Raw genomic sequence first — 115,343 nt, 5'->3', positions numbered from 1 at the left:
CTACACAGCCAACCTGTCCGCACGATCCCTGCGATCCGGCCGCAACGGGGTGATCGGCGTGGCCATCTACGAACTCGACCGGGCCTACCCGTCCGAAATGAGCGCCGCCATGTCACGCGAAATCGCGCGGCGCGGATGCCAGACCATCGTGCAGCAGACCGCCAACTCCAAGGAAGGCGAGATCGCCATCCTGCAGAAGATCACCTCCCAGCTGTGCGACGGCATGATCTTCAGCCCCGGCAACGTCGGCGACGCCGAACTCAAATACCTCTCGCACGGCAAGCCGATGGTGCTGCTCGACGACAGCTCGACGGCGCCCGTGTTCGACTCGGTAGACACGCCATGCGAGGAGGGCGCGGCGCAGGCGATCCGGCATCTGGCCGGCGTGGGATGCCGCGACATCGTCGTGATCGGCCCGGATTACCGGTTGCTGGACGACGAGTTCGCACGCAACGGCGTGGAAGGGCGGCGGCTGGCCGGATGCATCTCGGCGCTCGAGGACGTCGGCATGCGCGTTATGCCCGACATGTTCGTGCACACGACATGGGACGCGGGCTCGGCGCGGCGGCGCGCGCACGAGTTGGTGCGGTCGGGGCGGCGGTTCGACGGGGCGTTCTGCCTGACCGACACCGTGGCGATGGGATTCATCCGCGGACTGGCCGACTGCGGCGCGCGCGTGCCGGATGACGTGGCCGTGGTGGGATTCGACGGGGTGGCGGAAGGCGCGAGCTTCGTGCCGTCGCTCACCACGATCAGCGTGGATCTCGAGGATCTGGCACGCAAGGCGATCGACCTGCTCATGCGGCGCATGTGCGAGGACGCAGGCCATCCGTTGCCGCCGCGGCGGGTGGTCGCCGGGTACCAGCTGGTCGAACGGGAATCGACGAAGCGGGGATGATGGTGGGAATGAGGGTGATGAGGAGAGAACCTGCGAAAGCACAGCTCAACCCGTTGGACCTCACACCCTATGCATCCCATATAGCCGGTGAGGAGAGAACCCGGAGGGACGCGGTTCAACGTATCGGCCCTCATACCCTACGGACATACAGCCGAAAATGGGGATTGAATCGGCTGTATGTCCGTTAAGGGGACGGGAGATGGCGTCAATTCACGGCCCAGCGATTTTCGCCTCTCACTTCAACGGACATACAGCCGATTCAGACCCCATTTTCGGCTGTATGTCCGTTAAGGGGGCGCACAGCGCTGAGCCGCATTTCGACGCCAAGTTCCCGTCCCCTTAACGGACATACAGCCGATTCCGGCCCCGTTTTCGGCTGGTTGTCCGTTTTAGCGCTGGGTGGATTCGCGGACGACGAGATCGAAGTCGGCGGTGAGGCGTTGGGGATCGCCGGTCATGCCGTCGTGTTCGATCTGATCGATCAGCAAACCGACCGCCTTGCGCGACAGATCGTCCAGATTCGTGCGAATCGTCGACAGCGACGGTATCGAATACTCGCTTTCCGCGATCCCATCGAACCCGATCAACGCCAGATCATCCGGCACACGCACGCCGCAGTCGGCCAGTCCGCGCATGAAACCCAGCGCAACCGTATCCGTCAGACAGAACACGCCGTCGACTCCGCGGTACCGATCCGCCTCAAGCATCCGTCGCGCCGACGCACGCGCCGCATCCGCCGTCCACAGCGGAATATCAAAGAAATTCTGCGGACCGACCTCAATATCGGCCTGTTCGAACGCACGCAGGCTGCCGAGCAGACGCCGGCCGCGCACGCTCGACGCCAGCCGATCCTCCACCAGCATCTCGTACGGCGCACCGACCACGACGATATGGCGGCAGCCGATCTCGATCAGATGACCCACCGCGGTCTGCGCACCGGCCTCGCAGGCCGTGGCGACCGAATCGAACACCGGATCGGGCGACAGATCGTCGAGCAACACCATCGGCTTGCCGTGCGACAGCGACCGCAGCTCCTCGTCGGCGACCTTGGCCGGGCTGAAGATCATGCCGTCGCACAGCTGACTGGTGACCTTGCGCAGGATCGCGACCTCGTCGTCCTTCGAACCGGACGTCTGCTGCACGATGGGCTGGTAGCCACGGCGCGCGATCTCGCGCGACATGGCGGCGCCCATTTCGGACGGATACGGCCGGTCGAGCTCGAAGATGGCGACGCCGATGACACCGGTGCGGCCGGAGCGCAGGGAGCGTGCGGACAGGTTCGCGTTGTAGTGCAGGTCGGCGGCCACCTGACGGATCCTGCTGGCGGTGGACTCGGTGATGCGTGGATCGCCGCGCAACGCATACGATACCGTGGCGCGCGAGACCCCTGCCGCGCGGGCGACGTCGCTCATCGTGACCATGAATCCCATCCTTTGGTTGGCCGGTACTGCTGGCTCTACTGTACGCCATGCGGGTTAAATCGTGTCAACGCTCGCAGTGTCGCGTTACGGTCCGCCACATTCTTCTCCCTTCCTAACGGACAACCAGCCGATTGCGGGGTACGAATCGGCTGGTTGTCCGTTGAAGAGATGAATGTCCGTTAAGGCGGATGGGGAGGGAAGGACCCGGGTATGGATGACCGGCTGAGCGCAAGCGCGAATGCATACGGAAAAGGCCCGCAACCGTTGGGTTGCGGGCCTGGGGATCGTCGTTACGCGCGTTGGCGGTGCGGATCGCGGCCGCCGCGGCTGACGCCGGCGAGGGAACGTTTGGGTCGTCGCTTACTTGCGGACGAGGTTCTTCATCAGACCCCACGCGGCCTGGGACAGGGCGTAGTGGCCGAGGGACGGATCGTTGGAGGCCAGCGGAGCGCGCAGAGCCTGATCAAGCATGTCCTTGTTGTTCATGATGGACTCCTTAGTTGATGTTTGCTGTTTTATGTCTTTACCACTGCTATCTTCTGTTGTGGCTCCAGCTTACGATGCGTCCATCGCCGCGCGCATGCCGATTTCGTCGTATCTTTTGTATATTCATCGGGTTTTCTTGATATTTTACATTTCATTCACAAGAGCAGGACGGACATACAGCCGATTCCGGTGCATAAATCGGCTGTATGTCCGTAGGGGGTGAGGGACGATACCTTATGAACGCCCGGACCCGGCGCCTCAGCGCCAGCAGTCCTCATACGGCAACCCGGTCAGCGACTCCACCACCTTCCGGACGTCCGGCGTCACGTCATCCTTGGCACCGCCGGCACGCAGCCGGTCGATCTCACGCAGCACCACGCCGTCGGTCCGCTTGTCGATCACCAACCGCGACGACACGACCCAACAGATCACCATCGCGCACGCGAACCAGCCAAGCAGCACCGCCCCCAAACCGATCCTCGCCGCCGGCGACTGCGCCGGCCGCGTCGCGTCGAATCCCACCGCCGACAGCACCACGCCGACCGCAATCGTGCCGATACCGGAACACAGCTGCCGCAACGACGCCTGCAATCCCGCGAACGTCGCCGACCGATACCGCCGCGTCACCAGCTGGTCGATGTCCGCGATGTACGGGAACACCGCCCACGGCAGATACCCGCACAACGCCTTGAACGCGAAGAACCACAGCGCGCCGGCCACCGCGAACACGGTCCACGCCGGGCCGGTCAGCGCACCGGACAGTCCGGCGAACATGCCCGCCGAGCCATCATCCACGGCACCATCGCCGCCCGCGGCCATCGCCCACGCCAACGCCATCCACACCACGCCGATCAGGCATCCCGCGTAATCGATCGCATACATGCGCCGCGGCCCAAGCTTCGCCATACCGAATCCGAACAACGGCATGAGCGGCAGCGACACCGCCGTGCAGCCGAGCAGCAGCGACGCGAACGCGGCCGTGCGATTCCAGTCGTACACCACGAAAAACACGAACACCTGACCGAACACGTCCATCGACATCTGCACGAGCAGATAGATCGTCAGATGTTTGCGGAACTCGGCCACACGTAGCGTCGTCGCATACTCGCGCAGCACCTTGCCGGCACGACGCAACCAACCGCGCGCACCGATGCGCCCGTCGCGCACCTCGCCACGCGCGTAGGCACCGAAGCCGGCCTGCTCCGGCGTCATCTCCCACGTGCAACGCCAGCTCACCAGCACGGCGAGCGCGAACAGCACGGTCGTCGTGATGATGAAGGCCATATAGCCGGTCGGACTGGACTCGCCGGCGACAGCGATGGCCGCGCCGCCGACGAGCGGAATGACGGTAGTCGAGCCGGTGGAAATGAACATGCGGACGGTCGACAGCGTGGTACGGCCGTTGAAGTCGGACGTCATTTCGCCGGGCAGCGGATTGTAGGCGGTCTGGAAAAGCTGCGCGAGCACGACCCAGAGGATGTATGCGGCGGCGTAGACGGCCAACGGTGGCCGGGGATCCACAGGAAAACACCGCATAGCAGCAGCGGCGCAGTGATGAGCAGCAGCAGTCGGCGACGGCCGAAACGGCGGCCGATCGGGTAACGGTAGAGATTGTCGTCGAGCACGCCGAAACCGAGTGCGGCGACCGCGCTGACGAAGGCGCTCAGGCCGATGACGGTCTGCGACGTGGCGATGTCCATGCCGCAAAAGCGCGTCCAGAACAAGGACAGATACGTGGCGATGAGCGTGAGTTGGCCGCCGCCGTAGAAGTCGCCGATGCCGAAGCCGATGGCGTCACGCAGCGTGATCTTGCGCGGGGCGGGCGTCGAGACGGCGGCGCGCAGGGCGGCGCTGGAGGAGCTGGTGGCGGTTGCGTTGCGGCTTGCATTCTGTTGATCGGTCAACACTCGCTCCTTTCGTACACATGCGCCGTATCTCTCGTTGGGAGGCACTGTCGTGGCGGTTTTCGCTCGCTGAGTAGACGCTCAGCGAGCGAAAACCGCCACGACGGCATCGTCTGTCAGGGAGTGGGATCGTCGCACCGCTCCCCTCAGTCAGCTCCGCTGACACCCCCCCCTCAGGGAGGGGAGCCAGTACGCGGCGTGGCGGAAAACGCTCGCTGAGCGCAGCGTCAGCGAGCGTTTTCCGCCACGCGACATCACACGCCTCGTCCCGCACCGCCCGGCGGCACCGCTACTTGATCACCAGCGTAGTGAAGGACCAGGCCGGCGCGGTATACGTGCCGCCGGCGAGGTTCACCTCATGAGACGTCGGCCGGGTCGGTGAATCCTCGCCCTTGTCTCCGGCATACGGATCGTCGCCGGTGAGCACGTTCGCCGTGACGACCGCACGCGCGGCATCTGTAACGTCCAACGCGTCCAACACCTGCGTCAGGTCGACGTCCACCGCGTCGGGCAGCGCGTTGACGATACGCACGTAGTCCACACCGGCGGCCTCGTCACGCGACACCGACACCGTGCGGCGCGGCTCGTCCGCGGTCTCGTGTCCTTCGGCGACCAACTGATCGTCGATAATCAGTTTCATCGACGCGCCACGATCGGCAACCTCGATGCGCACATGCCACACCGTGCCCGGCCGCACCGCATCCATCGACGTCTCCGTGCCGGCGATGTTGTAGCCGCTGCCGTCGCGCACGACCTGCAGCGCGAAGCCGCGGCCGAGCGACACACGGTTGTGGCTCTTGTCGTTCAGGTCGCCGGACGTGATCTGCACGCCCCACATGCCGGTGTAGTACGTCACGGTCGCGCGGATCGTGTACGCGTCGGCCTTCAGGTCGACCGGCAGGGTCATGCCGTTGCCGCGATAGTCGACGTCCGGCAGGTCGACGCGTTCACCGTCCGCGGTCTCGATTGAGAAATCGCGGAAGTCGGCGTGCGCGCCGCCGCCGAGCGCAAGGCCGATCGTGTTCGGCAGTTCACGGCGGAACGTGGTAGGACCGTCGAGCGCGACCGGCCACGCGGTGTCGGCCGTGGTGGTCGCATACATCTGCTGCACCCAGTAGCTGTATGGACGATACGCGTGCTCGTTGTCGAAATAGATGAGATCCGGGTTCCAGCTGTCGTGGCCGTTCTTGCAGAACAGCGGCGCGTACGACGCCATGTGCACGACGTCGCCGTTGAGTTCCATGCGGCCCATGAACGCGGCTTCGGACAGACCGTTGATCAGGCCGGTGCCCCACGAGCCGTATTCGCCGAGGTAGACCTTCGGACCCTTGCGGTCGGTGTGATCGTAGTGGTCGAGGTTGTGGAACCACCAGCTCGGCGCCTGATACGAGTGCTCGTCGACGATCGGCACACCGGCCTCGCGCGCGTACGCCCAGCCCTGCTCGTAGTCCTGACCCTCCGGCGCGGGGCCGACCGTGCCGACGACGGTGATTTCGGGATGCTCGCGCTTGACCGCGTCGAAGATCTGCTGGAAGCGGTCCTTGAACACGTCGTCGATGAGGTCCTCGTTGCCGATGCCGAGATACTCGAGGCCGAACGGCTCCGGATGACCCATTTCCGCGCGCTTGGCGGCCCACGCGTTGGTGGCCGGGTCGGCGTTGCAGAAGTCGATGAGGCCGAGCACCTCGTCGATGTAGGCGGGCATGTCCTCCTGGGCGACCGGAACCGGGCCCTGGCTCGTGTTCTGGCAGCTCACGCCGGCCGGCAGCACGGGCAGCGGCTTGGCGCCGATGGTCTCGCACAGGCGGAAGTACTCGTAGAAGCCGATGCGGAACGACTGGTGGTAGCCCCACACGTTGAAGTTGTGCGGACGATGCTCGACGTCACCGATGGTGCGATCCCAGTGGTACATGTTGCTCATGCCGAGGCCGTGCGTGATGCAGCCGCCGGGGAAGCGCATGAAGCGCGGATGCAGGTCGGCAAGCGCCTTGACGAGGTCCGGGCGGAAGTGCTCGAGGCCACGGTAGGTGGTCTGCGGTTCGCAGCTCACGAAGTCGAGGTCGATGGTGCCGGGTTCGGCGAAGGCGATGCGCAGGGTGCCCTGCGTGGCGACGGCGGGCTTGGCGTCGCCGGCGACGTCAGCGTCCGGTGCCGCCGGGACGGTCAGCGTCGCCTGCAGCCACGACCAGTCGCCGCCGGCGTACGATTCCGGCGCGACGAGGCTGGTTTCGGCGAGGGTTTCGCCATGGTCGCCGCACAGGGCGACGGTCAGTGGCAGCTGCTTGCCGTGGACGCGCGTCCAGACGGAGAAGTGGTAGGTTTCGCCGGCGCGCAGAACCATACCGTCGAAGCCGAGGTTCTCGAGCGCGGGCGCACCGCCGGCGACCGAGCCGACCTCGACGACCGCATAATGCGGGTTCTCGACGGCGACCGGGTTCTTCTCGCCGAGCGCGAACGCGGCGAACGAGCCGGCGGGCACGGTCTTGCGCCATGCGGTGTAGTTGCTCCAGTCCTCGCTGTCGGCGCGATTGTATTCGAAGGCGCCGTTCTGCACGAGTTCGCTGTTCAGGCCGCCGTCGCCCGAATAGCTGATGTCCTCGAAGAAGATGCCCCACAGGTCGGTGCTGATCTTGCGCACGCCGGCCTTGTCGAGCGTCGCGATGAGTGTGTCGGTCATGATGATGTCCTTTGGTTGAGGGATGAAAGCGTGCGACACGCCGGGCGGGTGATCACGACACGCGTGATGTGATTTCGGGAACGGCCACGTTCCGCGGTTGTCGGGAACGCATCACGCGTGTCGTGATCAGGCTGCCGGCGTGTCATCCGGTTACTGGCGGTCCAGCGCCACCCACAGCGCGCCGTGCGCCGGGATCGTGCCGGTGATGACGCGGTCCGAGCCCTCGCCCTCCAGCCGCACGTCGGCCGCGGCACCGGGCGCGCCGGCGAACAGGTCAGTAAGCGTCCAGTCGTCGTCACGTGCGTCGAGTCCGACGATGGACTGCAGCTGGATGTTGCCGCCGATCTCGAAGTCGTCGGAGCCGGTCCAGAACAGCGCCGCGTAGTGGCCGCCGCGGTGTGCGGACGGCGTGCCGTCGGCCCAGTCGGCCGCGTCGGCGGCCCAGACGATGAACTCGCCGCGGTAGGAGTCGTCCTCCCCCCAGTGCTTGAAGATGCGTTCGCGCACGGTTTCACGGTTGTTGGTCGAACCGGCGAGCACCTCGCGCAGCGCCGGGTTGGCCAGCAACTCGATCGTCTCGGGCGTGCTGGTCGGCAGGTCGCCGCCGACCATAAGCGGCGAACGGCCCATGCACCACAACGCGAGCAGCGTCTTCTGCTCGTCGAGCGTCAGCCTCGACTGGCGGTCGTCGCCGCGTTCGGCACGCAGGCCGATGTGGCCGAACGGCACCATGTCGGCGTCGGCCCAGTGACCGGTCGTCTGGAACGGCGCCCAACGCGCGAGCCGCGCGAACTGCTGGTAGATGTCCTCCCAACGGTCCCACAGATCGTCGGAGATACGCCACATCTGCGCGTTCTCGCGCAGGAAGTCGACGTACGAGGTCGCCACCCAGCCGCCGGGCGACAGGGACAGGTCGATCGAACGGCCATACTTGGCCTCGGCCTTGGCGATCGCACGGTGGTATGCAGCGATTTCATCACTGTGGAACGGGGTCTGCATGTCGTCGACCTTGAGGAAGTCGAGTCCCCACGAGGCGAACAGGTCGAGCTGCGCGTCGTACCAGGCCTGCGCGCCGGGGTGCCGCTGGTTGAGGCCGTAATTGTCAGGGTTCCACTTGCACACGTGGTCGAGGTCGGCCACGTCGCGCGCGGTGTACTCGGTGCCGTACACGGGCAGGTTGCGGTCGACGGCGAGGCGCGGGATGCCGCGCATCATGTGCACGCCGAGCTTGAGGCCGAGTTCGTGGACGGCGGCGGCGAGCGGCGCGAAGCCCTTGCCGTTCGCGGCGGACGGGAAGCGCACGGGGTCGGGCAGCTGGCGGCCGTATTCGTCGAGGATGAGCGGCGCGTTCTCGTTGTAGCCGTGGGCGCGCGCGGTCGGGTCGTACCAGTCGATGTCGATGACCAGCGTGTCCCAGCCGGCGTCCTTGAGATGCTCGGTCATGAACCTCGCGTTGGCGAGCAGTTCGCTTTCGGTGACGGTGGTGCCGTAGGAGTCCCAGCTGTTCCAGCCCATCGGCGGGCGCCATGCCTGGGGAAGTGCGGTGGTGGAAGAATTCGTCATGGTATCGTGTCTCTTTCGTCGACAGTTTTATGTACCGATACATATTTTATGGGAGATTTGTGATACGACAACCGGTCGTCATGCGTCGGCGCGTCGCCTGATATCGCAACGATCGTCAAGGAAAATACTGGAATCGTTGTATGATTTTTCCGTACGTATCGATATATGTACAACATATGTACGCAAGTCCTACGATCCGATGAAGGAGGCCGGGCATGGGCAACGGCAAGACGACGCTGCGCGACGTGGCCGCAGCGGCCGGGGTCTCCCCCATGACCGCATCCAACGCGCTGCACGGCAAGCCCGGCGTGCGCGAATCGACCCGCCAGAAGGTCATCGACACCGCGAACCGACTGAACTACCGCATCAACCTGACCGCCAGCATGCTCAAGTCGGGCCGCAGCAACATCATCCACATCATCGTCAACGAATTCGACTCGCCGTTCTACTCCAAACTCGTGCAGGCGCTCGCCAACGCCACCACCGAGCGCGGCCTCACGCCGTTCGTCGAACAGACCCGGTACTCTCCCGCCGCCGCCGAACAGGCGCTCACGTCCAACCCGTTCTCCGGTCAGCTGTTCGACGGCGAGATCATCCACGCATCCGGCCTCGGCACCAACCTGCCGCTGGCCAAGATGAACGCGGGCCGACCGCTCGTGCTCATCGACGGCTGCGAGGAGACACCCAGCGTCGACACCGTGAACTTCCCCAACGAGGAAGGCGCGCGGGCCGCCGTGCAGCATCTCATCGAACGCGGATGCCGGCACATCGCGATCGTCGGCGGCGGGTACATCCCGCGCGCCGAACTCGCGCACGCCGAGCACTCCTATGATCTGCGGTTGCGCGGCGCAAGCGGTGCGCTGCTCGACGCCGGACTGCCGTATGACGCATCAGTGACGTTCCGCGGCTACAACAGCGAGGACGGCATCGACGCCGGGCATCGGCTCGCCGACGCGATCCTGGCCGCCCGGTCGGGAGCGGACACAAATGCGGGCGCGAATACCGGTGCAGACACGATCGCGACGCCGTTCGACGGCGTGTTCTGCGCGAATGACTATGCCGCGTTCGGCGTGATCCGGGGGCTCGCCGACCGTGGCATCCGCGTGCCGGACGACGTGAAGGTCATCGGCATCGACGGCACCAGCTTCGGCGCCTACGCGACGCCCACGCTAAGCACCATCGAAGTCAACCTCAACCAGCTCGCGCAGTTCGCGCTCGACATGATCGTCCGCCGCATCGAGACACGCTCGCGCGGCGACCAACAGGCCGCACCGTCGCGTGCGACCATCGGCTACCAGCTCGTCGCACGCGAGTCGACGGCCACCGCCGCGCCGCCGACGACCGAGACGACCGCGGCAACCGGCACGCCGGCAACCAATACTCAGACAACATCCCACAACCAAGGAGCAATCATATGACCGAATCCACCCCGAAGACCGAGGCCTACCTCTTCGTCCACTTCATCGGCGACGAGAAGACCCCGATGGAGGAACAGCTGTACTTCGCGCTCAGCCGCGATGGCGTCACGTGGCACGACCTGCGCCCGGCCGGCAAGCCGGCACTCACCTGGCTCGGCGGTGAGAAGGGCACGCGCGACCCGCACATCACGCGCGACCCGAACGGCGGCTTCCACATCGTCGCCACCGACCTGTCCATCCACTACCGCGGCGGCTGGGGCCCGCACGACGGCGCGACCACGAACGGCTCCACCGGCCTTGTGATCTGGGACTCCCCCGACCTCGTGCATTGGAGCGAGCCGCGCCTCGTCGACGTCGCCTCGAAGATCCCGGGCGCGGGCATGGCGTGGGCGCCGGAGGCCAACTGGGATCCGGACAAGCAGCAGTGGATCGTGTTCTGGGCCACCAAGACCAACGTCGACGAGCCGGGCAGCCCGCTCAACAACGAGCTCGGCGACCGCACGAACATGTACTACGCGACCAGCAAGGACCTCGTCACGTTCTCCGACCCGGTCAAGTGGATCGATCGCAAGAACAGCGTGATCGACTCGACCATGCTGCGCGACGACGACGGCTGGTGGTACCGCGCGTCCAAGGATTCCGAAATCACCATCGAACGCACGCGCAACCCGTACGCGAGCGCCTACGAGGTGCTGCGCACCGACGATCCGAACGCGTGGTCGTACGTCGGCTCGCTGACCAGCATCCTCGGCAACGGCCGCTACTCGTGGTTCTATCTCGAAGGCCCGGAGCTGTTCCGCTACAACGATGCCGACATCAAGACGATCAACGGCCGTGAGATGAAGTTCGGCCTGATGTGCGACCAGTACGCGGAGGCCAAGGGCTACCTGCCGTTCCGCTCGGCGAACCTCGCCAGCAACGATCCGGCCGACTGGGCTGTGGCCGACGACATCGACTTCGGCACGCTGAAGAAGCGTCACGGCGCGATCCTGCCGATCACCGCCACCGAATACGACGCCGTCGAGGCTGCGTTCAAGCTCTGATCCGTCCACGCGAGGCGACTGAGGCGACTGAAGCGACCGTAACTCAACACCAACGCCATCATCCTGTTGAGTTACGGTCGTCTCGCGTCGCATCAACGACCGTAACTCAACAACATCGTGACCATCTCATTGAGTTACGGTCGTTTTCGCCGGTCATAACGACCGTAACTCAACAACAGTGACGACTTAGTGTTGAGTTACGGTCGCCACGGCCCACAGAAACGACCGTAACTCAACAACAGGCGACACCGGCGGGCGACGCCGCACGGCATCGCCCGCCACGCACCTGGCACCACACCCATCACACAGGCAAAGGAGCATCACATGAGCAACGAAGCAACCCAAACCACACCATCATCCGCCGCAACCATCAGCCTCGCCGGCGCCAAGCCGCTCGCCGACGTCCCGCCGCGACTGTTCGGCTCGTTCGTCGAACACCTCGGCCGATGCGTCTACGGCGGCATCTACGAACCTGATCATCCCACCGCCGACGAAAACGGCTTCCGCCAGGACGTGCTCGACCTCGTCAAGGAGCTCGGCGTGACCTGCGTGCGCTACCCCGGCGGCAACTTCGTATCCAACTACAACTGGGAGGACGGCACCGGCCCGCGCGACCAGCGCCCCGTGCGCCGCGACCTCGCCTGGCACTGCACCGAAACCAACCAGATGGGCATCGATGATTTCTACCGCTGGAGCCAGAAGTCCGGCACCGAAATCATGCTCGCCGTGAACATGGGCACGCGCGGACTCAAGGCGGCGCTCGAGGAACTCGAGTACGTCAACGGCACCGCCGGCACCGAGCTGGCCGACCGCCGCGTGCGGAACGGCATCGAAGAGCCGATGGACGTGAAGATGTGGTGCATCGGCAACGAGATGGACGGCCCGTGGCAGGTCGGCCACATGAGCCCGGACGAGTATGCGGCGGCGGTCGACCGCGTGGCGCACGCGATGAAACTCGCCGAATCCGGCCTCGAACTCGTCGCATGCGGTTCATCGAACGCGCACATGCCGACGTTCGGCGAATGGGAGCGCAAGGTGCTCACCAAGGCGTACAAAAACCTCGACTTCGTGTCCGCGCACGCGTACTACATGGATCACGGCCATCGCACGCATGATGCCGTGGAGCTGCAGGACTTCCTCGCCTCGTCCGAGGACATGACGTACTTCATCACCACCGTGGCCGCGCAGGCGGACGCCGCGAAGGCCGCGAACCACGGCGACAAGGACATCGCGCTGTCGTTCGACGAGTGGGGCGTGTGGTATTCCGACGCGTGGAACGAGCAGGAGGAGGCGTGGAAGCAGGAGTCCGCGAACGGGCTGCATCACGGCGCATGGCCGGTCGCGCCGCATCTGCTCGAGGACATCTACACCGCGGCCGATGCGGTGGTCGAAGGCTCGCTCATGATCACGCTGCTCAAGCATTGCGACCGCGTGCGGTCGGCGTCGCGCGCGCAGTTGGTCAACGTGATCGCGCCGATCATGGCCGAGCCGAACGGCGGACCGGCGTGGCGGCAGACGATCTTCTATCCGTTCGCGGAGGCTGCCGCGCACGCACGTGGCGACGTGTTCGTGCCGACGGTCGCCTCGCCGACGGTGGCGACCAAGTCGTACGGCGAGGTCGCGGCGATCGAGGCCGTGGTGACGTGGGATGCGGCGGCGCGGCGCGGACTGCTGCTCGCGGTGAACCGTGATCTCGGCGCGGCGCACGACGTGACCGTGTCGCTCGACGGACTCGCCGGCGCGGGTGACGTGACGGTGACGCGCGCGCAGATGCTGCACAGCGACAACCCGTATCTGCAGAACACGGCCGAGGATCCGGACGCCGTGACGCCGGGCGAGCTGACGGTGTCCGCGGTGGACGCGGGCACGCTGCGCTTCGCGATGCCGGCCGTATCGTGGGCGGCGGTCGAGTTCACGGCGTGAGTCGGGTTTGTCGCATGGCGGATTGTCGCATGGCTCGTCGCATGGCTCGTCGCATGGCGGCTCGCCGTGTGAGCCGGCCTCGCCGTGTGGGCCGCCACGTGACACGACTCACAGGAAACACTCAGCCAAACCGCACGTTACGCTATGCAACGTGCGGTTATATAGGAATCACGGCCGAACAAGCCGCGAACAACTGAAACCTTCTTCTTCTCTTCTCCTTTCTCGCGAGAAGGCCCGGCCCAATCCGCCGGGCCTTCTCGTTTGTGGGGGTTGTGGGTGCGTGGTGCGCGGTGCGCAACGTACAAGCGTGCCGCGACCGCCGGAACCATCACAACCTCGCAGTCCACCGTCCGTTTCTCCGCCGCCCTGCAGCCCTCCACTGTCCACTGTCCCAAACGCTCGCCGTCCCGCCGCCGTCTACCGTTCGTCATCCCAGCCGTCTGTCATTCTCACCGCTTCAACCTCCAACGGACATACAGCCGATTGCGGGGGTGAAATCGGCTGTATGTTCGTTTCGGCAATACGGAAAGCCGAACACGCTAACGCATCCTCATCCCCCTTCCTCAACAGTCATCACCTTCCTCCAACAGTCGCCCCTTCCTTCAACGGACATACAGCCGAAAAGGACGGTCGAATCGGCTGTATGTCCGTTGCAATGAAGCGAACCATCACAAATATCCCACGGCTCTCCATCTCCAACCTCACTTCTCCCCAACGGACATACAGCCGATTTCATAGGGCAAAAACGGCTGTATGCCCGTCAGAGAGACATCACATGTCGGGGAACTACGTCGAGAGAAACCGCACGTCAAGAAACGCCACATAACAGGCGAGTATCGCACGACCGGACCGTCTGGCACCATAGTGACGGGAGTCCGGCGGCATACGGCAACCGGGCATCCGACACATGCATACATGCACGGCAGACATACATGCACACGTATGCATCACAGCAGACACATGCGGGAGGCGCACATGGCGACGTTGCGGGACGTGGCGGCGAAGGCCGGGGTATCGGCGTCGGCGGTGTCGTACATCCTGCGCGGCGACACGCGTTTCCAGGCCGACACCGTCGCACGCGTGCGCGCGGCGGCGCGGGAGCTCGGATACTCGGCGAATCTGTCGGCACGGATTCTGAAAGCCGGACGCAACGGGGTGATCGGCGTGGCGGTGTACGCGTTGGAGGCGGCGCAGCCGATGCGGCTCGCGGCGGCGATTACGCGCGAGGCCGGCGAGCGCGGACTGCGCGTGATCATTCAGGAAACGGCCAATTCGCGCGAGGGCGAGCTGCAGGCGCTGGAACGCACGACGAGCCAGTTCTGCGACGGCCTGATCTTCAGTCCGGCGCGCGTGTCGGCAGAGGAGATCAGATCGCATATCGGCACGAAACCGATGGTGTGGTGCGAGGATTTTTCGGATACGCCGCTGTTCGATGCGGTGGTGACGCCAAGTTTTGAGGGCGCGCGGGATGCGGTGCGGCACCTGATTGCGGTGGGATGCCGGAGGATCGGGATACTTGGCATCGGCGTGCGGGCAGATGCGCCGGACAAGGCGAGTTCGGTCGTGTTTGCGAAGGATGGCAATTCAGCATTCCGCACGCAGCGGTTGCGCGGGGCAATGGCAGCGCTGGATGAGGCCGGCATCGCGTTCGAACCGGATCTGGCGATCGACTGTTCATGGGATTTCGAGGAGGCTCGCAAGGCTGCGCACCGGCTGGCCGCACGGTCGTGCCCCGGCAAGGGCGGCCTGCCGATCGACGGCCTGTTCTGCCTGAACGACGTGATGGCGATCGGTGCGGCGCGCGGGTTCGCAGATCGCGGCGTACGCGTGCCGGACGACGTGGCGATCATCGGATTCGATGGGATTCGTGAGACGGCGTACACGTCGCCGTCGATCAGCACGATCGCCATTGACTACGACGACTACGCACGCAAGGCGCTCGACTTACTCGTCGCGCGCATCGATCGTCCGGCCGATGTCAACGCGTCGTCCGCACCACGCCGTCTGGTCGCCAACTACCGTCTCGTCCAGCGCGAATCCACCATGCGGTAGTCCGCTCCCGCAACGTCTCCGGTCACGCGATGGCAGATCGGCCCGATTTGCCATCGCGTGACCGGGCCTCCCCCATATATCAAGTCACGCAATGGCAAAACACCTCACGATGCCACCGTGTGACCGCCGTCGGACGTCGTAGCAGGTCACGAGACGGCATAACGACGCATATTGCCATCCTGTGCACGAGCCGTCGGTCACGCGATGGCAGAACATACGAGAATTCCATCCCGTGGGCGAGCCGTCAGTCACGCGATGGAAAACGCATACGAAATCACCATCGCGTGACCACGTATATGGTCGCGTCAAGGTCACGGGATGGCAGAATCACAAGTTTTTCCATCCCGTGCCCAAGCAGTCGATCACGCGATGGAAAATTTGCCCCAGATTCCATCGCGTGACCTCGTGCAAAGTCGGATCACGGTCACGCGATGGAAAAACGCAACGATCATGCCATCCCGTACACGACTTACCGGTCACGCGATGGCAGATCGGCCCGAATTACCATCGCGTGACCACAATCAGCGAGCGCGGAACGCATGGTCCGGCTTTATTGCCTCAAGGACATCAGCGGCATCACCGTCACCGCCAGACGGCAACGGGCTGGTTCGCACGCAGCGAGGCGAGCGGACCGCGCGCGGACTGTGCCGCACGCGCCTCGCCCACGAGATCCGTGTCGAAGACGAACGGGTTGCCGTCCGCACGCTCGAAACGCTCCTCCACAATGCGCGGCTCGCCGAGATCGGCAGTACGCACGATCGCACCGGTGCCAAACAACGCAGGGTCAGCCTTCACGGCATCAGCCGCGTCCGCCCGAACCGTCAACCGCACCGAACGATCGGCATCGTCCTGCGCGACATCAACCGCAAACGAACCGTCGCGCACGATCGCACCGGTCTCGCCGAGCAACGCACGCGCGCCGCCGACGTACGTGTTGTCGCGGGCGTACACCGGCTGCGGCACCTCACGAAACGCCTCCTCATCGCCGTTTCCCACGGTTGCCCACGCCAGACTGCGGTATTCATCCAGCGTCGTCGGACGCTCCCCATGCTCCCCGCGACCGCGCGGCAGATCATGCAACGTCTGCAGATTGTACGCGCGCGTGCCATGCCCGACGGCCAGCCAACCGGTCTGTTCGTCGGCGTCGGCGGGCGTGCCGGCGGCTTGCACAAACAGGTTGTTGACGAACCGGTCGTCGCCGCCGTAGACGAACGCGGAGCCGGCCGGCGCGGTGGTATGCGGGAAATGGTACGGCGTGGAGCGATCCATGACGCGACCGAGCCGGATCGTGCCGGCGATGAGGTTATTCACGTACGCGCCGCCGTCGGAGATGATGTCGAGGCTGATCGGCGAGGCGAGCACATTGTTGCTGATCGTGTACGGGCCGTGACTGACCTCGATCATGATGTCGCGCGTGTTCGCCCAGAACACGTTGCGGTCGATGTGCGTGCCCTGCGTCTGCCAGTCGAGCCACATGCCGAGCGTGCAGTCGTGGATGTTGTTGTTCGCGATGACCGTGTCGACCGCGGCGTGGAACTTGATGCCGCCGATCTCGTGACCCCAGAATTCGCGGCGCGTGGCGACGTTGTAGATCTCGTTGTGTTCGATGCGGCTGAACGCGCAACCCATGTGGCCGACGATGCCGGTCTGGCCGCAGTCGTGGATGCGGTTGCCGCGCACGAGATGGCCGCCGACCACGCCGCGCTGCCAGCCGAAGCGCAGAGCCTTGAACACGGCCTCCATCTGGTACTGGTAGCCGGACTTGCGGCGGGTGCGCGTGCAGTCGTTGTCGCCGGTGGATCCTTCCTTGCCGAGGGCGACGGCGGAGCAGCGCGCGTCGTGGATGTGGTTGTTTTCGATGATCCAGCCACGCGACCAGCGCGTGTCGATCATGCCGATCTGGTCCGCGGTGGGCGGGGCCCACGGGGTTGCGGCCTGGGCGATTTCGAAGCCGCGCACGGTGATGTAGTTGATTTGCGGGCGGGACGGGGCGAAGCAGGTTTCGCGCACGGTGATTTCGGTGAAGGATTCGTTCGGGTCCGCGTCGTGGAAGTTGGCCCAGATGGTGGTGGCGCCGGTGTGTGCGTCGCCGGTGACTTCGGCGTACCAGACGAGCGTGGTGAGGTCCGGGTTGCCGGCGGCGGTGTCGGCGACCGGACCGTTGCTCCATGCGCCGCAGTCGAAGCCGACCGTGCGCGGTCGGGGGTGGGCGACTTCCTCGCGGCTGAACGCCTCGTAGAGGGCTTTGCCGTCGAGGTAAACGCAACCGAGGTGGCATGCGGGATGCTCGGGATAACCGGCTGCGGCGGCTTCTGGTGAAAGCTCGTCCAGATCCTCGCGGATGGCGCGGGCGTGCGAGCTCGCGTCGATCACCCAGTCGCCGAATACCGTGCGCGCGTATGGATTGAACGCACCGAACATGGCGTTCGGCAGTTCGGCCTTCCATACGGTGCCATCTGCGGAGGATGCGACGCGCTGCCAGGTGTCGACGCGCTCGGATCCCTTGATGACGGGATGTTCGCCGTCGGCGGCGCGGTAGACGATGCGATATTCCGCACTGTCGCCGCCGTATTGCGGGGTGACGGACTCGCGGTAGACACCGTCGTGCACGATGATCTCGTCGCCGGCGCGCGCGATGGCGGCGGCTTCGTTGATGGTGTGGAACGGACGGGATGCGGTACCGTCGGCGTTGGTGGATGATGCTGCGGATGCGGAAACGTGGTATACGGTCATGACACTCCTCCTCGTTGTGGTGTCGGTTTGCCATTATTGTATATTCAAACGTTTGAATAACACGCCGTGATGACGTTTTCTTGACTCGCCGCCACTCTTCTTCTCTGCAATTCCGTCAACAAGGCCCCGCAGACCCTCCCAACGGACATACAGACACCCCGGTAACGGACATACAGCCGATTGACGGGTAAAAATCGGCTGTATGTCCGTCAAAGGAAAAGGAAGACCGTCCGTCAAAGGAAAAGGAAGACCCCAAACCCAATCCAACACCTTCAACGTACATACAGCAACACCGTCAACGTACATACAGCCGATTGCACCACCCAAAACGACTGTATGTCCGTTACGGGGAGGGCAAGAACGTCTCGTCCCTTCCATTCACCCTTAACGGACATACAGCCGATTTTGGTGTTCGAATCGGCTGTATGTCCGTTAGAGGGAGGTAGGGATTTAAGGTTTAAGGCTCAAGGTTCACGGGTGATGACGCGACACGGTTAGGAGCGGTTTCGCTCGGCGCTGCCGCGCGCGACGATACGGTAGGCGAGCGTATGAGCACGCGACGCCGCAACGCGGCCATCCCCCGAGCCAATACGATCGGCGAGCATATCAAGGCATACTCGTGCGATCTCACCGACATCGATCGCGACGCTGGATAGTCCGGGATTGGTGTATCGGCCGTCCTCCACGCCGTCGAAGCCCATGACCATCACGTCATCCGGCACTCGCACTCCGGCATCGGTCAGCGCCTTGAGCGCGCCGATCGCGACCGTATCAGCCATGCAGAACACCGCATCGAAACCAAGCCTCGACGCAACGTCAACGCCCCGCCTGCCATCAGCAACCGCATCCGCAACACAGCACTCATCGCTAGCGTTTCGCCCGTCGTCAGCTGCCGCATCATCGACACGGCAGCCGTCAACAGAGACACCGCTCGCGGCGATCCCGCACTCCGCGAGGATCCGCGTCATCGCGTCGTACCCGGACCGCCGCGTCCAGCCGCATGGTCGCACCAGATCCGGCCCGTACGGCAGTTCGGCCTCACGCAACGCCTCGCACGCGCCGCGCAACCGCAATTCGGCGCTATTCGCAGCACCGGCCAACGCCGTCGGCTCACGGTACGACGTGCCGAGCAGCAGTATCCGCCGCGCACCGGCCGCAACGAGATGCCGCACCGCCGCCCGCGCACCGGCAACACATGGGGTAAACACGCGATCCAACGGGCGATCCGCATCCGTATTCGCATCCGTATTCGCACCCGCGCCACCGTCATCGCCAACACCCGCATCACCGTCCAGCCCGAACCCGTCAAGCACGACCGTGGGATGCCCGCGCATGGACGCGAGCGCCGCAACGGTGTCGCGCGTCGGCCAGCACACGATCGTGCCGTCGCACACCTGCGCGCTGGCGCTGCCAAGCATCTCGCGCTCGTAGTCGGCGGACATGCGCGTCTGCTGGGTGACGAGCTGGAAGCCGCGTCGGTACGCCTCATCGGACAGCGTCGCGGCGAGCGCGGCGGGAAAGATCATGTCGAGGTCGGCGACGGACAGTCCGATGATGCCGGTGCGACCGGAGCTGAGCCGGCGCGCGGCGAGGTTCGGTCGATAGCCGAGCTCGGCGGCCGCCTTGCGTACGCGTGCGGCGGTCGCCGGTTTGACGAGCGGCCTGTCGGGATCGCCGGCGACCGTTTTGCCGCGCAGCGCGTTCGACGCGGTCATGCGCGAAACGCCGGCGCGCGCGGCGACGTCGTCAAGGGTGACGGAAGCCATGGCCGGATCGGATCAGATCAGTCCGGCAAGGCCGTGATCGCGACCGTTGCGGGCGAACGCCGGCACGACGTCGAGCGGCGCGTCGACGGTGATCGTCTGACCGCCGACGAACGTCTCGCCGGTGTGCAGATTCGTCCACGTGGTCGGTTCGGCGGGCGCACCAGACGCATCGCCAGCGGCACCGGTCTCGCTCGCGCCAGCCGCCCCGGACGCACCCGGCAGGTACACCTCGCGCGAGCGCGCGCCCAGCTCGGTCACCGGCGCAACCAGAATATCCGGTCCGAACAGATACTCGTCGGCGATGTCGGCCGCGGCCTCCTCGCCCGGGAACTCATAGAACAGTCCTCGCACGAGCGGCTGGCCGGACTCGTGCGCCGCCGCGAACAGCTCGCGCGTGTACGGACGCATCGCCTCGCGCAGCCGGATGTACTTGACCATCGTCTTCTCAACGTCCGCGCCGAAGCTCCACGGCTCGTTGTCGTCGCCGGTGTGCACATGGGTGATCTGGTTGCCGCGCTGGTCGAGCACCTGATGGTGGTCCGGGCCGCGGTCGCCGTGATTGCGCATGACGGGCAGGAACGTGGAGAACTGGCACCAGCGCACGAACAGTTCCTTGAACGCGTCGGTGGTGATGTCGGAGCCGGCGAAGCCGCCCATGTCGGTGGTGAACCACGGGATGCCGGCCGCACCCATGTGGATCGCGCACGTGATCTGCGCCTTGAGATCGTCGAACGTGGAGTGCACGTCGCCCGACCACACGAGCGCGCCGTAGCGCTGCGCACCGGCCCATGCGGCGCGCGACAGGTTCACCGCGTTGTTCTCGCGGCCGATCGACAGCTGGCCTTCGTAGAAAGTCTGGTTGTACTTCTGCGGGTACAGGTTGCCGATCTTGCCGACCGGGCCGGCGTTGAAAATGTAATGCGCGTAGTCGTAGTCGCCGCCCCACTCGGGTTCGGCCTCGTCGAGCCAGAACGCGTCCACGCCGAGGTCGGTGTAGTGCTCCTTGACCTTGCCCCACACGAACTTGCGCGCGTCCGGGTTGGTCGCGTCGAAGAACTGGCTGTCGCGCGGCCACCACATGCCCACGTCCTTGCCGGTGCGGGTCTTGGCGAGGAAGTTGCGGTGGCGCATCTCCTCGTAGTTTTCGGACTTGAGATCGATCTGCGGCCAGATGGACACCATGAGCTTGACGCCCATCGCGTGCAGTTCGTCGGCCATGGCCTTCGGGTCGGGCCAGAATTCCTCGTCGAAACGGAAGTCGCCCATGAGCGGCCAGTGGAAGAAGTCGACGACGATCAAGTCGAGCGGGATGCCGCGCTTCTTGAAGCCGCGCGCCACGTCGAGCAGCTGCTCCTGATTCCAGTAGCGCAGCTTGCACTGCCAGAATCCGAGGCCCCATTCGGGCATGACGGGCGCGTGACCGGTCGCGTCGGCGTACTGCGATTCGATCTGCGCCGGCGTACGGCCCGCGGTGATCCAGTAGTCGATCTGATCGCAGTAGTCAGCCTGCCATTCGGTGCGGTTCTGTGCGAACGTGACGCGGCCGATGGCCGGATTGTGCCACAGGAACCCGTAGCCGGCGCTGGAGAGGACGAACGGGACGGAGCATTGCGAGTTGCGGTGCGCGAGTTCGAGCGTGGAGCCTTTGAGGTCGAGGACGTTCTGCTGGTATTCGCCCATGCCGTACAGATGCTCGCCGGCCGGCGGCTCGAAGGATGCGACCGGTGCTTCCGCGCCGGATTCGAGCGGGTTGTGCTTGCGGGCGCGCAGGCGGAGTGCGCCGCCGTCGGAGGCTTCCTTGAGGAGCGTCTTTCCGGTGCGTGTGTCGATGAAGTGCAGTCGCAGCTGGTCCTTGGCCCAGCCGATGATCTCGAGTTTGACCGCGATCTCACCATTGACGAGCGCGGCGGCGGTCTCGCCGACCGCAATGCTCGGCTTGGGTGCGTTGGCTGGCGGCTTGAGGAGCGCCCAGTCGGTGTCGAGCGGGTGCTGCATGAGTCGCGACCGCACGCGCACGCTGTTCGCGCCCCACGCGTCGACGCGCACGTATTCGCCGTCGCTGGTCCATTCGATCGCGGTGCCGGTCGGGTCGACGTGGAAGACCTGCGCGGCGATGTCGTTGTGTTGATCGGACGATGTGGCCGAGTTTTCGACGCTGACGTCGGTGGCGTTGCCGTTGGTGGCGCCGGCGAGGGTCGACGCGATCTCGTCTGCGGATGTGCCGACGATGTTCGGATAGTCTTGGGTGGGTTCAGTCATGACGCTTCCTTGCTGGAGTTGGGTTGATATTCGTTACGACATACGGTGATGGTTCATCGGTGACATTCATTATTGTAGCGCTACAATTTTGCGACACGCGATAGTTCGACGATCAAACGAAGTATGTTGTTCACGGCCGCGCGGTCACGCGATGGCATACAGCGACGTTCTGCCATCCCGTGACCAGCAGCCCGATCACGCGATGGATTGTTGCGATACAAAACCATCGCGTGCGCCTGCATCCTCCGCCGGTAAGGTCACGCGATGGCATACGGAGACGCTTTTCCATCGCGTGACCAACAGCCCGACCACGGGATGGAAAATACCGCCTCAATACCATCGCGTGACCACGCAATGCTCGATCACGAGGTCACGGGATGGCAAAACCGGCTCATATGCCATCCCGCGACCGGCCCCGCAGTCACGCGATGGAACATACCGCCAAAATGCCATCACGTGACCGCGAAATATCCGAATACAAGGTCACGCGACGGCAGATCCGATCTGTTTTCCATCGCGTGACCGGCGCACGCCCGGCCTGCGATCACGGGATGGCAAATACCGCCAAAATACCATCGCGTGACCAACAGCACTTCCGGCACACCGCCGGCTCAGCCGATCAGGTGGTACTCGCCCGGTCCGAGATCGCGGTACGTCGCGCGCGGCAGCTTCACGTCGGCGCGGGTGCGCGACGGCACGGTCAGATCAAGTTCGACCGCAACCGTATCATCAGCCGCACCACCATCCGTCACCTGGTACGCCACGCGGATGTCACCGGCCGGCGTCGGCACAACGGCACTCGCCGCACGCACCTCCCCCGGCTGCGGCGCGACCTCGAACCGACGATACCCCGGCTCGATCGAACGCACGCCCATCAGCCCCTCCGGCAGCAGGAACACCGGCGACGCGGCCCACGGATGCGAATACGTGGTGTTCGGCTTGCGCGCCACATCCCACGCCTCCATCGTGCCGCCCGCGTTCTGCGCGATCATGTACGCCCACGAATGCGTGGTGCGGCGGTCGGTGATCATCGCGGTCGCATCCCCGCTCGCCCCGGCCACGCCCGTCGCATACAATCCAAGCAGGTACGGTGCAGCCGTGTACACGCTGCACGCCATGCCGCGCGAACGCAGGAACGCGACAACCCGCGCCGCCCGCGCGGCCGGCACGTCGGCGAACGCCAGCGCAAACGCGGACGCGTGCAGCGACGCGTGATCGATCGGCACGAACCGACGCCCGCCGGCGACGAACGCAGCCGGCTCATCGACACACCCGTCATCAGTTGCGCCGGCATCACCGGTCATCACCGCGGCGACGTTCGCCTTATCGATGTTATCGACCGTCGTCGCACCGGCATCGTCAGCCGCGGCCACCGTCAGCCCGTCCAGATACGCGCCGCGATCCGCATCGTACAGTCGCCGATGCATCGCCTCGCGCATCCGCAGCGCGACGTTCGCGAACCGCACCGCGTCATCGCCACGCCCGACGGCCCGCGCGAGATCGGCCATATCAGCGTACACGCGCGACGCGAGCGCGTTGACGACCGTGTTGACCTCGCCGAACACGAATCCGTCGCGTTCGGACGGCGGCCAGTCCACGAGATCACCGTCGGTCCTGCTCGACTCACCCGGCGCCTTGACGATAAGGCCGGTCGCCGCGTCGAGATAACGGTCGGGCAGCAACGCGAGCAGGCCGTCGTACTGGTCGGCGATCTGTGCGGTCGAGCCGCCGCGCATCCACGCGTCATGCACGGCGAGGACGAGATACAGCGGCCATTCGGTGGGCCAGGTGCGGTTCGCGATGAGGTAGTCGATCGTGTACGCGCCGAGCGCGGGGGATGCGTCGAGCGCGAGGTGCGCGCGCTGCTGGAGCCACGCGTCGGCCTCGTAGGCAGCGCGTTCGCGGGTCCACGAGTCGGCGTAGATGTTGCCGTTCAGCACTTCGATCGTGTGCGCGGACAGTTGCCAGACCTTGTTCAGTGCGGGATCGGACGAACGGAACGCGCCGGGATAACCGTCGGTCGAGCCGGCCAGCGACGGGTGGACGAGCGCGGCGGCGGACAGTGCGGGGATGCCGTCGGTCGCGGCGGCGCAACTGTCGGTGACAACGTTCGCGCAAATAATGCGTTCCGTATTATTAGTGTCGATCTTGCTATAGTCGCTACGATCCGTATCATCGCGACCGTCATCGCCGCCGAGCAGGATCTCCGCGATCGCGGCGGCTCGCTCGTCAAGCCCGGTGGGCGACGGCGTATCCCACGACGACGGCGCGGCCGGCGGCTGACTCACGCTGATTTCGACGTAGCGGAAGACGCGCAGCCCCCACGTTTCGATCGGACGACCACCGGGGACGATGCGCCAATGCTCCTCGTACGTGTTGCCGGCGGAGAGATGGAACTTGACGGTGCCGTCGGGGTTAAGGATTTCGCCGTATCGAACGGTGACGTCGATCGGCCGGCGCGGGTGCAGGTTGAGTCGGATGCCGCCCATGTGCGCGCCACCGAAGTCGGCGACGACGCTGAGGATCTGGGCGGCGGATTCGGTTGCGGTACCGACCGCAGCGTCGGCCGTAGTGCAGATCGACGCGTCGTCGGGATCACCATGTTTCACGGGACGTTCCACGCGCAGCAGCGACGTCGGCCGCACGTATCGTACGGCGAGTTTGTCGGTCGGCGTGGCCAACAGTTCGGCGAACGGCGGTTTGACGGACACCGGGATCCACGCACTGTCGACAGTGCCGGCGACGTCATCGCAATGCGCATCAGGATCGGCGAGATCGTACGGATACGCGTCGCCGCGCACGTTTTCGGCCGGAGCGTCGAAGTACTGCGTGCCGATCGACGCGCTGGGCGGGTAGACGGCGGCCGGGTCGGCGAGCGCGCGCCAGATCATGCCGTGTGCGCCGGGTGCGCCGGTGCCGTAATGTTCGACAGTGCCGTCCGCATAGCAGACGTCGAGCTGGGCGATAAATCGACGGTCGTCCATCGCATAGGCGACGACGCCGATCGCGTTGCGGTCGCCGGCGCGGAGCAGCTCGGTGACGTCGTAGCCGTCGTAGCGGGCTTCGTCGTGGATCGGGAAGGTCGGGCCGACGCCGACGAACCGGTTGTTGAGCCGGAGACGATACACGAACTGGCGTGCGGGGCGGGTGGATGCGCCGGTGGCGTTGAGTGTGGCCCAGCGGATCGGCTTGTCCGGCAGGGTGACGGTGCCCCGTAGGATCGCCCAGCCGGTGGCGTTGCCGAGGTCCGCGACCGTCGCGGCGGTCGTACGACGATCCCGCGCGGTCGATGCGTTGGCCAGATCGGTGTCGTTACGTTCGCCGACGGTCGCATCGTCATCCGACGTCGACGATTCCGGACCCCAGATCGGATCGGCGTGCCAGTCACGGCCGGCACCGGTACCGAACGTCGTTGGCTCGGCCCAGTCGCCGATCGTGCCATCCGCATACTTCCACCGCAACGAAACCCAGTATCGACGTGACGGATCGGTATCGACATGATCCAGCGGCACGCCGTTCCACGCGTCGCCGTCGGCCCAGCCGCCGTCCCACACCGAGCCGCGACCGGCGAGCACATCCGTCGCGGTCTCGGCGACGATCACCTGATAGGCGACGGGATCGCCGCAGCGCACGGAATCGGCGGCCCGGGTCACGGCATCGTCGCGCCAACGCAACACGGGGACCGTGCCGGGTTCGAGATCCACCGGGGCGTGACGGTCGTTGATCAGCAGCATGCGGACTCCTCCTCTATGACGAGTCGTGTGACGGACACGTATACACGATACGGGTTCAGCGTAGGTCGCCGGTACCATCGTTGCCGTCATTTGCCACCTGTTGCCATCGTGCGCCCCTCCCCTCTCCCCTTCAACGGACATACAGCCGATTTGAGTGGGTAAATCGGCTGTATGTCCGTTAGAGAGAAGAGCATAAACGAATAGAAACGTCCTGAAAAACTCTGCCGGCACATTTCCCCAACGGACATACAGCCGATACGGGTACTGTAATCGGCTGTATGTCCGTTAGGGAGGGAAGGAAGGCGATCAGACGCCGAATGCGGCGAGCAGACGGTCGCGTTCGGCGGCGGTGATGGGCATCACCGTGCCGTGACGCGGCTTGCCGCCGTCGGCGTTGGTCGGGATGCCCTCGCGCAGCTTGCCGCTGACCGGCGTCCACCCGTCAGGGTCGGCCAGGTCCTGCGTGGCGAAGCCGATGTAGTGGTTTGGACCGTCGTGGTAGCGCGGCTGATCAATGAACAGGAACCAGCGGTAGCCGTTCACGTCGCCGTCGTTCGCGCGGAAGATGCATGGCCCCTCGCCACGCGTGAACGGTTTCGGTCTGCCGTCCTCGCCGACCTCGCCGTTCGGCAGACCGACGCCGACGTTTTCGCGCACCAGCTGCCATGAGCCGCCGGCCGCGCCCTGCTCCCCCGGCAACGCATCGCCCGCAACCGACGCCATGAGGTCATGCGATCGTTCCTCGCGCACGGTCATGTATCGTTCGTCCTTGACGAATCGGTACCACCAGTCGCCGTCGCGCGCGACGGTCGCATCGATCAGCCCGAATCCGTCGTGGCCGTTGCCGCGGCACACGTCCATCCACACGCGGGGCCGGGAGAACGTGCGGAAGTCCTTGGTCGTCGCGATCATCATGCGTCCGTAGGACGGCAGTGCGCGCGCAGCCTGCGCGGCGGCGATCTCCTCGTCGGTCATGTGCGCGGGATCGGGTTTCGCGGACGGATCGAACGACGCGGCCGAACCCTCAGCCGCAGCAGGGTACAGATTCGATGACCAGTACACCGCGTACTCGCCGAGTCCGGGCACCCAGTACGCCTCCGGCGCCCACGTGTTGCCGGCGTCCGGCGCGGAGACGAGCACGTGCCGCTGCTCGCCCCAGTGCACGAGGTCGTCGGATTCCCAGATCTCGAGGTACCGCGATCCGCGGCACTGCGCCTCGCGGAAGTTGCCGTGGAGCGCGGCGACATTCAGATCGGTGGCGATGATGTAGAAGCGATTGCCGTCGTGCGAGCGCATGATGAACGGGTCGCGCAGGCCGCGCGTGCCGAACGTCGAGGTGAACAGCGGTCGGCCGCCGTTGAGGGTCTGCCAGTTGAGTGCGTCGTTGCCGCGCGAGACGGCGAGGCTGACCTGTTCATTGCCGCCGGTGTCGCCGGTGAAGTACGCCCAGACGTACGCTTCGTATGGTTGCGTCATGATTCCTCCGTGATATCAATGTGGGTGACAATGACGAACGACACCCCGTTAGCGCTAACAATCACCAGTATAGGAACGCGAAGACCAGCCGACCACGCATACTTTCCAGATCACCGGTGCTTTCTTAAAACTGAGAGGCAGATTTCCGCTCGCGCAAGGGTCTTTCTCAAAACCGAGAGGCACGTCTCCGGCGTATTCGCCTCATATCACACGAAAACAGGCCGCAGAAGCGAGGCCGCGTCCGTGATCGCTGCCTCTCAGTTTGCAGAAAGACCTCGCCCTGAACGAAAATCTGCCTCTCAGTTTCGAGAAAGCACCGTTCCGACACCCAGCGGCGCCTATTTACCCTGTTGCTCGCGCTCCTGCTGCTTCTTGCGCTTCTTCTCCTCGACCGGCTCGAGCACATGCACGTCCATACCGGGCACACGGCCGTACGAATAAATGCACATCATCGCGGCGAACACCGGCACGGTGATGCCGAGCGCCACGCCCAGCCCCGGCCACGTGTAGTACGCCCACACGGTCGCGCAGAACAGCACCGTGACCATGAGCGAGCACCACGGGCGCGCGATCACCATCGAGATCGACGTACGCACCACCCACATCGGCTTCTCGTCGAAGTTCGCGCGGATCGCCCACGAGACGAGCACGAACAGGCCGTACAGCACGTTGATAACCAGCAGCACGCCGGACACTGCGTAGCCGATGCGCCCCATGTCGTTCCAGTTCACGAGGTAGTAGTCCCAGATCAGCAGCGCCCAGACGATGAACTGCGGCCAGCCGAACGCGTTCGCGCCGGCCAGTTCGGTCTTCCACGCGCGATGGAACGTGACCCAGCTCTGCTTGATCGTCCACGAACGGTCGTTCACGTCGAGCAGCCAGGTGCGGAACGTCGTGTACAGCGCGGCGATCGACGGGAAGAACCCGCCGACGACCAGACCCATGACCGTGTGCACGATAAACGCGACCTGGCACACCATCAGCATCATGATGATGCGGCACACGAACTCGTACCCGACTGCGAACCGCTGCATGGAAGACTCCTTTATGTTCCGAATACGAATCTGGCGGAGCCTCAACCCCGCCAGACCCATGCGCTCACTGCATTGCTACTGCCCAAGTGTACCGTCGGCCGCGCGCAAGCGGTCGTATTCGGCTCGGCTCAGCGAGAACACGCCGCCGTGCTTGGTGTGCGGACGCATGGAGAAGTCGTCGGAACGCAGATAGTCGAAGCCGCGATCAGGATCGGTGGTGACCATCGGACGGTAGCCGATCGACGGGATCACATCCACGTACAGGTACGCGCGGTCGTCCGAGTGCGACGCGAACAGCGCCGGGCCCTCCACACCGGCCGGGTCACGGTTCGGAATCCATTCGGTGCCGATCTCCTCCTGCACGATGCGCCATTCGGTTCCCGGCTCCCACCAGCGCGGCGCATCGGTCGCGTCGAGCCAGATGCCGCGCTTGACCTCGGCCGGCTCGACGGTCGACTCGCCGTTCGCCTTGGTCGCGCGGTACGTGCGGATCGTGCCGTCGGGCAGCGCGCGCTGCAGCATGGTCGTGTCGATCGTCGGACGGTGCTTGTCGATGAAGATGCCGCCGTATTCGTACGTCGCGTCGGTGAAGTCGCTCGTCGCGCCCCACAGGACACGGTCGTAGACGGCGTCGTCCTTGTGTTCGGGATCGTCGTCGGCGAACAGCTTGCTCGACCAGTACAGCACGAACGCGCCGCGCGAGCCACCGTGTTCGGCTTCCGAACCTTCCGGATAATAGTCCGCGACCCACAACGCTTCCGGAGCCCACGCCATGCCGAGCTGCGCATGCGTGCCGTCGGTGCGACGGGACACGTCAAGCGCGTGCGGTTCGCTCCAGTGCACGAGATCGTCGGAGTACCAGATGATCAGGTTCGTGCTGCCGTGATGCGAGAAGCCGTACCACGGGCTGCCCGGAGCGGAGCCGCGGCCGGAGCCGTCGAAGACACGCAGGTCGGTGGCGATGATGTACACGCGGCCGGTTTCCGGATTACGGGTCAGGTACGGGTCGCGCACGCCGGTCGTGCCGAGCGGGGACGTGAGGATGGGGTTGCCGCCGTTGAGCGGATGCCAGCGTTCCGGATCGTCGCCTTCGGAGATGTCGAGATAGATGCGCTCGGCGTAGGAGTTCGGATCTTCGATGAAGTGGACCATCAGGTAGCCGTACGGATCGGCCGGGGCCTGAGGTTGCGGCAATCGTGTGGTTGCCATGGTTGGTTCCTTTCACTGTGCACAGTGTGGATGCATCAGTAGTGGATGCATGCTCGCTCTGGTGGGGTCCGCGTGGCGGTTTTCGCTCGCCGACAGGTCTGTCGGCGAGCGAAAACCGCCACGCTGGGTCAGAACGACCCCTCGAGCAACGTATGAAGACATGAAAAAGCCGGGCACGCGGCCGGAACGGAAGCGGAAGGAGAGAATATCTTCTGTTCTGGAGTGTGCCCGGCAAGTGTGTGAGGTGCGATGCAGACTCGGATTTTTCGAGCGATAGCGTCTGGATGCTCCGCCGGCTTTGCAGCCCTTGACCACTCCGCCTTCGGACCTGCAATTAAGGACACACTGCGTGTGACATTATGCCGGCTCGCTATCGCTCGCTCCTCGCCTACAGACAGTCCACTGGACTGTCCGCTTAACGGCTCGGCCTGCAATTACGGACTCGCCTGCGGCGAGGCTCAATGCTGGCTCCGGGCTGCGACCTGTATTGCCGCAGCCCTACGCTCGGTGCCGTCGGAAAGCGCACTGCGCTTTCCTGAAGGGCTGATCGAAGATCAGCCCTTCACGGCACCGACCATAACACCCTTGTTGAAGTACTTCTGGAGGAAGGGGTAGAGGATGAGGAGCGGGATAGTGGAGATCAGGATGATGCCGTACTTGATCTGGTCGGCGAAGAGCTGCTGCTGGCCGGCGCTCATGGTGGCGTTGCCGGTCTGGGTCGAGTTCGCGAGCAGGATGTCGCGCAGCACGTTCTGCAACGGCTGCTTGTGCGTGTCCTGGATGTACACGAGGCCCGTGCCGAAGTCGTTCCAGTGCTGCACGAAGTAGTACAGCATGATCACGGCCATAATCGCGGCGGACAGCGGGATGACGATCTTGAAGAAGAAGCCGTAGTACGACTCGCCGTCCAGCTGGGCGGCCTCGTGCAGCTCCTCCGGGATCGAGGATTCGAAGAACGAACGCGCGACGATCAGGTTGAACACGTTGACCGCGCTCGGCAGGATGAACACCCACATGGTGTCGAGCAGGCCGAGGGAACGGAACAGCAGGTAGTTCGGGATCATGCCGCCCGCGAAGAACATCGTGAACGTGAAGAAGAACATGATGATGCGGCGCGGGGCGAACTCGCGGCGGCTCAGCGCGAACGCGGCAGGGATGGTCACGGCCACGTTGAGCGCGGTGCCGACCACGGAGTAGATGATCGTGTTCAGGTAGCCCTGCCACACACGGTCGTCGGAGAACACCATCTCGTAGCCCTTGACGTTGAAGCCGAGCGGCCACAGCGTCACCTTGCCGGATGCGACGAGCGTCTGGTCGGAGAACGACGCGATGATCACGAACCAGATCGGGTAGAGCACCGCGAGCACGACGAGGGTCAGGATCGTCCAGATCACGATGTCGACGATCCAGTCGCCGACGGTACGCTGCTGCGTGACCTTCGGGTTCCACGGAATCTCGTCGGCGGAAGTCTTCGGCGCGACGCCGGTGGGGGTTGCAGTTGCTTGTGCCATGATATTCACCCGCTCCTTAGAAGATGCTCGTATCCGAGAACTTCTTCGAGATGAAGTTGGTCAGCACCAGGAAGAAGAAGTTGATCAGCGTATTGAACAGGGTTGCGGCCGTGGACAGCGAGATCTGGCCGTTGATGATACCCATCTTGTAGATGAAGGTCGAAAGCACTTCGGAACCGGGCAGGTTCAGTGCGTTCTGCATCAGGAAGGTCTTGTCGAAGCCGACGTTCAGGATGCCGCCCATGTTCAGGATCAGCATGATCACGCAGGTCGGCAGGATGGTCGGCAGGTCGACGGACCAGATGAGCTGGAGTCGGCCGGCGCCGTCAATCTTGGCGGCTTCGTACAGCGACGTATCGACTGCGGAGAGCGCGGCGAGGTAGATGATGCAGTTCCAGCCGCAGTGCTGCCAGACTTCGGTGATCCAGTAGATCGGGGCGAAGAACTGCGGGTAGGCCAAGAGGCTCTGTTCGCCGAAGAAGCGGCCGATCATGCCGGTGTCCGGCGACAGGAAGATGTTGATGAGCGAGACCATGACGACCGTGGAGATGAAGTGTGGCATGTAGGTGATGGTCTGCACGAAGGACTTGATCTTCATCGAATGGATCTGGTTGATGAGCAGCGCCAGGATGATCGGGAAGACGAAGCCAAAGGCGACGGTCTGCACGGCGATGTTGATCGTGTTGCGCAGGATCGTGCCGAACTGGGGGTTCTGGAAGAACTGGTTGAAGTATTTGAGGCCGACGAACTTGCCGCCGATGAGGCCCTTGCGAGGATCATAGTCCTTGAAGGCCAACAGCAGGCCGTACATCGGGACGTATGCGAAGAGGGCCACGAAGATCATGGCCGGCAGGACGAAGGTCCACAGCTGCCAATACAGCTTGAGATGACGTCCGATACGCACCGGAAGCGGCTGATGCTTGCGGGCCGCAATATTGTCAACAACCGGCGCGGAAACCGCGTTGCCCGCGTCGACGGTCTGCGAGACTGCGCTCGCGCCCGTGCCTGTGTTCTGTACCATTGTTCCTCTTTGGAGATGGGTTGGTTTGCTAGGGATGGATAATGTCATTTCGAGCGAGCGAAGCGAGTCGAGAAATCTTGGCGAGCGTGCGGCCCGATCAGATTTCTCCGCTCGCTTCGCTCGGTCGAAATGACAAGGGTTGGGATGGAGTCAGATCAGAGCGATCGTGACGAGTCGATCACTCGTCGATCTTCTTCCAGGCGTCCTCGTACCACTTCTGCCACAGCTGGTTGTTCTCGTCGAGACCCAGCGGCTGGAGACCCTTGACGTAGGCGTCCCAGGTCGCGTCGTCATCGGCGCCGCCGTTCTGGATGAACTTAGCGATCTGCGGCATGGCGGCGGTCAGGTAGGTGGCGGAGTTGTTCGACAGCGTGGTGGAGTCGGCGTCGGACGGCAGGAGCGTGATCGGGAAGTAGTCCTTGCCGACGGCTTCGAGAGCCTTGGCGTACACGTCATCGGCCTTCTTCAGACGGGCGGCGGCCTCGTCACCGTTGATGGTGACGGAGTCCGGAATCCAGCCGGCGAAGCGGTCGGCGAACGCCGGGCTCTTGTCGTTGGCGCCGAGGTTGAAGAACTTGGAGTTCACGGTGTAGGTGTTGTCTCCGTCCTTGGTGACCCATTCGCCGAAGGCACCGAAACGCTGCTGGATGGAGTTGTCCTTGCCGTCGTACATGGCGTTGATGAGCTTGTAGATCGCGTCCTTGTTCGGGGCGTCGGCGGACACGGCCACGCCGTAGTCCTCGAACGCGCCCTCATCCTGCGAGTGATCGGCGGCCGCGGTCACGCCATCGGCGGAGGCCGGCCATTCGATCGCCTCGTACTGGTCGCGCAGGTCGGCGCCAAAGGCGTTCGGCTCGTTGGTGATCGCGAGGCCCACGGTGGCGGTCTTGCCGTCCGACGAACCGGTCAGCGACGCGTAGTACTTGGACGAGTCCTGAGTCAGCGAATCCTTCGGGCTGTAGCCCTTCTCGATCATCGTGTGCAGGAACTCGACGGTCTCGCGAAGCTGGTCGGAGACCAGGTAGTTCTTGACCTTGCCGTTCTCGACGTACGCGCCGAAGCGGGACGGGGAGTTGTTGAACTGCGTGGAGATGCCGGTGGAGTTCAGGAACAGCAGCGGGGACCACCAGCCGATGTCGGAGCCCATGTTGCGCATCGCGTACGGGATCTCGTCGGCCTGGCCGTTGCCGTTCGGGTCCTGCGTCTTGAACGCGTCCATCACCTTGAACAGCTCGTCCCAGGTCTTCGGCACCTGCAGGCCGAGCTTGTCGAGCCAGGTCTTGTTGATGAACAGGTGCTGGCCGGAGGTCTTGTAGTTCTTGCCGGAGTAACGCGGCAGGGTGTAGATCTTGCCGTCAGGGGTGGTGACCATGCCCTTGGCCATCGGCTGCTCCTTGAAGAACGCCTCGACGTTCGGCATCTTGTCGAGATCGTCGGAGAGGTCCTCGAAGAACTGGTACTTCTGGGCGTCGGCCGGGTGGTAGCCGCGGATGGTGACGTCGGCCGGGTTGCCGGCGGACAGGGTCGCGGACTTCTGCTGCGTCCACTGGGCGTCGGAGACCTGGGACCATTCGATCGTGCAGCCGCACGCCTTCTCGAGGTCCTTGGTCCACGTCATGGTCTTGACGTCCTGGTTGGTCGCGTTCTGGAACATGACCTTGACCAGCGGCTTGCCGTCCTTGTCGACCTGCTTCTTGTCGGCGGAATCGGAACCGCAGCCCGCCAGAATCATGGACATGGCGCCTACGGCCGCGATGGCAGCCATGGCCTTCTTCGCCACACCTTTGTTCGACATCTTGTTTCCTTTCTTGTGCGCGTTCATCGCGCACCGATGCGACTGAGTCCCCGCCCGGCGCGGAAGGAAAAGGAAGAAAACCGTACCGGACAACAACTCAATTATCGGTTCACCTCGTCGTGGGGTTAACGCTAACCAATATAAGGCATAGATTAACGTTTGGCAAATCATGCAGGGAAAAACCGTGAGAGAGCTGGGAAAAATCCCATAAATCGCTTATATTCCAATGGTTTTCTCGATTGCAAATTTTGGCAAGAACCATAGTTTACGGTTAACTTTCGGCGTGTCGCATACTGATCAAATCGCGTATTTGACGAAATGCTGGAATTATCTATATGATTATCGGTAAACAACAGAGATCGTTAACCTAACGTTGGGTTACGATAGAGAAGTTCCATACAAGGTATGCCAAAGGAGCATCATGAAACGAGCCGCCGTCACGCTGAAAGATGTAGCCGCAGCAGCCGGCGTATCGGCCATGACCGCATCCAAGGCCATGCGCAACGCGCCCGGCATCAGCGACGCCACACGCGATCGCATCCAAGCCCTCGCCAAGGAGATGGGCTACACGGCCAACGCGTCGGCCAGCATGCTCAAATCGGGCCGCAGCGGCATCATCCAAGTCATCGTCAACGAATACGACATCCCGTTCTATTCGAAGCTCATCGACGCGCTGTCGAACGCGATCGTCGATCAGGGCATGGTGCCGTTCCTGCAGGAGACCAAGTACCAGCCGGACAACGCGACCACCGCGCTGTCGAACTCGCTGTTCTCCGGCACGCTCGCCGACGGCGTGATCATCCACGCCTCCGGCCTGACCGGCGAACTGGTCGACTCGATCAAGCACGGCCGGCCGGCGCTGTTCATCGACACCTACGAGGAGAAGACGCTCGTCTCCGCGATCATGTTCCCCAACGAGGAAGGCGCACGCGCCGCCGTGCAGCACCTCGCCGCGCAGGGCTGCCGCCGCATCGGCATCGTCGGCCCGCCGTTCATCGACAAGAACGAACTGCTGTCTGCGCCCAGCACGCGCAAGCTGCGTCTCATGGGCGCCAAGTCGGCGCTCATCAACCTCGGCCTCGCCTACGACGAATCGGTCGTGATCCCGCTCAAGGGCATGAACGAGACGTACGCGCGCGAGGCGATCCGCGAGCGCGGCCGCGACGGATTGCCGTTCGACGGCCTGTTCTGTCTCAATGACTCCTCCGCGATCGGCACGATCCGAGGCCTTGCCGACCTCGGTCTGCGCGTGCCGGACGACGTGAAGGTGATTGGCTTCGACGGCGTGACCTCGGGCGAGTTCACCGTGCCCTCGCTCACCACGATCAGCGTGGATATGAACCAGCTCGCCTCGCTCGCCGTGATGAACCTGCGCCAGCAGATCGAGGCCCCGGCCGGCAAGCGCCCGGACCCGACCACCATCACCGTCGGCTACACGCTCACTCCGCGCGAATCCACCGAGGTACGCTGAGACGCACCGCTTCGTCCCACCTCACCCGGCCATCCTCTCTTCCTCGTGGCGGTTTTCGCTCGCTGGCGGACCGCCTAGCGAACGAAAACCGCCACAGCCATCCTCGAGTGGCGGAAAACGCTCGCTGAGACACGTCTCAGCGAGCGTTTTCCGCCACGACGCACCGCACCGACGCACTACGATGAGACCGTATGAAACGCACGCTTGAACATCCCGCGCAGCCATTGCGCATCGCCTTCGTCGGCGCGGGACGCGAGCACGATGCCAAGGCGCGGTACGGTCCGATCATACGCAACCATGACGCGATCCATCTCATCACCGAAGGCCGTGCGCACTACCGCATCGGCGAACTGAGCTTTCCCGTGCATGCCGGGCAGTGTGTGTATCTGCCGGCCGACACTCCCCTGTTGTACTACAGCGACGCCGACGACATCTGCACGACCGATTGGGTCAACTTCCGCGGCGACGACGTCCCGCGCATCACGGAACACTGCGGCCTGACCACGACGCGGCCGCTGGCCGACGTCAGCAGTCCGGACACGTTGCACGACATCGTCACGCGCATGCTGGACTGTTCCGAACGATCGTTGTCGACCAATCTGCGGCTCGTCGGGCTGATGGACGATTTTCTCGGCACGCTGGTCGAGACGTCGTCCACGGCCGAGCTGAACGTCGATCCGAAGGCGAACGCGTACATCACGCAGGCCGTGCAGTACATTCAGGACCATATGGGCGAGCCGCTGCGCGTGAGCGACGTGGCGGACGCGCTGTTCATCAGCCGGGCGTATCTGTACACGCTGTTCCAGGACTTCCAGCACACCACGCCGCAGCTGTTCATCACCAAGGCGAAGCTGTATCAGGCGTGCGAGCTGCTGCGCACCACGCGCGAGCCGATCCGGCAGATCGCCGAGGACTGCGGGTATCGCAACGTCACCGCGTTCTCGAAGGCGTTCCGGCGGATCATCGCCATGTCGCCGCGCGAGTACCGGCAGCATTTCACCGATCCGGACCATATGGCCGAAAGCTGGGACGAGAAGGACTGAGCCGGGCGGCCGAGCGCGGCGGCGCAACGCCGCGGCACCCCGACGCCCCGACGCACGCACGCGCAGACACGGAAGGAGGTTCCCCTCCCGCGAACGGAAGGGGAACCTTGAGGAAAGGAAGGAGGAAACGAATCAGTCTTTCTTGTTGGCTTCGTCGAGCCACTTCTGCCATAGCTGGGCGTCCTGCTCGATGTTCATGCCCTTGAGGCCCTCGACGTAGGAGTTCCAAGCGTCGTCGGTCAGGCCGCCGTCCTGGATCCACTTCGCGGACTGCACAAGCGCGGCGCCCATGATGTTCGCGTTGTCGTTCGACAGCGTGGTGGAGTCCTCGTCGCTCGGCACGATCGACACCGGGAAGTAGTCGTCGCCCACGGCCTTGAGCTGGTCGGCGTACACGTCGTCGGCCTCCTTGAGCTGCTCGGCGGAGGTGTCGCCCTTGATGGTGACGGAATCCGGGATCCAGCCGGCGAAGCGGTCCATGAACGCAGGCTGCTTATCGTTGGCGCCCAGCTTCCACAGCTTCGGATTGATGGTGTACTCGGTGTCGGAGTCCTTGGTGATCCAGTCGCCGATGGTGCCGTAGCGCTGCGTGATGGAGTTCGTGGAGCCATCGTACAGGGCGTTGATGAGCTTGAAGATCGCGTCCTTGTTCGGGGCGTCGGCGGACACGGCCACGCCGTAGTCGTCGAACGCGCCGGCATCCTGCGAGAAGTCGGCCTTGGCGGTCACGCCGGACTTGGAGGCCGGCCATTCGATCGCCTCGTATTCGTCGGCCAGATCACCGAACGCGGAGGCCGTGTTGGTGATCGCGAGACCCACGGTGGCGGTCTTGCCGTCCGACGAACCGGTCAGCGACGCGTAGTACTTGGACGAGTCCTGCGTCAGCGAATCCTTCGGGCTGTAGCCCTTCTCGATCATCTCATGCAGGAAGTCGATCACGTCGCGGTATTCCTGTTCGATCATGAAGTTCTTGACCTTGCCGTCCTTGACGTAGAAGCCGAATCGCGACGGGCTGTTGTTGAACTGCGTGGCGATGCCGGTCGAGTTGAGGAACAGGAACGGGCTCCACCAGCCGAAGCCGGTCATGTCGAGGTTGCGCATCGCGTACGGGATCTCGTCGGCTTGGCCGTTGCCGTTCGGATCCTGCGTCTTGAACGCGTCCATCACCTTGAACAGCTCGTCCCAGGTCTTCGGCACCTGCAGACCGAGCTTGTCGAGCCAGGTCTTGTTGATGAACAGGTGCTGGCCGGACGCCTTGTACAGCTTGCCCTGATAACGCGGCAGCGTGTACATCTTGCCGTCCGGCGTGGTGACCATGCCCTGCGCGACTGGCTGCTCCTTGAAGAACTTCTCGACGTTCGGCATCTTGTCGAGATCGTCCGACAGGTCCTCGAAGAACTGGTACTTCTGCGCATCCGACGGATGGTAGCCGCGGATCGTCACGTCGGCCGGGTTGCCGGCGGACAGGGTCGCGGACTTCTGCTGCGCCCACTGCGTATCCGAGACCTGCGACCACTCGATCGTGCAGCCGCACGCCTTCTCGAGGTCCTTCGTCCAGGCCATGGTCTTGACGTCCTGGTTGGTCGCGTTCTGAAACATGACCTTGACCAGCGGCTTGCCGTCCTTGGTCTGCTCGCCGGCGCCGTTGGAACCGCAGCCCGCCAGCATCATCGACATGGCGCCGACGGCCGCGATGGCGGCCATGGCCCGCTTGGTAACGTTGTTTCGACTCATTGCCTATTCTCCCTTGATCATATGGACTCTCGGCGCACCGTCTTCGTGCGCCGGTGAATCGGCTCGGTGACATCTACGTAACACCACGACGAGGTTCTCACGCAGATGCCGCCGAACCGATTCACCGTCACCTCACTGCGTTGGGGTTAACGATATCTAATATGCACCATGCGGCGATGCGACACCATGCGCAAACGTCAAGAAAAGTTATCCCGTTGTCAACCGGACCGACGGCAATACGGCAGCATGGCGGAATATCAGGAAAACAAGACGACGCAAGTATTGTTGCGCTACAATACGCGCACGTCACCGGACGATGCATCGGACAGGGTTACGATGGTTCGCATAACGTTAGGATCGGTTACGATGACGTCGTGCACCTCTCCGAGTGGCGGAAAACGCCCGCTGAGACATGTCTCAGCGGGCGTTTTCCGCCACTCGCGCACCATGACGCCGCAACGACGATCACTCAGGCGCGCCGCCCTCCGTCCGACTCACTCGAACCGGAGATAGTCGACGAATTCCTGCGCGCGCGTCTTGTTCATGTCATCGTTGATGTTGCTGAACCCGACGATCATGTCGTCCGGCAGTCCCGTGATCGACGTCCACGTCGCCGACTTCGACAGGTCGAGACCGTACGCCTGCGTGACGTCGTCGGTCGGCTCGCCCTGTTTGTCGACCAGCGCACCGGACTTCGCGAACCCGTCGAGCGTCGACGTGTCCTCCGCGGCCGACATCGCGGACACCAGCTGCCTCGCGTTGAGTTCGGCGAACGTATCCTTGTCCGCGATCATCATGTTGATGTCGCCGGCCGTGACCATCGTCATCACCTTGGCCGAATCGTCGGTGTACCCGTTGCCGCCGATGTTGTACGTGCCAGTGATCTGCACCAGCCGATCGTCGTCGATCTTCCGCTGCGTGACGAAACCGGACTTGAGTTCGTCCAGCTGGCTCGTGTAGTCGTCGAGGCCGAAGCCGGCGACGGTCAGCTCGGCCTGCGGCGGACGCGTGAGGAACGTTACGACGAGCGAGACCACGACCGCGACGGCGACCGCGGCGATAACCGTGCCGAGCAGGAAGTGCTGCACGAAGAACGGCCATTTGTCCTCGCGCGGCAGCTCCTTGAACGTCGTCCATTTCGACTGCTTGGCGTACTTGTTCGTACTGGCCAGCGCGGCGACGGCGGCCAGCTGCTCGTCCGTGAGAACCGTGCTGTTCGTGTCGTTCGTATTGTTCGCGTCGTTCGCGGCCGCGGGATCCGCACCGGTCGTCTCCAGCTTGTCGTCATCAGCCATGTCAGGACCTCCCCTATGCAATGTTCCCGAGTATAGTCGGCAGGCTGAGGAATGACTGGAGACCGGCGTTCGCGTTCGCACCTCGCGCGGCACCCGCATGCTGGACCACGCGGCGCCCGCGCCGCCCAGCGCGTGGCGGAAATGACTCGCTCACGGCCACGTCAGCGAGCGAAAACCGCCACAACCGTCACCCAGCGGCGGAAAACGCTCGCGGAGAGCCGCGTCAGCGAGACAAAACCGCCACGCAATAATGAGCGTGGCAGAAATGACTCGCTGACGCACCGCTCGGCGAGTCATTCCTGCCACGCGCGCTTCATGGCCTGGAAGATCGCGTCATCGGACTCGTGGTTCTCCATATTGAGCACGACGATCACGTCGCGCCACTGCTCGGCGTAACAGAACTCGTGCTTCCAGCCGACGTAGTGCGGGCCGTCGCCGCGGTTGCGCAGGTAGGCCATGAGCGCGGCACATACCTGCCCGGAGAACTTCACGTCCGCAAGACAGTCGTTCGACCAGAACCCCTGCCAGACGCCGTGCTCGCGAGCGCGCATCGCCGCGTCACCGGCCGCAAACCGCTCGCGGGCGAGTCCGGCGCGGTAGAACGCGTGCTTGAAGTCGCCGGCGAGCGCCCGCTCGAGCGACTCGCAGACGAGCAGCGTGCCGGCCACGCATTCGCGGTAGACGGTCGACTGCAGGCCGATCGTGTCGCGGATGAGCCGTGCGGCGTGGGCGCCGACGTTACCGGTGTCCTCCGCGTCGAGCGCGGCACGGTCGCAATCGCGCACGAGCCGCTCGTATCGCGGCAACGCATCCGCGCACAGCCGCTTGACCCACGCGATCTGCGCCGCGAAGTCGCCATGCACCAGCCACGTGAGATCATCCTCCTCGTCGCGACTGCCGGACAGGTAGTGCGTGATCATCATGCGCGGGATGTACGTGTACAGCTGTTCGCCGCACCGCTGATCCCACTCGTCGCCGAAACGCGCGGCCGCATCCCAGTACGCGCGGAACAGTCGCACCACGGCCGGCGCGCACGGCTCGCCGTAGTAGCGACGGCAGTAATCGAGCAGGAACGCGTCGACCTGCGACTCGACCGACTCTCCCGTCCCATCCAGCGAACCGTCGCGCCACAGGCGGGCGATGAGGTCGAGCGTGACGACGTGCGGCTTGACGTTCGAACAGTTGACGACCCACAGTGAGTCGCCGCCGTGCGCGAGTACGGTTTCGAGTTCGCGTGTGATGTCGTCGGCGGATTCAGGCATCTGGGTGATATGGTTCGCGGCCTGCAGATCGAAGAACGACGCGTGATAGTAGATGCCGTTCTCGCCGGGGTCGGCGGCGTCGGGCATGGCCGGCTCGCGCGGGTCCCAGTTGCCGTTGCGGCGCACCATCATGCGGCCGTAGCCGTTGTCGGACCAGATCTTGATGACGTCGTCGGGGAAGTGCAGCAGTCCCTTGCGGTACAGTTCAAGCGATTCGGAGTACAGATACACGGCGACCGGCGCGTGCGGATCGGCGGCGCGGACGAGATCGTATTCGTCGCGCATCGCCTCGGACAGCACACGGCCGCGCTCCTCGTCGGTGACGTATCGCGGATCGTCGGTCCAGAACGGGCCGTCGCAGCTGCCACGGAAGCCGAGCGTCCATACGACCTTCGGATCGTCATGTCTGCCGGCCGCCGGATCGTCGCACGTGGTCGCCGCGTCGGTTCCGCAACGCTGCGCGATCGCCTCGCGCCACAGCGTCTCGTACTTGTCGCGATCCTCGGGCCAGCGCGGCTTGAGACCGGGATAGGCTTCGGAGAACAGCCGCGAGCCGAGCGGCGTGGCGTGATGCTGGTTGACATACAGTCCCATGCGATGCGCGAGATCCCAGTGCGGGGCCATGTTCTGCCCGGAACCAGGGATGACGAGGTTGCCGCCGGCACGCAGGAGCGTCGCAAAGATCATGCGCCACGTCAGTTCGTTATCGTTGCGGATATTCCACGAGACGATAAGCACCTCGTCGTTGACGAACCAGCCGCGGTAGCGCACGGCGGCGGGATGCGAGTCGAGCCGCGCGGTATCAGGGAGACTGAGTGAGGCGCGCGGGGCCGGGCGCTGGTCGTTCCAGAACCAGAAGTCCTCGAAGCCGAGCCATGCGCGGCTGATCGCGTACAGGCCGTAGATGCAGCCGAGATCGTCCGCACCGGCGACGATCACCACGTTCGCAGCCGCATCGACGGTCACGCGGTACTGTTCGGTCGCGAGCGTACGGTCGAATCGTACGACGATCGTCGCGCCATCCGTAGCATCTGCAGCATCGTCTCCCGCGAACGCGATGTCCAGATCATGCGTCAGATCTTCGATCGCGTACGCGACCGGTTCCGGCACGGCCGATGTTTCCGCATCATTCCAACGGACTGCGGAACGTCCGTTCAGCACCACCGACATAGTGGCACGCTCCTTTCCCTTGACTCGCTACGACTCACTACCGTTCCATCATTCCGAACGCCCGCTCGATCGCCGCGTATTCGGCATCGGTGATCGGCAGAACGCCACCGTGCCGCTTCTTGAGCGAACCGAGATCGACATCCGTCGCCGCATCCCAATCCGCACGTGCCGCACTGCCCAAGTCGGCCGACCGGAATGGCAGATACCCGCGCCCGAGCCGGTACTGGTCGCACATCAGCCCGTATCGCATCGGCCGCCCATCGATCACACGCACGTCGGACTCGTTGAACCGGAACAGTTCCGGGCCTTCCAGATAGCCGCCGCTCAGCCGATCGTCGTCGAAGATCGAACTGAGTATGCCGACATACGCCCACTCGTCCACGCCGTCGCCGGTCTCGAGGTCGGCTCGCGGCGCGTCGGTGACCGCGTACGGGTTGCGCGTGCGTTCGATGGTGATCTGGCCGTCGCCGGACGCGCGGTACCACCAGCCGTCATCGGCGTGGATCATGGTGGTGTCGATGCAGTACGACTCGCGGTCGATCCACTTGACCGGCTCCGAAAAGCGCACGAAATCGCGAGTGGTGGCGTAATACATGTTCTGGAAGTCGCCATGCGCGTTTACCGTGTGCGAGCCGGTGGCCCAGTAGACGATGTACTGCCGACGCGCCTCATCCCAGCAGGCTTCGGGCGCCCACGCGAAGCATGCGCCGGGAATGGCTGCGGCAATCGGGGCGAGTCGCGGTTCGCTCCAGTGCGCGAAATCGTCGGTTTCCCAGATGACGATGCTGGTGCTGCCGGTTTCTCGGGCGCGACCGGTGGCCCAGCCACCGCGATGGTAGATGCTCAGGTCGGTGGCGAGCAGGTACGCACGCGGGCTGTGCGCGGCGATTGCGGCCGTGGAGTCACCGTTGCCGTGCGCACGGATGAGGAATGGGTCGCGGACGCCGCGCTCGCCCACCGTTGATTCGAGAGCTGGATGACCGTTCGGACGGGTGTCATGCCAGTGGATGCCGTCACGGCTGAGCGCGAAGTAGATCTGCTCGTCGGTGGCCGATTGTTCGGTGCCGGTGAAGTGCGCGAACAGGTATGCGGTTGAGGTCATGACAGGAACTTTTCGGATTCGATGACGAGTACCGCGAACGGGGGTAGGACGCGGTGGCCGGGGGTGACGGTCGTGTCGGTCAGCAGGTCGCGACCGGCGAGCGACGCCGGCAGGTCGACCGCGACGGGCGCGTTCACCGGGTTGAGCACGAACGTGAACGTGGTGCCGTCGGCTGCGACGCGACGGGTGACTTCAAGATCGACCGTGCGCAGGTCAGCGGGCACCGTGGCATCCGGTGCAGCTGCGGACCGTTCGACCGTGCCGACCAGCGGCGCGTCGGTGAGCCCAACAATGCCGGTGCCGGCGAGCAGCGCATCCACGAAACGCGGCATGGCCGCATCGTCCGGGAACGTGGCCGCATAGAACACGCCGCCATTGCCCGCGCTCGGGCGGAACGTGAAGGCGGGCGTACCAACGTAGTATTCGCTGCCATAGGTGGCGAGTACCTCTGTGCCTTCATCGGCCTCGAGCACGTCGAACAGCACGCGGCCGTGAGGGCCCGCTGCGTCGTTCGCACTATCTGCAATGACGGGATTTTCAGTATAGTCCGTGGGCGCAACGGCGGCCGAGACGTTTCCGTCAGCCGCAACGGCGCGATCGCCCGTCGCAACAGCACGATCGCCAGTCACATCGGCCGCCGCGTCAACCGAACCCACACCAGCCGAACTCTGCCCCGCGAACCGCAGCGGTACCACGGCCGCATCCGGGTCGAGCGCATCCGTCTCCTCGACCCACACGCCGGTCAGGTCGCGCAGCGGCACCGGGATCTCGCCCTGATACAGGCTGTCGTGTTCGTCGGTCAGCGCGCTCAATGCGGTCAGCAGCAGCCGTCCGCCGCCGGTCACGAACGCGCGCAGCCGCTCGACCAAATCCGCGCGCATCATATACAGACACGGCGCGAGCACGAGATCATACGCATCGTACGAGTCGTACGGGCCGACAATGTCGACCGGGATGTTGCGACGATGCAGTTCGCGATACCACCGCTGCACTTCGGCCACGTAATCCATCGAGATCGTGGGGCCGGCGGACATGCCGATCGCCCAGCGCGACTGCCAGTCGAAGATCAGCGCGACTTTCGCCGGCACCACTCGACTGCCGAGGATGCGTCCAGAGACGCGCCCCAGCTCGGCTCCCAGCTTGGCGCATTCCTTGAACGCACGCGTGCGATCGGTGCCGTCGGAGCTCACGAGCGCGCCGTGGAACTTCTCACAGCCGGACCGGTTCTGCCGCAGCTGGAAGAACTGCACGGTGTCGGCGCCGTGCGCGACGGCCTGCCAGCTCAGCTCGCGCATCTGGCCGGGGCGCTTCTGCGTGTTGTACGCCATCCAGTTCTGCCGGCTCGGGGTCTGCTCCATGAGCATGAACGGCTTGCCGCCGCCCACGCCGCGCATGAGCTCGTGGCAGAATGCAACGTTCGCGGGGTCGGTGTCGGGGCGCGGGTAGGAGTCCCACGAGACGACGTCCGCGCCGCCAGCGGTTGCGGTCGGCGCGGCTGTTTCGGCAGTCGCGTCACCGGCCGCGTCGCCAACCGTCCCGTCCGTCGCGCTCGCGCCCGCACGCCAGCGGAAGTAGTCGTACGTCGGATACGTGCCCATCATGTTCGTCGTGACCGGATTGACCGGATCGAACTTGCGGATCGCGGCCTTCTCCTCGTTGTACGACTCGAGCACGCACTCGCCGTAGAACCGCTGGTAGTCGAGCGAGAACCCGCCGAGGATCGCCTTGCCGCCCCAGCTGGTCGTGTCGCCGAGTTCGTTCGGCGGGAAGATCTCGTCGAAGCCGTGGTAGGTGTGGCTCCAGAACGCCGAGTTCCATGCCTCGTTCACGGCCTCAATCGTGCCGTATTTACGGTGCAGCCACTCGCGGAACTTGACCGCGCACGTGTCGCACCAGCACATGCCGCCGTATTCGTTGCCGACGTGCCATGCGACGAGGTTAGGCAGTTGCCCGTAACGTTCGGCGAGTTTGCCGGCGAGCGCCGCGGAGTACTTGCGGAAGGTCTGGCTGTTAATGCACGCGTTGTGACGTTCGCGGTGACGCATCTTGCGGCCGCGTTCGTCGACGCGGTTGACGTCGGGGTGACGCAGTGCCATCCATGCCGGCAGCGCGCCGGTGGACGTGGCCATGACGATCGATAGCCCAGCGTCGCTGACGGTCTTGACGATGCGGTCGAGCTTGCTGAAGTCGTATTCGTCTTCGCTGGGTTGCAGTTGCGCCCACGAGAAGACGTTGAGGGTGACCTCGTTGATGCCGGCTTCCTTGAACAGCCGCATGTCGTCATGCCAGACGGATTCTGGCCACTGTTCGGGGTTGTAGTCGCCGCCGTAGAGCATGCTGCCGCGCGAGGCGAGACGTTCGACGAAGGACGGCTGGGTCGGTTGGGCTGACGATTCGGTTGATGATTGAGTTGCGGCCATGATCGAAAAACTCCTTTGTTGTGTCACGTGTTATGTCACCGCAGTAGATCACTGCACTGCATCGCGTATGACGGCGACCGTCTGCCGGACTTCCGGCGGATATCCGTCAGACATCCGCAGGACTACCGACAGACATCCGTCAGGCATCCGTCGGAAGTCCCGCAAACGATCGCCAACGTATTCACTCCGCATCCAGCATATGCCGGACGATGAAGTACAGCGCCCAGTCCTGGTCGTTCGCCATCGGATCGGCGAAATGCGTACGTTCGCCATTCACCGAGAACGGGAACACGTACGCGCACGACGCGGTGCCGTCCGCGAAGAACAGTTGCAGCAGCGCGCGACGCGACGCCTCCGCGCGACGACGGTACCGCCCGGCCGCGTTTTCGTCGTCCATGAGATCGGCGGCCAGATCGAATACGTCCGCAGTCAGTCCGCTCCAGTAATGCGGGAACGTGTCGCCGTACTGCTTACGTTTGCCGAACCAGAATCCATCCCAGTGACGGATCGCGACCTCGTTGAGGTGCGCGTCCGGCTGGCATCCGTTGAACTGGTCGAGCACACGCAACTGCTCGAATCCGGCGCGCAGCAGGTCCTGATCGCCGGTGAGCGCGGCCGTCTGCAGGATCACGCTCGCGGCCGGCGCGACGATCGACTGCTCATAGTTGACCTCGTGCTTCGGATAGTGCAGCCCCAATCCTGCCAACGTTCGCGCATGAGTGAGAAACAGGTCACGCATCTCGTCGAGCAGGTCGCGCTCGTCGGCCTGTTCAAGCGCACGGCAGAGCGCGAGGACCGGCAGTTCGAGCGGGTAGAACCGGCTGCCGCCGCCTGCGTAGAACCAGCGCAAGATGCGGCACGCGACGCGCAGGTGCTCCACGTCGCCATCGAGTTTGTACAGCTCGACGTACAGTTCCGCGAACCACGGCGCGTTGTACAGCCGCTTGACAGAGTTGTCGCGCGGCGCGTCGTTGAACACCTCGCCGGTCTCGACGTCGACCAGTTCGCGTTCGACGAACTCGCGGTAGTCGCGCAGGCTGTCAGACAGTTCGTCGCGCAGCGGCTTCCATTCGCCGCCCGGCAGGTCGCCGGACAGGGCCATCGACACGTCGGCGAGCAGGTCGCCGTTCTCGTCGCGCACGATGCCGCGATCCAGTTCGCGCAGGTACGCGGCGAGCAGCAGTCCCATGCCGACGCGTTCGCGGCCGGCGTTGTAGTCGTTGACCACGTTGCCCTTGTCGTCGCCGGCGTAATAGTACTGGCGGCGGTCCTCGTTGTCGTACGGCAGGTACGCGCCGCGCAGGTGCTCGTCCGGGCCGCGGTACTGCTGCTTGCGGGCGATGAACCGCACGCGCTGGGCGGTGAGTTCGTCGAGCGGCGCGGAGACGAACAGGCGCGTGCGCACGGTGCGGTCGCCGACGCGGACGACGAACGTGTGCTCGCCGGCGCGGTCGCGGTATTCGTCGTGGGTGAATTCGTCGCGTTCGTCGGGCGTGTAGGCGAACGTGTACGTGCCGTCGGGTTCCGCGGCGGCGGGGATGCCGTTGACGGTGACGGGGGCGTTTTGGCCGGCGTCGTTGCCCTGGTCGGGCGTGAACGACGGGCGGATGTGCAGGACGGCAGTCTCGCCGGGGAACGCAACGTAGCGATCCCAGCGGGCGTCGATGAACGCACTGCGTTCGGCGGCCTGCGCGAAGAAGTCGTCGCGCGAGTCGCACGGGAAGATCGTCCACGAGATCGTGTGGGTCTGGCCGGGCGCGAACTCCATCGCTTCGGGATGCAGGACGAAACAGCCGCGGTCGTTGCTGTACTGGACGAAGTCGCGGCTCGTGCTGTAGTCGGCGAGCGCTCCTTCCGTGAGGACCAGGCCGAGGTGCGGGGCGTTGCCGCTCATGCGCAGGGCGAGTGCCCAGCTGCAGGTGCCGCCGCAGAACAGGTGGACGTTGCAGTGGCGTTCGATCGAGTAGTCGTCGGTTTCGTCGTAATAGCGGTCCTCGAGCGGCAGGGTGATGCCGATGTCGCCGACCGCGGTGGTGATCGTTTTACTCGTGGCGTTGCCGAGCAGGACCGTGGTGACGATGGTGTCGCCGTCACGCAGCATGTGGACGGACGACTGGATGCCGTCCGGGGTACTGACCGCGGCGTACGGATGGTCGGATCGCAGCCAGTTCATGCCGGTCGGATCGGTCGAAAATCGAATCGTTACGTCACCGGGAGCACCCAGTTCCGAGATCATGGACCTGGTGTCTGCATATGCCGGGATTACCGGGGAATTCTTGCCTAGCGAGTACATACGCCAGTCCTTTCCTCACGAAGCATCGACGCTTCTGCACGTCGTTGTATCACTCAAAATCGCAACGCTGCGATTCTATACGATTCCGCAGACCCGCGCAACTCGAAAACGCCGAATTTCGGTCACAGGATGGCGAAAACACTGAACGATGCCGTTCACGCGATGGCAAAGCCCTGAATGATGCCATCCCGTACATGGCCGGACAGCCACACGCCGGCATCGCAACGCCAGCACACCGACCCGCAACCAAATTCCGTTCCGATTCCGGTCCTTTGCAGCGCACTGGACGGAAAATCACCACGCCATGCCATCGCGTGACCCGGCGCTTTCTCACGCGACGGCATTCTCGCGCTACAAAGCCATCGCGTAACCCCGCGCTACCGGAATACGAGGGTAATGCGAGGTCACGGGATGGCAGACCATCGAACTTTGCCATCCCGTGACCGACCAAGCAGTCACGCGATGGCATCACGAGCCGACCTGCCATCCCGTGCCCAAAATTAGGTCGATTTTGGGCACCATCAAGCGCACAAGATGAAAAAACGACATCCAATTCCATCGCGTGAGGAATCGCGTATGCACGGGACGGAAAAGCAAGCCGATATTCCGTCCCGTGAGCACCATTTGTCTTAAGCGCCAATCATTCGATAAACAGAACGCAACCGTTCCCGGAAAAGAACGACTTCAGCCCAAAATTGTTGCCTGGGACAGCGTCAACCATCGGTGACGACAGCGCCATACCACCCACTCTCGTGGCAAAAAACACTCGCTGGGCAACACGTCGGCGAGTGAAAACTGCCACGCGCAACGCCGATCGCATCATGCCCGCAACGCCGGCAACCATTGCCCACCAATCCATCAAACTGACCATCGGCAACCGCCATCACCCCATCGACACCCTCACCCACAACATTCTCCTCGTGGCAGAAAACACTCGCTGACACCCCACCTAGCGAGCGAAAACCGCCACGCCGCATCGCCCCGTACGACAGCACAACGCATGGCACGCCGACCGCAACGCGTATCGCCCGCGGAATGCCCACGCCATGCCACGCCACACCATGCCACGCCACGTCATACCACGACGATCACTGCCGCCAAGCGCAAGAATTTCGGGAAAAGAACGGCTTCGTCCCAAATTTCTTGCACTGACGGTGACTCAGCGCAAGAAATTCGGGACCATGCGGCTGATTTCCCGAAATAGTTGCGCTGAGTCGCAGTCAGCGCAAGAAATTCGGGAGCACAGGGCTTATTCCCCGAAATAGTTGCGCTGGAATGGCATTGGCGTGGAACACCGAGAAAACGCCAGTTACGTCACTCCGTCACCTACAACGCGATCGACTCCGGCACGTCGCCGTCACCTACAACGCGACCAGCCGCAGCCACCGTCGTCGACTACAGCGACCGCAGAGCGCGCCGGATGATGGGCGCATAGAACCGTTCGACGGCGATCAGATTCGGATGGGTGCCGCTCGGCTGGCTTTCGGGATGCTCGTAGGTGATGGTCTGCGGAGTGCCGGGCAGGCCGTCGGTACCGTTGCGATCGAAGGAATATGCGACGCGATCGGCGTCGCGACGTGGGTCGAGACCGGCGTCGTCGAATACGTTGGCAACGGTCACACCCCACTTGCGACAGGCTTCCAACGCAATCTCATGCAACGCAAGCTGGATCGTCATGTCAACGTTCGCAAGCTTCGAGGTCGCCACGTACACGATCTTCGCGGACGCCCAGCGACGACGATATTCCGCAATCGTCGCCTCGAAACAGCCGGCAAAGGTACTACGGTCAAACAGTGATGCGCCAGGCCGAACCACCGCACCGAGCCGATCCATGATCCGATCCAAATGACTGTCGTTCGTGCCGCCGTCGAACAGGATCACGTCGGGCGCGGGCGTGTCGGCCGGAACCTTGCCGCACTGGTCGATGATCTGGCCACCCAGATCGGGTCGCGTCATCGGCCGCGGCAGTATGGCCGCACCGTTGCGAGCGAACTTGAACAACCGCATCCCCTCGGCCTCGGCAACAACGTTCGCACACGAGCGCTGCGGATACGTATGTCCCTCGATGATGCTGTCACCGAACGCGTACAGCACCTTGCCATTGCACTCCATGACTTCCCCCGATCCCGGCATGCCCTACATGCCGTTTCCAAATATATGCACCTATATGCAAAACGGCGGCGTACGCGCAGGACAAAGAAAGGAAAACCCACGCATACGCCGCCATTGAGTCGGCGGACCGTCCGGAGCGACTGGCCGGCCCGCCGACGACTATTCGATGGCCACGGCATCGATCAGCCGCACGACCCGCGTCACATCACATTCGCGGGCAGCCACGCGATGCCAAGCGCAGACCGCAGCCGCACAGCGGTGCAGACGCAGACGCATCCGCACCGCACCGACCGATCACAGGCCGTTGTCCCACTCGTCATGCCACTCGAGCAGCGCCTTGCCGTCGCCGATCTCGATCGGCAGGGTCACGAGTTCGGAGTTGCCGAGATCCTTGTTGTGCCACCGATCACCGATGTACAGGAACCGGCTCGCGTGCCACTGGTCGGCGTCGTCACCAACCCCGTCGAGCGGCACGATGATGTCGCACTGCGAGTCGAACGTGCGCGAACCGGCCGGCGTGAACGGCCGCCACTCGCTCCACGGCCCGTGCAGGTCGGTCGCGGTGGCGTACATGTTGTCGTTGCAGTCCCAGCCGGTCAGCTGCGAACCGAACCAGTAGTAGGTGCCGTCGCGCTTGACCATGATCGGCGACTCGTATCCCGCCCAATAATCGGTGCCGCGCAGGCAGACCACGTCCTCGACCACGCTCAGGTAGTCCTCGGACAGGCGGTAGATGTGCGTGCCGTGCGGGCGGTCCTCGCTCAGGATGTAGCCGGTGCCGTCCTCATCCTGGAACACGCCGATGTCGCGCGACTCGTAGCCGCGGAATTGGAACGTTGCGAGGAATTCGAACGGGCCGGTCGGCGAGTCGGCGATCGCTGTGCCGATATGCGCGTACGAGTAGTTGTTTTCGCCGTCGACGTGCAGGTACATGACGTACTTGCCGTCCGACGGACGACGCATGACCTTCGGCCGTTCGACGATGCGCTTCGGCCCGATGATCGAATCCTCGTCGCCGACCGGCAGCACCGTGCCTTCGTTTCGCCACGTTGCGAAATCCGTGGTGGAGTAGCAGGCGACGCCCTGGAAGAGGTTGCCGCGGTTTTTGATCTCGCCGTACGCGTACCAGCGGTCGCCGAAGCGCTGCACGCCGATGCCGTGGAGCTGGGCGACGTTGCCGTCCGTGTCGCGGAACAGCTGTACGCCGTGAAGTGTTGCCATGATTGGGTTCCTTTGGCTTGGTTGATGATGGTTGGGATTGTGGATCGGCGGATGCCGGTCCGGCTGCGAGCGTCGTGCGACGATACGATACGACCATAACTCAATAACAACCGCACGTTCTCATTGAGTTACGGCCGTTTGAGGCCCCGCAAACGACCGTAACTCAATAAGAGTATGTCGTTCCTGTTGAGTTACGGTCGTTTGGGAGGCGGAAAACGACCGTAACTCAATGGTTGTGTGCGGTTGTTGTTGAGTTACGGTCGGATGGGGGATAGTTGGATGAAGATGATCGGTCCGATTACCGGGGGTTTCCCGTGGTTTCCCACGGAGCGGCTCGTCTTCGGCCCAGCAATTACGAACTCGCTCTACGAGCGAGACGCAATCCGGCCTTCGCCCGGCTACCGCCTCGCTCAGGCTGACGCTACGGGAAGCCACACCGGGCTTCCCGCGTAACGCGTCAGCCCTTCACCGCACCGATCATGACGCCCTTGTTGAAGTACTTCTGCAGGAACGGATAGAGCACGAGCAGCGGGAGCGTGGAGACGATGATTACGCCGTACTTGATCTGGTTGGCGAACTCGCGCTGCTGGATGAGGTCCATGCCGCTCGACTGCGCGCCGGTGATGCCGGTCTGGTTGGCGAGCAGGATCGAACGCAGCACGTTCTGCAACGGCAGCTTCTCGGTGTCGCGGATGTACACGAGGCCGGTGAAGAAGTCGTTCCAGTGGCCGACGAAGTAGTACAGCGCCAGCACCGCGATGATGGCCGAGCTCAGCGGGATCACGATCTTCAGGAAGTAGCCCCAGTATCCGAGGCCGTCGATCTGCGACGCGTCATGCAGTTCCTCCGGGATCGACGATTCGAAGAACGAACGCGCGATGATCACGTTCCACACCGACACCGCACCCGGCAGGATGAACACGAGCCAGTTGTCGAGCAGTCCGAGCTGCTTGAACAGCAGGTAGTTCGGGATGAGGCCGCCGGAGAAGAACATCGTGAACGTGAACAGGAACAGGATGATGCGTCGCGGCTTGAACTCGCGCCGCGACAGCGCGAACGACACCGGGATCGTCACAAGCATGTTGAGCGCGGTGCCGACCACCGAGTACACGATCGTGTTCCAGTAGCCGAGCCAGATGCGCGAGTCGGAAAACACCTTCTCATAGCCGCCGAGGTTGAACCCCTTCGGCCAGATCGTCACCTGTCCCTGGTTCACGGCCGTCTGGTTCGACACCGATGCGATGATCACGAACCAGATCGGGTAGATGACCGCGACGACGACCAACGCCAGCACGACCCAGATCACGATGTCGGTGATCCAGTCGGACACGGTCTTGGTCTGCCGGACCTTCGGATTCCACGGGATGTCCTCGGCGCTCGTCTTCGGCGCGAGCGACGGCTGCACGGTTGCACTAGTCATGATGATTGCCTTACCTTTCCGTTACGCTCGCGACTAGAAGATGCTCGTGTCGGACGCCTTCTTCGAGATGAAGTTGGCGAGCACGAGGAAGAAGAAGTTGACGAGGGTGTTGAACAGGCCGATGGCCGTCGCGTAGCTGAACTGGTTGCCGAGAATACCGATGCGGTACGTGTATGTCGAGATGACTTCGGATGCGGACAGGTTCATCGAGTTCTGCATGAGGAAGACCTTCTCGAATCCGACGTTGAGCACGTTGCCCATGTTCATGATGAGCATGATGCCGACGGTCGGCATGATGGTCGGGATGTCGACGTAGCGGATGAGCTGCAGTCGGCCGGCGCCGTCGATCTTGGCGGCCTCGTACAGCGCGAGGTCAACGGATGACAACGCGGCGAGGTAGATGATGCAGTTCCAGCCCATGTGCTGCCAGACTTCGGTGATCCAGTAGATCGGAGTGAACAGGTTCGGTTCGGCGAGCAGGTTGGAGTTCGGGAAGAGTCGACCAAGCAGACCGGTGTTCGGCGCAAGGAAGATGTTGATCATCGTGACGATGACGACGGTGGATATGAAGTGCGGCAGATAGGTGACGGTCTGCACGAACGACTTGATCTTGACGGAGCCGATCTGGTTGATGAGCAACGCGAGGATGATCGGCGCGATGAAGCCCATGACCAGCGTCCACAGGGAGATGCGCAGCGTGTTGGTGAGGATCTGCGTGAACATGCCGGACTTGAAGAACTGGTTGAAGTATTTGAGGCCGGCGAATGTGCCGCCCATGAGGCCCTTGCTCGGATTGAAGTTGTAGAAGGCGAGGCGCAGGCCGTACATCGGCACGTAGGCGAAGAGAGCCACGAACGCCATGGCGGGCAGGCTCATGAGCCATAGCGCGCCGTAGCGCTTGAAGTGGCGGGAGAGCTTGACGCCGAGCGGGGCGCGCTTTGCGGCTTCGATGTTGTCGACGACGGCTGCGGTGCCGTCGCTGTTCACTGCAGCCGTAGTCGCCGCAGTCTTACGAGATGCAGACATGATGGTTGATGCTTTCTTTGTGTTGGATTGAGGATGATGACGTGTCCCGAGGCTCCCCGCAGTCATGCCGCGCATGGCAGCTCCCCTCTGCGAGGGGGAGCCATGTGAGGAGAGAGTGGCTCCCCCTCGCAGAGGGGAGCTGTCAGCGAAGCTGGCTGAGGGGAGCAGGGAACGAAGCGTCAGATCACTTGGTGTAGGTGTCGTACCACTTCTGCCAGATCTTGATGTTGTCCTGCAGACCGAGGGTGTCGAGCTGCTTGACGTAGTCGTCCCACTCGTTGTCGATGCCGCCCTTGACCATCCACTGCGCGGTCTTCTGGAGCGCGAAGTTCAGAATCTGGGTGTTGTTGTTGGACAGCGTGGTGGAGTCGGTCGCGTCGGCACGGACGTAATCCGGGATGTAGTCCTTGACGTGATCGTAGTTGGCGCGCTGCTCTTCGAACGCCTTGTTGACCTCCTGGATGTCGGCCGCATCATAGTCGTCGTTGATGGTCACGTCGTCCGGAATCCAGCCGGCGAGACGGTCAGCGAGCGCCGGCATCTTGTTGTCGGCCTTGAGGTCCTGCATCTTCTTGGAATCCTCGGTGTAGGTGTGATCGCCGTCCTGGGTGAGCGTGTCACCGAAGGAGCCGGCGAACTGCTGCACGGAGTACTTCTCGGAGTAGAGCAGATCGACGACCTTGAGCGCGGCGTCCTTGTTCTTCGCGTTCGCGGAGACGGCCGCCTTCATGTTCTCGTACTCGTTGGTGGAGCCATCCCACACGGCGGTCTTGCCCGGGGCGGCCGGCACCGGCATCGCCTCGTACTGGTCGCGCAGATCGCCGAAGTCGGCGAGCGATCAGCCGAAGATCACGCCGGTCTTGGCGGTCTTGCCGTCGTTGGTCTGGTCGGCGTAGTAGGCATCGGCCTGCTTGGTAGACCAGTCGGCGGGGATGAGTCCTTCGGAGATCAGCTTGTGGTAGTACGTGATGACCGACTTGTATTCGTCGGTGTTCAGGAAGCTCTTGACGGTGCCGTTATCGGCATAGTAGCCGGTAGTGGTGGCACCCTTGTTGAAGCCGGTGGCGATACCGGTGGAGTTGAGCAGCAGGAACGGATCGTACCAGCCGAAACCGCTGGTGCCCAGAGCGCGGATGTTGAACGGAATCTCATCGGCCTGGCCGTTGCCGTTCGGATCCTTCTCCTTGAACGCCTTAAGGACGTTCTCGAATTCGTCCCAGGTCTTCGGGACCTGCAGACCGAGCTTGTCGAGCCAGGTCTTGTTGATCATCATGTTCTGGCCGGAGCCGGAGTACGCCTTGCCGCGGGAAGACGGCAGCACGTAGATGTGACCCTCCGGGTCCTTGACGAGCTTTTCGGCGTCGGGCTTCTCATCAAAGAACTTCTTGACGTTCGGCAGCTTGTCCAGGTCCTGGCTCAGATCCTCGAACAGGTCGGGGAACTGGGCGGCGTCGTCCGGGCTGAACGCGCGCAGGGAGATGTCCTCGACCTCGCCGGCGCTCATGGACGGGTTCTTCTGCTGGCCCCACTGGTCGTCGGTGACTTCCTTCCATTCGATCTTGACGCCGGCTTCCTTCTCAAGGTCCTTCGCCCACTGCATGTTGGTGACCTTGTCGGTGTTGGTGTTCTTGACGATCAGGATGCTGACGATCGGCTTGCCGTCCTCGGTGGTGGCGGCCTTGTCACTACCACCGCAGGCGGCCAGCGATCCCAACGTCGCGATGGCGGCGATGGCGGCGAGCGCCTTGGTTACAACACTTCTGCGTGCCATTTCCTTTTCCTTTCCTATGCTTCCGACCTCTGCGTTCGGAAGATTGGTGCCCTGCGGGAAGCTGTACAGCACATCCGGCCTTCCGCATTGGACACTGTCTTGCAAGTCATCTTCAAACTCGCAACGCTGCGATTCTAAATCGATTCGATGCAATTCGTCAACCGCACGCGTCACTCGGCGTGTTGCAATGAAAAATATGGCAAACCGCTAAATTGCAACGGTTTTCGAGCACTGCCGCTGCCAGGGCACATCAACACGCCCTATTTCCGCATCGCTACGATTCTGCGATATACTCTCGAATGACATCGCACATAATCGAAGCGATTCGATCATGTATACGATCGCAACACCGTCCATCGTGGGATATTTCAGGCAAGGAGCGCCGCAAACCGCATCGTTGCGCATGAATATCGCACGATCATCGCGGCACGAGCATCATCCTGCGCGAGCCGCACCGACACGAAGGCTGGGAAGAGAACCATGGTCACCCTCAAGGAAGTGGCAGCCAAAGCCGGCGTCTCGCCGTCCACCGCATCCGGCGCGCTTCGCGGACTTGACTTCGTCCGCCCGGACACCGCCGAGCGCGTCCTCAAGGCCGCGCAGGAACTCAACTACACCGCGAACGTCTCCGCACGCGCCCTGCGATCCGGCCGCACCGGCATCCTCTCACTCGCCATCCCGACCGTGTCCATCCCGTTCTACAGCCGGCTCGTCAGCGCGATGGAAACCTGCGTCGAGCACAACGGCTACCAGCTCGTCATCCAGCAGACCAACTTCGACGAGCAGATGGAGCGCCGCGTGCTCGCCCAGGCCGAGGACACGCTCTCCGAAGGGCTGTTCATCCTGCCGACCCGCCTCGGCAACCGCGACATCGCCGCACTCACGCAAGGCCATCCGACCGTGCTGTTCGAGGACTACAGCACCGACATCACCTTCGACACGGTGAACGCGCCCAGCGGCAACGGCATCGCCAAGGCCATCCGGCATCTGGCCGGGCGCGGCCGCACGCACATCTGCGTGGCCGGCGCCGCACCGGTCGGCGACATCGGCACCGTCACGAAAACCGGGCGGGCGGGCGGCCACAATGCCGGCCATGCCGCCACCGGCCGCACCGCACGCGGCGCATCGGCCGGCACCTACGTCGCCAACCGCGCCGTCAAGAACGAGCAGAACAGCAGCCGCGCGCGATACGAACGCATCGATGCAGCCGTACGCGTGCTCGACGAACTCGGCCTACACGACACCAGCACGATGATCGACTGCAACTGGGGAGCGGACGGCGGCATCGAGCTGGCCCACCGCCTCGCCGCACTGGCGAAGGCCGGCAAACGGTACGACGCCGTGTGCTGCATGAACGACGACATCGCGCTCGGCGTGATCCGCGGGCTCGCCGACGCCGGACTGCGCGTGCCGCAGGACGTGGCCGTCACCGGATTCGACGGCGTGCCGCAAGGCGGCTGGAGCGTGCCGACGCTCACCACGATCGCGTTGGACTACGAGGGCATGGCGGCCACCGCCGTCGCGATGATGCTGCGCAAGTTCGGCGACAACCCCGTCACCCTCCCCCAGCGCGTCACCGCCGGATTCCGTCTTCTCGAGCGCGAGTCCACCGCCGTCGCGGCGTGACTGTGTGGCACGGTATTGCATGACACGCGCCGTCGCACGACATTGCGCGGCACGGCATCAATCAGGAAAAACGTGACGCAATACCGTCGAAAGAGTAGGAAAAACGTGACACAACACCGTCAGCCGGCGTCAAACAATTCGTCAATCGACACCAATCGAATGCCGGAACCGTCAGCATTCGCAACGTCCGACAGCGACCGAGTAAATCCACCAAGGGAAAACAGCATGTACGAACGCTGTTCGATGCCGACACGAGCGGCACGATCCCGTAGCACATCAAGCATCGACAAGTCCATCGGCGATGTGCGGAACTTGCATTCACCGGCGATGACCCGGTTGCCGCTGTCGTCGACCGCCATAACGTCGATCTCACTCGTACGGTCCCACCACCGTCCGATCTGTTTCGCATAGAGCGGCAGTTGTCCCGCCACGCTTTCCCGCCACAGCCATTCCCGGCACATGCCTTCGAACGGTTTCCCGGCAAAGTCATGCAATACCGGCGCGACATGGCGCGTATACACGCCATGCGCGTCGCCTCGTTCCAATTCCGAACGATACGGAAACACGAACGAATACCAGAATCGGAAGAAGTTGTCGCTGAGCTGGTAGAGTCCCCTGGCTCCCTTCACCCGCTCCTTGGGTTTCGCCGTGACCGGAAACTCACGTTCCACGATCCCCAGTTCCACAAGGTTCGTCAGATACGCCGCCACCGTCGCATTGGGGATCATCGCGTGCGTGGCAATCTCGTTCAGCGAGGTGCCGCCAAGGGCGATCGCGCGAATCACGCTATTGTATTTCGCCGTTTCGCGCAACTCTTCATGCATCAGAAACTCCACCTCGCTGTACAGAGGCGCTATCCGCCTGAGCACATGCCTCGTGATGTTCGACGCCAACGAATCGTCCGGGTCGAATTCCTCGAGATACCGCGGTATACCGCCCAATATCGCGTACGCCAATGCCTTGTCCTCGGCACGGTAATCAGGGAAGAACTTCACCGCGTCCCAGTACGGCAACGGGTTCATCTTCAATATGCCGGTGGCCCGGCCATACAACGGCGACTTTTCCGACAGCAGCTCCTTTTCGATGAAGCTCATCGAACTGCCACAGATCACGATCATCAGATTCGCCCGACGCAGCGTGTGGTCCCAAAGGTTCTGCAGCATCGAAGGCAACGACGGATCCGACTTCGCCAGATACGGGAATTCATCGAAGATGATCAGACGACGGCCACCGTCGGACGGTTCGGGCAGTCTCGTCAGCTCGGTCAATGCGCTTTCCCAGGACGGATACTGTTGCAGATAATCCTTGCCCGGAGCGCCCGCCTCGAACATCAGCCGGGAAAACGCTGCGAGTTGCTCCTCTTTCGTGGCGTTTTGCGCCGCGAAGAACAGCGTCTCCTTGCCCTTGGAGAACTGTGTCAGCGTTTCGGTTTTGCCGACCCGCCGTCGACCGTACACAAAAACCAGCTGCGCCTTCTTGGCGCGGTAGCAATCCTCAAGCTGCCTAAGATCGTCGTCTCGCCCGATAAACGTCATGTCTCTACGATACCGCAACATCATCGTTTATTGTATCTGGATTTATTTAATCACGATACAATAAATCACAATACAACAATACGGCGCTCATACCGCAACCGCATCACGGCAACGCTGTCCACCAAAAATCGCAACGATTCGACTCGTCGGTGCGGCGTGCGGTAGAGTAGTCGGGAATAACGTAGTTCCCAATGATCGAGCGGTGAAACATGGCGACACTCAAGGATGTGGCGGCCCTGGCGGGCGTATCGATGAGCACGGCGGGCGCGGCGATGCGCGGCGAGGACATCGTCAAACCGGCCACCAAGGAGAAAGTGCTCGCCGCGGCGCGCGAACTCGGCTACTCCGCCAACCTGTCGGCAAGGTTTTTGAAGAAGGGCAGCACCGGCGCGATCGCCGTCATGGTGCCCGACATCCTGCACCCGTACTACACGAATCTGGTGAGCGCGGTGTGCGAAGCGGCCGACCGGCACGGTCTGCGCACCGTCATCCAGCAGACCGGATACTCGTCCACCACCGAAACCGGCGTCCTCAAGCAGATCAACGCCACCCTGTGCGACGGCCTCATCCTCAACGTCAACAACGTCGACGACCAGCACCTGCGCACCATGCTCGGCAACCATCCGACCGTGCTGCTCAACTACCCGGCCGCCGAGCCGCTGTTCGACACCGTGCGCGGACCGTCGGCATCCAGCGCGAGCACCGCATTCGGCTACCTGTGCGGGCGCGGATACCGGCATGCGTGCGTGGTCGGCGGGCGGCCGTCGCGCACGGACGGCCCCGACACCAGCGGGCGCGACGACGGTATTCGCTACATCATGGAGGCGTTGCGCGACAACGGCTTAGGCGATGCCGGGGACTTCGTGGAGTGCAACTGGAGCGTTGCGGGCGGCATCGAGGCGGCGCACACGCTGTGCGCGGCGGGCGATGACGGTGCACGGCTGATCGACCGGTACGACGTGTTCTACTGCATGAACGATCTGATCGCGTACGGTCTGATCCGCGGGCTGCACGACGAGGGCGTGCGCGTGCCGGACGACAAGGCCGTGTTCGGTCACGACGGCGTGTTCAGCAACGGCGTATTCGCGCCGTTCACGATCCCGACGCTGACGACCGTGGGGGTCGACTACGCCGACATGGCCACCAAGGCGGTCGATCTGCTCATCGACCAGATCAAGCATCCGGGCAAACGGCGCGCGCCGCGCATCGAAACCGCTCGCAGCCGCCTCATCGTCGGCGAGTCCGCGTAGGCCCGGCAGGGCTTCATGGCAACGCCCGCGTCGCCTTGGTCCTCACCGCCTACTCGCCGCGAGGCCGGGCCGTATCCCGTCACAGGTGCGCACGTGCCATACCACGTGGGCGTGAGCCCATCCGGAACGCGCGTGGCGGAAAATGCTCGCTGAGCCGTGGCTCAGCGAGCATTTTCCGCCACTGGGGAGGCGACGTCATGGTCGTGTGGCGGTTTTCGCTCGCTGACGGTCCCGTCAGCGAGCGAAAACCGCCACGCACGAGTCCGTCATGTCGGAATCGTCACGCCGCCGCGATCCGCCATCGTCCACGACCACGCACGACCACGGCAACGCATCGTCAGGCGAGCACGCCGACCGCGTCGAGCGCAAAATCAGCGGCGTTCGCCGTACGGAACGTGACCGTATGACGGCCCGGCTCCAGTCCATCCACGCGGAACTGGCAACGCAGCGAACCGTTCGTCGCGAACGTCGGCGCCGCGTCGTGCAGCATGTGCCCGTCCACGAACACGTCAAGTCGCGCGCGACCGTCGCTCGGACCGAACAGATCCACGCCGGTGCCGTCGAAACCGAGCGACACGGACGCGCCGGGCATGTCGGCTCGCGAGATCGTGCGCATGTACGTGAACATGCCCTGGCCGTTGTCGTGCGTCCATGGACCTTCATAACGCAGCACTTCGCGCGAGGAGTCGTCCCACGAGGTCATGTGCATGTCGTCGATGAGCTGCGTGTAATACGGCGAGGCCCCGGCTCCGGCCGCGCCATCCACGCGCTCGACGCGCAGGTTCGAGAAGCGCACGTGATCGAAGCTCGTGCCGAGGTTCACACGGCCGGCCGACTGCAGCGCCGGATCGGACCACGTCGTGACGCGGGCGCCGTTGACGAACACTGTGGCGGTGGTGCCTGCGACCTCGAGCGCGATCGTGTTCCACCGGTCCTCACCGGCGCCCGGCGCGAACGGGCGCGTGCCGGCCTCGGCCGCACGCTTCTTCAGGTCCTCGAGATGGCCGCGGCGCACCTCGTTGCCGAAGTTGCGCAGCAGCCACACGCCGTCGGCGCGGATCTTGAAGTCCACACCGCAGATGTCGGTGGTGAACTTGTCGCCGCCCATCTCGCGCGCGCCGAGCAGCACATACGGCGCACGGCCGGGGTACTCCTCGAACCGCACGTCGACCGTCACACGGTAGTTCGTCCAGCGCATGTCGCCGATCGCGGTGCGCGGGTCGCCTTCGATCCAGGCGTTGCCGGCATGCGTCCAGTCGATCTGCTGACGCAGGACATGGCCGCGTTCGGGGTCCGGGACGATCTCGAACGCGCCGTTCGTGTCGGTGGTGTAGCGCGGGGTCGCGCCGTGGTCGCCGCCGCGCGAGGCCAGGTAGTCCTCGGACGCCAACTGGTCGTGCTTGTAGACGTCCACCGGCTTCGCGTCCGCATACGTGAAATCGTCGGCGTACAGCACGCCGTTCGCCGGGTCGACGTCGAGCACGGCGCGGCTGTGCTCGGTCGTGTGCGGCAGGTCGTAGGCGTACTCAGGCTTGGGCACGAACGTGCCGACGTGCTCGGAGTCGGCGTCCGCCGAGTCGAGCGTGGTCGCGGTGATCATGCTCCACGGTTCGACGGTGATCTCGTATGCGGCGTCATCGACACCATCGTTATCATCTGCGGTTCCAGCGGCTGACGCACGCACGATCGCGACAGGCCTGCGCCAGTTCGCGTCATACGGCTGGCCGGTGTCGGCGGCGCGGGTCTGCCAGATGGTGAGCGGCTTGCCGGCCGCGGGCAAAGCGGGGTCAATGGCAAGGCGGTAGGTCTTGGTCAGCGAGCTGTCGTTGACGATGACCACGCTCGCATCGGCGCCGTCGGGCGCGGCGAGGGTGAGGTAGCTCGGTTCGCCGTGGCGGGCGCCGGACACCGGGTTGTTGCCGCCGACCTTGCTGTCGCTGGCCTGCGGGATGGCGCGCCACGTCGAGGACGGATCGTATCCGAGGTTCGCGAAACGGGCGAAATGCTCGAGCGCGGCGCAGCCGGCGTCGTAGTACATCCAGCCGCTCCACGGGTCGCGCGCGGAGATCAGCTCCTTCGACGCATACTCCATGTGCTCATAGCACGAACCGATCGCCGGCTGGTAGAACGCGGCCGTACGACGCGACTCCACGAACCCCTTGATCAGCGTGTTCGCCATCTCGAGCGGACCGCCGATACCGCCGATACCGGTGCCGGTGCGCTCCCCCAGCCCGTTGTCCATCGTGTTGTTCGGGCGGTCTGCGGAGTTCGAGAACACGGCCTGCGCCTCGGAATTCCACACCTCTTTATCGAATTCGTCGGCGAGACGCGTGAAGTTGCCCTCGGCATCGTCCTCGACGGAATAGTGGTACGACGCCACGTCCATCGCCTTGAGGTAGCGCGGGTTCGCAATCACGTCGCCGCCGAACGTGCCAGTCACCTCCTCATCGGACGTGATGACCTTGATCGCGCGGAACAGATCGCGTTCGGTGTCCGAACGGAATCCCGCATTCGGATCGTCGGGAGCTCCGTTGCCGAGGAAGCCGTCCGTGTCCGAGTGCACGCGTTCGGCAAACTCGGCCACCCAATCCAGATCGGCCGTGCGCTCGTTCACGTCCGGGTTCACGGAGTCGACCATCACGCCGTACTCGCGGTAGGCGGCGAGGATCGTGTCCTTGTACCAGCGGTACACGTCGTCGTTGTCGTGCACCCAGGTCGGGGCGTGCCAGCGCAGGATGCTCACGTGCACGCCGGGCTGGTAGCGGCGGGCGTCGGCGGCGAGCTGGAAGCCGGGCTCGCGGCGCACCTGCGGGTATTCGTCGCGGTCGCGCATGGTGGCGACGTTCGGGCCGGTCGAGTTGTTGCGGTCGTTGCCCATCTCGATCTTGACGATGTTCATCATCGGGCGCGGGCCGCCGAACAGCGTACGCACAAGCCGCCAGTAGACGTCAGGATGTTCGGTCTTGTAGTCCATGAGCAGCGCCGACGTGGCGTTGCCCGAGAGCACGCCGAAGCCCTTGTAGGTCAGGCCGTTGCGGTTGTTCGCGGCGGCGACCACGTCGGCCGCGCGCAAGGCGATGTCGACCGGCTGGCCGCCGCCCGCGTAGGGGGTTTCCTCAATTGTCATCGTTTTCGTTCCTTACTGTTCGAATATCATGCCAAACGGGGATGATACGTCCCGAATCCCGCTCGACAACGGCGCGGCGAACGGCTTTTCGCAAACTGAGAGGCAGATTTGCCGTTCCGCAAGGGTCTTTCTCCAAACTGAGAGGCAGCCTCCGCGCCGGGAAACGCCATAACAATCATTCCAACACGCTGCAGCCCTTGGAATGTCGGAACGTCTTGGCTGGATACAGCCCCACGACTGCCTCTCAGTTTGGAGAAAGACCCCTGCATGTCACGGAATCTGCCTCTCAGTTTGCGAAAAGGCTCCACTCAATGGCATGCCGCCCCAGCACCGCCCGCAGAGCGATACACACGTGTCCGTCACACAAAAAACGGCTGGGCGGAGCCTGCCTGTTTGGCTTCGCCCAGCCGAGGTCAGCTGGAGCTGGCGGCAATCGTCATCGTCCGCGCGGCCGCCGCGAGAACGTCAGCGCGCATATCACGCAAACGTCATACGACGGCCGCCGCGGCGGACCGATGCACGATCACCACTCGTGCATGGTGCCGTCGAGCAGACGGTCGACCGGCAGCGGGGCCGGCTGGTACGGGAACTTCGCAGCGAGCTTCTCGTCGAAGTCCACGCCCAGGCCCGGCTTGTTGCCCGGGTGCAGGTAGCCGTCCTTGAAGGTGTAGGAGGTGTGGAACACCTCGAGCGTCTCGTCGGAGTGCTTCATGTACTCCTGGATGCCGAAGTTCGGGATCGCGAGGTCGAGGTGCAGGTTCGCGGCCATGCCGACCGGGGAGACGTCGGTCGGGCCGTGGAAGCCGGAGCGCACGCCGAACAGCTCGGCGAAGGCCATGAGCTTCTTCATGTGGGTCAGGCCGCCGGTGTGGGTGACGGCGGAACGCACGTAGTCGATGAGCTGCTCCTCGATCAGCGTGATGTAATCGGACCAGGAGTTGATGATCTCGCCGATCGCGATCGGGGTGGTGGTGTGCTCGCGCACGATGCGCAGGTACTGTTGGTTCTCCTCGGCCGGGGTGGTGTCCTCCATCCAGAACAGGTCGTACGGCTCGAGCAGCTTGCCGAAGCGGGCGGCCTCGATCGGGCGCAGACGGTGGTGGGAGTCGTGCAGCAGGATCAGGTCCTTGCCGTACTTGTTGCGCACTTCCTCGAACACGCCCGGAATGGTGTTGAGGTAGGTGCGGGCGTCCCACACCTCTTCGACCGGGACGGTGGTGCGGCGGGCCGGCTCGTAATCGTAGCGAACGCCCTTTTCGCCCTCGCCCTGCTGGGCGTTGGCGGAGGCGGCGACGCCGTAGGTGGACGGGATGCCCGGCAGCGCGTACTGGATGCGGGTTGCCTTGAAGCCCATCTCGCGGTACATGTCGATGCTGTCGAACAGGCTCGGCAGGTCAACGCCGGACGCGTGCGCGTAGGTCAGGATACCGGTGCGCGAGGCGCCGCCGAGCAGCTGGTAGACCGGCACGCCGGCCTTCTTGGCCTTGATGTCCCACAGGGCGACGTCGACGGCGGAGATCGCGGCCATGGTGACCGGTCCGCGCTTCCAGTAGGCGCCCTTGTACAGGTACTGCCAGATGTCCTCGATGTTGTCCTCGTCCTTGCCGATCAGCGACGGGGCGATGGTCTTGAGGTATTCCGCGGCGACGAGCTCGCGGCCGTTGAGGGTCGCGTCGCCGAGGCCGACGACGCCGTCGGTGGTGGTGATGCGGAAGACGACGAAGTTACGGCCAGGGCTGGTGACGAAGACTTCGGCTTTTTCGATTGCCATGGTGGTTGGTTCCTTTCATTATTATTGGCTCCCCCTTCTAGGGGGAGCTGTCAGCAACGCTGACTGAGGGGGTACATGATGCGGTTCGGCTGGTGGGTACCCCCTCAGTCAAACTGCGTTTGACAGCTCCCCCGTCAGGGGGAGCCAGAAAACTTACTGACGCTTGGCGGCTTCCGCGGCCAGCGCTTCCTTCTGCTCGTCGACGGCCTTGACGAACTCGTCGGACGCGGCCAGCTCCTTGTCGAGGTAGGCCACGACGTTGCGCGTCGCGTCCGGACCGTCGGCCTTGGCCAGCGGCAGCACGTCGTCGAGGTACGCGTCCTGCGCGTCGGTCTCGCCGTGCGAACGCAGGAACAGGATCCACGCGGCGACCGCACGCGCGGCCGGCGTGATCGACTTGCCATCGGCGAGCGCCTTCTTGGCGACCGGCGCGATGCGCACCGGCAGCTTCTGCGAGCCGTCGGCCGCGATGCGCAGCAGGCTGTCGTGCATGCGCGGGTTGGAGAAGCGTTCGATCAGCTTGGCGCGGTAGTCGTCGGTGGAGATGGTCAGGTAGCCGCTGGCCAGATCCCACCATTCGTTGACCCACGCGCGGATCGTCTCGTCGGCGATCGCCTCGCCGACGGTCTTGACGCCGAGCAGCGTGCCGATGTACGCCATCGACGTGTGCGCGCCGTTGAGCAGCCACAGCTTGCGGTGCTCGTACGGGGTCACGTCGTCGGTGATGACCGCGCCGACCTTGTCCCAGGCCGGGCGTCCCTTCGGGAAGTCGCCTTGGATGACCCATTCGATGAACGGTTCGGTGCGCACCGGGAACTCGTCGTACCAGCCGAGTTCGTCGGCGACGGTCTGGCGGTCGGCGTCGGTGGTGCGCGGCGTGATGCGGTCGACCATCGAGGTGGCCCATGCGACGTTCTCGTTGGCCCAGTCGAGCAGGGTCGGGTCGACGGCGGTGATGGCCTGTTCGACGACCTTGCGGAAGGCGGCGCCGTTGCCGGCGAGGTTGTCGCACGGCAGGATCGTGATCGCGCCGGCGTTGGCGGCGCGGCGGGCGAGCAGACCGGCGGTCACCTTGGCGGGGATCGTGGTCAGTTCGTTGGTGTCGTGGTCGGCCTTGAGCGCGGCAAGGTCGGCGGCGACGGCCGGGTTGGCGACGTCGAGGTCGCCGTTGCGGTCGCGCATGTAGCCGGCTTCGGTGACGGTGGACGTGACGATCGCGATGTTCGGATCGGCGAAGTAGCGGCGCAGCGCGGCGATGTCGTCGGCGGAATGGATGGACGAGACGGAGGAGATGACCTCGAAGTGGTCGCCGTCCTGGTTGGTGACGATGAGCGTGTAGACGTCGTCCTGCGGGGCGAGCGCGTCGAGCATGACGTTGTCGCCGGCGCGGCCGGTGAACGCGGCGATGCCCCAGTCGGCGGCGTCGGGCGCGTGTTCGGTGTAGTACGCCTGGTGGGCGCGGGTGAAGTTGCCGATGCCGAGGTGCAGGATGCGCTCGGGCGCGGCCTTGCGGCCGTGCTCGGCGCGGTTGAGCCGCGGCTTGGACGTGTAGGTTGCTTCGGTCATGATGTTGGTCCTTTGGTTGACGATTTACAGCTTGAACACCTTGGCGGGCTGGGCACAGACCGCGTCATGCACGATCTGCAGGCCCTCGTCGAGGCTGAGGCGGTGGTCGGCGACGAGCGTGGCCACGAACCGCGAGGTGAGGCGGCGGTTCATGTCGTGGCGGGCCGGGATCGAGCACAGTGCGCGCGTGTCGTCGATGAAGCCGCTCAGCTTGGTGAATCCGGCCGCGGTCACGACCGCCTGGAAGTAGCGCAGGATCGGTTCGGGCGCGTCGATGAACCACCACGGTGCGCCGACGTACAGCGCCGGGTAGAAGCCGGCGAGGGGGCCGAGCGAGCGGGAGTATTCGGTTTCGTCCATCGTGAACGCGACGAAGTGGAAGTCCGGGTTGTTGCCGTACTCGTTGAGCAGCGGACGCAGCCCGGCCGCGAAGTCGACCTTGTCGGGGATGTCGGCGCCGGTGTCCGCGCCGAAGTCGACGAAGTTGCGGTAGTCGTAGTTGCGGTAGACGGCCGGGTGGATGGTCATCGTCAGGCCGTCGGACTGGGCGAGGCGGGCCTGGTCGTTGACGAAGTGGCGACGCAGACGGGTCGCGTCGGTCGCGCTGATCGAGCCCTTGAGCGCCTGCGTGTACAGTTCGCGGGCCTCGGCGTCGGTCAGGCGCGCGGTGCCGGCGTCGGCGTGCGAGTGGTCGGACGCGACCGCGCCGTGCTCCTTGAAGTACAGGCGACGGCGGCGCATGGCCTCGTAGTAGCCGTCGTACGTGGAGGTGTCCACGCCGGCCGCCTTGCCGAGCGCGGCGACGAGCTCCGGCCAGTCGACGCGGGCCGGCTCGAGGTACTTGTCGGGGCGGAAGCACGGGGCGACGCGCACGCCGAACGCCGTGTCGGCCGCGACCTGATCGTGCAGGTGCAGGTCGTCGACCGGGTCGTCGGTGGTGGAGATGAAGCTGATGTTGAACTTCTTGACGAGCTTGCGGGTCGTGAAGTCGTCGGTGGCGAGCAGCGCGTTGAGTTCGTCGTAGATCTCGCCGGCCGTTTCGGGGCCGAACTGCTTGGTGATGCCGAAGACGTTGCGCAGCGAATCCTCGAACCAGTAACGCATCGGCGTGCCGGCGAACGCGGCCCAGTGCTTGCCGAGCAGCAGGAACGCGTTGCGCGCCTGTTCGGGGGTGAAGTCCTGCTGGTTGACGCCGAGGTCGGCGAGGCTTTCGCCGCAGGTGTGCAGCACGCGGGTCACGTAATGGTCGGGCGTGATGAACAGGCTGGTCGGGTCGGAGAAGTGCTGTTCTTCGGCGAACCAGCTGATCGGCACGTGGCCGTGCGGGGAGATGATCGGCAGGTCCTTCACCGATTCGTACAGCGTGCGGGCGATGTCGCGCGTGGGCTGTTCGGGAGGAAGCAGACGATCGGGATGCAAATCAAACTGCACTGGTTGAGTCATGGCTCCATAGTCCCACCGTGGCAACAAACCGCCCATTTGTTGCCACGGTTTGCCGCCGTCCCCGCAACCCCATCCGCACAACCCCATCCCCGCAACCCCATCCACACCTTGCAACCCGCATCCCACCACCCCATCTCCGCGTGGCAGAAAACGCTCGCTGAGCGGTACGCCAGCGAGCGTTTTCTGCCACGCCACGACAGCGCACGGCAACATTTGGCAACAAACGGCAACGACTGGCAGTACGATGTACGTAGACAACACCGCTCACCATCCAACGTCGGAAACACGAGGCATTCATGATCGACGACCGCGCGCACCAGTCAGCGCACCAACTCACGCAGGAATCTGCGCATCAGACGGCGCAGCCAGTGCAGTCAGCACACCAGCACACGTCCGCCCCCGGCCCGCACCGCACCGCGCGCGTGACGATCCGCGACGTGGCCGAGGCCGCGGGCGTCGCACCGTCGACCGTCTCGCGCGCGTTCGCACGACCCGGCCGGGTCAGCGCGGAGACGACCGCGCACATCCGCGAGGTGGCGGAACGACTGGGCTACCGCGCCGGCACCATCACCGCGCAGACCGCAACGGCGAACGACGAGCCGAACGGTCTGCTCGCGATCGTCGTGGCCGACCTGCGCAACCCGGTGTACGCCGACTACACGCGCAGCGCCCAGCATCAGTGTCTGCGCAACGGCTACGGCCTTATGGTCATCGATTCGGAGGAGACGGACAAGCTCGAAAAGGCCGCGCTGCAATCGGCCAGCCGGCACATCGACGGCATCATCCTCGCCTCGTCGCGACTGTCGGACGCCGGCATCCGCAAACTCGCGGAAATCAAGCCGCTCGTCGCGATCAACCGGTCGATCCAGGGCATTCAGTCGGTGATCGCGGACCCGACGACCGGCATGGAACAGGCGATCACGCGACTCGCGCAGCTCGGCCACGAGTCGCTGTCGTATCTGGCCGGACCGGAGTCGTCGTGGCAGGACGGCGTGCGGTGGCGCACATTGACCGCGATCTGCGGACGGCATGGCGTGCGCGTGCGGCGCATCGGTGCGAGCGAGCCGACGTTCCATGGCGGATTCCTGTGTGGCGAGGCGTTCGTGCAGAATCCGACGAGCGCGGTGCTCGCGTACAACGACATCATGGCGATCGGGTTCACGGCGTCGCTGCAGGCGCGGCGGATCGCGGTGCCGGGCGATGTGTCGGTGGTCGGGATCGACGATATTCAGCTCGGCGCGCTCGTGACGCCGACGTTGTCGACGGTGCATCTGGCGCGGTACCGGGCGGGCGAGACGGCGGTCGAGGAGGTGCTCGCGGCGGTGCGGCACACCAACGATCCACGTAACCGGCGGCCGATCATGTTCGACTCGCATTTCGTGGAACGCGACAGCATCGGCATCGCGCGGTAGTCATGGACCTTCATGCGCCCATACCCATACATTCGTAACGGACATACAGCCGATTTCAACGATGTAATCGGCTGTATGTCCGTTACGAGAACATGTGGTTTGCATGCCGCACGATGGACGACGGGCGGCATGCAAACCACACAGAGGACGAACGCCGAGGCGCCCGCCCGGACGGGTGCTTAGAACAGCGTCTCGTCGTGGTCGTCGGCCGGGTGCGGCGTGTAGGTGATCTTGAACTCGTCGTCGGCCGGGGCCTCGGACTCGTTGACCGGATGCTGCGACTTGTGCAGGCTCACGGTGCCGTACGCCGGAACCGTGACCTTCTGCCAACGCGCGCCCTCGCCGGCCACGGTCACCGCGGCCTCGATGTCCTCGCCCGTCGGGTTGTACAGGATCGCCGCGAGATCGCCGGTCGAATCGTTGACGAACGCGACCGAGCCGAGTCCGCCGTGACGGCCGTCCGGAGTGCGGTTGGTGGAGAACACGCGCTGCGAGCCGACAGTGACGTCCTGGCCGTAGTTGCGCAGCATGAAGTATTCGAGGTTGCGCTTGACCTTGCCGGTGGACGAGTCGATGGTGATGACGCCGCGGCGGCCGGACGTGCCAGCCCAGCTCGGGAAGCCCTGTTCGTCGAGCGCCATGTTCCACAGGTTGATCAGGCCGATGCCGTTGCGCACGAGCCAGGTGCCGATCTCGCCGAACATGACATGGCTGGCCTCGTCCACGGTTTCGTCGAGCATGCAGCGGCGTTCGGTCATCGCGGCCTTCCACTGCGGGAACTGGCGGGTGCCGTTGTGGATCCACTCGGGCAGACCGGAGTAGGTGTGGAACGCGGCGCCGGCGAACGCGTTGGCCTGCACGGGGGTCATGTACTCGCTCACCGGGCGCTGGTAGAAGCGCAAGGAGTCGTCGCCGAAGTAGATCTCGACGTCCGGGAAGGTGCGGTCGAGCGCGGGGCGCAGGTATTCGCTGCCCCACTTGGCGAGCTCCTCGGGCGTCCACACGGTGATCGGCCACGGGCAGCCGTTGCTCGGCTCGTTCTGCATGGTGACGGACGTGATGCGGATGCCGTACTTCGCGTATGCGGCGATGAACTTGACGAAGTACTGCGCGTACACGTAGTCGATGGTGTCCTGATAGCGGTAGCCGTTGCCGACGAATTCGCCGAGGCGCAGGCGGCCGGAGCCGTCGAGTCGGTTGGAGGTCTTCATCCACGCCGGCGCGGACCACGGGGAGGCCATGATCTTGACGGCCGGGTTGATCGCGACGATCTCCTGCAGGACGGGGATGACGTTCTTGAGGTCCTTGGTCGCGTCGGGCGCGCCCGGCTCGCCTTCGCCGATGGAGAAGTAGTTGAGGCCCGCGTCGGCGACGACGCCTTCCGGCAGGTCGTCGTAGGAGTAGTACTGCTGGCTGGAGAAGTCGCAGGCGCCGATGGAGATGCGCACGGACGAGAAGCCGCCCTGCTCGGGATCGAACATCTCGGTGAGGATCGCGTGGCGTTGTTCGGCGGTCATCGACTGCATGAACAGGGACGCGGACGAATCGGTGATGGCCGCGCCGCAGCCTTCCCAGTACTGGTAGCGGCGGGTCGGGTCGATGACGACGGTTTGTGCGCCGTTATGATCATTTTCGATCACCGGCGTCGCGATCGGCTTGCGGCGGTCGGTCAGGTCGCCGGTCGTGCGCGTCCAGTATTCGTATGCGAATGGATTACGGGCCTCAGTCATGAGGATCACTCCCTCGTGTTGTTGTGCGATATGGGCGATATCGTATGCGATTCGATCATTCGGATCGCGATAGGAACTCCAAACGATCACTATTATACACAACTGTGCACTGCGACAGTCCGAAATAATCTCTTTTTATCACTTTTGATCACTTTGAACTGCCGTCGGCGGGAGCGCGACGGTCAGTTGATCGTCACGTTCCCATCTACCGGCATTGCAATGCAACTGTCGCCGGCGCACGCGCCGATCGGTCAGTTGAGATCAGGCCAGTACCAGCACATCGGCAGCGGGAACCAACCGGCCGGCGCGACCGGCAGATCACGGCGGAAACGCGCGCCAAGGCCGAGCAACAGATCCTGCGCGTCCATATGAGACAGATGCGGCGCGTCCGGATCGGCGATGCGCTTGACCGCGACGGACTGACGAACGCTCGCACGGCCGGAATCATTCCCGGCGATCATGCGACCGTTATCGTCTGCCTCGAGATCATGCACGGTGACGGTGACCGGCTGACCGTCGAGCACGGCGCTGAGCCGGCCCGGCTCAAGCCGCCACAGGCGCGCAGCCGCCGACAGGTAGGCGTCGATCACCGTCGCGTAATCGAAGACGTTGCACCGGCACAGGCATCCGATCGTCGTGTTCTCGCCGAACGTGGCGAATTGCTCGTTGATCGCGGCGTCGGTCGGCGAGACACGCACGGTGAACGCGTCCTTGCGGCAGACGGCAAGCGAAGCGAGGTACGCCTTGGCGACGGCCGGCGCGTCGGCCGGGTCGGTCAACGCGATCTCGCGCACGACGCTCGGATCGGCGAGCGCGCGGATGAGATAGCCGATCGACTGGCCGTCGCGGTCGATCGCGATCGCCTCGCTGTTCAGATACGTGCAGATGCGATCAATGACGGGCAGCGGGCGTTCGGCGTACACCAGACGTGCGCGGTTGAGCTGGTCGGCGAGCTGCGCGTCGCCGTCCCGCGTGAACAGCGTGCGGAACGTGATGCCGGATGCGTCTACTGCGGCGAGCGCGTGCTTGGCGCAGGACTGGTTGACCGAGTAGGTGTAATCGTAGCCGCAGGGCGTGTAGCCGAAGTGCGCGTAGCGGTGGCGCAGACCCCACAGCACCATCAGGTCGGTGTTGCCTTTGGCGCGCAGTTCGTCGTGCCACATTTCGATGAGCTTGCCCATGTGGCCTTCGCCGCGGCGGCGCGGGTGCACGCATACGCAGCCGAGGAACATGGCGTTGAGCTGTTTGCCGCCCACCGTCATGGTCTGCGGGTAGACGCCGACCGAAGCAATGATGCGTCCGGTCGTCTCGTCCACGGCGACCTTGTGCCGGGATGCGAGCGTCGCGCCGCTTTCCGCATAGGCTTTGGCGAGGATCTTCTGGGTCTGCATGCCGAACGCGTAGTTGATGAGATCCACGATCTCGTCGGTTTCCTCGGACTTGGCGTCACGGTATATCGTCATTTGCGCACCTTCAATCACAAATAATCATATTCGAATACTTTTGATCATCCTTCCGTGCATCAGTTCACTCTCAAACCACGACATTCCCACGGCATCGCAGCTCACTCATCCCAGCTCATCAAGGCGGCACCCTGATCTCATCACCGATCCGCCCCGCACAAACCAGCCCTAGCGAGGCACATCACCGACCCCATCAGCAAATTGCCCCGCAAAACCGACTCTCAGCGGGGCGAATCGCCGGAATTGCACGCGATCCGTCTCCCGGCCGCCAGCAAGCACATACGAAAAACGCCCTGCGCTGGAAACAATCCCAGCGCAGGGCGTTACGTATTTCACGGACGGTCGCAACCGCATCAGCCGATTTCCACTAAACGGACGCAAGCCCGTCAGCGATCGACTATGCGGCCGGCCGCAACGTCACTCGGCGTCGCGGTAGCCGTTCGGGTTCTTGGTCTGCCAGTTCATCGACGACGCGGCCATGTCGTCGATGCCCAGCTCGGCCTTCCAGCCCAGCTCGCGCTCGGCCTTGGACGAGTCGGCGTAGCACGCGGCGATGTCGCCGGGGCGGCGCGGCACGATCACGTACGGGATCTCGTGGCCGGCGGCCTTCTCGTACGCCTTGATGACCTGCAGCACGGAGTAGCCGTGGCCGGTGCCGAGGTTGTAGGTGTACACGCCCGGCTTGTCGATCTTGCCGATGACCGCGACGTGGCCCTTGGCGAGGTCGACGACGTGGATGTAGTCGCGCACGCCGGTGCCGTCGGGGGTGTCGTAGTCATCGCCCATGACCTGCACGGCCTTGAGCTCGCCGATGGCGACCTTGGCGACGTACGGGGTGAGGTTGGCCGGGATGCCCTTCGGGTCCTCGCCGATGAGTCCGGACGGATGCGCGCCGACCGGGTTGAAGTAGCGCAGGATGACGACGGTCCACGAGTCGTCGGCCACGTGCACGTCGCGCAGGATCTGCTCCTCGAACAGCTTGGTGGTGCCGTACGGGTTGGTGGTGCCGCCGGTCGGGGTCTCCTCGGTGATCGGCAGTTCCTTCGGGGTGCCGTAGACGGTGGCGGACGAGGAGAAGATGATCTTCTTCACGTCGTGCTTGCGCATGACCTTGAGCAGTGCGATGGTGCTGTTGAGGTTGTTGTCGTAGTACTCGATCGGCTTGGCGACGGACTCGCCGACCGACTTGAGGGACGCGAAGTGGATGACCCAGTCGATCTTGTTCTCGGTGAAGACCTTGTCCATGAAGGCTTCGTCGCGCACGTCGCCCTCGTAGGCCTTGACCTTCTTGCCGGTGATCTGCTCGACGCGCTCGAGCGACTTCGGCGAAGAGTTGCAGTAGTTGTCGACGCAGACGACGTCGTAGCCCTGCTCAAGCAGTTCGACGTCGGTGTGCGAACCGATGTATCCGGCACCGCCGGTGACCAGAATGGTCGTCATGATAGTCTCCTTGTCATCATGATCGGGACTGCGAGGACGTCACGTTTCCTTCACGTCGCCGCGTTGTCTGCGCGATGTCTTCACATCGTCCCAGCTCCTTCACCAGTATATCACGACATAACATTTTCAACCACGTTCTACCAAAATCGCACAAAATCATTATCAATGATGTGCGTTTGCATCGGTCGCCCGTCGATGATGCCGCCGCACCACACCCGTTGTGGCAGAAAACGCTCGCTGAGCCGTGGCTCAGCGAGCGTTTTCTGCCACAACGGGTGTGGTGCGTGCGCTGCGTTACGCGAGTTCGGTCAACGTGACGGTCTTGTGACCGACGGTCAGCACGTTGCCGTCGAGATGGAACTCAGGCACCGCGATCTTGCCGTCGACGTTAAGCGACTCGCCCTCGGCGTCGCCGAGGTAAAGCGAGACGAACACGTACCTGCCGGGCTCGATCACACGAGTCTGCATCGGGATACGGGTCTTCGGGTACAGGATGTTCACATTCGGCTCCGGAGTGGACAGTTCCACGTCGAATCCGTCCGCGCCGACAAGGCCGATGATGCCCTGCTCGGTGCGGTAGAACACGGAGTTCGGCGTGCCCGTCTCGATCGTCTCGCCGTAGTCCGGCAGCGAGAAGCCGCCTTCCGCCAGATGCAGCTCGCGCGCGGAGTCGATCACGTGGACGCGCACGTGCCACGGCATGTCCGGCACGACGAAGTTCTTGATATCGACGTCCTTCCACGGCTTCCACTCGGAGTACACATACTCGTCATGGATCGCATAATCTTCATAACCGTACGCGATCTGCCAGTAATGATCACTTTCGCTCACCGCCAGCGTGCTGTCGTACGCGCCCTGCTTGAGCAGGACGGTGGCCTTCGGCACGGAGAACGCGAAGGTGGTGGAGTACACGTACTTCTCGTACTTGGCGTTGGCGTGCGCGTGCTCGTGGCTGTGCTGACCGGCGGTGAACGCCTGCACCTCGCGGCCGGTGGCGCTGTGGGCGACGAGCATGCGCGGCTCGGGCTGCTTCTTGAGCGGCTCGAACTTGAAGTCCTCGGCCTCGCGCACCTGCCAGAACGGGTCGTCGTCGGGGATGCACAGGAAGATGAACGTCTTGAGCGCCCAGTAGGCGGAGGCCGGGCCGTTGTAGCCCTCGGCCATGTTCATGTTCGGGTAGGCATAGCCGATCGGGATCAGGCCGTCGGACTGGAAGATGTTCTGCGAGAACCACCAGCGCAGGTTGTTGAGCAGCAGGTGCTTGAAATCGGCGATCGACCAGCCTTCCGGCGGTTCGACGCCGGCGAACGAGGCGGCGGCCCAGAATGCGGCCTGTGCGAAGCGGTAGTCGAGGCTGCGGCCGTACGGCAGGCACGCGCCGCCCGAGGTGAACCAGTTCGCGTAGCTCGGCACGAACGCGGTGGCGCGCTCCTTGAGCAGCTGCTCCTGCTTGCCGTTCTTCTTGGTCAGGCCGACGAGCACAAGTGTGAAGAATTGGTATGCGAACGGGATGTAGTTGTCGATTTGGTTGACGTAGCCGTCGTACGACCAGCCGTGGCCCAGATAGTGCGAGTTGGTGATGTCGAAGTCGTCCTGCACAAGCTTGGCGTGGTCGAGGTGACCGTTGTCGGCGAACCAGCTGTTGACGAGCGTGCGGAACAGCAGCCAGTTGGTCTTCGGCAGGACCTTGTGATTGACCTGCTCGAGCCAGTCAAAGATGTTGTTCTGCTGCTTGGTGGTCAGGTGGTCCCAGAATTCGGACTTGGTCTCGTACAGGAACGCGGTGATCGCGCCCATTTCGACGAACAGCTGGTCGTAGTCGGTCAGTTCGCCGCCCCAGTAGTCGGGATGGGTCGGATCGGTGCAGTTGATGAGGCTCTCGCAGGTGAACTGCCACCAGTGACCGAAGCGGCGGATGTTGTCGCGGTTGTGGAACAGCGGGCCGAGACCCCACAGGAGGCGGGCGAAGCCTTCGGACGAGGTGCGGTCCTGGCTGTAAACGGCTCCGGAGTCGCTCATGCGGAAGCGGCCGTAGCGGCCGTTCTTGATCATGAGTTCCATGCCCGGGGTGAGCAGGTCGATGAGGGCCTGTTCGCATTGCGCCTTGGTACGAAGTGGATTGCGCGCGACCTGCGCGTTGAACGGAGCGACCGCCATTGCTTTCTCCTTGACAATCATTCGCATCGCGCGGCATCACTGCACAATCGCACCGCACGACGCACTGTTGTTTGATCAATTTTGATTATACACACACTTTTAATCAGTTTCAATCAGTTTTGATAAATCACACCGCCAATCCTCCTCCATGCGCATTCCGCATCACACCCCACACCCCACACCCCACACGCCACACGCCACACGCCACACGCCACACACCACACACCAACGGACATACAGCCGATTGCGGCCTCTAATCGGCTGTATGTCCGTTAACGACAGAAGAAAAGAAGGAAAAGAAGCGGAGAAAGTGAGGAAAGTGAGGAAAGTGAGGAGGGGGAAAGAAGGGGAGAAAGGAAAGAAGAAAAAATGGAACTAGACCACGAAGCGCAGAGGAGCCACCACTGTCTCCGTACCGCACCCCGTCTCTCCTCAACGTACATACAGCCGATTCCAGCCACCAATCGGCTGTATGTACGTTGTAAGGCACACAAACGCAAGCACCCTCACGCATCCTGCGCGTTCTACGATCTTTCTTACACGCCACCCCTTAACGGACATACAGCCGATTACGGCAACTAATCGGCTGTATGTCCGTTAAGAAAAGTAGAGGCACAAAGCAGCACATCGGACACCGACGCAGTCACGTTCTGCGACGGATCAGCCACCGCCCACGCATAGCGGCACCCATCAAAACCTTAACGTACATACAGCCGATTCTGACCACCAATCGACTGTATGTACGTTAAGGAGGAGGGCAAAATGGCAATGTGCAAACGACATCCACCGCGTCGCGGCTTATCCCGTAACACGTCTCTTCCCGCCCTTTACCCCGCACCACCCCTAACGGACATACAGCCGATCACACATAAAAACCGGCCGTATGTCCGTTGGAGAGGAAATTAATGGCTTTCGGAAAGCACTGCTGCATCACGACGCATGCCACACGCGCCATGAAACCAACATCTCCTCGACTGCAGTCGCACTCCCGCAAGACGCCCAACACCCCCAACGGACATACAGCCGATTACGGCAGTCAATCGGCCGTATGTACGTTAAGGAGTGTGAGACATTCAGTATCTCAACGCACCAGCGGCATCCAGGAGATATCCCAGCTTCGGCATCTCGACTCACGACCGAAACCTCTTCCTCTTAACGGACATACAGCCGATTCCCATGTACTAATCGGCTGTATGTCCGTTAAGGAAACGGAAAAGTCAGAAGGGAAACCAACGGGAAAATCAAGAGGGAACAAGCACTAGCGAGCAGAACGGGAACACCGACCGCCGTCGGCCGCCCCCAGTCGCCGATCAGGCGGCGAGACCGGCGAACAGGGCGGACCAGTCGTCCGCTTCGACCGAAGCGGTCATGGCGGAGTTCGTGTCCGCGTGATTGCGAATGTCATAGGTGTTGTATCCGGTGGTGTGCTGTTCCATAGTGTCCGCCATCCTTTCTGATTCGGTTGCGCAGAACGTCGCTGTCGCGCAATGCCTGCTGTGCGGTGTTACCGTCGCATCGGGACTTCTCCGTACCTTCTGCAACGATTACGCTGTAATTAACGTTAACTATACTATAACGGTCGAATACAGTCAACTCTGATCATCGGCAGACCACCACATAATGGTCACAACTTCCAACAACGGCGTCATACCGCCATTATCATCAGGTACAATACAGTAAGCAAAAATGATCAGCACCGCTCAATCGACCACATGCATAACGTGATGCACACGGACGAACCGGCCGGTGCGACGTGGAAAGCGGAACGATGTCACAGCCACAGTCCCCAAACGGCAACGCCAAAACCACCGGCAACGGAGCACATCCAACCCCAACCGCGGCGGGCGGCACCAAACGCGGCACCCGGACCGGCGGCAAACGATCATCTGTCAAGGCACCATCCTCCGACACCGCGGCATCGTCGCACCACGGGAAGCGCGACTACCTGCCCGCCGAACGTCGCGATATGATCCTGAGCCTGCTCACACGGCAGAACGTGGCGACCGTACCGGAACTCGCCGCGCTGCTCAACACCACCGAGATCACCGTGCGCAGGGACCTCGGCGAGCTGGCCAAGGCCGGACTGCTGCGCCGCATCCGCGGCGGCGCCATGTCGGTCGGCGACGACGGCGAACCGGGCGGATCATCGACGCATTCCGCCATTCAGCGCACCGCATCGATGCAAGGCTCGACCGCACGGTCGAACGCAACGGCGTCATCGCCCGCCCTCTCCGGTCAGGAAGCCGCAAACGGCACGGCGGCCGCAACTTCCGGCGCCGCGGCGCACCCCCTGCTCGAATACGGTTCCGGCCGCCCCGCGATCGGCGTGATGCTGCCGGAACCGAGCTTCTTCTGGCCGGGAGTCATCAGCCACATGCGCACGATCGCCAACGAACTCGGCCTGCGGCTGATCGTGCGCGAATCCTCCTACGACGAGGGCTCGCCGGACGACGAGATCATGGCCGGGCTCACCCTCGACCCGGATCTGTGCGGCCTGATCGTCGCCCCGAACTCGCATCCGCAATCCGGACAGCGCGCATGGGACTGGATAGAGTCTTCCACAATCCCCACAATTGTGATCGAACGTGATCAACCGCCATTTGGCACGTGTTATACGGACTCGGTGCGCACCAATCATCCATACGGTGTTCGAATGGCCGCCGTACATTTTCTCAACCACGGCCACACGCGTATCGGCGCGGCGTTCAGCGAGACCCCGACCTCCGGCATCATTCAGAAAAGCTGGCGGGAGCTAGTGGACGCCAGTAACGGCCGCATCATCTGCCCGTTCGTCTGCGACGGCATCCAGCCGTACGATTCACGCGGCGTGGACGAGATCGTCGATCAGATCATCGAGTCCGGCGTGACCGCGATGCTTGTGCATTCCGATTATTTGGCGATCGCGATCGCGCAGGTGTTGGAGAGGCGAGGCAAACGCGTGCCAGACGATGTGTCGCTGATTTCGATCGACGGATTCGCCACGCCAAGTTCGCGGCCGCTCACCGTGCTGCGATCGTCCGCGCAGGATCTGGCGACGGTCGCCGTCCACACGCTCATCGATCGCATCCAGCATCCGGACGCGGCGACGCGCCACGTGTTCGTGGATCCGACGCTGATCGACCGCGGCTCGGTAATCGATCTAGCCTGACGCCTGTCTCGTGGCAGAAAACGCTCGCTGAGAGTCACGTCAGCGAGCGTTTTCTGCCACGCGAGTCTTTTTTGTGGCGGGAATGACTCGCTGAGGGATATCCCAGTGAGTCATTTCCGCCACGATCGGATGTGCGGTGGGCGAATGTTCTGCGACACGCCGGCAGCCTGCGCACGACACGCATGATGCATTTCGCGGATCGGCTTGATTACAAGCATCCCGCAAATGCATTGTGCGTGTCGTGCGCAGGCTGCCGGCGTGTCGCCGCTGCGCGGGCGGCCGCGGCCGTCACAGCGTGTTGTACAACCGCTTCGGAAACGCGTCGCGGTACTGCCCCGGCGTCAACCCGGTGCGGCGCTTGAACACGCGCATGAAGTACTTGGGATCGTCGTAGCCGACTTCGTGGGCGATGTCGGCGATCGGCGACGCGGTGGAACTCAGCAGGTCGCGCGCGTGATCGATGCGGTATTCGGTGATCTGTTCGGCCACGCCGATGCCGAATACGCGCTTGTACATGGCGGTCAGATAACTCGGCGAATAGTGGAATCGGGCCGCGATGCCGGCGACGGTGATGTCGTCGTACGCGTTGGCCATGATCCACGCGCGCACGGCCAGCATGGGAGCGAGGCCGAACTGCTGTCGGCCGGCGGTGCCGTACCAGCCGGGAGTCACGACCGGCGGCCGCATGTCGACACGAGCGTCGGTGTCGTGATCATTGATGATCGGTGATGTCCGATCGACGGCGATCGCCGTATTGTTCGAGCCACGGTCGTCAATCACATCGTTGACGCCGGCGGGCGTACCGATGTCGATACCGGATCCGTGATCGACGTACGATGGACGACCGCCGAACGGCCAGTGCCGTGCGTCGCTGTAGGATCCGCCGTGCCAGCGACCAGAGCCGTCCGCATCTACGGACAGTATCGTTCGCCCGTCGGCGCGGAATCCCGCGATGCCACTCTCCGCCGCACCGTCGTTGTCATGCCCCGCGGTCATCGACGCCACGGTCGATAGCACCGCACGCTCCTGCGCACTGATTTCCAGCAGCAGTCCGGTCGCGGCGTAGTCGCAGTACGCATTCCGATGCGGACCGAATCGCGCGTACAGATCGATCAACTGTCCACACAAAACCGCCACACGATCCGGCTCGGGGATACGACTGCGATCAGGAATGATCACGACATGATCGTCCTGCGGCAGATCCGCACCGTTCGTCGTAGTCATCACACGCACGTCATCGGACCGGAAATGCAGCCAGTAGAACTCCAGATCATCGGTGATGATTGCGGTGCCGGAATGTTCCACGCCGCGCGGCAACATGATGATCTCCCCCGCGCCGACGTGCATGTCGCGCTCGCCCACGCGGATCGGCAGCACGCCGCGCCGCACGAATATCAGTTCGAACGAATCGATGACGCGGCGCGAATGCCGCCATCCCGGACCGGACACGAACTGTCCGATCGACACAAACTCCACCGGGCCGGTCAGCCGGCACGTCGTCACGTTCATACCCGCCAGCGTAACCGTCCGGCACGAACAAGCGCACGGACCGCAAACACGGCCGGCCTTTCTCCTCAACGGACATACAGCCGATTACGTGTTCGAATCGGCTGTATGTCCGTTAAGGAGAAGAGACACGATAAGCAGAGACAACGATAGGGGAAAGATGCGAGCGCGGGCTCACACCGCCAGCGGACATACAGCCGATACGGGCAGGAAAATCGGCTGCATGTCCGTTCGTACGCGGCGGAATTCCCCGCCGATCAGTCCTTGACGCCCAGCGTCCCGTCCCCTCGACGGACATGCAGCCGTTTTCCCTGCCCGTATCGGCTGTATGTCCGTTAGGGAGAAAAGGAGAACGCCAGAGCAATACGGCCATATCTACCGCACTACGCCCACAATATTCAACGGACATACAGCCGATTCGGATAGGGGAATCGGCTGTATGTCCGTTAAGGGGAAGGGGCAGCAACCCGAGAAGCCGTGACTGACGCTAGTACCGTGCGATACCGTCAGTCATAACAACCGACGTCAGTCGCAAAACCAACGTCAGTCACAGCAACCGACGTCAGTCGCAGCAACCAACAAGTCACGAGAAACCAACGTCAGTCGTGCAGGAAGACGGTCATCTCGTTCTCGCCGCGGTTGGCCCACGCGAAGTACGGGATCAGCGTCGCGGTGACCGGCTCGCGCTTCGCCGGCGCATACTCCGCGTACAGCGGGGCGAACGCCGGCGACTCCGCATTCGCGCCTTCCGGCACCGGCTCACGCCACGCCGGCACCTCAAGGCGAACCATGTCGCGGGTCACGTCGTCGACCTCGCCCTGACCCTTCTCGTCGATGCCCGCGGCGCCCGCGTGGAATGCGAACGGCACCACCTTCACCGACGACGGATCGGCCAGAATCGCCGCGACGTCCGCATGCAGCAGGTGCAGGTTCGCGCCGTTGTCGCGCTCCTCGGCGCAGAACGTGATCGGACCGCGCACGAACGCGACACGACCCGCGTCCTCGCGCACCATCGGATTCGCCTTCATCATGCGCACCGGCATCGGGAAGTCGAACGCCACCTCGTCGCCATCATGCCATTCGCCGGTGAAGTACACGTATCCGTCGCGTACCTCACGCGAGATACGCCCGTCGGCCTCGCCGGACGCCGAGATCGCAGCGGCCGCCGCATCCACGGAACCCGCCCAACCCGGTAGACGGAACGCCAGCGTAAACGTCGCCGGCGAGCCAAGCCGCACGGTCGCCGCGCCGTCGCCCTTCCACGGCAGGTTCGCGGCGACGTCCAGCGTCACCTCCGCGCCGCCGAGCGTCGCACGCGCCACGCCGCCCATGTACAGATGCGTGAACAAGGTGGACGCATCGTTGCTGACCGTGTACGCATACTCCTGCACGGACTCGACGATGCGGGCGATGTTCGGCGGGCAGCACGCGCAGCCGAACCACTTCTGGCGCACCGGCTTGACGTGGCGCACGCGGGAATCCTTGTGGCAGGCGTACGGGTTGACCTCGAGCGGGTTGACATAGAAGAAGCTCTTGCCGTCGAGCGCCATGCCGGCGAGCGTCGTGTTGTAGAGCGCCTGTTCCATCACGTCCGCGTATTCCGCGACGGGCGCGATCTCGAGCATGCGGCGCGCGAAGAACGCGAGCGAGATCGCCGCGCACGACTCGGAGTATGCGGAATCGTTCGGCAGATCGTAGTCGTACGAGAACGCCTCGCCGTCCACCGTGCCGCCGATGCCGCCGGTGATGTACAGCTTCTTGTCGACGATGTTGCGCCACAGCGTCTCGCAGGCCTTGACCAGCGACGGATCGTCGGTGAGCTTCGCCACCGCGGCCATGCCGGAGTACAGGTAGCCGGCGCGCACCGCGTGGCCGATGGCCTCCTTCTGGTCGCGGACCGGCTCACCGGCCTGCGTGTAGTCGTAGTCGAACTCCCAGTTGGTGTCGGTGTAGCCGTCCTCCTTGTCGCGTTCGCCTTCGTAGCGGAAGTAGTTCGGCTCGGTGCCACGCTCGTCGATGAAGAACTTGGCGAGGTCGAGGTACTTCTTCTCGCCGGTCAGGTCGGCGAGGCGGGCGAGCGCCATCTCGGCGATCTCGTGGCCCGGATAGCCCTTGCACTGACCCGGGTTCGGGCCGAAGTACTCGCCCACGTAGTCGGCGAAGCGTTCGGCGGCCTTGAGCAGCTTGTCTTTGCCGGTGCCCTCGTAGTACGCGATCGCGCCTTCGATGAGGTGGCCGAGGCAGTACAGTTCGTGGTGCCAGCGCAGGTTGTGGAACGCGCGGTCCATGCCGTTGAGGATGTAGTACGTGTCGAGGTAGCCGTTGTCGAGCTGCGCGGCGCACACGATGTCGATCGCCTTGTCGGCGGTGGCTTCGAGCTCGGCGTCCGGATGCTGGGTGAGGCTGTAGCCGACGGCCTCGATCCACTTCGAGAAGTCGGTGTCCTGGAAGACGAAGCCGTAGAACTTGTCCGGATCCGGGTTGGCCGGGTCCTCGGGCTTGGCTTCGAAGCCGCGGTAGGTGTAGGCCGGCGGGACAAACTTCTTGCCTTCGGTGCTCTTGCGCGCGTTCTGCGCGGCGGCGGCCTTGAAGTTGTGCATGCAGTAGCTGGGCGCGGCGCCGGGGACGTTGTCGTTGAGGGCGTTCCACTGGAACGGGATGACGGCGGTGCGCACGAGCTCCTGCTCGGTGTGCCAGAACGCGTCGGTGACGGTGACGTCGCGCAGGGCGAGCGGCTTGCTGTGCTGCTGCGTCGCCTGGATGGGTTGTGCGAACGTGGATTCGGTGGACATATCGGCTCCTTTGACTTATGCCAGATATCGTTGCGTACGATGCCTACCGTACGCCGGCCGACACGGTGGCATGGGTGGACGAATCGTTGACCGAGTGGACTTGGCGGATGATCGTTGCGGAGTCGCGTATGCCGGACGTGGGATCGCTGAAACCTGTCTTACGTTCCCCTTGTAACGGACATACAGCCGCTTGAGGCAGGAAAATCGGCTGTATGTCCGTTAAGAGAAACGAATCATTCTTGAAGGAACGGCTTCAAGCAAACACCATGCCCTCTGCGTTCCACTCCTCTGCACGGCCCCACCTCTCTAACGGACATACAGCCGATTCGGACGGTGAAATCGGCTGTAAGTCCGCAAAGATTGACGCTCTCTTCCTGATGACCGTTCCACAGTAATGTCCCACGCTCCCCCTGCGGGCATACAGCCGATTTTCCGCCCGAATCGGCTGTATGTCCGTTAAGGGGAGATGGATTACTCACGGAGCAACGGCCGTAAAGGGGAAGACCACCTCTGTCTCCCCTCCCTTCAACGTACTTACAGCCGATTTCACCATGCAAATCGGCTGTAAGTCCGTTGAGGAGAGACGGATCATCACCGAAGAACAGCCACAAAAGGTTACGCCCACTAACTTCAACGGACATGCAGCCGATTCCGCCTCCCAAATCGGCTGTATGTCCGTTGAGGAGAGACGAATTGTCCGCGGAGGAACAACTGAAAAAAGGTGCCCCTCCCGCCTGCTCCCTTCCATCTCTCCCACCTCTCCCTCCAACGGACATACAGCCGTTTTCGCCGTATGAATCGGCTGTATGTCCGTTGGAGGGGAGGCGTGACGTGGGGGGGTGTGAGACGGAGGAATAGCGTTAGCCGATGGTGCCGTCGGCGGCCTTGATGCGGTCGTATTCGGCGCGGGTGAGGGACATCACGCCGCCGTGCTTGGTGTGCGGCCGCATGTAAAAATCATCGGAACGCAGGTAGTCGAACCCGCGGTCCGGATCGGCCGACACCATCGGACGGTAGCCGATCGACGGAATCACATCCACGTACAGATACACACGATCATCGGAATGCGAGGCGAACAGCGCCGGCCCTTCCACGCCGCCGGCGTGATGGTCGGGCGTCCAGTCGACGCCGATGTTCTGCTGGATGACGTGCCACTCGGTTCCCGGCTCCCACCAACGCTTCGCATCGGTGGAATCGAGCCAGATGTTGGCGGTCTGCGGGCCATTGTCCTTGGTCGCACGGTACGTGCGGATCATGCCGTCCGGCAGCACGCGCTGGATCATCGTCGTGTCGATCGTGTCGCGGCCGAGGTCGATGAACAGGCCGCCGTATTCGTACGTGTCGTTGGTGAAGTCGCTCGTCGCACCCCACAGCACGCGATCATAGACAGCATCGTCCTTGTGCTCGACGTTGTCGTCGGCGAACAGCTTGCTCGACCAGTACAGCACGAACGCGCCGCGACTGCCGTTGTGCTCGGCCTCCGAACCTTCCGGATAGTAATCCGGGACCCACAGCGCTTCCGGCGCCCATGCCATGCCAAGCTGGGCGTGCGTATCGTCAGCGCGACGCGAGACGTCGAGCGTATGCGGCTCGCTCCAGTGGACCAGATCGTCGGAGTACCAGATGATGAGATTCGTGCTGCCGTGATGCGAAAACGCATACCAGTCGCTGCCACCGTCGGATCCGCCGCCGCCCGCGAACACCTGCAGATCGGTGGCGATGATGTACACGCGACCGGTTTCGGGATTGCGCACGAGGTACGGGTCTCGCACGCCTTTGGTGCCGAGGTTCGACGTGAGGATCGGATTGCCGCCGTTCAGCGGATGCCAGCGTTCGGGGTTGTCGCCTTCGGACAGGTCGAGATAGATGCGTTCGGCGTAATGCTCGGGGTCTTCGATGAAGTGGACGAGCAGGTAGCCGTATGGATCGGCGAGATCGATGGGAGTTTTCATGGGATGGTCTTTCTATGAGTGTGGTCGTGGCGGTTTTCGCTCGCTGACGGGACCGTCAGCGAGCGAAAACCGCCACGGGAAGGAAGTGGCTGGGTGTGCTCCCCTCAGTCAGCTTTCGTTGACGGCTCCCCTCACTGAGGGGAGCCGAGGTGCGTGGCGGAAATGTCTCGCTGGCAGGCCTGCCAGCGAGACATTTCCGCCACGCACGGGAGCCCGCCACGCACAGTGTATGGGGACGCGTGAGGGGTAGGCGCCGCTCGGGGTTAGGCGAGGTCGACGGGGCCGCCGAGGGTGATGGCGTTGAGGGTGCCGGCGGTGTCGCGCGTGGCTTCGGCATAGAGGCGCAGATCGCCGGCCGACTCCTCGGGCACAAGGAACAGGTCGCCGCGACCGCCGCCGAACGTGGTACCGGGAAGTCCGCCGAGCACGACGCGCCCCAGGCACATGTCGTCGGTGAACGCGGTCAGCTGCAGGCCGTCGCCGTCGAACCGCACGACCGTGTTCATCGAGCGCACGGCATCGGCGAGCGTGGCAGCCGGCACGCGCAGCCACACGCCGTCGCCCGGCGCGACGGTCAGCGGCATCTTCACGGTATGTACACCGGACTCGTCGGATGCCGACGAATCCCTCACCAATGATCGGTTGTGATCATCAATGGACGGTACCGATTCGCCCGCTTCACCGGTCCCGCACAACGTCACGTCGAACACGCCGTCGGCCGCGACGCGCAGCTCGGGCAAGCCTTGCGAGGCCATGCGCCAGCCGGTGATTTCGTGGCCGGTGAGCAGGGTCGCACGGCCGGTGTCCTCGCCCCACATCTGCCATGCGATGACGGTGAGTTCGTCGCCGTCGTGCACGTCGCCGAGCCATAGAGTCGGCTGCAGCGGAGTGATCGAGCCAACCGGCCGACCGTTGAGCCGCACGTCGAGCCGCGCCTGACCGCCGACGACATGCAGCGCCGCCGCGGTATCGCCGACATGCAGCGTCTGCACGTACGCCAGACGATGCGGCCAGACGGTGGTCGACCAGCCGAGGCCACCGCGCGGACTCGGCTCGGTGCCGATCGTCAGACCGTCAGCCCGCAGCGACCGCTCATAGTCGGGATCGGCCGGATCGTAGCCGGCGATCCATCCGGAGCCGAGGTCGTGCGCGTCCGTCACGGCGAGCGCGCCGGTGATGCCGCGTTTGGCGGTCAGACGCAACGACGGCAGTCGGCTGTCGTCGAAGTTGCAGTGGCCCCAGATGCGGGCGGTGACGGTCAGCACGTGCGATGCAGCCTCGGTCGGATCGTATGCGGATGCAGCCGGAGTGGTCGAATCGACGGTTTCGCCCGGATGTGCGCGGAAATGATCAGGAACGAACGGAACATACAGCGCTCCGCCGCCACTGGCCCGCCATGGTGTGAAGAGTTCGCGAACGCCATGATCATTGGTGTCGATATCGTGCGCATCATGATCGTCGGTAACGTTGCCGTGAAGGTCACGATCGCGGTACTGCACGCTGATCGTGTCGGCAGCGTCGCGCAGGACCACGCCGGTCACAGCACCATAGGTTGCGGTATCAAGCGTGGCCTCATACCGCATGGCACCCGCATACACGCCGACGTCTTCCATCGGCAATGCGCGGCCATCGTTGACGGACGGGTCGATCGGCGACCATGCGGGCTGCGTTGCGTTGGCGTCGACGTCGGTGACGGTCGTGACCGGCGCGCTGGTCGGCGCGTACTGCTTGACGGGCTGACCGATGACGACACGGTACGTGCGTTCGCTATGGCATGTGGTGAATACGATGACGCCTTCGGCGCCGGAGACAGTCAGCGCACCGTCGCCGATGGCGGTCGTCACGTCGCCGCTCTGGCTGGCGACGGTGATCGCCGTGTCGTCGCCGACGGCGAACACCGCCCACACGGCCCCCTCGCGCATGGTCGGCGCGGACAATTCGATCACCACAGGCTTATCATCGTCACCGTTTGCACACAATCCGGTCAATTCCGCACTGGTTGCGCACAACGTCAGCCGATCGTCCACAGGAAGATCACGAACGATCATCACGCCCGCACCGGCCGGCACCGTCACGCCGGGCACCGACACATGATGTTCACCGGCCACGGCCGACGCCTGCTGCACCGCCAGCGTGTCCCGCGACACGTTGGTCAACGTCACCAGCTGACCGCCGCCCGCCAGATCAAGCACGCCGACGCCCAGACCGTCGGCGACGGCGACACCAGCACCAGCAGCAACACCAGCAACGGCATCGACACCATCCACACACCAGTCCGCCGGCACCCGATACGCATCCACATGCTGCGACACGGCCGGCTCAGCCGCCGCCAGCCGCTCCCCCAGCGCGCCGATGATCGCGCTCAGCCGCCGCGCGTCGTCCGCATCCGCACGCTCCTGCCCGGCCGGGTCGATCACGCCGCCGAAATCGTAGTCGTGCGTCATGTACGACTCCAGCCGACCCCAGTTGTTCACGGACGGCGTGAAGTCGAAGTCCCATCCCGAGACCTGCAGGAACGGGCCGACGAACCGCGCGCCCGCGCCGACCATGCGCCGCAGCGTACGGTGCCAGCGGTTCGTTTCGGTCACGATCAGCGGCACGTCGTACCGGTCGGCCGCCTCGCGGTAGTAGCGGATGTGTTCGTCCATGTCGAGCCCGTCGTCGTCGCCGTACAGGTTCACCGCGGGTGTGACGCCCGCCGCCCCGCCGAACGCGCGTTCCATGTCGCCCTGACCGGCGCACGCGACGATCGGCACGTCGACGCCGGCCTCGCGCATCATGTCGGCGAGCGCGCCGATGTAGCCGTGCGGATCGCGGCAGGCGAAGAAGTCGAGTTCGTTGTCGGCCTGCACGGCGATGATCGGGCCGCCGTGGCCGTACTGCTGGCGCACGATGATCGGCAGGATGCGGTCATACCAGCCGCGCACGGCGTCGAGGAACGCGGGATCGTTCTGCCGCAGCGACTCGCCGCCGCCACGCTTCGGATCGGTGGCGACCCATGCGGGGATCGCGCCGCCGTCCCATTCGGAGCAGATGTACGGGCCGGGGCGCACCATCGCGTAGAGGCCGGCCTCGTGGGTCATGCGCAGGAACTCCTCGATGTTATGCCGGCCGGAGAAGTTCCAGACGCCGGGCGCGGTTTCGTGGAAGTTCCACGGGATGTACACGTCGATGGCGTGGTAGCCGAGCCGGCGAACGGCGTCGAGCCGCTGCCGCCACTGGCCGCGCGGCACGCGGAACGGGAACAGCGAGGCGCACAGCAGCACGCGCGGCTTGCCGTCGATGACGATGCGGTTGTGATCAAGACGGATGGATTCGTTCATGATTGATCTTTCTCGCTCAGGCATGAGCGGATGCAGGTGGATATGAGCAGATGCGAGCGGATATGTGCAGATATGGCGATGGCCTCGCACGGCAGGAAAGGAAAACCATGCGAGGCCATGTTGCAGCGGGATCGTCGCCTTACTTGATGCCGGCGGAGCCGACGCCCAGGCCGCTCTCGTAGATGTACTTCTGGGAGAAGTAGTAGACGATGAGCACCGGGATGATCAGGATCAGCGAGCCGACCATGATCATGTTCCACGGCGGGGTCTGCGCACCGGAGCTCTGCGCGGAGAGCACCTGCAGACCGAGGGCGAGCGGCATCTTCTCCTCGTCGTTGATGTAGAGGAGCGGGCCGAAGAAGTTGCCCCAGTTGGCGGAGAACGTGAACACGCACACCGCGGCGAGCACCGGCGTCATCATCGGCAGGATGATGCGCGTGAAGATGCCGAAGTAGCCCAGGCCGTCCAGCTCGGCGGCCTCGTCCAGCTCGGTCGGGATGCGGGTGATGAACTGACGCATGAGGAACACGTTGTACGCGTTGGCGAACAGGTTCGGGATGACCAGCGGCAGCAGCGTGTTGACCCAGCCGAGGGTGCGGAACAGGATGAACTGCGGGATCATGAGCACCTGGCCCGGGATCATCATCGTGGACAGGACGATGATGAACAGGATGTCCTTGCCGGGGGCGCGCAGACGGGCGAAGCCGTAGGAAACCAGCGCGCTGGACAGGGTCATGAACAGGCAGGCCGGCAGCACGATGCACAACGAGTTGATGATGAAACGGCCGATCGGCAGTCCGGAGTCGAACACGCGGATGAAGTTCTCCCAATGCCATTCGGTCGGGAAGAACGAGAAGCTCATCGCGTTCGTGGTCGCGTCGCTCGACAGGGCGATCGACACGACGAACACCAGCGGCGCGCACAGGATCGCCGAGACGACGGTCAGGATGGCGTAACGGCGGGCTTTCGCACCCGGGGTCTTGTAGTTGTTATTCACTTCTTCACCTCGGACTCGTAGAACACCCAAGCGCTCGACGAACGCAGCACCAGAGCGGAAATGATCATGATGATGACGAACAGGATCCACGCCAGTGCGGAGGCGTAGCCCATCTGGAAGTTCTTGAACGCGGTGGTGTAAATGTAGGGCACCATCATCTGGCTGGCGTTGTCCGGGCCGCCCTCGGTCAGGATGTAGACCTGATCGAAGACCTGGAACGCGCCGATGATGCCGGTCACGAGGTTGAAGAACAGGATCGGGGTGATCATCGGGAACGTGATGTTCCAGAACATGCGGTAATGACCGGCGCCGTCGATTTCAGCGGCCTCGTACAGTTCCTTGGGCACACCGTTGATCGCGGAGATCAGCAGGATCGTGCCGCCGCCCACCTGCCACAGCGACAGCAGGATGATCGCGGGGATGACCCAATGGGTGTCGAGCAGCCAAGCGGGTCCCTTGATGCCGAAGATCGACAGGAACGCGTTGATCGGGCCGTCCTCCGGCTTGAGCAGCCACTTGAAGATCAGGCCGGCCGACACGAGCGGCACCAGCGACGGCAGGTAGATGATCGTACGGAACGCGCGCTTGCCGCGGAAGTTGTTCGACAGCAGGTTGGACAAGTACAGGGCGATCAGCAGCGACAGCGGCACGGACACGCACGCGTAGTAGAACGTGTGGCCCAACACCTTCCAGAACAGCGGATCCTTGGTGAACGCCTTGACGTAGTTGGCGAATCCGACGAAGTTCGGGGACTGGAACGAATCCCAGTCGGTGAACGAAAGATACAGGGAGGCGACCATCGGGATCGCGGTGAACACCACGAAACCGAAGATCCACGGCGAGACGCATGCGTAGAAGGCGATGGCCTCACGCGTCTTGCGCGTCAAACCCCGGCGCTCCTTGCGCGGCTTGGCGGCTTTGGTGACTGCACTCATGAGAATGACCTTTGACTCGAAATACTCGACATGTTCGATGTGATGGCGCCGTTCCGGCGTCAACCGGAAGGGCGGGGCGGGCGGCGGCCCGTGCCGTCCGGCTCTTCTGGCCGGCACGGTCGGCCGCACGCCCTGTGAGACTCGAGGCGATTACTCGCTCAGGGCCGCTTCGACCGTCTTCTGGGCCTTGTCAAGGCCTTCCTTGACGGTCTGCTTGCCGTTCCAGGTCTGCGACATACCGTCGGAGATGGCCTGGGTCAGCTGGTTCCACTGCGGGATGAACGGCGGGGCGTAGGTCATGGACTGGGACTTGGAGAACACGCTCAGGTCGAGGCCGTTCTTGTTCCACTTGGCGTTGGTGAAGGACTTGTCGGCGGCCGCCTCGAGATTGGCGGGCACGTCGAGGGCGTTCTCGGCGATCGGCTCCTGGCCTTCCTTGGAGGTCAGGAACTGGACGATCTTGATGGCGTCATCCTTGTGCTTGGACTGCGAGGAGACGGCGAGCGCGTTGGAGAACATCGGGACGGCGGTGTCCTTGCCGTGCCACATCGGGGCGATGCCCCAGTTGAAGTCGACGTCCTGCAGGGCGGAGATGTTCCAGAAGCCGGTGACCTCCATGGCCAGCTTGCCCTGGTGGAACAGCGGGTCGGCGCCGGTGTCGGTGATCTGCTCCGGCTTCGGCATCACCTCGTACTTGTACATGAGGTCCTGGTAGAACTGCATGGCCTCGACGTTGGCCTCGGAGTTGACGGTGGCCTTGCCGTTGTCGTCGATGAGCTTGCCGCCGTTCTGGTACATCCAGGTCATGTACCACGCCCACCAGTCGCCTTCGCAGTAGGCCCACTGGGTGACCTTGTCGCCGTCCTTCTTCACGAGCTTCTGGGTGTTGGCCAGGAAGGTGTCCCAATCCCAGTTCTCGGACGGGTACTCGACGCCGGCGGCGTCGAAGATGTCCTTGTTGTAGTAGACGACGCCCGGGGCGGAGCGGTCCGGCGCGGCGTACATCTTGCCGTCGTAGGAGTAGGCGTTCACGTTGGCCTCGCCGAATTCGGTCTTGGCGTCCGGGAAGGACGAGGTGAGGTCGGCGAGCTGGCCGCGGGTGGAGTAGGCGTTCACGTTCTCGGCGATCTCGAGGATATCCGGGGCGGTGCCGCCGGAGAACATCGTCTGGATCTTGGTGTCGTAGTCCTTGGCGATGTACTGCAGCTTGACGTTGATGTTCGGGTACTTCTTCTTGGCGAGATCCAGACGCTGCTGCATCGTGGTCTTGTCGATGTCGCCACCCCAGATGGTCAGGACGAGGTCCTTGCTGGCGGCGGTGTCGGAACCGCACGCGGCGAGCGAGCCGACCATGGTCATCGACGCCAGCGCGGCGATGCCCGCGGTCACGATCTTCTTCATTCCAGACTTCATTGAAACCTCCTGTTGTTTCAAATCGCTCCTCCATGCGTTCGGCAGCCATGCCGGGCGCAATCTCCTACCGCTTCCGCATCAGTGCTTACTGATACGTATCAGTTGGTGACAATCAACAAGATAACGCCATTCATCATCGCTTGTCAAACGTCGGAAACAAGACACGCGGAAGATTGTTACTGATTCGGTTAAATTACACGGATCGTCCGGCGTGTCGAAATGTATTGATGCGTTTCAGCTGAACGGCGACTATACTGGATAGCCGATCGTGACGCCTCGGCTCTCGAGCGGCGAGACCGAAACCGGTCATCACGGCATGCGCATACACAAGGAGTGTGGATCCACCATGGTCACCATGCGAGACATCGCCAGGGAGGCAGGGGTCTCCCAGGCCACCGTGTCCTATGCGCTGCACAACGACCCCAGCATCTCCCAGCCGACCCGGGACAAAGTCATGCGCGCGGCGCAACGGCTCAACTATTCCATCAACGTCTCCGCACGCACGCTGCGATCCGGCAAGACCAACGCGATCGGCCTCGTCCTGCAGGACATCCACAACCCCTACTCGACGCAGCTCGCCGACGCGATCTCATCATATGCGAACAGCCGCGGCTACCAGACGATCATCCAGCAGACGCTCTACGAAAGCACCAACGAAATCGCGATCCTACAGAACATCGTCAGCTCGGTCTGCGACGGCGTGATCTTCAGCCCGTCCAAACTCACCGTCAAGGAGATCCAGACACGGCTCAACGGCAAACCGGCCGTCATGCTCAGCCCGATCGACGCGACGCACGACTATGACACCATGCTCGTCGCCTGCGAACAGGGCATCTTCACCGCCACCTCGTACCTGCTGTCGCGCGGATGCAAACGACTGCTGTTCTACTGCGCGGACTACGCCGACTTCGACGACATCAAAGGCGCCACCGACAGCAAATGGCAACGTGCGGCCGGATTCCAGCGAGCACTGCTGCGCAACGGCATCACGCCCGAGCCATGGCAGTTCGTCCCCGATCAACCGTGGACGCGGCGCACCGCACGCCAGGCGATCATCGACACCGTGCGCTCGGGGCTCGAATTCGACGGCGTGGTGTGCATCAACGACGAATCGGCGCTCGGCGTGATCCGCGGACTGGCCGACTGCGGGCTGCGCATCCCCGACGACGTGATGGTCACCGGCTTCGACGGGGTCGAGGAAGGCGAATTCTGCGTGCCGGAGCTCACCACCGTCGCCATGGACTTCGAGGACTACGCCCGGCAGGCCGTCGACGCGCTCATCGCGCGCATCAACGGGGACGACTCCCCCGCGCGCGATCTGACCGCCATCTCGCGACTCGTCGTGCGCGAATCCACACGGTAGGCTTTGTTCCTTCCGCCGCCCCATAGACCGGCCGTCACCGAATCCATGTCATGGCCTACGGACTCGGTTACAGTCAGCGATCGGACGACAACGGCCGTATCTGAGTCATCATCCTGGGACGGGGACCCAGATACGGCCGTTGTTGCAGTCGCGCAAATCACACGCGCAGATCACACGCGGTCGAGCAGATAGACACGCGAGGCGAAGTCCGGACCGAGGTCGGTGTCGTCGATGCCGATGCGCATCAGCTCGCCGCCGGAACGCACCGCGTCGAACCGTCCGTCCGTGGACACGACGCGATAGCGCGCGGTCTCGTCCAGACCGCGCAGCCGCAGCCGCGACTTCGGCTTGTTCGGCACACCGAGGATCACATAGTCGCCGACGATCGCATGCGCGCGGTCCGCGGCCACGCTCATCCACGCCATGCGGCGATGATCGTACGGGGCGACGAGCCGGTATAAGTCACCGTTGTGCAGCAGCGGCGCGTGTTCCTTGAAGAACGCGACCTGATCGGCGATCTCGGCCAAGTCCTCGGGTGAGGTCGAGGTCAGGTCCATCTCGTAGCCGAACGTGCCGAACATGGCGACGTTCGCACGAGTCGCGAGCGGCTCGTTGCGGCCGGTCTGATGATTCGGCGTGATCGAGACGTGCGCGCCCATCGTGGCGACCGGGAAGAAGAAGCTCGTGCCGTACTGGATCGACATGCGCTCGACCGCGTCGGTGTCGTCGCTCGTCCACGCCTGCGGCGAGTACGCGAGAATGCCGTAGTCGAAGCGGCTGCCGCCCGACGCACAGCCCTCGATGATGAGGTCGGGGAACGCGGCGAACAGGCGCTCGTACAACGCGTACACGCCGAGGATGTAGCGGTGCATGAGCTCGCCCTGTCGCTCGGCGCCGCGCGTCGCGTCGAACGCCTCGGTGATGAAGCGGTTCATGTCCCACTTGATGTAGGCGACGTTCGCGGTCGACAGGATCGCGTGCATCTGCGCGTAAATGTTGTCGACCACGGCCGGGTTGGCGAAGTCGAGCACGTACTGGTGGCGGTACACGGACTGGCTGCGGCCCGGCGTGGCGATGACCCACTCGGGGTGGGCACGGTACAGGTCAGAGTCCTTGTTGACCATTTCCGGTTCGAACCACAGGCCGAACTGCATGCCGATCTCATTGATCTTGCGCGCGATGCCGGCGATACCCTCGGGCAGGCGGTCGGGGTTGGCGGTCCAGTCGCCGAGGCCGGAGCGGTCGGAGGTGCGGGCGCCGAACCAGCCGTCGTCGAGCACGAACAGCTCGATGCCGGCATGCTTGGCGAGCCTCGCGAGGTCGAGCAGCTGGTCTTCGGTGAAGTCGAAGTACGTGGCCTCCCAGTTGTTGATGAGCACCGGCCGCTCGCGGCGGGCCCACGCCGGGCGCTGCAGGTGGTCGAGCACGATGCGGTGGAAGGTCTGGCTCAGCGCGTTCAGGCCGTGGGCGGTGTAGCCGAGCAGCGCCTCCGGGGTCTGGAACGATTCGCCGGGTTCGAGTCGCCACGCGAAGCCGAACGGGTTGATGCCCAGCTGCAGACGAGTGGCGCCGTAGGTGTCGACCTCGGCGTGCAGGTCGAAGTTGCCGGAATACACGAAGGTCAGGCCGAACGCCTCGCCGGCGTCCTCGGTGGTGGCGGGGCGGGCGAACACGGCGGCCGGGCTGAAGTACGGGCCGGACGCGCCGCGCAGGGATTCGATCTGCTGGATTCCGGCATGCAGCGGCTGGCGGTGCGGCTCACGCTCGCGCGCCCACGCGCCGGTGAATTCGATCATGTCGTAGTCCGCGTCCGGCAGGTCGAGGTTGAAGCTGGCCGCGCGGGTGAGGGTAAGCGGCTCGGTGCCGCGATTGGCGATGCTGGCGGAGCGGGCGATGACCGCCTCGTCGCGGAACAGCGTGTAGTGGAGCGTCACGGTCAGGCTGGTAAGCTCGTCGGCGAGGTCGATGGACAGCGTCTCGGCCGCCGGGGAATCGTGAACGATCTTGCCGTCGCGGGCCTCGGGGAACGTGGCCGGCAGGCCGGGCAGCGCGGGCTTGCCGGGCGTGACCCGGTAGCCGGCGAAGCGCAGGTCGGTGATGCGCGAGCCATTGGGCTGCACCGCCTCGATGGCCGGGTGGCGGTAGTCGCCGTGGCCGAATTCCGGGTATTCGAAGCGCTGGTGCTCGGGGAAGCGCTGGCCGTCCTCGTCACGCTCGGTGGCGGACTGCACGCGGAAGTGGTCGTCGATGAGGTAGCCGAAATCGGTGGAATCGCCGGTGGTGACCACGGCGGCAGCGCTGGCCGCATTGGCGCCGACCGCATCGCCCAGCCCCGCGTCAGGCACCGCCGCGCCGGTGTACAGGTTGACAAGCTTGCCGTCAACCGCACGCAGGATCATGCTGATCCGCCCATTGGTCAGATGAAACTGCTGAAGATTATCGTTAACGATGATGGTCATGAGGAATCCCTCGGTTGTGGTGGTGCGTTGTGTATGCCATTATGCCAGCTGCAGCTGCATGCACACGCCCGCACACATCCCATCAGCCGGCTTTTCGCAAACTGAGAGGCAGATTTCGCATCATGCAGGGGTCTTTCTGCAAACTGAGAGGCAGGTTTCTGGCGCAACCACCCTTGACACCCGCTCCACAACCTCGAAACCCCAAGGAATTGAGGAACGGCACAGACGCCTTGCGCCAGAAACCTGCCTCTCAGTTTGCAGAAAGACCGCTCCACATCCGAAAAACTGCCTCTCAGTTTCAAGAAAAGGCCATCCCCTCCCCATCAAAAAACAATGGGCGGAGCAGCCCCGCCAAGGCCACTCCGCCCATCAACGCCCATCGCCGGGCGCTACCGCTCCGCAGCACCAGCCGCCGAGTCGGCGCCCGTCGCCACGCGGATCATCGCGTACTGCGACTCGTACAGCCGGTAGTACGCGCCCTTCTTGGCGAGCAACTCCGCATGCGAGCCATGCTCCACGATCTGCCCGTGGTCGATGTAGAAGATCTCGTCCGCATTCTCGATCGTCGACAGGCGGTGCGCGATGATGAAGCTCGTGCGCCCCTTGAGCAGATGCTGCAGGCCCGCCTGCAGCGCCTCCTCGGTGCGCGTGTCGATGTTCGACGTCGCCTCGTCCAAAATCAGGATGCGCGGGTCGGCGAGCAGCACGCGCGCGAACGCGATCAACTGGCGCTGACCGGCCGACAGGGTCGAACCGCGCTCCTCCACCACCGTGTCGTACCCGTCGGGCAGCTCCATGATGAACTCGTGCGCGTGCACGGCCTTCGCCGCCGCCTCAATCTCTTCATCGGTCGCGTCGAGTCGCCCATACCGGATGTTCTCGCGCACGTTGCCCGAGAAGATGAACGTGTCCTGCAGCATCACGCCCATCTGCCGGCGCAGCGATTCGAGCGTCACGTCGCGCACGTCGTACCCGTCGATCGTCACCGATCCTTCCGACACGTCGTAGAAGCGCGACAGCAGGCTCACGATCGTGGTCTTGCCCGCGCCGGTCGGGCCGACCAGCGCGATCGTCTGCCCCGGCTCGACGTGGAAGTCCACGAGGTTCAGGATGTTGCGCCCGTCGTCCTCGTAGCGGAACACCACGTCGTTGAAGTCGACCTTGCCGCGAATCTGCGGCAGGTCAGCCGCGTTCGGCTTGTTCGCGATCTCGGGGCGCACGTCGAGCGTTTCGAAGATGCGCTCGAGGTACGCCGAGCAGGTGACGAGCTGATTATAGAAGTTGCCGATGTTGATGACCGGGTTCCAGAAGTTGTTCGCGTAGCCGACGAATGCGATCAGCATGCCGGTGGTCACGTTCACGCCGCCGAAGCCGGTGATGCCCACGAAGTAGATGAACGCGATGGTCATCACGGAGATGGTCTGCACGCCCGGCCACATGAGGAATTCGATGTGCTTGGCGTGCATCCACGCGGTGCGCACGTCGTCCTGCTGCTGCTGGAAGATCTCAAACTGTTTCCGCTCGCGCGCGAACGTCTGCGTCGTCTTCACGCCGGCGATCGACTCGTGGATGAACGCGTTGAGGTTGCTTTGCTTGTTGGACAGCTTCTGGTAGGCCTTGCGCTGGAAGTACTGCAGGGCGCGCACCCAGATGATGAGCACAGGAAACAGCAGCAGGCTCCACAACGCGAGCCGCCAGTCGATTGCGAACATCACGATGAGTGTCACGAAGAACGTGAACACGTCCGCGAACACGCTGATCAGGCCGGACGAGAGCGTATCGGACAGCGTGTTCACGTAGTTGACCACGCGGATCAGGATCTTGCCGTGCGGACGCGAGTCGAAGTAGCTGAACGGCAGGGTCTGGATGTGCGTGAACAGGTCGCGGCGCATGTCCTTGAGCATGAGCTGGCCGACGCGCGTGATCGACACCGTGCGGTAGCGCAGCGCGAGCTCGTAGATCACGATCAGGCAGAACAGGCCGGCCGCGAGCAGGCCGAGCTTGGCGAGGTCCTCGTTCGGGATCGCGTCGTCGATCATGATCTTGGTCAGGTACGGTACGGTGACGACGATGCAGCTCATCGAGATGACGACGACGAGGATGCGGACCACCTGTGGAAGATAGGGTTTGAGATATTTGCCGACGCGCAGGATGTCGTGGAGGTTGATGGTCTCCTCGAGTTCCTCATCCTCGCGGTAGGTGTTGCGTTGTGCCATGAAAAGTCCTTATTACCAGTCCTTGTTCGGATGTCGGGCGATCGGAAGCCTTGGCCGGAAGCCTTGGTCAGAAGCCTTGCGAGGCGCCGGACTGCATGCCGAGCTGCTTGTGGTAGATGTCCCAGTAGCGGCCGTGCTGCGCGACGAGTTCGGCGTGCGTGCCGCGTTCGACGATGCGGCCGTGTTCGAGCACGAGGATCAGGTCGGAGTCCTTGACCGACGAGATGCGGTGCGCGATCGTCACGATCGTCTTGTTGCCGTCCATCTCGCGCAGGTGCTTCTGGATTTCGGCCTCCGTCTCCATGTCGACGGCCGACGTGGTGTCGTCCATGATGAGGATGCTCGGGTTGTCCGCGAGCGCGCGGGCGAGCGACAGGCGCTGCTTCTGGCCGCCGGACAGGCCGACGCCGCGTTCGCCGACGACCGTGTCGTAGCCTTGCGGCATGGCCTTGATGAAGTTGTCCGCGCCTGCGATCTGCGCCATCTTGTGGATGTAGCAGTCGTCGGTGTCGGAGCCGGCGCCGAAGCCGATGTTGCCGCCGATCGTGTCGGAGAACAGGAACGTGTCCTGCGCGACGATACACACCTGCGAACGCAGGGTGGTGAGCGGCCAGTCGCGCGCGTCGATGCCGTCGATGAGCACATGGCCGACGGTCGGGTCGTAGAAGCGCGAGATGAGGCTGACGAGCGTGGATTTGCCGGAGCCGGTTTCGCCGAGGATGCCGAGTTTGCTGCCTGCCGGGATGGTGAAGTCGATGTCCTTGAGGATCGGCGTTTCCGGATCGTCGGGGAAGGCGAAGCTGACGTGGTCGAAGCGGATTTCGCCGCTGATGCGGTCGGGGGTCGCCGGGTGCGGCGCGCCCACCTGTTCGGCGATGGCGACGGCCTGCTTGACGGTCTCCTTCGCGTCGGGCTTTTCGGTGATACGCGGCTGTTCGGTGAGCAGACGGCGGATCTTGATGCAGCTGGCGTTGAAGCGCTGCCAATCGTTGATGAGCCATCCGGAGGCGCGCACCGGTCCGTCGATCATCCACAGGAACGAGTTGAAGCTCACGAGGTTGCCGAGCGTCATGTCGCCTTTGATGACGAGGAAGCCGCCGAGGCCGAGCGTGATGAGCTGCAGACTGAAGCCGAGGCCGTCGAGCCACGGCATGTACCGGCGGGAGTTGTAGGCGAGCGCCATGTTGCGCTGCATGTAGTCGTCGTTGTGCTCGTCGAACTTCTGCGTCTCGTACGGCTCGCGTACGAACGCCTTGACGACGCGGTTGCCTTCGATGTTCTCCTCGACCATCGAGTTGAGGGACGCGAGCGAGTTGCGGATCGCGAAGAACAACGGGTGCGCGTGCGTGGACAGGCTGCGCGTGAGCACGAAGATGAACGGCGTGACGCAGGCGAGCGCGAGCGCGAGTCGCCAGTCGATCGAGAACATGACGCACAACGCGCCGATGAACATGACCACGCAGTCGGCGATCTGGTAGCTGACCCAGCTGAGCATATGGCGCAGCGCGTCGGTGTCGGAGGTCATGCGGCTCATGATGTCGCCGGTGCGCGTGTGGTTGAAGTAGGTGAAGTCGAGCTCGTGCAGTTTCTCGTATTCGTCGCACACGAGACGGTAGATGGAGTTCTGGCCGAAGCGTTCCATCCACATCTGGTATCCGTATCGCGAGCCCACGCGGATGACCGTCATGACGATCATGAGCATGCAGAAGTGCAGCAGTCGTTCGGTGTGGCCCTGCGTGATGACCTGATCGACGATCATGCCGGTGATCAGCGGGATGGTCAGGGCCATCGTGTTGTTGGCGCAGAACAGCAGCATCGCGCCGGCCACGCGCGGCAGATCGGGTTTGCAGTAGGGCAGGATCCAGCGCAGGTTGCCCTTGTCTTGGTTTTTCGTCGGATCGACGTACATGTGAGGAAATCCCCGCATTCTTGATTGTTTGCTTGTGGTATGGTGCGGCGCGTGTTCCGTTTGCCGCACGCGACATTCGCTGCCGCCACGATTCACGACCGTCGTGTTTCGAGCGTCCCGCAACCGGCGCTCTCCTCGCCGGCCGAAACCCCTGTTCGGATTCGCAAACGTGAACTAGGTTAGTCGAACCATATTTCGTTTCAACCTTGCGCTTGTGTGCGTGTTGCCCTGTGATTCCAACGGTTTGCGACGATTCGGCGATTGTTTTCGGCTCGTTGCGAAATCTCGTTCGCGTATCACGCGCGTGGCGGAAATGTCTCACTGAGGATGCCCTCAGTGAGACATTTCCGCCACGCCGGTATGGTCGTGGCGGTTTTCGCTCGCTAAGCGTCTGCTTAGCGAGCGAAAACCGCCACTGGGGGGATGTGGCCTGAATCAGCCGACGTGACGCTCGAAACGCTTGAAGCCGAGGATGTCGTCGATCTGCTTGAGCGCGTCGGCCGGGATCTCCACGCCGGACGCGGCGATGTTCGACTCGAGCTGGCTCGGCTTGCTCGCGCCGACGATCACGGAGCTGATGATCGGCAGACGCAGGATCCACGCGAGCGCCAGCACCGGCATCTTCACGCCCAGTTCGTCGGCGATCTTGCTCAGCCGCTCGACCTTGTCGAGGTTCTCGTCGGTGAGCAGCGCGTTGATCTGATGGTCGGACTGCCACGTCGCGCGCGAACCGGCCGGCAGCGGCTGGCCCTTGCGGTACTTGCCGGTCAGCAGACCCTGCGCGAGCGGGGAGAACGGCGTGATGCCGATGCCGTAGCGTTCGCACGTCTCGACGATCTCGTGCTCGATGTAGCGGTCGACCATGTTGTACTGCGGCTGGACGACGGTCAGCGGGTGCAGGCCACGCTCGGAGATGATGCGCTCGGCGCGCTCGAGACGCGCGGCGCTCCACTCCTCGGACACGCCGTAGTACAGGATCTTGCCCTGGTCGACGAGGTCGCTGAGCGCCTGCAGCGTCTCCTCGAGCGGTGTGGTCGTGTCGAAGCGGTGGCAGTAGTACAGGTCGATGTAGTCGGTGCCGAGGTTCTTGAGGCTCTGATTGCAGTTGTTGAAGATGTGCTTGCGGCTGAGTCCGCGGCCGTTGACGCCCGGACGGGTGCCGAAGTAGACCTTGCTGGAGATGACGAGGTCCTCGCGGTGATGCTTGGCGATGAACCGGCCGAGGAAGCGCTCGGCGTCGCCGCCCGAGTACGCGTCGGCGCAGTCGTAGAAGTTGATACCGGCGTCGAATGCGGCGTCGGCGATGGCCATCGCGTTGTCGACGGCGGCGGTGTCCTCGAGTCGGGTCATCCAGCTGCCGAGTGCGATCTCGCTCACCTTGATGCCGGCCTTGCCCACGTTGCGGTACTTCATGGTTGCTCCTTGTTCCTTTTGATGATGAGGTATCCATCCGCATCGATGATCGCGCTTCATTGGCGCCCCATCGATGTTCACGCTAACAACCCTAAAGGTTCAACCCCACTTGAACGCAACCCGCGAAACGCCGATGACTCCAACCGTCAGGAACATCCCCGCGCGCCACCGCCTTCCCCCTCTACGGACATCCAGCGTTCCAGTCATCGAACACAGCTCACCCCCAACGGACATACAGCCGAAAAGGGCGGGCAAATTGGCTGTATGTCCGTAGAGGGAAAGAGCCAGACACACGTGGGAACGTTCCCAGACGCCCGACCCGCAACCATCACGGACATACAGCCGATTTGACCGTCCTTTTCGGCTGTATGTCCGTTAAGGCGGGAAAGAAACACCCCCGCAAAAGCAAAGATTCCCCGTTCCCCTAACGGACATACAGCCGATTTACCCCATCAAATCGGCTGTATGTCCGTTAGGGGGACTCGAGACCGGAACGATTGGAACGCCCGGGTGAAAACCCTACGCGCGATGCGCGGCGGCGATGGCGTCGAGCCGCGCACGGAACCGCGGCCAGTCGGTCTTCATCGCGGTGAGCAGCTTGCGGTTCGGCACCTCGTCGATCGGGACCCACTCGATCTCCATGCTCTCGTCGTCGTTCGCACGCGGCTCCACATGGTGCCCCGGCTTCTCGAACGCGAACACGGTGGTGTACGCCCAGTTGCCGTGGTCCTCGCGCCACGACCCGACCACCTCGATGTCCTCGGGCGTGATGTTCGCCTCCTCGTAGGACTCGCGCAGCGCACCCTCGATCGGCGACTCGCCGTCCGCGGTCGCGCCGCCCGGAATGCCCCACGTGCCGCCTTCCGCGCTCCACGCCGCGCGGTGCTGCATCACCACGTGCGTCACGGCCCCGGTCACCGCGTCACGCCGTGCCAGCAGCACGCCGGACGCGCCGTTCAGCCCCCAGTGCCGCCGCCCGCACATGCAGTCGACCCAGCCGTCGCCCGGCTGGTGCACGTTCTCCGCCGGCGGCACGATGCTCGACGGATCGGATTTGCCGGCCGGGAACAGCTCGCCACGCTCCACGTTCCACAGATCGGTCCACTCGACGCCCAGCTGCCCGGCAAGCTCGCGCAGCAGCGGCAGGCTGATGCCGATCACGCCGTGCGGGTCGCCCTCGATGCCGTCGATGAACGCGCCGCCGAACCCTTCGAGCGTGAACGATCCGGCGACCTCGAGCGGCTCGCCGGTGGCGAGATACCGTTCGAGATCATGGTCGGAGTAGTTGCAGAAGTGGATCTTCGCGTAGCTCACGCCGCTCACGGCGCGCCCGGTCGCGAAGTCGATCAGGCAGTGGCCGGTCCACAGTTCGCCGGTGTGCCCGCGCATCGCCCGCAGCCGTTCGCGCGCGACCTCGACGCTGTGCGGTTTGCCGTAGCATTCGCCGTCGAACAGGAACATCGAGTCGCAGCCGACGATGAGCGGGCCGACGGCCGCGTGGGTCAGCCCCGGCTGCATGGCGACGATGTTGGAGATCGGTTCGACGGTGGTCGGCACGTCGACGCCGGAGAAGTCGCGGGTCGTCGCGTTGATGTCGGCGTCGTGCGCGTTCGGCTGGTCGTTGGTGAGTTTCGCAAGCAGTACGTCGCGCGGCGATTCGCCGCCGGCGGAGCCGGCGGAATCAACGGAGTCGCCGGACGAACCGGCGGACGGATCATCAACAGGATCGGCGGCCTGCAGCGGGTACGCGATGACCCGCTCGCCGGTCGCGGCGGCGGCCGTGTCGGCGACGTGGCGATACGCCTGATGAACGGCCTGCGCCTTGGCTTCGGCGAGGATCGCGACGCGCCTGTCGACGGTCAGATCGTCCACGTCGCATCCGGCGGCAGCGGCGGCGCGTTCGAGCGCGGCCGGTTCGTCGACATGCGACACGCGGATGGTCGGGCAGATGCCGGCCGAATACAGCACGTCGCGGCGCGGCTTCGACTTCGACGCGAGAATCAGCGGAATGGACATGATGGTCTCCTCCTTCGGCCTTGGCTCCGCCTTCATCCTACTTGCGGATGATTTCGACGCCCTTGGTGTTGACGGCCGGGTGCAGCACGCGCCAGTGGCCGTCGGCCAGACGGTCGCCGGCCACCTCGTCGATCGCGTCGGCCGCGTCGCCGTAGTGCAGCACGAGCACGCACGGGCCCGCGCCGGACACCATCGCCGCGTAGCCGCGCGCACGCAGCTCCTGGATGAGCTGCCACGACGGCGCCATGAGGTCCTTGCGGTACGGCTGGTGCAGCCTGTCCTGCGTGGCCGCGAACAGCAGCGCGTTCGGGTCGGACGACTTGGCGAGCGCGGCCGGGTTCATCGCGGCGGCGAGCAGCGCCACGCGCGACACGTTGAACACGCCGTCGCGGCGGGCGATCTGGTCGGGCAGCGCCTCGCGCGCCTTTTCGGTGGACAGTTCGTAGTCCGGCACGAACACGGAGGTCTTGATGTTCGGGTCGACCTTGTACTTGATCGTGTGGAAGCCGCCGTGCAGCGGCTCGCCGCCGGGGATCGGCACGGAGCCAACGCCTTCGGCCGTGTCGAAGTTCCACGACGCGGTCATGCCGCCGTAGACGGCCGGCGCGACGTTGTCGGGGTGGCCTTCGATCGCGGCGGCGAGTTCGAACACGGAGTCGCGGTTGAGGTCGTCGTCGTGCGCGAACGCGGCGGCCGCGGCGATGCCGGCGACGATCGCCTCGGCGGACGAGCCCATGCCGCGCGCCTGCGGGATGTTGTTGTGCGCCTCGAGGATGAACCCGATGCGGCCCAGCCCGAAGGTCTGGCAGGCGCGGCGGAAGGTCGAGACGACCAGATGCGTTTCGTCGCGCGGCAGCGTGTTCTCGCCTTCGCCGTAGATGAGCACCTGCGCGGCGCGGTTCGACGGGTCGGCGCTCAGCGTGAACGTGAGCTCGTCGTGATAGTCCAGGGCCAGGCCGACCGCATCGAATCCGGAGCCCAGATTGGCGCTGGTCGCCGGGACGCTGACCTTGACCTGTTTACAGATCGGTTCCATATCTCCCCTTACGAAAACTGAATCGCGACCGTACCGCACCGGGTGCGATACGGTCAGTGCGCGACGCTTGCGATGCCGTCGCCGTCCGCCGTTCCCGACGGCTCAGCCGGACCGTCAGTCAAGCACGCGCAGGATGGACGGCTCGCCGGCGACGCAGTCGAGCTTGCACACGGCCTCCACGGTGCGCCGCAGCGTCACCTCGTCGGTCAGGTGCGTGACGATGCGCAGCTGCTGCAGTTCGCCGTCGTAGCCCGGCTCCTTCATGGTGGGCTTGAGGTCCTGGTTCACGCCGTTGATCGACACGCCGTTGTCGGCGAATTCCTTGGCGATCGCGGCGAGCACGCCCGGCTTGTCGTGGATGAGGAAGCGCACGGCGAACGCGGCACGGCTCGCCTCGATCGGCGCCTTGGGCAGGTCGTTGTACATCGGGATGGTCGGGCCGGTGCAGCCCTGCGCGATGTGGCGCGCTTCGGTGACCACGTCGCCGACCACGGCAGAGGCGGTCGGTGCGCCGCCGGCGCCGCGGCCGTAGAACATGAGGTCGTCGGCGGCCTCGGCCTTGACGAAGATCGCGTTGAACGAGCCATGCACGGACGCGAGCGGGTGCGTTTCGGGGATGAGCGCCGGGTAGACGCGCGCGGAAACGCCGGCCTCGCCGTTCTCGACGACGGCGAGCAGCTTGATGACCTTGTGCTCGGCGGTCGCGGCGGCGATGTCGTCGGCGGTGATCTTCGTGATGCCCTCGACCGAGACGTCGTCGATGGTCACGTTGGTGTGGAAGCCGAGCGTGGCCATGATCGCGGCCTTGTTCGCCGCGTCGTGGCCCTCGATGTCGCCGGTCGGATCGGCTTCGGCGTAGCCCTTGGCCTGCGCGTCCTTGAGGACGTCGTCGAACTGGAGGCCCTTGGTGGTCATCTCGTCGAGGATGTAGTTGGTGGTGCCGTTGACGATGCCGAGCATGCTCGTCACCTTGTCGCCGGCCAGCGATTCGCGCAGCGGCAGCAGGAACGGGATCGCGCCGCCCACGGCCGCCTCGAAGTAGATGTCGACGCCCTTGGCGGCGGCCGCGTTGTAGATCTCCGGGCCGTACTTGGCGAGCAGGGCCTTGTTGGCGGTGACGACGGACGCGCCGGATTCGATCGCGGCCATCACGAACGTGCGGGCCACGCCGGTGCCGCCGATGAGTTCGATGACGATGTCAGCGTTCGTCGCGACCTTCATGGTGTCGGCCGTCAGCAGCGACTTGTCGATCCACGGATAGTTCACTTCGTCCGGATCCAGGCAGGCGACGCCGACCAGTTCGATCGGACGGCCGATGCGCGCGGCGAGCTCGTCCTTCTGTTCCACGAGCAGTCGCGCGGTCTGCGATCCGACGGTTCCCGCGCCCAGCAATCCCACGCGGATGGGGGTTTCGTTCGGCTGTGCCACAAGCATCCTTTCCTTGACGCGCCGCACGGCGCCCTACCGTCGCGCGGCATCACAATTCCTCCACTATCCTACGGTCCGAATCCGACACGCCGTAAGCCAAGTGTCTTAACAAAAATACGAAACGTCGCGTTGAACGTAACCGTCAATCGCCAGTAGTCTTCACGTCGCATGCGAACATTGCAGCAACCACTTGCAGTAAAGAAACTTAACTAAATGGTCATCCACCGTGCCGTCAATGACGTAAACTGGCCAGTAAGAGCGATAGAGCCGCCCGCAATCCGCGGGACCTTCGCCAAGGAAGGCGAAGGCGCGGTCGATGACGAACGTCGGCGATCACAGCAAGCAGTACCAGTCGCTCGCACGACCCTGCATCGTTGCAGAGGGAGGATGGAAGAACAATGAAAGCGTACATTCAGCGTCTGGGACGCGCGCTCATGCTGCCGGTGGCCTGCCTGCCGGCAGCGGCGCTGTTCCTGGGTCTCGGCTACTGGATCGACCCGAGCGGCTGGGGTGGCAACAACGTCATCTCCGCCTACCTGTGCAAGACCGGATCGGCGATCCTCGACAACCTCGGCCTGCTGTTCGCCGTCGGCGTCGCCATCGGCATGGCGCGCAACCGCGACGGCGCCTCGGCGCTCTCGGGCCTCGTCGGCTTCATGACCGTCACCACGATCATGGGCTCCGCCTCGATGTTCCTCGGTTTTGACCCCGATCCCGTGGTCATCGCCAAGGAGCACCCGGCGTTCGCGGCCGGCGCCATCGGCAACAAGAACGTGTTCTTCGGCATCATGGTCGGCTGCATCGCCGGCGCGCTGTACAACCGGTTCCACCAGACGAAACTGCCCGACTTCCTCGCGTTCTTCTCCGGCCGCCGCTGCGTGCCGATCCTGACCGCCGCCCTCATGTCGGTGATCTCGCTGGCCCTGCTGTTCATCTGGCCGCTCATCTACAACGGCCTCGTCGCCTTCGGCGAGGGCATCATGGGCATGGGCGCGGTCGGCGCCGCCATCTACGCGTTCTTCAACCGCCTGCTCATCCCCACCGGCCTGCACCACGCGCTCAACAACGTGTTCTGGTTCAACCTCGCCGGCATCGACGACATCACCAAGTTCTGGAGCGGCGTCGGCGGCCTGAACGGCGACGTGGCGGCCGTGACCGCCACCGGCGGCTTCCACCCGTACGGCGTGTACGTCACCGGCATGTACCAGGCCGGCTTCTTCCCGATCATGATGTTCGGCCTGCCGGCCGGCGCGCTCGCCATCTGGAAGAACGCCAAGCCCGAGAACAAGAAGGCCGTCGGCTCGCTCATGCTCGCCGGCGCGCTGGCCGCGTTCTTCACCGGCGTGACCGAGCCGCTTGAGTTCTCCTTCATGTTCGCCGCCTTCCCGCTGTACGTGGTGCATGCACTGCTCACCGCCCTGTCGGTGTTCATCGCCGCGTCCTTCCAGTGGATCGCCGGTTTCAACTTCTCCGCCGGCTTCATCGACTGGTTCCTCTCGCTCAACGTGCCGCGCGCGCACATGCCGTTCATGCTCATCGTGCAGGGCCTCGTGTTCGCGGTCATCTACTACTTCGTGTTCGACTTCGTGATCCGCAAGTTCAACATGAAGACCCCGGGCCGCGGCGATGAAGAGGTCGCGGACGCGACCGCCGACGGCGCCTCCGACGCCGCCCCGACGACCGGCGACAAGTACGACGTCCTTGCCTCCAAGCTGTATCAGGCCCTCGGCGGCAAGGCCAACGTGGTCGAGATCGAGAACTGCACGACCCGCCTGCGCATGGGCGTGAACGACACCGCGAAGGTCGACGTCGGCGCGATCCGCAAGCTCGTTCCCGGCGTGAAGGTCCTCGATACGAAGAACGTGCAGGTCATCGTCGGCACGCAGGTGCAGGCCGTCGCGGATGCGATGGAGAAGCTGCACGGCGCGCCGGTGATCACCGGAGGCCCGGCCCCAAAAGCATGACGGCAGCGCCCGCTGCCGCTCCGCAACCCGCTCCGGCCGTTCCTGACGGATCCGAGCCCGTCCTGGCCCCCGTGGACGGTTCGATCAAGGCGATCGAGGACGTTCCCGACGATACGTTCGCCGCGAAGATCCTCGGCGACGGATTCGCCGTGGTGCCGTCATCGGCCACGATCGTGGCCCCGGTCTCCGGCAAGGTGACCACCGTGGCCAACGCGCGCCACGCCGTGGGCATCACCACCGATTCCGGTGTCGAGGTGCTCGTGCACATCGGCGTCGACACGGTGCAGCTCGGCGGCGAACCGTTCGCCGTGCGCGTCGCCGTCGGCCAGACGGTCACCGCCGGCACGCCGATCCTCGACGCGGATTGGGATGCCATCAAGGCCGCCGGCAAGCCGACCGACGTCATCGTCGTGTTCACCAATCCGGCGCTGATCAAGGAGCTCGCGATCACCGCGCACGGTGCGGTCGCCGCCGGAGCGCCGGTCGGCACCCTGCGCTGACCGGACCCAAACCCCTAGTGGCGGAAAAGGCTCACTGAGACATGTCTCAGTGAGCCTTTTCCGCCACTACGCGTCGTATCGCTCATCCGCGTGGCGGTTTTCGCTTGCTGAGGCGCGCCTCAGCAAGCGAAAACCGCCACGTTCATATCAGCCCAGTCAGCCCAGATCGAGGCCGAGCAGATCGTCGATCGTCTGGCGACGCAGCATCACGTGCGCACCCTCCTCGCTCACGGCGACGACCGCCGGGATCAGCGCCTGATTGTAGTTGCTCGCCATCGTGCGGCCGTACGCGCCGGTCACCGGCACCGCGAGCACATCGCCGCGCTTGAGGTCGACCGGCAGTCGATCCTCATGCACGACGATGTCGCCGGACTCGCAGTGCATGCCGACCACGCGCACCAGCATCGAATCGTCCGAACCGCGTCGGTTCACAAGCCGCACCGTGTAGTCCGCGCCGTACAGGGCCGGGCGGATGTTGTCGCTCATGCCGCCGTCCACCGACACATACACACGCTCGTCGATCGGATTGCCGGCCTTATCGGTCGGCTGTCGGCCTTCCGCGTCCGCACTCAGCAGCACGTGCTTGATCGTGCCGACACGGTACAGCGTGACGCCCGCGGGCGCGACGATCCAACGGCCCGGCTCGAACGAGATCGCGGGCGCGGGCATGCCGAGCGCGCGGTTGATCGCCGTGACCGCGTCGGCCAGACGGCCCAGCTCCACGTCGATGTCCATCGAATCCTCGCCGTCCGTGTACGCCACGGAATAGCCGCCGCCGAGATCCACCTCGGGCAGCGTGTAGGCGTCGGTGGCGTAGAAGGTCTTGCGCAGGAGCATCATGCGCTTGGCGGCCTGGATGAACGCGTCCGCGTCATGGATGTTCGAGCCGATATGCGAATGGATGCCGACCAGTTCAAGCACGTCCTGATGGCGTTGGATCTCCTTGAGCACGGCGAGCGCGGGGCCGTCCGCCACGGCCGTCATCGCCTCGGCGAGCTTGCGGTCGGGTTCGGACAGCTCCTCGCCGCTCAGGTCGTACGGGTACTTGACGTCGTAGCGCAGCTTGCGTTCCGGCTTGGCGGTCGAATCGGCGGCGGACTCCGCGCCGTCGTGCCGCTCCCCCACGCGCGCGTTCGTCACGGCCGGGGTCACGTCGGTCAGGTCGTCGAGGATCGACAGCACGGACGTGTCCGCGCCGGCCGGCAGCAGCGGCACGCCGAACTTCTGGTCCTCGTGCGCGGTCGAGATGAACTCGTGGCCGCCGGCGTGGATGCCGGAGGTGACGCGCAGCATCACGCGGGCGCGCTTGCCGAGGCGATGCGCGATTTCGGCGATGCGGGCCGGCTCGTTTGGCTCGTCGACGACGATCTTCGCGAAGCCCTCGTTGATGGCCAACTCGATCTCCGCGTCGGACTTGTTGTTGCCGTGCAACACGAGCCGACGGCCGGGCGCGCCCGCGGCGAGCGCGATCCTCATCTCGCCCATCGTGCACGTGTCGACGTACATGCCGGCCGCGAGCACGAGCCGTACGATCTCCTTGGAAAGGAACGCCTTGCCGGCGAAGCTCACATGCGTGGTCGAGTTGTTGAACGCGGCCGCGGCGGCCTCCACGAAATGCTTGGCGCGGTCGGCGACCTCGTCGGTGTCGATCAGGTAGAGCGGCGAGCCGAACTCGTCGAGCAGCGACTCGGCGGTGCGGCCGTGGAACGTGATCGCGCCGGTGGCGGGGTCGACGGTCGTGGCGGCCGGCCAGATCGGGGTGATTGCCATAAATGGTTCCTCTCTCCCCTCAGTCAGCTTCGCTGACAGCTCCCCTCGGCGAGGGGAGCCACACCATACGGCCTCCGCTCCCCTCCCTGAGGGGAGCTGTCACGTGCCGCGTGACTGAGGGGAGCAAGGCCGTTACATCTTCTCCGGACGGACAGTCGACCGGCTGTCCGTAGCAGCGAACAGCGATAGCGTCGTGAGCGTCGCAGAATACAGCAACGGCCGAAGGCCGTTACATTTTGTCGGGGGAGGTGACACCGAGCAGGTCGAGGCCTTCGGCGATCACGGTGCGCACGGCGTCGTTGAGCTTGAGTCGCGCGGCGGCGCGGGCCGGTTCCGGGGCCTTGGCAATGCGCAGCGCCTCACGCTCCGCCTCGTCGCCGCGGGTCTCCGGGTCGGTCAGTTCCATCGGCACGACGCGTTCCACGTTGTACCACTTGTGGTACGCGGCGGCCAGATCCTCGAGGTAGTGCGCCACACGGTGCGGCGCACGCGCGTCGCCCGCGAGCGTGAGCAGCGCCGGCCACTGGGCGAGCGCGGCGAGCACCTCACCGTCCGCCTCGGTGTCAAGCAGCGCGAGGTCCGCGCCTTCAACCGTGATGCCGGCGGCCTCCGCATTGCGGTCCACGTTGCAGGAACGCGCGTGCGCATACTGCACGTAGTACACCGGGTTGTCGTTGGAGTGCGACGCAAGCAGGTTCAGGTCGATGTCGACCGGCGAATTATAGTCGGTGCGCGCAAGCGAATAGCGCGACGCATCCACACCGATCGCCTCGGTCAGGTCATCGATCGTGACGACGTTGCCGGCGCGCTTGGACATGCGCACGGCCTTGCCGTCTTTGAGCACGTTGACGAGCTGGCCGATGAGGATCTGCATGTTCTCGCCCGGCTTGTCGCCGAACGCGGCGCACATGGCCATCATGCGGCCGATGTAGCCGTGGTGGTCGGCGCCGAGCATGTAGATCGCGATGTCGGCCGGGTCGGTCGCACGGTGGCGCTTGTTCCAGTAGTACGCGATGTCGGCGGCGAAATACGCGAACTCGCCGTTCGACTTGATGATCACGCGGTCCTTGTCGTCGCCGTGCTTGGTCGACTCGAACCAGGTCGCGCCGTCCTTCTCGTAGATGTCGCCGCGCTCGCGCAGCACTTCGATCGCGCGCTTGACCTCGCCGTCGGTATACAGGCTGTTCTCGTGGAACCAGACGTCGAAGTGCACGCGGAAGTCCTTCATCGACTTGCGGATCTCGTCGAACATCATCGGCACGGCGCGCTTGCGGAACTCCTCGCGCTGCTCGGAATCGCCCTCGCCGAGCGGGTTGCCGTCCTTGTCGAGACCGCCGTCGACGCGCGGCAGGGCGAGCACGTCCACGCCGTCGGCCTCGGCCTCGGCGATCACGCGGTCGGCAATCTCGTTGATGTACGCGCCCTTGTAGCCATCGATCGGCGTCTCCTCGCCGTGCGCGGCGGCGACGAGCGACTTGGCGAAGCGGTTGATCTGCTCGCCGTGATCATTGAAGTAGTATTCGCGTACGACCTTCGCGCCGTTCGCCTCGAGCACGCGGGCCATCGAGTCGCCGACGGCCGCCCAGCGGGTGCCGCCGATGTGGATCGGGCCGGTCGGGTTCGCGGAGACGAACTCGAGGTTCAGGGTCTTGCCGGCGAGGTGCGCGTTCTTGCCGAACGTGGACACGCCGTTGGCGTCGGCGGGGGCGGCGAGCACCTGATCGACCACGGCCGCGGCGGACGCGGAGTCGAGGGTGATGTTGATGAAGCCGGGGCCGGCCACTTCGACGGACTTGATGCCGTCGGCGGCGGTCAGGCCGGCGGCGAACAGCTCGGCCAGGTCGTGGGGCTTCATGCCGGCCTTCTTGGCCAGCTGCATGGCCGCGTTCGAGGCCCAGTCGCCGTGCGCGCGATCCTTCGGGCGCATGACGGCGAGCTTCTCGACGGGCGGGATCAGATCATCGGTGAGGTTGCCGGCCTTGCCGGACGCCACCAGTTCATGGGCAATACGCGAAATCAGTTCGCTCAGGGCTTCAGGACTCATTCTTCCAAGGATACCGGCGAGTCTGACTTCTCACGGACGGGCCGATTCGCGATGCAATTCGCAAACTGAGAGGCAGTTTCCTGCCCTTGCGCAGGTCTTTCTTGAAACTGAGAGGCAGCCACGCGCTCCCACAGACCCTGATAACGACATAATTCTCGAACAATCGGGAATATATGTACGGGCGGCTGCCTCTCAGTTTCAAGAAAGACCTCTGCACACGCGGAAAACTGCCTCTCAGTTTGCAGAAAGCCGCCCGGAACCCGCTATTCCGCCTTCCGCGCGCGTTCGATCGCCCAGTAGCCGCCATAGCACAGCGCCACGAACGGCACCATGCAGTACAGCGTCGAACGCTGCGTGTCGTCCAATGCCACGAGCACCAGCGCGCCGAGGCACATCACGATCGCCAGCCACGGCAGCACCGGATATCCGGGCGCGCGGTATCCGAGCTCGGCCACGCTGTGCCCGCCGCGCACCCACTCGCGCCGAAACCGGATATGGCACACCGCCACCGAGAACCACACCACCAGCGTCGCCAGTCCCGACACCGCCACCAGCACGAGGTACACGGTCGAGGCCGCCACCACGCTGGAGAGCAGTGCCAGAAGCGAGCCGCACATCGAGAACAGCACCGCCCACACCGGCACGCCGCGGAAGTTCGTCTTGGCGAATCGTGCCGGGATCAGCCGCTCCTTCGCCAGCGACCACACCATGCGCGAGCACACGTACAGCCCGGAATTGGCGGCCGACAGCACAGCCGTCAACACCACGAAGTTCATGATGTCGCCGGCGAACGGCATGCCGATCGATTGGAACACGAGCACGAACGGGCTGGTGTCCACGCCGGCCCGATGCCACGGGATGAGCGCGGCCATCACCGCGATCGAACCGATGAAGAACATGGCGAGACGGAACACGGTGGTGTGCACGGCCTTCGGGATGGCCTTGCCCGGATCGCGCGTCTCGCCCGCGGCCACGCCCACGACCTCGGTGCCGGAGAACGCGAACACAACGGTGAGCAACGTGGAGAAGACCGGCGCGATGCCGCGCGGGAACCATCCGTCGGCGACGAAATTGCCGAACAGCGGGGCGCCGGCCGCGGCCGCACGGCCCGCAATCGGAATCGCGCCGAAAATCGCAAGCAGACCGATCACGATGAACGCGACGATCGCGAACACCTTGATCGACGCGAACCAGAACTCGGCCTCGCCGTACAGCCGCACCGACATGATGTTGAGCGCAAACACCACCGCGATGAACACCGCCGACCACACCCATGCCGGCGAATCCGGAAACCAGCGTTGCATGAGCAGTCCGGCCGCGGTGAATTCGCTGGCGAGCGCCACCGCCCAGTTGAGCCAGTACAGCACGGCGATCACGAACGCGGTGGCCGGGCCGATGAAGCGTTTGGCGTACAGGTGGAAGCTGCCCGCATACGGCATGGCGACCGACAGTTCGCCGAGCGAGACCATGACGCAGTAGACGAGCACGGAGCCGATCGCGTAGGCGAGGATCGCGCCGAGCGGGCCGGCCTGGTTGATGGTGTATCCGGAGCTGACGAACAGACCGGTGCCGATCACGCCGCCGAGGGAGATCATGGTCAGGTGACGCGATTCCATGCGCCGTTCGAGTGCAGTGTCCTCAGTGCTCGCGGCGGCCGAGATGCCGGTGATTTCGGTGGCGTCCGTTTCGCGGGTGCCGCGCTTGGCCATGGTGGCTCCTTCGGATCGTGGTTCGGTTCGGCTGGCTGTCGCGCGCGTCATTGCGCGGGCGACTTATACAGACTTACGTATGATAGCCGCGGCGTGAGAACAGTCGCCGTTAACGACAGCGGTGCGTCGTCCGTCCGTCATCGGACAGGCGACGCACCGCGTCGATATCCATTCGTGATATACGGGACACGTACCGCACGTACGTGTCGCCAGTCATACGTATGCGTACGTATGCGGCACTTACGTCACTGCACGGCGATGGCGTCGATCTCGACGAGCGCGCCCTTCGGGATGTCGTTGCCGCCGAACGCCACACGGGCCGGCTTCACGGAGCCGATGAACACCTCGGCGTAGCGGGCGTCGACCTCCTTGAAGTCCTCGACGTGCTTCAGGTAGATGGTGGCGCGCACGACGTGCTCGATGCCGGTGCCGGCCGCGTCGAGAATGCACTTGATGTTCTTGAGGGCCTGCGCGGCCTGCTCGCCGGCGGTCTCGCCAGCCAGTTCGCCGGTGGCCGGGTCGATGCCCAGCTGTCCGGAGACGAACACGAAGCCGTTGGCCTTCACGGCCTGGCTGTAGGCGCCCAGTGCGGCCGGGGCCTGTGAGGTCGCCACTTCTTCCATCTTTTCGCTCATAGTCGATACTCCTTTGGTGTCGGTCGAGGTTGGTCGAAAGTCTGCGTTACGTCCGCGCGATCGCACGCGCTTGGCATCCCAATATAGTCGCGTCGCGCGCCGCGACGGCCGTCCCGTCCACAACCCGGCGATGTTCCGCTTCGCCGGCACCGTACGTCACGTCTCTCGTGTCACTCATCCGCGCTTCTCCAACGCGTCCGTCCCTCGCTCACACATCCTCTCTTCTCCTAACGTTCTTCCTTCTTTGCACTTCCCTTCAACACATCCGTCCCTTCCAACGCATCCCTTCTCTTTAACGGACATACAGCCGATTTTCCTACCCAAATCGGCTGTATGTCCGTTAAGGGGGAAGACATCAGAAACGGGAAAACGAGAAAACCCGCGTGCATTATGCACCAGCAATGTACCCGATATGTACCTGATTCGGTGAAGATAACAAATCCAAGACCGCAAATCCCTGCGATACCGCCATTCTTGTGGGCCCGATGGGGTTCGAACCCACGACCTTCTGTTCCGGAGACAGACGCTCTATCCACTGAGCTACGGACCCAAGCAACGCACTACTTTACACGTCGCCCCGACCGAACGGCAAACGGCACGCCACGCCGTCACATCGCAGCGACTCCGCGGCCGTGTCTAGACTGGGCGTATGGGCGATAATCTGAACGATTTTGAATTCGAACGCAGGTTCTTCTGCCGCCACATGCCGGCCGAACTTGACGACGGCGACGCGCCGACTCTCATCGTTCAGAGCTATTACGTGCACGACGGCAATTACGCACTGCGCGTACGGCTGATGACCCGCGCGGCGCGGCTCGACATGACGCCTGATCTCGATCCGATCGCCGTGCTGCGCGAGTACCGCGACGTGTTCCGTGAGGCGTACGTGACGGTGAAGGGGCCGGCGGTGGGCGGCACGCGGTACGAGGCGGAACGCGAGATCGATTCGCGGATCGCGGCGGAGCTGATGATGCGCGGCGGCGCGCCGATCATCAAGAACCGGTATTCGGTGTGGCTGGACGAGGATGGCTG

69 protein-coding genes, 1 tRNA gene and 3 pseudogenes (1 of these 73 running past the window's edge) are annotated in these 115,343 nt (G+C 64.0%); 16 read left to right on the top strand and 57 right to left on the bottom strand.

Annotation, left to right across the window (positions count from 1 at the left end; translation table 11 throughout):
• Window positions 1–898, top strand: partial view of a LacI family DNA-binding transcriptional regulator gene (locus tag DSM100688_RS09315; RefSeq protein ID WP_163146881.1) — the 3' portion only. The gene continues 155 nt to the left of window position 1, outside the view; the window shows 898 of its 1,053 coding nt (coding positions 156–1,053); its start codon lies beyond the left edge, outside the window; the stop codon is at window positions 896–898.
• Window positions 899–1,287: 389 nt separating this feature from the next.
• On the opposite strand, the gene DSM100688_RS09310 is transcribed toward DSM100688_RS09315, so the two are convergent.
• The 6 genes from DSM100688_RS09310 to DSM100688_RS09295 form a co-directional block, all read right to left on the bottom strand.
• Complete coding sequence (locus DSM100688_RS09310) at window positions 1,288–2,319, bottom strand: LacI family DNA-binding transcriptional regulator (RefSeq protein WP_163146880.1); 1,032 nt, start codon at window positions 2,317–2,319, stop codon at window positions 1,288–1,290.
• A gap of 360 nt (window positions 2,320–2,679) precedes the next feature.
• Entirely contained in the window at window positions 2,680–2,805 is a 126-nt protein-coding gene (locus DSM100688_RS12235) for a hypothetical protein (RefSeq protein ID WP_275575906.1), read from the bottom strand.
• A 258-nt stretch (window positions 2,806–3,063) separates the two neighbouring features.
• The gene (locus tag DSM100688_RS09305) at window positions 3,064–4,272 is read right to left on the bottom strand and encodes an MFS transporter (RefSeq protein ID WP_420837500.1); all 1,209 of its coding nucleotides are present in this window, start codon (window positions 4,270–4,272) and stop codon (window positions 3,064–3,066) included.
• Window positions 4,221–4,709: a hypothetical protein gene (locus DSM100688_RS12385; RefSeq protein ID WP_420837499.1), complete on the bottom strand. Its 489-nt coding sequence runs from the start codon at window positions 4,707–4,709 to the stop codon at window positions 4,221–4,223. The genes DSM100688_RS09305 and DSM100688_RS12385 overlap by 52 nt, the downstream gene beginning before the upstream one ends.
• Window positions 4,710–4,998: 289 nt before the next feature.
• Window positions 4,999–7,386 carry an alpha-L-arabinofuranosidase C-terminal domain-containing protein gene (locus DSM100688_RS09300; protein ID WP_163146879.1) on the bottom strand — a complete coding sequence of 796 codons (2,388 nt, stop codon included), beginning with the start codon at window positions 7,384–7,386 and terminating at the stop codon, window positions 4,999–5,001.
• Between the two features lie 150 nt (window positions 7,387–7,536).
• The gene (locus DSM100688_RS09295; RefSeq protein ID WP_163146884.1) at window positions 7,537–8,901 is read right to left on the bottom strand and encodes a glycoside hydrolase family 27 protein; all 1,365 of its coding nucleotides are present in this window, start codon (window positions 8,899–8,901) and stop codon (window positions 7,537–7,539) included.
• Between the two features lie 263 nt (window positions 8,902–9,164).
• Between DSM100688_RS09295 and DSM100688_RS09290 the strand changes: the two genes are divergently transcribed.
• The 4 genes from DSM100688_RS09290 to DSM100688_RS09275 all read left to right on the top strand — a co-directional run bounded on the left by DSM100688_RS09290 (window position 9,165) and on the right by DSM100688_RS09275 (window position 15,385).
• Window positions 9,165–10,367: a LacI family DNA-binding transcriptional regulator gene (locus tag DSM100688_RS09290; RefSeq protein WP_152358819.1), complete on the top strand. Its 1,203-nt coding sequence runs from the start codon at window positions 9,165–9,167 to the stop codon at window positions 10,365–10,367.
• The gene (locus DSM100688_RS09285; RefSeq protein WP_152358818.1) at window positions 10,364–11,410 is read left to right on the top strand and encodes an alpha-arabinofuranosidase; all 1,047 of its coding nucleotides are present in this window, start codon (window positions 10,364–10,366) and stop codon (window positions 11,408–11,410) included. Before DSM100688_RS09290 ends, DSM100688_RS09285 begins: the two co-directional genes overlap by 4 nt.
• 324 nt (window positions 11,411–11,734) lie before the next feature.
• Window positions 11,735–13,333: an alpha-N-arabinofuranosidase gene (locus tag DSM100688_RS09280; RefSeq protein ID WP_152358817.1), complete on the top strand. Its 1,599-nt coding sequence runs from the start codon at window positions 11,735–11,737 to the stop codon at window positions 13,331–13,333.
• A 975-nt stretch (window positions 13,334–14,308) separates the two neighbouring features.
• Window positions 14,309–15,385, top strand: a complete 1,077-nt coding sequence (locus DSM100688_RS09275) for a LacI family DNA-binding transcriptional regulator (protein ID WP_163146878.1) — start codon at window positions 14,309–14,311, stop codon at window positions 15,383–15,385.
• A gap of 582 nt (window positions 15,386–15,967) precedes the next feature.
• Here the strand turns inward: DSM100688_RS09275 and DSM100688_RS09270 are convergent.
• The 10 genes from DSM100688_RS09270 to DSM100688_RS09225 form a co-directional block, all read right to left on the bottom strand.
• Window positions 15,968–18,118: a right-handed parallel beta-helix repeat-containing protein gene (locus tag DSM100688_RS09270; RefSeq protein WP_152358815.1), complete on the bottom strand. Its 2,151-nt coding sequence runs from the start codon at window positions 18,116–18,118 to the stop codon at window positions 15,968–15,970.
• A 494-nt stretch (window positions 18,119–18,612) separates the two neighbouring features.
• Window positions 18,613–19,884 (bottom strand): LacI family DNA-binding transcriptional regulator, encoded by a 1,272-nt coding sequence (locus DSM100688_RS09265; protein ID WP_152358814.1) that lies wholly within the window; start codon window positions 19,882–19,884, stop codon window positions 18,613–18,615.
• Between the two features lie 12 nt (window positions 19,885–19,896).
• On the bottom strand, window positions 19,897–22,143 hold the full coding sequence (locus DSM100688_RS09260) for a glycoside hydrolase family 31 protein (RefSeq protein WP_152358813.1): 2,247 nt from the start codon (window positions 22,141–22,143) through the stop codon (window positions 19,897–19,899).
• A 611-nt stretch (window positions 22,144–22,754) separates the two neighbouring features.
• The gene (locus DSM100688_RS09255; protein ID WP_163146877.1) at window positions 22,755–25,877 is read right to left on the bottom strand and encodes a family 78 glycoside hydrolase catalytic domain; all 3,123 of its coding nucleotides are present in this window, start codon (window positions 25,875–25,877) and stop codon (window positions 22,755–22,757) included.
• A 306-nt stretch (window positions 25,878–26,183) separates the two neighbouring features.
• Entirely contained in the window at window positions 26,184–27,353 is a 1,170-nt protein-coding gene (locus tag DSM100688_RS09250) for a glycoside hydrolase family 43 protein (protein WP_152358811.1), read from the bottom strand.
• A gap of 338 nt (window positions 27,354–27,691) precedes the next feature.
• Window positions 27,692–28,387, bottom strand: coding sequence for a YesL family protein (locus tag DSM100688_RS09245; RefSeq protein WP_152358810.1), 696 nt, complete (start codon window positions 28,385–28,387; stop codon window positions 27,692–27,694).
• 75 nt (window positions 28,388–28,462) lie between these two features.
• A complete protein-coding gene (locus DSM100688_RS09240; RefSeq protein ID WP_152358809.1) occupies window positions 28,463–29,596 on the bottom strand; it encodes a glycoside hydrolase family 43 protein in 1,134 nt (377 codons plus the stop codon).
• A gap of 554 nt (window positions 29,597–30,150) precedes the next feature.
• Entirely contained in the window at window positions 30,151–31,107 is a 957-nt protein-coding gene (locus tag DSM100688_RS09235; RefSeq protein ID WP_152358808.1) for a carbohydrate ABC transporter permease, read from the bottom strand.
• Window positions 31,108–31,123: 16 nt separating this feature from the next.
• Window positions 31,124–32,128 (bottom strand): ABC transporter permease, encoded by a 1,005-nt coding sequence (locus DSM100688_RS09230; RefSeq protein WP_152358807.1) that lies wholly within the window; start codon window positions 32,126–32,128, stop codon window positions 31,124–31,126.
• Window positions 32,129–32,306: 178 nt separating this feature from the next.
• Window positions 32,307–33,923, bottom strand: coding sequence for a type 2 periplasmic-binding domain-containing protein (locus DSM100688_RS09225; RefSeq protein ID WP_163146876.1), 1,617 nt, complete (start codon window positions 33,921–33,923; stop codon window positions 32,307–32,309).
• A 421-nt stretch (window positions 33,924–34,344) separates the two neighbouring features.
• Here DSM100688_RS09225 and DSM100688_RS09220 point away from each other — a divergent pair, with 421 nt between their 5' ends.
• Window positions 34,345–35,394 (top strand): LacI family DNA-binding transcriptional regulator, encoded by a 1,050-nt coding sequence (locus DSM100688_RS09220; protein ID WP_152358805.1) that lies wholly within the window; start codon window positions 34,345–34,347, stop codon window positions 35,392–35,394.
• Between the two features lie 191 nt (window positions 35,395–35,585).
• Window positions 35,586–36,437, top strand: a complete 852-nt coding sequence (locus tag DSM100688_RS09215; protein WP_152358804.1) for a helix-turn-helix transcriptional regulator — start codon at window positions 35,586–35,588, stop codon at window positions 36,435–36,437.
• A gap of 132 nt (window positions 36,438–36,569) precedes the next feature.
• Here the strand turns inward: DSM100688_RS09215 and DSM100688_RS09210 are convergent, their stop codons facing one another.
• From DSM100688_RS09210 to DSM100688_RS09185, 6 genes are all read right to left on the bottom strand, one after another.
• The gene (locus DSM100688_RS09210; protein WP_152358803.1) at window positions 36,570–38,171 is read right to left on the bottom strand and encodes an extracellular solute-binding protein; all 1,602 of its coding nucleotides are present in this window, start codon (window positions 38,169–38,171) and stop codon (window positions 36,570–36,572) included.
• 494 nt (window positions 38,172–38,665) lie between these two features.
• Window positions 38,666–39,466 carry a hypothetical protein gene (locus tag DSM100688_RS09205; RefSeq protein WP_152358802.1) on the bottom strand — a complete coding sequence of 267 codons (801 nt, stop codon included), beginning with the start codon at window positions 39,464–39,466 and terminating at the stop codon, window positions 38,666–38,668.
• Window positions 39,467–39,759: 293 nt separating this feature from the next.
• A complete protein-coding gene (locus DSM100688_RS09200; protein WP_152358801.1) occupies window positions 39,760–41,898 on the bottom strand; it encodes a glycosyl hydrolase 115 family protein in 2,139 nt (712 codons plus the stop codon).
• 37 nt (window positions 41,899–41,935) lie between these two features.
• Window positions 41,936–43,000 (bottom strand): alpha-arabinofuranosidase, encoded by a 1,065-nt coding sequence (locus DSM100688_RS09195; protein ID WP_152358800.1) that lies wholly within the window; start codon window positions 42,998–43,000, stop codon window positions 41,936–41,938.
• Window positions 42,997–45,420 carry a beta-galactosidase gene (locus DSM100688_RS09190; protein ID WP_152358799.1) on the bottom strand — a complete coding sequence of 808 codons (2,424 nt, stop codon included), beginning with the start codon at window positions 45,418–45,420 and terminating at the stop codon, window positions 42,997–42,999. Before DSM100688_RS09190 ends, DSM100688_RS09195 begins: the two co-directional genes overlap by 4 nt.
• Before the next feature lie 181 nt (window positions 45,421–45,601).
• The gene (locus tag DSM100688_RS09185; protein ID WP_152358798.1) at window positions 45,602–47,656 is read right to left on the bottom strand and encodes a hypothetical protein; all 2,055 of its coding nucleotides are present in this window, start codon (window positions 47,654–47,656) and stop codon (window positions 45,602–45,604) included.
• Window positions 47,657–48,465: 809 nt separating this feature from the next.
• On the opposite strand from DSM100688_RS09185, the gene DSM100688_RS09180 reads away from it, so the two are divergent.
• Entirely contained in the window at window positions 48,466–48,654 is a 189-nt protein-coding gene (locus tag DSM100688_RS09180) for a hypothetical protein (protein WP_152358797.1), read from the top strand.
• 454 nt (window positions 48,655–49,108) lie between these two features.
• Here the strand turns inward: DSM100688_RS09180 and DSM100688_RS09175 are convergent, their stop codons facing one another.
• The 5 genes and pseudogenes from DSM100688_RS09175 to DSM100688_RS09155 all read right to left on the bottom strand — a co-directional run bounded on the left by DSM100688_RS09175 (window position 49,109) and on the right by DSM100688_RS09155 (window position 55,263).
• The gene (locus tag DSM100688_RS09175; RefSeq protein WP_163146875.1) at window positions 49,109–49,825 is read right to left on the bottom strand and encodes an SGNH/GDSL hydrolase family protein; all 717 of its coding nucleotides are present in this window, start codon (window positions 49,823–49,825) and stop codon (window positions 49,109–49,111) included.
• 294 nt (window positions 49,826–50,119) lie between these two features.
• Window positions 50,120–51,046 carry a family 43 glycosylhydrolase gene (locus DSM100688_RS09170; protein WP_152358795.1) on the bottom strand — a complete coding sequence of 309 codons (927 nt, stop codon included), beginning with the start codon at window positions 51,044–51,046 and terminating at the stop codon, window positions 50,120–50,122.
• Window positions 51,047–51,503: 457 nt separating this feature from the next.
• Window positions 51,504–52,466, bottom strand: coding sequence for a carbohydrate ABC transporter permease (locus DSM100688_RS09165; RefSeq protein ID WP_152358794.1), 963 nt, complete (start codon window positions 52,464–52,466; stop codon window positions 51,504–51,506).
• Between the two features lie 33 nt (window positions 52,467–52,499).
• The gene (locus DSM100688_RS09160) at window positions 52,500–53,492 is read right to left on the bottom strand and encodes an ABC transporter permease (RefSeq protein WP_152358793.1); all 993 of its coding nucleotides are present in this window, start codon (window positions 53,490–53,492) and stop codon (window positions 52,500–52,502) included.
• A 184-nt stretch (window positions 53,493–53,676) separates the two neighbouring features.
• A pseudogene (locus DSM100688_RS09155) lies at window positions 53,677–55,263 on the bottom strand (extracellular solute-binding protein).
• Between the two features lie 480 nt (window positions 55,264–55,743).
• Between DSM100688_RS09155 and DSM100688_RS09150 the strand changes: the two are divergent.
• Complete coding sequence (locus DSM100688_RS09150; RefSeq protein ID WP_152358792.1) at window positions 55,744–56,889, top strand: LacI family DNA-binding transcriptional regulator; 1,146 nt, start codon at window positions 55,744–55,746, stop codon at window positions 56,887–56,889.
• A gap of 119 nt (window positions 56,890–57,008) precedes the next feature.
• Here the strand turns inward: DSM100688_RS09150 and DSM100688_RS09145 are convergent, their stop codons facing one another.
• Window positions 57,009–58,424 carry an ATP-binding protein gene (locus DSM100688_RS09145; RefSeq protein WP_152358791.1) on the bottom strand — a complete coding sequence of 472 codons (1,416 nt, stop codon included), beginning with the start codon at window positions 58,422–58,424 and terminating at the stop codon, window positions 57,009–57,011.
• 209 nt (window positions 58,425–58,633) lie between these two features.
• On the opposite strand from DSM100688_RS09145, the gene DSM100688_RS09140 reads away from it, so the two are divergent.
• Window positions 58,634–59,674, top strand: coding sequence for a LacI family DNA-binding transcriptional regulator (locus DSM100688_RS09140; protein WP_152358790.1), 1,041 nt, complete (start codon window positions 58,634–58,636; stop codon window positions 59,672–59,674).
• Between the two features lie 337 nt (window positions 59,675–60,011).
• Here DSM100688_RS09140 and DSM100688_RS09135 read toward each other — a convergent pair whose 3' ends face one another.
• The 4 genes from DSM100688_RS09135 to uxaC form a co-directional block, all read right to left on the bottom strand.
• Window positions 60,012–62,801, bottom strand: coding sequence for a sugar-binding protein (locus tag DSM100688_RS09135; RefSeq protein WP_152358789.1), 2,790 nt, complete (start codon window positions 62,799–62,801; stop codon window positions 60,012–60,014).
• A 523-nt stretch (window positions 62,802–63,324) separates the two neighbouring features.
• Window positions 63,325–64,572, bottom strand: a complete 1,248-nt coding sequence (gene manD, locus DSM100688_RS09130; RefSeq protein WP_152358788.1) for a D-mannonate dehydratase ManD — start codon at window positions 64,570–64,572, stop codon at window positions 63,325–63,327.
• Window positions 64,573–64,725: 153 nt separating this feature from the next.
• Window positions 64,726–66,138 (bottom strand): mannitol dehydrogenase family protein, encoded by a 1,413-nt coding sequence (locus DSM100688_RS09125; RefSeq protein ID WP_152358787.1) that lies wholly within the window; start codon window positions 66,136–66,138, stop codon window positions 64,726–64,728.
• A 24-nt stretch (window positions 66,139–66,162) separates the two neighbouring features.
• The gene (gene uxaC, locus DSM100688_RS09120) at window positions 66,163–67,581 is read right to left on the bottom strand and encodes a glucuronate isomerase (RefSeq protein ID WP_204316681.1); all 1,419 of its coding nucleotides are present in this window, start codon (window positions 67,579–67,581) and stop codon (window positions 66,163–66,165) included.
• Between the two features lie 368 nt (window positions 67,582–67,949).
• On the opposite strand from uxaC, the gene DSM100688_RS09115 reads away from it, so the two are divergent.
• The gene (locus DSM100688_RS09115) at window positions 67,950–68,993 is read left to right on the top strand and encodes a LacI family DNA-binding transcriptional regulator (RefSeq protein WP_240811857.1); all 1,044 of its coding nucleotides are present in this window, start codon (window positions 67,950–67,952) and stop codon (window positions 68,991–68,993) included.
• Between the two features lie 179 nt (window positions 68,994–69,172).
• On the opposite strand, the gene DSM100688_RS09110 is transcribed toward DSM100688_RS09115, so the two are convergent.
• From DSM100688_RS09110 to DSM100688_RS12230, 5 genes are all read right to left on the bottom strand, one after another.
• Complete coding sequence (locus tag DSM100688_RS09110) at window positions 69,173–70,723, bottom strand: glycoside hydrolase family 30 protein (protein WP_152358785.1); 1,551 nt, start codon at window positions 70,721–70,723, stop codon at window positions 69,173–69,175.
• Between the two features lie 251 nt (window positions 70,724–70,974).
• Entirely contained in the window at window positions 70,975–72,186 is a 1,212-nt protein-coding gene (locus tag DSM100688_RS09105; RefSeq protein ID WP_152358784.1) for a GNAT family N-acetyltransferase, read from the bottom strand.
• 417 nt (window positions 72,187–72,603) lie between these two features.
• Window positions 72,604–73,626 (bottom strand): UDP-glucose 4-epimerase GalE, encoded by a 1,023-nt coding sequence (gene galE, locus DSM100688_RS09100; protein WP_152358783.1) that lies wholly within the window; start codon window positions 73,624–73,626, stop codon window positions 72,604–72,606.
• Window positions 73,627–73,920: 294 nt separating this feature from the next.
• Window positions 73,921–75,783 (bottom strand): DUF2264 domain-containing protein, encoded by a 1,863-nt coding sequence (locus DSM100688_RS09095; protein WP_152358782.1) that lies wholly within the window; start codon window positions 75,781–75,783, stop codon window positions 73,921–73,923.
• A gap of 1,310 nt (window positions 75,784–77,093) precedes the next feature.
• A complete protein-coding gene (locus DSM100688_RS12230) occupies window positions 77,094–77,219 on the bottom strand; it encodes a hypothetical protein (protein WP_275575905.1) in 126 nt (41 codons plus the stop codon).
• Window positions 77,220–77,551: 332 nt separating this feature from the next.
• On the opposite strand from DSM100688_RS12230, the gene DSM100688_RS09090 reads away from it, so the two are divergent.
• Entirely contained in the window at window positions 77,552–78,931 is a 1,380-nt protein-coding gene (locus DSM100688_RS09090; RefSeq protein WP_152358781.1) for a substrate-binding domain-containing protein, read from the top strand.
• Window positions 78,932–79,219: 288 nt separating this feature from the next.
• Here the strand turns inward: DSM100688_RS09090 and DSM100688_RS12115 are convergent, their stop codons facing one another.
• The 7 genes from DSM100688_RS12115 to DSM100688_RS09050 form a co-directional block, all read right to left on the bottom strand.
• Window positions 79,220–80,440 (bottom strand): AraC family transcriptional regulator, encoded by a 1,221-nt coding sequence (locus tag DSM100688_RS12115; protein WP_239519369.1) that lies wholly within the window; start codon window positions 80,438–80,440, stop codon window positions 79,220–79,222.
• 596 nt (window positions 80,441–81,036) lie between these two features.
• Complete coding sequence (locus tag DSM100688_RS09075) at window positions 81,037–83,229, bottom strand: glycoside hydrolase family 127 protein (RefSeq protein ID WP_152358780.1); 2,193 nt, start codon at window positions 83,227–83,229, stop codon at window positions 81,037–81,039.
• Window positions 83,230–84,089: 860 nt separating this feature from the next.
• Complete coding sequence (locus tag DSM100688_RS09070; RefSeq protein WP_152358779.1) at window positions 84,090–85,181, bottom strand: glycoside hydrolase family 43 protein; 1,092 nt, start codon at window positions 85,179–85,181, stop codon at window positions 84,090–84,092.
• A gap of 263 nt (window positions 85,182–85,444) precedes the next feature.
• A complete protein-coding gene (locus DSM100688_RS09065; protein ID WP_163146874.1) occupies window positions 85,445–88,504 on the bottom strand; it encodes a beta-galactosidase in 3,060 nt (1,019 codons plus the stop codon).
• A 139-nt stretch (window positions 88,505–88,643) separates the two neighbouring features.
• The gene (locus DSM100688_RS09060; protein ID WP_204316680.1) at window positions 88,644–89,501 is read right to left on the bottom strand and encodes a carbohydrate ABC transporter permease; all 858 of its coding nucleotides are present in this window, start codon (window positions 89,499–89,501) and stop codon (window positions 88,644–88,646) included.
• Window positions 89,498–90,436 (bottom strand): carbohydrate ABC transporter permease, encoded by a 939-nt coding sequence (locus DSM100688_RS09055; protein ID WP_152358777.1) that lies wholly within the window; start codon window positions 90,434–90,436, stop codon window positions 89,498–89,500. The genes DSM100688_RS09060 and DSM100688_RS09055 overlap by 4 nt, the downstream gene beginning before the upstream one ends.
• Before the next feature lie 150 nt (window positions 90,437–90,586).
• Entirely contained in the window at window positions 90,587–91,849 is a 1,263-nt protein-coding gene (locus tag DSM100688_RS09050; protein ID WP_152358776.1) for an ABC transporter substrate-binding protein, read from the bottom strand.
• Between the two features lie 346 nt (window positions 91,850–92,195).
• Here DSM100688_RS09050 and DSM100688_RS09045 point away from each other — a divergent pair, with 346 nt between their 5' ends.
• Window positions 92,196–93,212, top strand: coding sequence for a LacI family DNA-binding transcriptional regulator (locus tag DSM100688_RS09045; protein ID WP_163146873.1), 1,017 nt, complete (start codon window positions 92,196–92,198; stop codon window positions 93,210–93,212).
• A gap of 170 nt (window positions 93,213–93,382) precedes the next feature.
• Here DSM100688_RS09045 and DSM100688_RS09040 read toward each other — a convergent pair whose 3' ends face one another.
• The 8 genes and pseudogenes from DSM100688_RS09040 to DSM100688_RS09010 all read right to left on the bottom strand — a co-directional run bounded on the left by DSM100688_RS09040 (window position 93,383) and on the right by DSM100688_RS09010 (window position 105,689).
• Window positions 93,383–95,671 carry an alpha-galactosidase gene (locus DSM100688_RS09040; protein ID WP_152358774.1) on the bottom strand — a complete coding sequence of 763 codons (2,289 nt, stop codon included), beginning with the start codon at window positions 95,669–95,671 and terminating at the stop codon, window positions 93,383–93,385.
• 389 nt (window positions 95,672–96,060) lie between these two features.
• A complete protein-coding gene (locus tag DSM100688_RS09035; protein WP_152358773.1) occupies window positions 96,061–97,887 on the bottom strand; it encodes an ABC transporter ATP-binding protein in 1,827 nt (608 codons plus the stop codon).
• 67 nt (window positions 97,888–97,954) lie between these two features.
• Complete coding sequence (locus DSM100688_RS09030; protein WP_163146872.1) at window positions 97,955–99,796, bottom strand: ABC transporter ATP-binding protein; 1,842 nt, start codon at window positions 99,794–99,796, stop codon at window positions 97,955–97,957.
• 435 nt (window positions 99,797–100,231) lie between these two features.
• Window positions 100,232–101,209: an aldo/keto reductase family protein gene (locus DSM100688_RS09025; RefSeq protein ID WP_152358772.1), complete on the bottom strand. Its 978-nt coding sequence runs from the start codon at window positions 101,207–101,209 to the stop codon at window positions 100,232–100,234.
• 519 nt (window positions 101,210–101,728) lie between these two features.
• Window positions 101,729–102,796, bottom strand: a pseudogene (locus DSM100688_RS09020) (Maf family protein); the annotation flags it as partial.
• A 143-nt stretch (window positions 102,797–102,939) separates the two neighbouring features.
• A pseudogene (locus tag DSM100688_RS12380) lies at window positions 102,940–103,225 on the bottom strand (Maf family protein); the annotation flags it as partial.
• Between the two features lie 37 nt (window positions 103,226–103,262).
• A complete protein-coding gene (gene thrB / locus DSM100688_RS09015) occupies window positions 103,263–104,261 on the bottom strand; it encodes a homoserine kinase (protein WP_152358770.1) in 999 nt (332 codons plus the stop codon).
• Window positions 104,262–104,375: 114 nt separating this feature from the next.
• Window positions 104,376–105,689 (bottom strand): homoserine dehydrogenase, encoded by a 1,314-nt coding sequence (locus DSM100688_RS09010; RefSeq protein WP_152358769.1) that lies wholly within the window; start codon window positions 105,687–105,689, stop codon window positions 104,376–104,378.
• Between the two features lie 398 nt (window positions 105,690–106,087).
• On the opposite strand from DSM100688_RS09010, the gene nagE reads away from it, so the two are divergent.
• Window positions 106,088–107,653 carry an N-acetylglucosamine-specific PTS transporter subunit IIBC gene (gene nagE / locus DSM100688_RS09005; protein ID WP_152358768.1) on the top strand — a complete coding sequence of 522 codons (1,566 nt, stop codon included), beginning with the start codon at window positions 106,088–106,090 and terminating at the stop codon, window positions 107,651–107,653.
• Window positions 107,650–108,153, top strand: coding sequence for a PTS sugar transporter subunit IIA (locus tag DSM100688_RS09000; protein WP_152358767.1), 504 nt, complete (start codon window positions 107,650–107,652; stop codon window positions 108,151–108,153). Before nagE ends, DSM100688_RS09000 begins: the two co-directional genes overlap by 4 nt.
• Before the next feature lie 156 nt (window positions 108,154–108,309).
• On the opposite strand, the gene DSM100688_RS08995 is transcribed toward DSM100688_RS09000, so the two are convergent.
• The 5 genes from DSM100688_RS08995 to DSM100688_RS08975 all read right to left on the bottom strand — a co-directional run bounded on the left by DSM100688_RS08995 (window position 108,310) and on the right by DSM100688_RS08975 (window position 114,861).
• Window positions 108,310–109,923, bottom strand: a complete 1,614-nt coding sequence (locus DSM100688_RS08995) for a diaminopimelate decarboxylase family protein (RefSeq protein WP_152358766.1) — start codon at window positions 109,921–109,923, stop codon at window positions 108,310–108,312.
• Window positions 109,924–110,152: 229 nt separating this feature from the next.
• Window positions 110,153–111,967, bottom strand: a complete 1,815-nt coding sequence (gene argS, locus DSM100688_RS08990; protein ID WP_152358765.1) for an arginine--tRNA ligase — start codon at window positions 111,965–111,967, stop codon at window positions 110,153–110,155.
• A 263-nt stretch (window positions 111,968–112,230) separates the two neighbouring features.
• Window positions 112,231–113,583, bottom strand: a complete 1,353-nt coding sequence (locus DSM100688_RS08985) for an amino acid permease (protein ID WP_239519376.1) — start codon at window positions 113,581–113,583, stop codon at window positions 112,231–112,233.
• A gap of 338 nt (window positions 113,584–113,921) precedes the next feature.
• Window positions 113,922–114,311 carry a Rid family detoxifying hydrolase gene (locus DSM100688_RS08980; RefSeq protein WP_152358763.1) on the bottom strand — a complete coding sequence of 130 codons (390 nt, stop codon included), beginning with the start codon at window positions 114,309–114,311 and terminating at the stop codon, window positions 113,922–113,924.
• A 477-nt stretch (window positions 114,312–114,788) separates the two neighbouring features.
• A tRNA-Arg gene (locus tag DSM100688_RS08975) sits at window positions 114,789–114,861 on the bottom strand.
• Between the two features lie 99 nt (window positions 114,862–114,960).
• Between DSM100688_RS08975 and DSM100688_RS08970 the strand changes: the two genes are divergently transcribed.
• Window positions 114,961–115,343, top strand: a 383-nt coding sequence (locus DSM100688_RS08970) for a CYTH domain-containing protein (protein WP_476727151.1), incomplete at its 3' end; no start/stop codon positions are given.

The sequence above is a fragment of the Bifidobacterium ramosum genome, assembly GCF_009299505.1.
In the GTDB taxonomy this organism is placed as follows: domain Bacteria; phylum Actinomycetota; class Actinomycetes; order Actinomycetales; family Bifidobacteriaceae; genus Bifidobacterium; species Bifidobacterium ramosum.
Note: the sequence above shows the minus strand (reverse complement) of the source record. Positions and strands in the feature narration are given on the sequence as shown.

Bases quoted from the DNA above. Each gene is read 5' to 3' on its own strand.
- DSM100688_RS09230 (WP_152358807.1), bottom strand. From the start codon at position 32,128: ATGGTACAGAACACAGGCACGGGCGCGAGCGCAGTCTCGCAGACCGTC.
- DSM100688_RS09105 (WP_152358784.1), bottom strand. From the start codon at position 72,186: ATGACGATATACCGTGACGCCAAGTCCGAGGAAACCGACGAGATCGTG.
- DSM100688_RS09145 (WP_152358791.1), bottom strand. From the start codon at position 58,424: ATGACGTTTATCGGGCGAGACGACGATCTTAGGCAGCTTGAGGATTGC.
- DSM100688_RS09250 (WP_152358811.1), bottom strand. From the start codon at position 27,353: ATGACGCAACCATACGAAGCGTACGTCTGGGCGTACTTCACCGGCGAC.
- galE (WP_152358783.1), bottom strand. From the start codon at position 73,626: ATGACGACCATTCTGGTCACCGGCGGTGCCGGATACATCGGTTCGCAC.
- DSM100688_RS09035 (WP_152358773.1), bottom strand. From the start codon at position 97,887: ATGGCACAACGCAACACCTACCGCGAGGATGAGGAACTCGAGGAGACC.
- DSM100688_RS09165 (WP_152358794.1), bottom strand. From the start codon at position 52,466: ATGACTAGTGCAACCGTGCAGCCGTCGCTCGCGCCGAAGACGAGCGCC.
- thrB (WP_152358770.1), bottom strand. From the start codon at position 104,261: ATGGAACCGATCTGTAAACAGGTCAAGGTCAGCGTCCCGGCGACCAGC.
- DSM100688_RS09195 (WP_152358800.1), bottom strand. From the start codon at position 43,000: ATGACCTCAACCGCATACCTGTTCGCGCACTTCACCGGCACCGAACAA.
- DSM100688_RS09185 (WP_152358798.1), bottom strand. From the start codon at position 47,656: ATGATCTCGGAACTGGGTGCTCCCGGTGACGTAACGATTCGATTTTCG.
- DSM100688_RS09290 (WP_152358819.1), top strand. From the start codon at position 9,165: ATGGGCAACGGCAAGACGACGCTGCGCGACGTGGCCGCAGCGGCCGGG.
- DSM100688_RS09000 (WP_152358767.1), top strand. From the start codon at position 107,650: ATGACGGCAGCGCCCGCTGCCGCTCCGCAACCCGCTCCGGCCGTTCCT.
- DSM100688_RS09260 (WP_152358813.1), bottom strand. From the start codon at position 22,143: ATGACTGAACCCACCCAAGACTATCCGAACATCGTCGGCACATCCGCA.
- DSM100688_RS09275 (WP_163146878.1), top strand. From the start codon at position 14,309: ATGGCGACGTTGCGGGACGTGGCGGCGAAGGCCGGGGTATCGGCGTCG.
- DSM100688_RS09125 (WP_152358787.1), bottom strand. From the start codon at position 66,138: ATGACCGAAGCAACCTACACGTCCAAGCCGCGGCTCAACCGCGCCGAG.
- DSM100688_RS09040 (WP_152358774.1), bottom strand. From the start codon at position 95,671: ATGACCATCATCGTTAACGATAATCTTCAGCAGTTTCATCTGACCAAT.
- DSM100688_RS09050 (WP_152358776.1), bottom strand. From the start codon at position 91,849: ATGAAGTCTGGAATGAAGAAGATCGTGACCGCGGGCATCGCCGCGCTG.
- DSM100688_RS09235 (WP_152358808.1), bottom strand. From the start codon at position 31,107: ATGGCACAAGCAACTGCAACCCCCACCGGCGTCGCGCCGAAGACTTCC.
- DSM100688_RS09255 (WP_163146877.1), bottom strand. From the start codon at position 25,877: ATGCTGCTGATCAACGACCGTCACGCCCCGGTGGATCTCGAACCCGGC.
- DSM100688_RS09170 (WP_152358795.1), bottom strand. From the start codon at position 51,046: ATGGCAACACTTCACGGCGTACAGCTGTTCCGCGACACGGACGGCAAC.
- DSM100688_RS09310 (WP_163146880.1), bottom strand. From the start codon at position 2,319: ATGGTCACGATGAGCGACGTCGCCCGCGCGGCAGGGGTCTCGCGCGCC.
- DSM100688_RS09225 (WP_163146876.1), bottom strand. From the start codon at position 33,923: ATGTCGAACAAAGGTGTGGCGAAGAAGGCCATGGCTGCCATCGCGGCC.
- DSM100688_RS09065 (WP_163146874.1), bottom strand. From the start codon at position 88,504: ATGAACGAATCCATCCGTCTTGATCACAACCGCATCGTCATCGACGGC.
- DSM100688_RS09280 (WP_152358817.1), top strand. From the start codon at position 11,735: ATGAGCAACGAAGCAACCCAAACCACACCATCATCCGCCGCAACCATC.
- DSM100688_RS08985 (WP_239519376.1), bottom strand. From the start codon at position 113,583: ATGGAATCGCGTCACCTGACCATGATCTCCCTCGGCGGCGTGATCGGC.
- nagE (WP_152358768.1), top strand. From the start codon at position 106,088: ATGAAAGCGTACATTCAGCGTCTGGGACGCGCGCTCATGCTGCCGGTG.
- DSM100688_RS12115 (WP_239519369.1), bottom strand. From the start codon at position 80,440: ATGAACGTGACGACGTGCCGGCTGACCGGCCCGGTGGAGTTTGTGTCG.
- DSM100688_RS09140 (WP_152358790.1), top strand. From the start codon at position 58,634: ATGGCGACACTCAAGGATGTGGCGGCCCTGGCGGGCGTATCGATGAGC.
- DSM100688_RS09295 (WP_163146884.1), bottom strand. From the start codon at position 8,901: ATGGGCTGGAACAGCTGGGACTCCTACGGCACCACCGTCACCGAAAGC.
- DSM100688_RS08980 (WP_152358763.1), bottom strand. From the start codon at position 114,311: ATGAGCGAAAAGATGGAAGAAGTGGCGACCTCACAGGCCCCGGCCGCA.
- DSM100688_RS09300 (WP_163146879.1), bottom strand. From the start codon at position 7,386: ATGACCGACACACTCATCGCGACGCTCGACAAGGCCGGCGTGCGCAAG.
- DSM100688_RS09245 (WP_152358810.1), bottom strand. From the start codon at position 28,387: ATGCAGCGGTTCGCAGTCGGGTACGAGTTCGTGTGCCGCATCATCATG.
- DSM100688_RS09075 (WP_152358780.1), bottom strand. From the start codon at position 83,229: ATGTCCACCGAATCCACGTTCGCACAACCCATCCAGGCGACGCAGCAG.
- DSM100688_RS09095 (WP_152358782.1), bottom strand. From the start codon at position 75,783: ATGGCGGTCGCTCCGTTCAACGCGCAGGTCGCGCGCAATCCACTTCGT.
- DSM100688_RS09270 (WP_152358815.1), bottom strand. From the start codon at position 18,118: ATGACCGTATACCACGTTTCCGCATCCGCAGCATCATCCACCAACGCC.
- DSM100688_RS09150 (WP_152358792.1), top strand. From the start codon at position 55,744: ATGGTCACCCTCAAGGAAGTGGCAGCCAAAGCCGGCGTCTCGCCGTCC.
- DSM100688_RS09025 (WP_152358772.1), bottom strand. From the start codon at position 101,209: ATGAAGTACCGCAACGTGGGCAAGGCCGGCATCAAGGTGAGCGAGATC.
- uxaC (WP_204316681.1), bottom strand. From the start codon at position 67,581: ATGACTCAACCAGTGCAGTTTGATTTGCATCCCGATCGTCTGCTTCCT.
- DSM100688_RS12235 (WP_275575906.1), bottom strand. From the start codon at position 2,805: ATGAACAACAAGGACATGCTTGATCAGGCTCTGCGCGCTCCGCTGGCC.
- DSM100688_RS09175 (WP_163146875.1), bottom strand. From the start codon at position 49,825: ATGGAGTGCAATGGCAAGGTGCTGTACGCGTTCGGTGACAGCATCATC.
- manD (WP_152358788.1), bottom strand. From the start codon at position 64,572: ATGGCAATCGAAAAAGCCGAAGTCTTCGTCACCAGCCCTGGCCGTAAC.
- DSM100688_RS09160 (WP_152358793.1), bottom strand. From the start codon at position 53,492: ATGTCTGCATCTCGTAAGACTGCGGCGACTACGGCTGCAGTGAACAGC.
- DSM100688_RS09215 (WP_152358804.1), top strand. From the start codon at position 35,586: ATGAAACGCACGCTTGAACATCCCGCGCAGCCATTGCGCATCGCCTTC.
- argS (WP_152358765.1), bottom strand. From the start codon at position 111,967: ATGAGTCCTGAAGCCCTGAGCGAACTGATTTCGCGTATTGCCCATGAA.
- DSM100688_RS09055 (WP_152358777.1), bottom strand. From the start codon at position 90,436: ATGAGTGCAGTCACCAAAGCCGCCAAGCCGCGCAAGGAGCGCCGGGGT.
- DSM100688_RS09110 (WP_152358785.1), bottom strand. From the start codon at position 70,723: ATGACTGAGGCCCGTAATCCATTCGCATACGAATACTGGACGCGCACG.
- DSM100688_RS09210 (WP_152358803.1), bottom strand. From the start codon at position 38,171: ATGAGTCGAAACAACGTTACCAAGCGGGCCATGGCCGCCATCGCGGCC.
- DSM100688_RS09190 (WP_152358799.1), bottom strand. From the start codon at position 45,420: ATGGCCGCAACTCAATCATCAACCGAATCGTCAGCCCAACCGACCCAG.
- DSM100688_RS09265 (WP_152358814.1), bottom strand. From the start codon at position 19,884: ATGGCTTCCGTCACCCTTGACGACGTCGCCGCGCGCGCCGGCGTTTCG.
- DSM100688_RS12230 (WP_275575905.1), bottom strand. From the start codon at position 77,219: ATGGAACAGCACACCACCGGATACAACACCTATGACATTCGCAATCAC.
- DSM100688_RS09200 (WP_152358801.1), bottom strand. From the start codon at position 41,898: ATGTCGGTGGTGCTGAACGGACGTTCCGCAGTCCGTTGGAATGATGCG.
- DSM100688_RS09205 (WP_152358802.1), bottom strand. From the start codon at position 39,466: ATGGCTGATGACGACAAGCTGGAGACGACCGGTGCGGATCCCGCGGCC.
- DSM100688_RS09030 (WP_163146872.1), bottom strand. From the start codon at position 99,796: ATGTACGTCGATCCGACGAAAAACCAAGACAAGGGCAACCTGCGCTGG.
- DSM100688_RS09135 (WP_152358789.1), bottom strand. From the start codon at position 62,801: ATGACAATTGAGGAAACCCCCTACGCGGGCGGCGGCCAGCCGGTCGAC.
- DSM100688_RS09045 (WP_163146873.1), top strand. From the start codon at position 92,196: ATGGTCACCATGCGAGACATCGCCAGGGAGGCAGGGGTCTCCCAGGCC.
- DSM100688_RS09090 (WP_152358781.1), top strand. From the start codon at position 77,552: ATGTCACAGCCACAGTCCCCAAACGGCAACGCCAAAACCACCGGCAAC.
- DSM100688_RS09285 (WP_152358818.1), top strand. From the start codon at position 10,364: ATGACCGAATCCACCCCGAAGACCGAGGCCTACCTCTTCGTCCACTTC.
- DSM100688_RS09220 (WP_152358805.1), top strand. From the start codon at position 34,345: ATGAAACGAGCCGCCGTCACGCTGAAAGATGTAGCCGCAGCAGCCGGC.
- DSM100688_RS08995 (WP_152358766.1), bottom strand. From the start codon at position 109,923: ATGGCAATCACCCCGATCTGGCCGGCCGCCACGACCGTCGACCCCGCC.
- DSM100688_RS09070 (WP_152358779.1), bottom strand. From the start codon at position 85,181: ATGAAAACTCCCATCGATCTCGCCGATCCATACGGCTACCTGCTCGTC.
- DSM100688_RS09240 (WP_152358809.1), bottom strand. From the start codon at position 29,596: ATGGCAACCACACGATTGCCGCAACCTCAGGCCCCGGCCGATCCGTAC.